Raw genomic sequence first — 111,608 nt, 5'->3', positions numbered from 1 at the left:
CCGGCAGGGCTGCGGGGGAAAAGCAGGTGGCCGGGCGCGTTTTCGCTGGTGAAACGGCCGCAGGTCGAGAATAGGTTTCAGACGTTGGGAAAACCTAGGTAGCACGCAGGTAGCGCGTGGACCACGCCTTGTACCGGCTGCGCAGGCCCCGAGTGAAAGAATGTTCGTATCCGGCCCATTCTCGTGGATATTACCGGCATGACCGGGTTGAGGAGACGCCATGAAAGTTGAAGGGCTTGAAGGAGTCACCGGAACCATCGAGCTTTCCGGGGAGATCCTGTGCTTGAAGTGGACTCCGGGTGCCGTGGTCAGGGAAAGCGACGCGACAGCACTGATGCAAGGCGCCGATGCCCTCAGTGCAGGGCGGACCCTCCCGCTGCTGGTCGAGTTGACCGGCATGAAGTGGATTGACCGGCGCGCCCAGGAGGCCTTCGCTTCCCGTTGGCCGCTGGCCCGGGCAGCGATTGTGGGCGCCTCGCCCGTAGACGAAGCCATAGCCGGCTTCTACATCGCACGGCACAATCCTCACCACCCGACGAGGTTCTTTACTTCCAAGGACGCGGCGATGGCCTGGCTGATGGAAGATCCGGCGCTCCCCTAGCAGCACCGCTTTTCCTAGCGCCGGACCGATCCAGGGCACGAAAACAGCACCTTCTTTTCTGCAACGTACCGGCCTACGATGAACATCACCGCCCCCTCTCCTCCCCGGGCAAGAGTGCAGAAATAGCCGACAGCAGAAAGGAAACTGGCACAATGGCCGAAACTCCGAACCCCATCCAAATTCAAAAGTTCCTCGGCGGGGTGGACTATCCCGCAAGCCGTGAAGCCTTGGTGTCCAACGCAAAGGACTCTGGTGCTGACAGCAACGTCATCCAGGCACTTGAAGCCATTCCGGACCAGGAGTATGACAGCCCAACCGCCGTCAGCTCAGCGGTTTCGGACAGTAACTCCTAGCAGGTCTGACCCGAAACAGGTACCCGCCATGGGACTACTCATCACACTGCTTGTCATTTGGCTTGTTCTGTCGATCCTGGGCTTCATCATCGAGGGCCTGCTGTGGCTGGCCTTCATCGCCCTGGTGCTGTTCGCCGCCACCGTGGCATGGGGTTGGGTAAAGCAACGAGCCCGTACCTGACCGGTTGACCCGGCATGGCTAGAGTGGTGCTGACGGAAGGCAGCAACCATGATCGAAGACACGGAGACCGGCCTGGCCGGAACTATCCTGCGTGAGCGCTACAGGGTCGGAGAGGTGCTCGGCCACGGCGGCATGGGAAGCGTGTGCCGCGGAACGGACCTGGTCCTGGACCGGGAGGTGGCGCTGAAGATCTTCCGTGACGACATCACCGGCGCTGACGAACTGGCCAGGCAGCAGGCAGAGGCCCGCATGCTGGCGCAGCTGAACCACCACGGCCTGGTCACGCTCTTCGACACCGGCACATTGCTGCGCGGCCAGCGGGAAGTGCCTTTCCTGGTGATGGAGCTTGTTGCGGGAACCGATCTTCGCCGGCACCTTGCCGCGGGACCGCTGACCGGCGCTGAAGCGGCGCGGCTCGGAGCCGAACTGGCTGAGGCGCTGCAGTACATCCATCACCGCGGCGTGGTGCACCGCGACGTGAAGCCGGCCAACATCCTCCTCACCCGCTACGCGGCTGAATCACCGCTCCGGCCCAAACTTGCTGACTTCGGCATCGCGCGAATGCTCGACGGCGCCAGGGTCACCGCAACCAACATGGTCCCCGGGACAGCGGCCTACTTGAGCCCGGAGCAGGCCAGCGGAGATAAGGTAGGACCGCCGTCGGACATCTACTCCCTGGGCCTGGTGCTGCTCGAGGCCCTCACCGGGACGGTGGCATTCCCCGGGCCTCCGCTGGAGGCGGCCGTGGCCCGGCTCTCGCGCGGTCCCCACCTTCCGGACACGTTGGGTCCGCAGTGGCAGTCGCTGCTTGCCGCCATGACAGCCAAGAACCCGCAGGACCGGCCTGATGCGGCGGGCGTCGCAGCCACGTTGGGCACCGCCGTCGGCTGGTCCCTGCTTGCGGACGAAGAAACCGATACGCAGACTGCGCCGGCGGCATCCCACCCGGCCACCCGGATTCTGGACGCAGGCCTCGTGGAGATGCCCAACTCCGGCGGCCCGGCGGCAAAGCAGGGCGCCCGGCTCCCGGCCCTGCCGGAGGGCCAGGCAACCAACGCCACGTCCTGGCAGCCCGCGCCGCAGATGCCGTCACGCTCGCCGGCCTCCATACAGCCGGCACCGGCACGGCAGCGTCCGTGGGAGAAACTGGGCCGGCTCGGAAACCGCCGGCTGCGGATCATGGCTGCAGTGGCCGCCGTCGTGATTATCCTCCTGGCCGTGCTGTTGACCACGGTGCAGCGGCCGGCACCCGCCCCGGTGGTAACGCCCGGGCCGGCCATTCCCGGGCAGCTGGGCGAGCACTTCAAGGAACTGGAAGAAAGCGTCACGCCATGAATCGCATTCCCTTGCAAAGACTGCTGACCGGTGCGGCGGCCGCCGGCCTTGCCATTTCCCTCCTGACGTCCTGCTCCGGCCAGCCCGACCTGGACGGCGGTGTGGCCACACAACTGCAAACCCGGGTGGCCGAGGCAAAACAGCTCGCCGCGCAACAGGACTTTGCCGGCGCGCAGGCCGAGCTTGACCAGCTCAGCCAGGAGGTGGCAACGGCTGCCGGTCGGGGCCGGATGTCGCAGCAGCGTCAAAGCAGGATCGAGGCCGCCATCGGCACCATCAGGAGTGAACTGGAAGCAACCCTGGCCCCGGCACCGGCCCCCGCCCCGGCGACTGATCCACAGGTGGCCGATCCGCAGGCGGCCGAGGACCAGAGGGAGCGGGCGGAAGAGGCAGCAAAGGACGCCGAGGAACAGCGCGAGGACGCCCGGAAGGAAGCCGAAAAGCAGCGCGAAGAGGCGCAGAAAGAGGCTGAAAAGAAGCGGAACAAGAGTGGTTGAGCGGCGCCAGATGGAGACCATGCTCACCAACGGTGGCAAGGGCACTCTGGAGCTCCGCCCGGATGGAGTCCTTCATCTGCGCTGGAGTCCTAAAGTCAGCCTGGGCGAAGCGGACATCAGGGCCGCCGTCGCGAAGGTAAATGACGCCTGCCGCAGCAAAGCCCGGCCCCTGCTGGTGGAGATGAGCAACCTGGATACCGTCAGCCACGAGGCGCGCTCCGTTTTCTCGGAACCCAGTGGGGCTTCGCGGATCGCCCTGCTCGGGTCCAATGCTGTGGACCGTGTCATTGCCACCTTCCGCGGCCCGCACAGCCATCCGTGCCCCACGCGCTTCTTTACAAGCAGGACCGAGGCTGTGGACTGGCTTCTCGAAGACTCCACTCCCCCGCCCTGAACCCATTCCCGGGGAAGCCATCTCCCGTACACCCTGCGGACAGCGCCAAACCCGTCAAGGGAGTGCACGCCCGCATATACTCGAAATATGCCGATCACACGCCTCGACCGAGGCTTCCACGCCCAGCCGTCCGCCCTGGAGCAGTACGGGAGCGACCTGTGAGCGGCGGTCTCGTCGCCCTGCTGGACGACGTCGCAGCCCTCGCCCGCATAGCTGCCGCCTCGGTGGACGACGTTGCTGCCGGGGCCGCCAAGGCCGGAGCCAAGGCTGCAGGCGTGGTGATCGACGACGCTGCCGTGACCCCGCAGTACGTGTCCGGGGCGGATCCGTCCCGCGAACTGCCGATGATCAAGAAGATCTTCTGGGGCTCGCTCCGGAATAAGCTGTTGATCATCCTGCCGGCGCTGCTGCTCGTCAGTGCCTTCATCCCGTGGGCCATCCCGTTCATCCTCATGGCGGGCGGCACCTACCTCTGCTACGAGGGTGCAGAAAAGGTCTGGCACAAGCTCCGCGGGCACCACACGACGGAAGAAGATTCGCCGGCGGTGGAGCGGGGTCCGGCGGCGGAGTCCAAGGTCATCAAGGGCGCCATCACCACCGACTTCATCCTGTCCTGCGAGATCATGGTCATCTCCATGAACGAAGTGGCCGCTGAGTCCCTGTGGGCCCGGGCGCTCATCCTGGTGGTCGTGGCGTTTGTGATCACCATCGCCGTTTACGGAGCGGTGGCGCTCATCGTCAAGATGGACGACGTCGGCCTGCACCTGACCACGAAAGACTCCGCCGGCGCCAAGCGCTTCGGCGAACTGCTCGTCAAGGGGATGCCCGCCGTTCTGGCCGCGATCACCTTTATCGGGACCATCGCCATGCTGTGGGTTGGCGGGCACATCATGCTGCAGGGTACACACGACCTCGGCTGGCACGCGCCGTATGACCTGGTCCATGTCCTCGAGCACCCCTTCGCCGGCATCGCGGTGGTGGGCGGCTTCCTCGCCTGGCTCGTGAACACCCTGTGCTCGGCGGTCATCGGGCTCGCCTGGGGCCTGGTAGTCATGGCTGTTGTGCACCCGCTGCTGAAAGCGCTGCCGATCGGCAAAAGGAAGGACGGGCACAAAGAGGGCGATGTCCGCGCCGCAGCCGCCGGCGACCGGCCATCCTCAAAGGGCTGATTCCCCCGCTGTCAGCGTTTGTGCCGGTCACGGCGCAGACCGGACCGGATGCCGAGCGCGGCCGCGGCCACAAGCACCGCCCCGATGCCCTGCAACCCCGGGGAATCGTCGGCACCGCCGAGCACGAAGATGGCTACTCCCAGCGTCACGACGAGGACTGAAACCAGCCACTTCACGGCTTGCCCGTCAAGTCGCCGGCATCGCCGTCGTCGACCCATTCGAGCAGGTCCCCCGCCTGGCACTCCAAGACACGGCACATGGCATCCAGGGTGCTGAAGCGGACGGCCTTGGCCCGGCCGTTCTTCAGCACCGCCACGTTGGCCGGGGTAATCCCCACCCGCTCGGCGAATTCTCCAACGCTCATCTTGCGCTTGGCCAGCTGCACATCGATGCGCACCACTATCGCCATCAAATCACCCCTTCCATGTCGGTCCTCAGCGACGTCGCCTGCCGCAGCAGATCCCGCATCACCACGATCAGCAGAACCAGCACCGCACCGATCAGCGTGATGCCGATCAGTACCGCAGGAGTACCGGGGTCACGCAACTCAGGGGTGAAGTAGATGTACGCCACAAGGGAGCCGGCCATGACCGCCAACAACAGCCACGCGACCACGAATGCCCACACGATCACGTCCACCCACCGCAGCGAGTCCGAGGTGAAGATCCGGTCACGCTGGACCAGGGTCAACAGCCGCCAAATACACACGATCACCACCTGCAGGCACAGGGCTTCGAGTTCCCAGAACAGCAACATCGGCCATCGCCAGGGGTCCATCCTTGGCCCCTCCTCTGTTGTGAAGAGAAACTCACCTGGGAACGACATGACCTGGGCCACCAACAGGCCAAGGAACACCATCACCAGCAGGACCCTAAGCGGGAGAACCAATCGACTAACAATAGACATAGACCAATAATCTTGGTCTTTCTATCGAAAGTCAATATGTGCCTTTCCGCGCGGAGTCACACAGCGTGCCGCGCTGGGTACGTGATTTAACCCCGCGCATAGCGCCGGGGAAGATCAGCGCCGGGGTCCGCTTACCGGCCCCCTGGGTCATCCATGAAGACCTGAACCGCCACGACATGGGCCTCGGTCAGACCCTCCTTAGGGTCCGGCTTTTCCAGCAGGACGGGTTGGTTGTGATGGTGGGCCCACTCGTGCACGTCGGGCCCGAGTGCATCATCGATCCAGACCACGGAGTCCCAGTCCGCTTCGCCCGCGTCCTCCATCGAGCCCAGCCACCTGGTCACCGGCCCCAGCTTGGGCGTCGGGTCATCCCCGTCGTCGGGCTGCGGAGTTATCGTCACGCGAAGCGGTTCCACGTCGAGTTCCAGCTGCGCTTCGAGACGGTCTATAAAGTCCGGAGGGGACGTCGAAACCCAGGCGATCCTCCCTTTGATTGCGAGCCGCCGCACCAGGGCAACCTTGGCATCTGAAAGCTGAGGGTCCGGAGCATCGGGGCTGCTGCCTGGCTGGAGCTTCGGGTTCAGTACGCCGTTGACGTCGAGAAGGATAATCGGCTTCATGGACGCGACCATAGTCCGTCCATCGGCAGGGCGGTAGGGGTCCCGATAGTTCCAGAGAGTGTGACCCAGGCCTGGCCCGCGACCTCCAAGGCTGCCGGACACAGTTCCACTGGACAACGCGCTTGCAAAGGCTCACCCTTGGAGTAACCGCCCCGACTGCGCACTCGCGCCGACCTCGGGCGGTCGCGTGCCGCCGGTGTTGGGCACCTAATGTCGGCTCCGTCGGGTTCGCTTGAACATGGCTCCGTGATGACTGGAGGACCGACGACATGACGAACAGCAACGCTTACGATCATCACAGGCGACCATCGTGGACTTCGAGGAACGGTGCGCGCCGACGGTGGGCGCTCTGCTTGATCCCGGTACTGACCGCCGCACTCGTTGTACCGGGAGTGTCGAGCGCCGGCGCCTCGAACGCTCGGAACGCGGCGCCGGCGAACACGGACGTCCTCATTGAGTGGAGCACCATCGCCCAAGGCCACGTCATCCCACTGCGTCCCACAGCTCACGGCCAGCTCCGCGGCATGGCGATGGTTCAAGGCGCGGTGTACGACGCAGTGAACGCCATCGACCGCGGGTACCAGCCGTATCTGCTCGACGGCGACCCGGCGGGCGTCGGGCCGGAGGCATCGTTCGATGCGGCGATTTCGACCGCGGCACACCACGTTCTCGTCACTCTGGTCCCGTCGGACCAGGTAGCTGGCCTCGACGCTGCGTACAAAGCAACGCTCGCGGGCGTCGCCGACGGCCCCAACAAGGACGAAGGCGTCGCCGCCGGTGAGGCCGCCGCGGCGGCGATGATCCTCGCACGCACCGATGACGGGTTCATGGCCCCGTTCGAGTTCGACATCGGACCCGATCCCGGCGATTGGCGGCCCGTTGCGCCCGATGCGCTCGACCCGGACGCCTGGGTGGCCAATCTCCGACCGTTCATCATCGAGAGTCCCGACCAATTCCGCTCCAAGGGTCCCAACCCGCTCAGGAGTGCCGAGTACACAGCGGACTTCAACGAGGTCAAGGAGATCGGTGCGCTCGCGAGTACCACTCGAACCGACGACCAGACCACTGCGGCCATCTTCTGGCAAGCCACGCCGGTGGCACTCTGGAACGGCGTGTTCCGCAGCCTCGCCGTGGAGCACGGACTCGACCTGGCCGACGCGGCCCGGCTCTTCGCGATGACCAACCTCGCCGCCGCTGATGGCGCGGTCGCTTGCTGGAACGACAAGTACTACTGGAACTTCTGGCGTCCGATGGCGGCGATCCGCGAAGCCGACACCGACGGCAATCCGGAGACGGAGGCCGATCCGACTTGGAAATCGCTCTTCGATCCATCGACGGCGACCGTCCCGCCGCTCGGCACACCGCCGTTCCCGGACCACCCGGCCGGTCACGGCTGCGTCAGCGGCGCCACTCTTTATGCGGCGCAGGAGTTCTTCGGCACGGACGAGGTCGCCTTCGACGTGAGCTCCGGTCGCTTCCCGGGCGAGCCACGGCATTTCGACGGATTCTCAGCGGCGATACAGGAGATCATTGATGCTCGTGTCTGGGGCGGCATCCACTTCCGCACCGCCGTCGTACAGGGCGCCGAGATCGGCAACGGGGTGGCGCTGTGGCTCAGCGGTCACTACTTCCAGCCGGCGCCATGTCAGTCGTAGGGTCCTGCGACTGACCCGATCATGTCCCCCGCCGACTTGGTTCATTTGCGGTAGGGATTGGTCGGGGAAATCTGAATCTGACGTCGGTAACTGAACCTCAAGGACCGATCAAAACTTGGACAGTTTGCTGCAAAGACGAGCAGGACACAACATGTGGTGAGGTAGATTTCCCTCAGGCGTTGCACCGTCCCCCCAAGGGTGTCAGCGCCAGGAGCCTCCGCGTTGTGAAACCGCGCGGAGGCTCCGCTCAGCCTGCTACCCGGCACCGGAGCAGAGTGGCGCGCCACCGGGGAAGAATAGAGCCATGGCACGAGGTAATCTGCGCATCCTGTTGGGGGCTGCGCCCGGGGCGGGCAAGACGTTTGCGATGCTGGAAGAAGGCAGACGGCTGGCCGGTGAGGGCTTCGACGTCGTAGTCGGCGCGGTCTCTCTGCGCGGGCGGGCCGATACTGCGGAGCTGCTGGACGGCCTGGAACTGTGCCCGAAGCGCCGTCCGGACGGCGCCAATGAGCAGGCCGATGTGGATGTGCCAGCGCTGATCGCCCGGCACCCCGCCCTTGTTCTGGTTGATGATTACGCTGCCGTGGGCGAGGGTGGAGGCCGGTGGGAGCAAATCGAGGAGCTGCTGCAGGCAGGCATGGACGTCATTTCCACCCTGGACATCCGGAACGTGGAGTCACTGTCGGATGCCGTTCGGCGCGTCACCGGCGTCGAGGAAGCAAATACTGTCCCGGACGCGGCGGTGCGGCGCGCCGACCAGATCGAGTTGATTGACGCCTCCCCTGAGTTGCTGCGCCAGCGGCTGGCGGACGGAAAAATTTACCGCACCCGGGAGGAGGCCGACGCCGCACTGGCCGGGGATTTCCGCACCGGCACGCTTGCAGCCCTGAGGGAGCTCGCGCTGTTGTGGCTGGCCGAGCGGGTCGACGCCGGCCTGCCGGACTACCGGGACCCGGCAAGGGTGCGCGACGGCTGGCCCGCCAGGGAGAAGATCGTCGTCGGAGTGGACAGCAGGGCCCAGGACCAGGTGCTGGTGCGTCGCGCCGCCAGAATGCTGACCGCTGCCGCGGGCGGCGAGCTCCATGTGGTCCACGTCCGCGCCAGCACGGACGGACGCGGCCCGGAGTCAGGCAAGGACCTGGAACTGCTCCGCAGGCTCACCGCCGAGCTGGGCGGGGTCTTCCACTCCGTTGGCGGGCAGGACGTGGGTCCCACGCTGGTGGATTTCGCCAGGAGCATCAGCGCCACGCAGATCATCATCGGCTCCCCCACCCGCCGGCCGCTGTTCAACCGTCGCCGCACGGTGGCAGCCGCCGTCATGCGGGACGCGGGCAGCATCGACGTCCACCTCATCATCCACTTCTCCGGCTCTCCCGGCCGCCAGGGCAGAACACCCCCCAGGCTTGGCCGCCGTCGGGAGATCCCGGCGTTTGCCCTGGCCGTGGCCCTGCCCCCGTTCCTGCAGTTCGTCCTGGACCTCCTCCCCCACAACCAGCTCTCCACCGACATGCTGGTGCACCTGACCGGAATCGTTGGCGTGGCGCTGCTCGGCGGGCTGTGGCCCGCAGTCGCAGCCGCCGTCGTCGCTGGGTTGATCGTGAATTACTACAGCGTCCGACCGGTGGGGTCCTTGTCCGTGATCGACCCGGAAAACGTCCTGGCATTGCTGATCTTCGTCCTGGTGGCCGTGGCGGTGTCGCTGGTGGTGGACCGGTCCGCCAAGCTCAGCAAGGAAGCACACATCGCCGGCGCCGAGGCCGCCGTCCTGGGCGAACTGAGCCGCCGGGCCGTGGCCGAAGGAAACAGTATCCCGGCGTTCCTGGACCAGGTGCGGGAGCAGTTCCAGGCGACGGGGGCAGGACTGTGGACGAGGTATGAGTCCGGACCCGGCAGGACAGCCAGGTGGGAACTTCAGGAGTTTTCCGGCGAGCGCCGCCCGGTTGACGTTGCCGAGGCAGACACGGTGGAGCAGCTGGACGGGGACCGGATGCTCACGCTGAACGGGAAGGAACTCTCCCAGGACGAACGGCGGCTGCTGGCGGCCTTCGGTGCGCACCTGCTGGCCATGGTCCAGCGCGAAGAGCTCTCCGCGAGCCAGCGGGAAAACCTGCGCCTGGCCGAAGGCAACACCATGCGGACCTCCATCCTGCGGGCCGTGTCCCACGACCTGCGCACTCCCCTGGCCGGGATCAAGCTCGCGTCCAGCAGCCTGCGGGACAAGTCGATCGCCTTCGGGCCGGCGGAGCAGGAAGAGCTGCTGGCCACCATAGAGCACGGCGCCGACAGGCTGGACCGGCTGGTCAGCAACCTCCTGGACATGTCGCGAATAACGGCCGACGCCGTCGCACCGCTTTTGCGCCCGGTCTACTGGACCGATGTGGTTGGCGAAGCCCTGCGCGGCACCGCGTCCGGGCGGCTCCGGGTGCTGCTCCCGGACAACATGCCGCCGGTCGATGCCGACCCCGGGATGCTGGAACGGGTCATCGCCAACCTCGTGGAGAACGCGCTGAAGTACGCCCCCGAGTCCGACGTCGTGATTGCCGGCGCCGTGGGCGGCGCAGGCAGTGCAAGAATTGGTGATGTTCCCGCCAGTGAGCTCAGCATTGTCGATCACGGCTCCGGCATACCGCCGGAGAAGGTCCTGGCGATGTTCCGGCCCTTCCAACGCGCCGATGACACCACACCCGGGACGGGGATCGGACTTGGCCTTGCCGTGGCGAAGGGGTTCACCGAAGCCATGGGCGGGGTACTCCTGGCTGAGCCCACTCCCGGCGGGGGCCTGACCATGGTGGTCCGGCTGCCGCTCTCCACGGGCATAGCGCCCGAACCCGACGTGAGAGGACGCCATGGCAGCAGTGCTGATCGTTGACGACGAGGTCCAGATCCTCCGTGCGTTGCAGATCAACTTGAACGCCAGGGGCTACTCCACGGTCACCGCCTTCACCGGTCAGAACGCACTGGAACAGGCAGCGGAGCACCCCGTGGACGTCATCATCCTGGACCTGGGCCTTCCGGACCTGGACGGCGTAGAAGTGATCCGCCGGCTCCGGCGCTGGAACACAGTCCCCATCGTGGTCCTGTCCGCCCGGCACGGTTCCGACGACAAGATCCAGGCACTGGACGCAGGTGCGGACGACTACGTGACCAAGCCCTTTGGCATGGACGAACTCATGGCCAGGCTCCGCGCAGCCCTGCGCCGCGGATCCCCCGGGGACGCTCCCGTCATTGAAACCACCGGCTTCACCGTCAACCTCGCCACCAAGCAGGTGACCCGCCGGGGCGTGGCGGTCCGCCTGACCCCCACCGAATGGAACATCCTGGAACTGCTGGCCAGGAACACCGGCGCCCTGGTCACCCACGAAGAGATCCTCACCCAGGTGTGGGGACCGGCCTACGCCACCGAGACCGCGTACCTGCGCGTCTACCTGGCACAGCTGCGGCGGAAGCTTGAAACCGATCCGGCCAATCCCCGGCATCTGCTGACCGAAACAGGCCTCGGTTACCGCTTCCAGGAGTAGGTGCCCAGACCCCTCCGCGGGGCCCGTGCGGCGCCCGCAGGAGGGCGTTAAGAAAGCATTAAGATCCCCGGCATTGCCGCTTTGACGGGCTCGGGCCGGTGCTACGCTCCGGTGGTTATCAGCTCAGCGCCGCGCCTGAAACGTGGCCGGTTTGTGCCCGTCGCAGGCAGTACAGAAAGACACGTCCTTGACGGCTTCCGCCCACTTCTCCCTTCCTGCCACCGTTCCCAACCCTGAACGGGAAGCTGCACCCGGCAGCCCGCTGGTCAGGTGGCTGCTGGAACACCGCGTGCACCAGCCCGTGGGCCCGGAGGCAAGCGAAAGCCACGCCACGCAGCAGAGCTGGTGGAAGGTCATGTGCCTTACCGGGGTGGACTACTTCTCCACCCTGTCCTACCTGCCCGGCATCGCCGCCCTCGCGGCCGGCGCACTCTCCCCACTCGCCACGCTGCTGATCGTGGCGCTGACACTGCTCGGGATGCTGCCCATGTACCGGCGGGTGGCCAAGGAAAGCCCGCACGGCCAGGGCTCTGTGGCGATGCTCGAGCGGCTCCTGCCGTTCTGGCGCGGCAAGGTCTTTGTGCTGATCCTGCTCGGCTTCGTCGCCACATCATGGATCATCACCATCACGCTCTCCGCAGCAGATGCCACGGTGCACCTGCTCGAGAACCCCTACCTGCCGTCCTTCCTGGAAGGGCAGGCGGTCGCGATCACCGTGGTCCTGCTCCTGATCCTGGGCGGGGTGTTCCTGCTGGGCTTCTCGGAGGCCGTCGCCGTCGCGATCCCGCTCGTGGCGGTCTTCCTGGTCATGAACGCCATCATCATCGGCACTGGGATCGTCGACGTGTTCACCACCCCGGGCGCGTTAACGGGATGGACAGATGCCCTGGCCTCCTCCGGCGGTGGCTTCAGCGGGATCATCGGGCCCGCCCTGATCGCCTTCCCGCTGCTGGTCCTGGGCCTGTCCGGCTTCGAAACCGGCGTCAGCATGATGCCCCTGGTCGCGTCCAAGGGCAGCACCCCCGGGGAAAAGCTGGCCAGCCGGGTCAAAAACACCCGCAAACTGCTCACGACGGCGGCACTCATCATGAGCGTCTACCTGCTGGGCAGCAGCTTCGTCACCACCGTCCTGATCCCCGCTGAGGAGTTCGAAACCGGCGGCGAAGCCAACGGCCGCGCCCTGGCGTACCTGGCCCACGAACACCTCGGCAACGGCTTCGGCTCCGTCTACGACATCAGCAGCATCCTGATCCTCTGGTTCGCCGGTGCCTCCGCCATGGCCGGCCTGATCAACATCGTCCCCCGCTACCTCCCCTCCTACGGCATGGCCCCGGACTGGTCCCGCGCCGTCCGCCCGGTGGTGCTCGTCTACACGGCCATCAGCGTCCTGATTACCATCGGCTTCAACGCCGACGTCAACGCCCAGGCCGGCGCCTACGCCACCGGCATCCTGGCGATGATGGTCTCCGGCGCCATCGCCGTCACCATCTCCGCCCTCCGCAAGAGGCAGCGCAGGGCGTCCATCGGCTTCACGGTGCTGACGGTGGTGATGCTCTACGCGCTGGCCGCGAACGCGATCGAGAAGCCGGACGGCATCACCATCTCCGCTTTCTTCATCCTGGGCATCGTGGCCGTCTCACTCGTCTCCCGTGTCAGCCGCACCACCGAGCTGCGGGTGGACAGCATAGAGTTCGACGACGACGCGCGCCGCTTCATCAGCGACACCCTGGCGTACGACGGCCGGATCAATCTCATCGCCAACCGGCCCCAAGCCCGCGACGGCGCGGAATACGCGGACAAGGAAGCGGTCCAGCGGCAGAACAACCCTGTCCCCGGCACCGCGGACGTCATCTTCCTCGAAATCGACGTCAGCGATCCCTCCGAGTTCAGCGACATCCTGACGGTCCACGGCGTGGAAGTTGACGGCCACCGGGTTCTGCGGGCCCAAAGCCCGGCCGCGCCCAACGCCATCGCCGCGATCCTCCTTGCCCTCCGTGACGCCACCGGGGTACGGCCGCACGCCTATTTTGAATGGTCTGAAGGCAACCCCCTCGCCCACCTGATGCGTTACCTGCTCCTGGGCCGCGGCGACACCGCCCCGGTGGTCCGGGAGATCATCCGCGAGAACGAACCGGACCCGGACCGGCGCCCCGGCATCCACGTGGGATGAGCATCCACAAGGAGGTGCCGCCGTCGGAATTTGCCACCCGGGTGCCCGACGCTGCCAGCATCGCCGCCGTCCAGAAGATGCTGCGGGATGCGCGGGCCGGAGGCAGCAAAGGCAGCAGGAAGGAAAGCTTCATCCGGCGGGTGATGTCCCACCCGGTCAGGGCAGTTCCCTTGGCCTTCCTGCTGGTCATCATTGTCGGCGCCGCCCTGCTGATGCTTCCCGCAACCCGGACCGACGGCGGCACGGAAGGGTTTATGCCGGCCCTGTTCACGTCCGTCTCAGCCGTGTGCGTTACGGGCTTGATCATCGTGGACACGGCGACGTTCTGGACCCCGTTCGGCCAGGGCATCATCCTCGGGCTCATCCAGGTGGGCGGGTTCGGCATCATGACACTGGCAACCCTGCTGGCCCTGCTGGTCCGCAAAAGCATCGGGCTGCGCGGCCAGCTCGTGGCCCAGTCGGAGACCCACACCCTGAACCTCGGCGACGTCCGGGCCGTGCTGCTCCGGGTAGCAAAGATCATGCTCACGTTCGAAGCAGTGACGGCCCTAATCCTGACCGCCCGGTTCTGGATCGCCTACGACCAAAATCCGGCCACGGCCCTCTGGCACGGCATGTTCCACGCCATCTCCGCCTTCAACAACGCAGGTTTCTCCGTCTACAGCAGCAACCTCATCGGGTTCGCCGAGGACCCCTGGATCATTGCACCCATCTGCCTGGCGATCATCGCCGGCGGGCTCGGTTTCCCGGTGATCATCCAGCTCACCCGCGGGGAGCTGAAACCAAAGAACTGGACCATCCACCTGCGCCTCACCGTCTACGGAACGGTGTTCCTCCTGATGACCGGGATGGCGCTGTTCGCGGCCTTCGAATGGAACAGGAATGAAACGCTTGGCCAGCTCTCGGTCACCGGCAAGATTTTGGGTTCCTTCGCGGGCAGCGTGTTTCCCCGCACGGCCGGATTCAACAGCATCGACTATGGCGTTGCGGCACCCGAGACGCTGATGGTCACCAACATCCTGATGTTCATCGGCGGCGGCAGCGCCGGTACCGCCGGCGGCATCAAGATTACGACGTTCCTGGTGCTGGGCTTCGCCATTTGGAACGAAGTCCGCGGCCGCGACCAGGTGACCATCGCGCACCGGTCGATCAGCTCATCATCCCAGCGGCAGGCCCTGTCCGTGGCCCTGCTGGGCATCGCCGCGGTAGTCTCCGGCACCATGCTGCTGCTGATGTTCACCGACTACAGCCTGGAAAAAGTCCTCTTTGAGTGCATCTCCGCCTTCGCTACCGTGGGGATGAGCACCGGCATCACCTACAACCTTCCCCCGGCCGCGGAGTGGGTGCTGATGGCGTTGATGTTCACCGGCCGCATCGGCACCGTGGCGGTAGCGTCCGCCCTGGCGCTCTCGGCCCGGCCGCGCCTCTACCGCCTGCCGGAGGAACGGCCAATAATCGGGTAAAACGTGCTTGCCCGCAGGTTGTACTCCTTCTAAACGCTCAGGCAGCGGACTTGCGGGTGCCTTCCGCGGCGCATACCTCAGGATGACGGTGGAGGTCCTGGCCTCATCACACGTGAAACGGTTGCCACTGGCCGGATCGAGCCAAGGTGAGGGGTCCTCGAGGTCCCCATTCATGTCGAGGACTGGCAACGGCGCACCGGGCGGCCCGCCGTTCTCAGCGGCAAAAAGTTTTTCCGGGTCATAGTAGATGCGGGGTCTGCGTTCCCGTACGAGTTCCAGCCAGCTGCCGGATTGGTAGCCTGCCCAGTGCAGGTTCTCCGGAGCCGAAGCGCGCACGCTGCCGTTGCCTGCGTTGAGCCCCTCTGTGGTGCCGCCTTCCGCGCGGGGGTCGGACCTTTCGTACCGGAACCATGCCCCGGACGAGCGCACGTAGATCACGCCGGGACTGTCGGCAGGGAAATACGCGTCTACGCCCGCTGTGAGGCGGCCGTTGTGACCATGCCCGTCTTCCCCGGACGGTCGGATGCTCGTGGTGACTTCATCCATCTGGCTGACGATTCTGGCTGACGATTCTAAAGCGGTGGGCCACAGGTTCCCGGTGGCGATGTTGACCATGCGGTGCAACGGCTCGGCGGCATTCCACAGGAGCTGGTGGCCGACGGTGGAAGCGCTGATGTACTGCGGGGCTTCTCCATCTTGCGGATCCGTGCGTCGCGGACGCCTTGGATTTTCCCCAGGGGTAAATCCCGGCTTCTTGCCCCGGCCAGCTCCGCGGCGGCAGTTACGGCAATTCCTATTTGAAATTCCGAATTTAGGGCACTCGCCTACGGAAAACAAGCCTGGCGTGTACCTACTTTCTGCCCGGCCACTACTTGCTTTCCTGGCTGACCACGCTATTGCCATCATGTCCCACCCGTCTTTCGAAAAGTTCTTTCCTGCTGCAGGTTCAGGCATTAGTTTTCATCCATGAAGGCGCTTCACCGGAGGGGAAAGCCCACTCACAAGGCAGGCGTAGCCTTCCTCGCTTTGACGCTGTTCATGTCAGCGTGCACGTCGCCGGCGCACACGGCTCCCAAGCCGGAGGCGCTCATAGTTGCGCTACCCGTGCAGGCCAGTGAAGTGCGCGAAGCTTTCGCCAAAAGGAACCTGATGGGACACCTCGAGGCCCTGCAGAAGATAGCTGATCAAGAGGGAGGAAACCGGGCCGCCGGCACGTCCGGATATGAAGCATCAGCCCGCTACGTCGAGGACCAGCTGCGCGCGGCCGGCTACAACCCGGTCCGGCAGGTCTTCACCTACGAGGATGAGGACCTCGATGCTGACAGGCAGACTTTCAACATCCTGGCTGACACAGCCGGAAGCGAAAATCACACCGTAGTGGTTGGCGGCCATCTGGACTCGGTGCCTGAAAGCCCGGGGATCAATGACAATGCAAGCGGCGTGGCTGCAATGCTCGAGACCGCACGGTGGATGGCAGAGTCCGGCGTGGAGCCGAAAAACAGGGTGCGCTTCGCGTTCTGGGGAGCAGAAGAGGTGGACCTGTTAGGTTCGCAGCATTACGTGGATGAGCTCAGCGCTACTGAGAAATCCAAGACCGCGGTGAACATCAACATCGACATGGCGGCGTCACCCAACGGTGTGCGGTTTGTTCACGACGGCGACGGCTCCACTTTTGGTGAAGCCGGCCCTCCCGGTTCAACGGGACTCGAAAGCGTTCTCTTTGACTACTTCGGCAAGAATTCGCTGGCGGCCGATCCGACCGGATTCATCGGCGACTCCGACTACGACCCCTTCCTCCAGGCGGGCATCGCAACTGGCGGTCTCTTTGCCGGGGATGTCGGCACAAAAACTGCCGAAGAGGTTCAAAAGTACGGCGGGACCGCGAACGAAGACCACGACCGGTGCTACCACGAACGCTGCGACACCATCCAAAACGTTAACCGGGAGTTGCTGAAAGACATGGCCGGGGCCCTGGGCTACGCCACCCTTGCTTTCGCCATGACCCAGATGTGACCGGGGAACCAAGCCCAACAACGGTCGCCTTGGGTCGCCCCACCAAATGCCGCGTTAAACCGCAATGCCCGCCCTCCCCGAAGGGAGGACGGGCCGTGCGCGGGAATCAGAGAGGATCCCGGTGGTGAGCCTTAGCGGCGGGTGATGCCGTCGTCGTCGAGCTCGATGTTTTCCTTGCGGACTTCCTCGGTGACGGTGTGCTCGTTGGTTACCGTCTCCTTGTCCAGGCGCACGCGCTCAACGGGGACTGCTTCCTTTTCGACGACGGGGCGCTCCTGGTGGAGGATGACCTCGTGCTCTTCCTCGCTGATGGCGGGGCCGTCCAGGGCGGCGCCGCGGTTGGCGTCCGTGATCGGTTCGCGCTCGATGCGGACCTCTTCACGCTGCACCGGGACGGTGGTGGTGACGTTTTCGGTGACGACGTACTTGCGGAGCCGTGCCCGGCCGGCCTCTTCCTTGCGGGTGCCGACGTGCAGCTGCTCCTCCGAACGGGTCATCGCGTCATCGGTGGTGGGGCCTGAGGTGTCGTGGCCGACAGTTCCGTGGCCGACCGTTTCGCGGCCCACGGTGTCCTCTGCAGTACCCGCGGCGAATCCGTTGCCGCCGGCGAGTCCGTTACCGCCGTTGAGGCCGTAGTAGGTGTAGAGCTGGTCTTCCTCGGCGGGCTCCAGGTGGCCGTCCGGGGCGACGCGGGGTGCGTCCTTGACCTTGTCCTTGGTGTGGGCGACGACGATATCGTTGCCGTCCTGCGACGCGGCGTCCAGCGGTGCGAAGGACTCGTGGGATCCGAAGAGCCCGGTCTTCACCGTAACCCACGTGGGCTCGGAGGTCTGGTCATCCACGTAAATCTGTCCGATGGATCCGATCTTGCTTCCGTCGGAACCTACGACGTGTCCGCCGGCAGTGGTCAGTGCAGAAAGGTTCTCAGTGCTGATCATGTGTTTCTCCTTCTTGTTACTGGTTTGTGCTGCTTGAGGACAAATTTAGAAGCGGTTCCGCGGCGGCCTGGTCTGGGCCTGGCTGGCGCGGAGTTGCTTGGCTTTGCGTGCTTTCATGACCCGGCTGATGATGCCGGGGAGCAGGGCGAAGAGCAGTTTTTTCATGACGATGGTCCTTTGGTTGATGGTCCGCTGCTTGGGAGTCAGCTGTGACGCTTACGGCTGGCGCTCTGCACCGCGGACTTCGCTGTACGGGTCATCGACGTCCCGCAGTGGGACTCCGCCCGCTTCGGTGCCGGAGTAGGCGGGACGGGCAGGTTCGACGTAGATGGTTTCGCCGTAGGTTGCCGGCGCCGTCTCGTGATTCTGGTAGACCGACTCTTCGCCCCACGGAGCAGTTGTTGTTGCCACAGCGGGAGCCTGCACGGGCTTGGGTGGAATTGCTGCTTGTGGGGCCGGGGCCGGGGCCATGCCCCGTGCGAGCCGACCCACGAGGATGCCTGCGCCGGCAGCCAGCAGCAGGAACGTACCCGGCTTGCGGCGGGCGAAGGACTGTAGGTCCTCCAGCAGCACCCTCGGATCCTTGTTCTCCACCCAGGAAGCGACCGACGAGGTGCGGTCCGCAGCCTGCCGGATCAGGTCACTGGCGATGCCCTGCTGTTCGGGGGCGTCAGCCATGGACTTCAGCTGGCTGGAGATGGTGCGGATGCCATCGGCGGCCTTCTGCTGCTGTGCGCCGGCCTGGTTGCCCAGGCCGGACTTCGCCTCGTGCAGGAGACCCTGTGCGCTGGACTTCGCTTCGGCTGCGACGTTTCCGGCCTCGAGCTTGGCGGTCTGGGCCACATTCTGGGCCGCACCGGCTGCCTGCCCGGCGATCTTCGACGTCTCCTCCTTCGCTGCGTCCTTCTTGGTGACGTACGTTTCCGGCTCTGCCGAGGGATCCGTCGGTGCTGCGTTCCCGTACTGGTCGAGATTGCTTCGGGCAGAAGCCTCAGGCCACTGGTTTTCCGTCATCATCACTCGCTTCCACTGGTTCTGCAGCTGGACTTTCAAACCCAGCCTGATGAATTAGTAAGTAAGGTTACTAACTAGATACTAAGCACACTTGTTATCCATCGCGCAAGGTGGATTTACGAGCGGCCATTCCCAACTGGCTCGCAGTTGATGCCGTTTCGAGGCCCCAAAATGACAGCAACTGCGAGTTAGTTGGGGTGGGGCCGGCTCCTTACCCGGCGGGGTGAAATACCTTTTTTCATGACTGACCCATCCTTCGCGCGTGGGGCTCCGAAGCACTTCCGCAGCACCAGGACCACCCACACGCTCGTCATGCTCCACGACCCGAAGGAACTCCATTCATGAGCATCCCGAACTACACCCGTTTCCTTTCCGAATGCTTTGTCCAGGACTCGGAGAGGCAGCCCGCACTTCGGGAAGACGAGATCTACGGGGTCTACATCAGCTGGTGCATGCTCAACGCCGAGCAACCCGGCCCCACCACGTCCCTGTGGACCGCCATGCACCACAGCGGACACACGAAACAACGCCGGGACACCGGCCGGCATGAATGGCCCGGATTGACCATGAAAGGCCCGGCAGCAGTGGACTACATCCTCTCGAGCCAGCCCAGCCTGCTCTGATCCTGTTGCGGTGACGGCGTGCGGTGGCGTGACGGGCGGGCCGGCTCGGCGGTTAGGCTGAGCTGATGGTCTCCCTCGCTGCCTTGGCACCCACCCTCGCAGCCGTGGCCATCCTCATGCTGATCACCGTCGCTGCGCTCCGGGGCTCGCGGACGCCGTCGTTCCTTGCACCGGCCGCGGCCATCCTGCGGGGAGCCGCCCAACTGGCGCTCATCAGCTTGATCCTGGGCGGCATCATCGCTGACCCGCTGTGGGTGGCAGCGGCGCTGCTGGTGATGTTCACCGTGGCGGCCGTGACGGCAACCCGCCGGCTGGCGTGGTCCTGGCCGCGCTTCGCAGTGGTGTCAGCAACCATGGCCGCCGGCATTGCGGTGACCCTCGCCGTCGTCTTCGGCACCGGAGCCGTTGCCCTCGAACCACGCTACGTTTTGGCGGTGGGCGGGATCGTAATCGGCAACTGCATGACCATCGCGGTGCTCGCCGGCCACCGCTTCCACGAGGCGGTCCGTGAGCAGTGGGACCAGGTGGAGGGCTGGCTCGCCCTCGGCGCCACGGCCCGGCGCGCCACCCTTACCCAGGCCCGCTACTCCGTGCATGCGGCCCTGATCCCCTCCACGGACCAGACCAAAACCACCGGCCTGGTGACCCTGCCGGGCGCGTTCGTGGGGGCGCTCTTCGGCGGCGCCTCCCCGCTGGAGGCCGGGCGGTTCCAGGTGGTGGTCCTGGCGTCCATCATGGCGGCGGGTGCGATCACCGCCGTCGCGCTGCTCCGTTCACTGGCCGCCGTGCGTGTGCGACCCGAGCCGCTCTAGCAGTTGGCAGCTTCAACCGGTTCCAGTCAGCCACCGTCGCCCGTGAGGAACGCCCGGATTCGCTCGGCCATGCGCTTGGACTGGGTCCAGTGCAGGTAGTGGTGGCCCTCGAGCGTCACGATCTCATGGCGTTTGACGTTTTCCAGCAGGTTTTGGGCCGCGGCTGTCTTGGTTGCTGTTGACGCCGGTTTTTCATCGGCAATGAACGCCAAGACGGGCAGGTCATCGGGATAGCTGACTCCCCTAAGGGCTGCGGCGTTGTTCGCTATCCGGGCTGTTTCATCGGCTACGGCGGAATTGCCGTAGTTCCAGCTGGTCATGAGGCGCATGCGTTGCAGCTCATCCTCGGCGTAGGCATCGCTTGCAGGGTCGACAAAATCCGAAACGGCGGCGGAGACGGCCCGGACAATCCCTGTGAAGGCCAGGGCCTTTTGCCAGTTGAGGTCCGGCTCAGGGTCCGGGACCGGCCCGTCTCCGGCCTTGGGTATTGACGCGTCAATTCCGACGACGGCGGACACCTCCCCCGGATACCGGTTCACGTAGTCAAGCATGTAGAAACCGGCGATGGAGTGCCCCGCCAGGACGTAGGGCTTTTGTACCTGCAGTTTGGCCAGTGCTTCGTGAAGTTCGCTGCTGATGTTTTCGTTGGTCCGCGGAGGGGCTTCCATATCGCTGTAGCCGTACCCAAACCTCTCCACGACGATGGCGTTGAAGCCTTTCAGTTCACGTACTAAAGGAGCGAAATCAAGTCCGGGCGCGGGGGTTCCCAAGCCGCTGAGAAGAACGATCGGCTGGCCATCCTCCGGGCCGTTCCGGTACACGTTCAGGGTGCCGCTGCCTACGGCGGTGCGTTCGCCGTAGGCAGCCATGCTCGATTTCTCCGACGCTTCCAGGACTGCGTTGATCACCGTAGAGATGAGTATCAGCCCCAGGACTACGACGGCGGCGATGCCGGCCCCGCGCAAGCCTCGCCGAGGCTTCTTCCGGACTTCGGACTCACTGGTTTCCGATGATCCGGAAGTCCTCTGAGGTGATGGGTGCATGCTGGGCCCCTCCATCCCGAGGCCATTTACGGGCGGTGACCGCCTGTCGTCGGCCGCTGCTTATCCTGTCTCCAGGTTCTTCCGGTAACGGCCCTCGTAGCCGGGCATCCGCTCCACGCGTGCAGTCTCGTCCTGGATGCTTAGCTTTGCCATCATCCTGTCCCTTTTTATTGATCAGGCAGGCTTGGCGAAGGCGGCGGCACTCATGATCTCGTAGGCCACGAATGCCTCGTCGCCTTCGACCCAGGCATCATGGCCCGCTGGAATGGTGTACGCGTTGCCGGGGCTGATGGTGGTTTGTTCGCCGTTATCCATCTTGACAGTCAGCGTCCCGGCGGAGCAGATCCCGACGTGGTTGACCTGGCAACTGTCCGTGTGGACCACGGTCTTGACCGTCTGGGACCACTTCCAGCCCGGCTCGAAAGTGAACCTGCCCAACGTGGTGTCGCCGATGTTGACCACATCAACCTGGGTTTTGGGGGGACGGCGCGTTTCATCGGGTTCGTCGAATGACTTCGCTTTAAGTGCTTCTACTCCGGGCACTTTTTCTCCTGACAGGGAGGGATTGGAACTGTATATCCGGAGCGCCCAGAAGCTCTGGAGTGATGGTTGGCAGGCTAACGGGTGAGCCGTTGCCGCCAACGCTGACACCCAGCGATATCAGGGTGCGCCCGGGAGCGGGCCATGTCAACACGCTTTAGTCCCCGTCCAGAACTGCCGGTGCCGCTAGCCGTTGAGGAGCGCCAGAATACCGGCCGCGGTGCTGGAGGCAGCGCCGTGCTGAACGAGATGCGGTTGTCCGGGTATTTCGAGGTAGCGCCCGTCCGGAGCGGTGGCGGTCAGCTTTTGGCACCAGAGCGCGGGAGCGACAGCATCACGTGAGCCGCGGATGATCAGTACCGGTTGGGCTACCAGGGCCAGGCTTGCCTCAATGTCGTAGGACATCATGACGGAAAGTTCGGTCAGGTACCAACGCATCCCCGAACGGGCATAGTCGATGAGGACCATGGCGTTTCCGAGCGGACTTTCCCTTAGCGAGTCAAGCCCGAGCGCAAGGGCTTGCTGACGGACGGTGCGGCGCTCGGAGTCCACCACCGGGCCAAGGAGCACCACGTGGGAAACCGTCTTCGGGTGCTGGACGGCAAGTTCGGTCGCAAACTGGGCACCCATGGAGTGCCCGATGACCACCGCCCGGTCCACCCCCATCTTTTGAAGCGTCCGGGCAATCACGTCAGCGTAGTCGGAGACGCTGAGTTGCCGGTCCGGTCTGGGTGTCGCTCCGAAGCCCGGCAGGTCGATGGAATAAGTGTCGCCATGCCGGGCGAGGAGAATCTGAAGCCTGCGGAAGTAGCGGTGGGATACACCGATGCCGTGAAGGAGCACAAAGACCGGGCCGGAGCCGCCGCGGGGCCCTGCAAGGCAGTGTACGTGGGAGGTCAGGGACCCTGTGGTGACTACCCGCGGCGTCAATGGCTGGCGCATCCAGGACAACGGTCCTCCAGAGGATGCCGGTTCTGTTGTGTGTGGTTCGTGACTCGCGGTTGGCACCGGTATTCCTTGCTGTTGCAGTACGGCAGATGAAACTGGCACGGCACCCGTGGGGCGCCGTGCCAGAATTTATCAGTTTCCGGCACAGAGGCCGGAGGAATGCGTGTTAGGCGTTGTTGCTGTGAAGGCGGTTGCCGGCCTTCGCCAGGCCGCGGGCAACCATCAGGCCAACGGTGAGGAAGGTACTGAAACCATGTCGACAACTTCTCTACGTCGTAGACTTTAGGTGCAGATTAAATAATAAGCAACCTTACCTATTTCCTATGACTGAACATTCTGCTCCAACGGCCTCATGGCCCAACCTCCGCCGTGAGCTCCGCGTGGAGCTTTTGGACGCGGGCTTTGATGTCGTCCCGGACCAGGCGCATGCGCTCCATACCTTCGATGCCCCGCTCGGAGGGCTCATCCGTTTCCCAAACTTCGAACCGCGTACCCTCGCGGGGCTCAACCTTCGCTTCGGTGCCCAGGACGATGACGGCGTCGACCCTGTCCAGGACCTCATCGGTGACCGGCTTGGGGTGTTCACCGGTGATGTCGATTCCGAGCTCGGCCAGGGACTCCACGGCCTGCGGGTTCAGGGACTTGCCGGGTTTGGTGCCTGCTGAGTAGACGGTGACGTCACCGTTCGCGAGCTGGTTCATGAGGCCGGCGGCCAGCTGGGACTTCCCGCCGTTCTTGCTGCACGCGAACAATACGGCCGGGGTCTTCTGCGAGCCAGAGGTTTCGTTGGTCATGAGTGCGATGTTTCCTTTGTGAGTGAGCTGACCAGGGAAATGCTGCCCGAGCGGCCGTGGGCCAGGCCGGTGGGAAAACCGACCAGCACCGGTTCGGGGGCGGCGCAGCAACCGCCGTCTCCGCCCGAGTCTGCTGTGGCCGCGGCAGGCACGTCACAGCTGGTCCCGGCGTCGGTGGAGCAGACGCCCGTCTCGGGCAGTTCGAGCTGGACGGTGTCGGCGGCCTCACGGTCACCGGCCAGCGCGGCGACCACGGAGCGGACCTGCTCGTAGCCGGTGGCCAGCAGGAACGTCGGCGCCCGGCCGTAGGACTTCATGCCCACAATGTAGAAATCCTTGTCCGGGTGGGCGAGCAGCCTGGCTCCGTGCGGCGGCACGGTGCCGCACGAGTGGAACTCAGGGTCGATCAGCGGGCCGAGCTCCACGGGAGCTTCGACGGCAGGGTCGAGGTTGAGCCTCAGTTCACTCAGGATGTCCAGGTCCGGACGGAAGCCTGTGCAGGGCACGACGACGTCGGCCTCCAGGGTGCGGCCGTCCACAGCTCCCACGGTCACGCCTGAGTCCAGGGCTTTCAGGGAGCCGATGCCGAAGCCGGTGTGCAGTTCAATTTTTCCTGCCGCGACCAGCCGCCTGACGCGGCCGCCCAGCTGGCCCCGGGCGGGCAGCCCGTCGGCGTCGCCGCCGCCGTAGACCTTCTCGACCGAGTCGCCGCGGACGGCCCAGAGGATGCGCGTGTCCGGCTCTGCCTTCGTGAGGTCGGCGAGGCTGATCAGCGTGTTTGCGGCGGAGTGGCCGGCGCCGACAACGAGGACGCGGCCTCCGGCGAAGGCTGCGCGGTCCCGGCCGAGGACGTCGGGGAGCGGCGCGGAAATCCGGTCCGCCGCGGTGTCCTCGCCGATGGCGGGCAGGCCGGAGGTGCCCAGCGGGTTGCGGCGGGACCAGGTGCCGGAGGCGTCGATGACGGCGGCTACGGTGTGGTCGCAGGTCTCGCCGTCTGCGTGCTCCACCCGGACGGTGAACGGGGTGGTGCCGCGGTTCCGGACGTGGGTCTTGTCCAGGCCCTGCCGGGTCACGGCCACCACGCGGGCGCCGGTCTGCAACCGCACGGCGATCTGCGGCAGCGCGGCCAGCGGTGCGAGGTAGTTGTCGATAAGTTCCCCGCCGTACGGAAGCGCGGTGGGCCGGGGCGACTCCCAGCCGGCGGCCTCAAGCAAACGCACGGCGGCGGCGTCGAGGTTGAACCGCCAGGGTGAGAACAGCCGGATGTGGCGCCACTGCTCAATGGCTGCGCCCGCCGTCGTGCCTGCCTCGAAGACCAGGGGCTCCAGGCCGCGCTCGAGCAAATGGGCCGCGGCGGCCAGGCCCACGGGGCCTGCGCCGATCACTGCAACGGGAAGCCGCTTCGCTGAATCCATACTGTCCTCTTGTCTCGGTTGTCGGTGATGTCGACTGGGGCGGTAGGAGCCCAACCAGGTAGCAGTAGGTGTCGTTTTGACGGCTCATAACGACGCCTGCTGCTACCTAGTTGGGTGGGAGGGGCGGTGGTTAGCAGCAGTCCTCGTCGTCGCAGCAGCCTGAGTCGCCGCAGCATCCTGTGGTCATACAGCTCACCTCCTCCCCTGTCTTAGGGCGTTAGGCGTGAATTGGTTCCTCGACCAGGGCGGTGGCGATGCTGTCCACATCGTCCAGCGCGGCGAGGTAGCGTTCGGCGTCGAGGGCGGCGGCGCAGCCCGTGCCGGCGGCGGTGATGGCCTGGCGGTAGCGGTGGTCCACGGCGTCGCCGCACGCAAAGACGCCTGAAAGGTTGGTGACGGTGGTGGGTGAGTCCACCTTGATGTAGCCGTCCTCGTCCAGGTCCACCTGCCCGGTCAGCAGTTCGGTGCGCGGCACATGCCCGATCGCCACGAAGATGCCTGTGGCGGCGTGCTCCCGGGTTTCGCCGGTGACAGTGTCCTTGAGGGTCACGCCGCTGACTTTCCCGTCACCGTGGATCTTAGTGATGGCGGAGTTCCAGGCGAAGCTGATCTTGGGGTTGTCCTTGGCCCGCTGCGCCATAATGCGGGAGGCCCGCAATTCGCCCTTGCGGACGACGACGGTGACGGACTTCCCGAACCGGGTCAGGAACATCGCCTCTTCCATGGCGGAGTCACCGCCGCCGACAACGATGATGTCCTGCTCGCGGAAGAAGAACCCGTCGCAGGTGGCGCACCAGGAAACTCCGTGGCCGCTGAACTTCTTCTCTTCGGGCAGGCCGAGCTCCTTGTAGGCGGAGCCGGTGGCGAGGATGACGGCCGGGGCTTCGTAGGTCTCGCCGCTGCCGGTGACCACGCGCTTGAGGTGGCCCTTCAGCTGGACTTCGGTGACGTCGTCGAACTGTACTTTGGCGCCGAATTTTTCGGCCTGTTCCTGCAGCCCGTCCATCAGCTCCGGGCCCTGGATCCCGCCGGGGAAGCCGGGGAAGTTTTCCACTTCGGTGGTGTTCATCAGTGCACCGCCAGCCGTCACGGATCCGGCCAGCACCAGCGGCGCCAGGCCAGCACGGGCGGCGTAAATCGCGGCCGTGTAACCGGCCGGGCCGGAGCCGATGATGATCAGCTGCTCAACCTGGGCGCCTGCGGGGGTTTCATTGTTGCTCATGGGTGTCTCTCCTGGTGTCCCGAACCGGCTACTTGGCGGCCGGAACGAGGGACTCGATCAGGCCCTCTATCCGGGTCTTGATCTGGTCGCGGATAGGGCGGACCGATTCGACGCCCTTGCCTGCCGGGTCTTCCAGGACCCAGTCCTCGTACGCGCTTGCCCGGGAAGTAGGGGCATTCGTCGCCGCAGCCCATGGTGATCACCACGTCCGATTCCTTCACGGCCTCGGTGGTGAGGACCTTGGGGACCTCGGCGGACATGTCGATGCCCAGTTCAGCCATGGCCTCGACGGCGGCGGGGTTGATCTTGTCCGCGGGCTGGGATCCGGCGGAGCGAACCTCGATCTCACCCTTGCCGAGGGTGGTGAGGAAGGCGGCAGCCATCTGGGAACGGCCGGCGTTGTGGACGCAGACGAACAGGACGGAGGGCTTCTTGACGGTCTCGGTGCTCATTCTTTTGCTCCTGTAAGCAATTAGGGGACGGGTTGAGTCGTTGCGCCCGCACAGCCTGCATTCAGATATTGAAGTTGATCGATGCAGGAAGTATCGGACGGTTCATTGATGGTTGTCAATATGTGGTGCAAACCAGCACGGTCAGGCTGCGCGCATCCGCGGCGCAAGGTCGCTGATGCGGCTGGAGATATCGTTGAAGGCGTTCTCAAAAGCCTCCTCGGTGTTGATCCGGAGCGGATCCCGCACGGACCAATGAACTCCGTTCAGGCCGGTCAGTTCCTCGTGCGCGTTATCGCAGACGGTGACAACGAAGTCCCCGCCATCCAGCCCCTCCAGCCCTCGCGGCGGAACCTCCGGAAGGTCCACGCCATGGCGGCGGGCGACGTCGATCGCTCCCTGCGCGATCCGGTCCGCCGGGTGCGTGCCCGCCGAAGTCGAGGGGATTTCGCTGACCTGCCCCCAGAGAGCGGCGGCAAGCTGGGAACGGGCGCTGTTGCGGGTGCAGACAAACAGAACGCGGGTGGCGCCATACTCGACGCCGGGCGCGAGGCCTTCCAGGGCGCCGGAAGCCAGGCGGATGTAGCTGCGGCGCTTGTCGGCTTCGGAGCGGTGGCGGGTTGCCAGGCCCGCCGCTTCCAGGGCCCGCAGGTGATGGGACAGCAGGTTCGAGGGCATGCCCAGTTCCGCCTGAAGCTCCGTAGGCGAAAAGTCCCCGAGGATGAGCAGATCGACAATCCGCAGCCGCGCCGGATCGGCGAGGGCCGCATGCTTGGCGACCCGCGACTGGAAAACATCTGCTGGCTCAGTTTTCATTGACTCAATTTTGACTGAGATAATTTCTTGCGTCAAGCTTGGTGCCATGACTACAAACCAGCCGCCGTTGTGGCGCCGTGCCGTCGCGGAACTTCTGGGCACCAGCCTGCTCGTGATGATTGTTGTGGGCTCCGGGATTATGGCTCAGCAGCTCTCCCCCAACGAGGTCGGCAACCAGCTGCTGCAGAACAGCACCGCGACGGTGCTGGGTCTGACAGTCCTGATCCTCGTGTTCGGACCCGTCAGCGGCGCGCACTTCAATCCCGTGGTCTCACTCGTGGACTGGATCCTGGGACGGCGCAGCGGCACGGGACTGACCCTGCCGGAGCTCGGGACGTACGTGGCCGCGCAGACGGTGGGTGCCGTCAGCGGCAGTGTGGTCGCGAACGCCATGTTCGAGGTGGGCACCGCCATCTCCGGGAAGGACCGCGCTACCGGCGGGCATCTGCTCGGCGAAGTCGTTGCCACCGCCGGGCTCATCCTGCTCATTTTCAGTCTTGCCGCCACCAAGCGGGGCGTCCTGGCCGCACCCGCGGTGGGCGCCTATATCGGGGCGGCCTACTGGTTCACGTCCTCAACGTCCTTCGCCAACCCGGCCGTGACTGTCGGGCGAATCTTCAGCGACACTTTCGCCGGCATTGCACCCGCCTCGGTGCCTCCGTTCATCATCGCCCAGCTCATCGGCGCGGCAGTGGGCCTGGGTCTCGTGCTCCTTCTGTTCCCGTTCGCGGCCCGCGCCGCAGACGACGTCGTCCTCCCACACGAGGCGGACAAGGCCGGCTCCTAGCCCGGTCGTGGGCCGCCAGACAAAACTGCCATGATGGCCCTGTGACTATCGCGAAGACCATCCTGCTGTTCATCCTTGCCGCCGCTGCTGAAATCGGCGGCGCATGGCTGGTCTGGCAGTCCGTCAGGGAAGGCAAGGAGTGGTGGTGGGCCGGCCTGGGCGTTATCGCGCTGGGCATCTACGGTTTCGCCGCAACATTGCAGCCTGACGCGCACTTCGGCAGGATACTGGCCGCCTACGGTGGCGTGTTCGTTGCCGGATCACTCGTTTGGGGCATCGTCTTTGACGGCTTTCGGCCCGACAGGTGGGACATCGCAGGGTCGGCGATCTGCTTGCTGGGCGTCGCCGTGATCATGTTCGCGCCGCGGAACGCTGCCTGAGACAGGTCAGCCTCCTTCGGCCGGGATCCGCGCCGTGCAGTCGGCCGCGTCCCTCACGACGTCCTCCAAGTCCCCGGTGCGGTGCAGGACCTCGAGCTGCCGCGTTGCGCCCGTGCCGGCGTTCAGCAGATCGTCCATCAACTCCTCCACCCGTCCCAGGTCCCCGATATCCTCCAGAGCCTTGCGGATGTGGTTCATCAAGGCATTTACGACGGCGAGGGCCGGCACCGGCCGGCTTGTCACCGGATCGAGCAGCTCGCCGCGCAGACCCCACCGGCTCGCCTTCCAGCCCGCCAGCCGCAGCAGCGCAGCGGGAACTACCGTGGGTTCAATTCCTTCCCGCCATCCCCGCGCTCCGGTTTCCACCAGCCCGCGGGCGATGCCTGCCAGCAACACCGTGTTCTCCGGCCGGAGGCACACGTCGGCAAGCCGAAGCTCCACCGTGGGGTAGTGCCGCGAGAGCCGGGCGTCGAAGTAGATCATCCCCTCGTCCAGCGCGACGCCGGTGCCCACCATGTCCTGCACCAACTGGTAGTAGGCCTCCGGGGTCCGGAGGATTTCAAGGGGGCCGGCCGACGGCCAGCGGTTCCACACCTGCGAACGGTAACTGGCGTAGCCGGTGTCCTCGCCGTGCCAGAACGGGGAGTTGGCGCTGAGGGCGATCAGTACCGGCAGCCAGTTTCGGATCCGGTCCAGCACAGCTACGCCCTCCTCCGCCGACTCCACCGAGACGTGGATGTGGCAGCCGCACGTGAGCTGCTCACGGGCCGTGAGCCCGTATTCCTCCGTCATGGCTTTGAACCGCCGGAGCTGCACGGGATGGGGATCGGCGGGCAGCGGTGAGGTGGCCAGCGCGGCCACCCTGACTCCGATGTCTTCTGCCGCCTGGTGCGCTATGGCCCGCCCCGCGATGATGTCCGCTTCCAGGGCAGCCAACGTGGAATGCGGCGGGGTGACCACCTCGATCATCTCCTGCTGGAACTCGGCCGTGAGGACAGGACCGTTGCGGGATTCCATCGGGCGGACATACAGGTCCAGGAGTGCGCCCGCTACCGGTACCGCCTCCCCGCTGCCGGGGTCCACCAGGAGCAGTTCCTCCTCGATCCCAAACGTCCGACGGCGCCCGGCCGCGCCTGCGCCGTCGGCCCCGGTTGACGCCGGGGTGCCTTCAACTCCTGAGCCATCCATTGCCGTCGTCCCCCTCTACTCCATCCGGGCCAGGTCGTCCCAGAAGCAGGCAAGCGTGACCGCGCCGTTCACCAGGACTTCGAGGTTGGCGCTCTCATCGCTGTCGTGCCAGTGGTCCTCCACCAGGCCTGTCCCGAAGAACAGGACCGGGGCATCCAGTGACTTAGCCAGCAGCGTTGCGGGTCCGCCGCCGGCGTTGCCCATCCGCCCCACCTGCGGGGAGCGGAAGCCCCTGGCCATGGCCCGTTCCAGCACGGAGACCGCCGGATGGTCCGGGGTCCAGTACGGTTCCTGGGCCGTCTCAAGATCAACGCTGAGCGTGTGCCCGTAGTTGTCCCCCACCGTGTCCCGCACCCATTGCCGGAGCTGCTCCGCCACCTTCTCCACCCGCTGGCCCATCACTGTCCGCAGGCTCAGGTCCACGGCGGCCACAGACGGAACGGCAGCGCTGGAAATCCCGACAGGATCACCGGCGATCAGCGCCGTGATCTCCACCGCCGGACGGAGCCACAGGCGTTCCGGAACCGTGTACCCCTCTTCGCCCGTGATGCTTCCCCCCTCCGAGCGCTCCAGCCAGTCCTCCTCGGTGAACGGCAGGCGTGCGAGCGCCTTCCGAAAGTCCTCCGGCACCGGCGCAACATCGTCATAAAATCCGGGAATGGCGATCCGGCCGTCGTCGTCATGAAGACCGGCAAGAACCCTGCTTATTTCAAAAGCCGGGTTGGGGACGGAACCCGAAACAGCGCCGCTGTGAACGTCCACTTCCGGGCCGGTCACTTCCAGGTGGGCACTCACCATGCCGCGCAGGCTCACACACAGTGCCGGGTGGTCCTCACGAAAAAGCAGTGTGTCCGAGAAGACCACGAGGTCCGCCTGAAACCGGCCCGACTGCTCCTTAAGCAGCTTCGCCAGGTGCGGCGAACCGCCCTCCTCCTCCCCCTCAACGAGGTACTTCAGGTTGATGGCGGGTGCGGTCGACTGAGAGAGCGCTGTGGTTTCGGCTGCAGGAAGTGATAGAGCGTCCGGGTTTTGGGGGTCGGAAGTGATAGAGCGTGTGGATTGTTGGTCCAGGTGGGCGCGCAGCCCCCACAGGTGGGCCAGGACCTGCCCCTTGGCATCCGAACTTCCCCGCCCGTACAGCCGTCCGTCCCGCACCACCGGTTCGAAGGGTGCGGTCTGGTCCCACTGTTCGGGCTTGGCGACCCGTACATCGTGGTGGCTGTACACCAGGACGGTGGGTGCGCCGGGCGCCTCGCACCATTCGGCGTACACGGCGTGGGACTCCCCGGTGGGGAGGACCTCCACCACCGGGAAGCCCACCTCGCGGAACGCCGCCGCCAGCCAGTTGGCGGAGCGGAGCAGGTCCTTTGTGTGCTCCGGATCCCCCAGCACCCCGGGCACGCGCACCCACTCGGCCAGCTGGCCCTCCAACTCCGCCCGGCGGGACTGGACGAAGGCGCGAACGTCCGCGCCGCCGTCGTGATCCTGGCCGTCGTTATCCAGGGCCGGGTGCTCCGGGCCGCCGTCGTGGTCCTCGACGCCGTGATGCTGTTCCACAGCTCACCGGGGCTGGGCAGGGTTGGTGGGATCGCCCTGCGACGGCGGGTTGATGGGCGGGCCGGGAACGCTGGCCGTCTGCGGGGTATCCGGCGTGCCTGTGTTGACCTCGGGAGTGCTGGGCGTGTGCGGGCCCCGCGGGACGGTGCCGCCCTGCAGGTCATGCAGCCTCTTCTCGAGGATCTGCATGATGGGCAGGCGGTTCCCGTGGGCCTTCTCGTACGTAACCAGCTGCGCCACTTCCGCCTCCTCCAGTCCGGAGATGCGCGATGGCAGGGTTCCCACCGGCAGGTGGTCATAGTCCGGCAGCGGCAGGTCCTTGTGCAGGGGTACTTCGTTCATCGTTGTTCAGCTCCTTCTCTCGCAGTGCAACATGGTGGTGGGTTTCGGGAAAGACGGTCAGCCCCTGGCCCCGGCGCTTGCCGGCTCCGGCTCCTGGACCCCGCCCGCAAAGACGGACTCCGCCATCTGGGCCGCGATTGCATCCCAGTGGTACTTCTTCAGCAGCTCGCGGGTCTTCGGCTTGGGCCCCCGCGACGGATCCCGCTGGCCGAGCGTCTGGCACACCGAGGCGAAGCCGGCGGCATCCTCACGCAGGTGCACGATTCCCGGGAAATCAGCGACGACGTCGGGCACCCGTGTGGAAACCACCGGCAGGCCGGCCGCGAGGTACTCAAGCGTTTTCGTGGGGCTGATGGAGCGGGTTGCCTCGTTCAGCGCGAAGGGCATCAGGGCCACATCAAGCCCGGCCATTGCCGCGGGAAGGTCCGCGTAGCAGGTGTACCCTTCGTAGCTGATGTTGGGCGCCTGGGGCAGGCTGGCCGGATCGATCTTTGCTACCGGCCCGTACATTTTGATGTCCCACTCCGGCAGCGCTTCGGCCAGGCCGGCGATCAGCCCCAGGTCCAGCCGTTCGTCCAGCACACCCACGTATCCCGCCGCCGGACGCTGCCCCGGAACCCGGGCCTCCGCCGTCGGGGTCCGGTAATGCTCGGGCTCCACGCCGCTGGGAAAGAGCAGAGTGTCCGCGCGGCCCTGCCGCACCATGGACCGGTGGAGTGAGCGGCCGCCGGCAAATACGACGTCGGCCCGGCGCAGGGCCTGCCGCTGCCTGACCACCAGCTCGGGCGGGGCGTCCTTGAAGGCGGCGAGATCGTCCATCACGTCATACACCAGCGTGGTGGGCTGGAGCGCGAGGGCCAGTTCCAGGGCCAGCGGGGTGTAAAGCCACACCACCCGCTCCCCCGCGGGCGGACCCACCAGTTCGGGCAGCTGCTCGATGTAGTCCGGGAGGACGTCGTCGAAAAAGCCCACATGGTGGCCCTGCTCCGCGATTTCCAGCCAGGCGCGGTTAAGTCCGTTGACCTGCGTGTGGTTCATCCGGTTCCGGCCCGTGAAGTCGGGCGACGGCGTGAGCGGCTCCTCCACGTACCAGGTGGAACAGCGGGAGCCCAGGCGGGATACGAGGTGCTGGGGGCGCTGCCACACCCAGTCCCAGCGGAGATGCGACAAAACGATCAGTTCACTCTGCATTGACTATCCTCAATTCCATCCGGGTCTTGGTGTTGGGCAGGCTGTTTCCCTGATCCGCATCAGGGGCCGGTGCCCGGTTCCAGTGGGACATTTGTGGCTCGTAGCCGCGTAGCCAGGTGGCCACGGGTTCGCCCAGCGTGAAGGCAGGCAACTCGTTCGACGGCGTGCCGGCTGCGGCTTTCGCATACGACTCGGACATCACCGAGGGCTGGCGGGCCAGCTCGTCATCCAGCCAGTACACGCCCACGGGGTCGATATGGCCGTCGCTGCGGTACAGGAGCGTGTTCCAGTCCGTGGAGTCGATCACCGGGAACCAGCACAGGCCCTCCAGCGGAACCCCCATCTCCCGGGCCCGTTCGCACTGCTCCAGGACGTACTTGAACCAGGTGGCCCGGTCCGAGGTGGAGCCGCGGACGTTGGTCTCGGTGAGGAGGCACGGCAGCCGGTAGCGGTCCCAGTACAGGTAGATCTGCTGGGCAAGCGGCAGCGGGTACGGGGTATTGGGCGAGCCGCCGCTGTCGTCGAAGTGCCACTGGCAGTGGGCGTAGTAGTCCATCCCCAGCACGTCGATCCGTCCCGGTTCCAGGTCCTGCAGCTTCTCGCCCCCGGCCTCCCGGAGCAGCTCCGCCATGGGACCGTGGGGGTCGTAGCCTTTGCCCAGGAAGCTGTCCAGCACCAGGAACCGGCGTTCGTTGGCCATGGTGGCGTAGGCGCTTCCGCCGGGACCTTCGCCGGTGTGGTGCTCGCAGGTGTCCACCCACACATGCTTGGCGTCCGGCAGCACGTCCTTGTAGGCGCGGCTGGCCTCGGCCACGGCCGGCAGCACGTTGAGGATCTGGGCCACGAAGTTGTCCAGGCCCTTCTGGTAGGGCGGCCAGATGGCCTCGTGTCCGGTGAGGAACAGGGTGGAGAAGGGCTCGTTGAAGAGTGTGTACTCCTCAATCCAGGGGTATCGCCGGGCAAACTCCTCCGTGTACCGCAGGTACGCGGTGCGGAAGCGGGGGTCTGCGAAGCCGCCGTCCATCCACCGGGGATAGCTGGTGTGGTGCACCAGGTCCACGATGGGCCGGAAGCCGTGGTCCCGGAGATAGTGCAGCACCTTGTCCGTGTCCTGCCAGTTGAAGAGGCCTTCCTCGGCCTCCACCCGGTGCCAGCGGACCGGATACCTCAACCTGGTCACTCCGCAGCTGGTCAGCAGTCCAAGGTCCTGCTTCCATTGGACGTCGTGGGCGGTGGACTCGAAAATGTCTGTGTCGTGCCGGGGAAGATACGTACTCTCAAAGGCGCCGATGATGTCGATTCCGCTCATATGCCCGCCCCTTCCCCCTGCAGGGTACGGCCCGCATTGCCGGCCAGCTGAACGTAGACGAGGTCCAGCAGCTCCGCCGCCCTCAGGTTCAGCCGCCGGGATTCATCCAGGTCCCGGTCCAGCCGGAGGATCTCGGCACGCAGCTCTGCGATGTCCGCGGCCGCTACAGCCAACCGCAGGTTCATCTCCTCCAGCGGGTCGCTCAGGGGCTCGTGCTCAGGCAAAGCATCGCTCAGGAAGTCGTTCATGGCAGGGCCCTCACTTTCAGTCGGCGGACGGGTTTGGCGCCTTCGCGCCCGGGTTGTGGTGTAACTTCTTCTGCTTCAAGCCCCAGCTCTGCGAGGCGGCTCGTCAGGGCGGCAACGTCAACGGGAGCGTGCAGGCGGCAGTCCGGGAACGGCGGCTCACAGTCCCCTGACTGGAATTCCAGGAAGGCCTCGGCCGCCGTTTGCTGGTTCCGCAGCAGGTGCCCGATCAGCGTCAGCGTGTTCTCCCGGCCCTGCCCGTTGAGGGAATTCAGCAGCAGCCTGGCGTACACGTGCAGCGGACGGTTGCCTTGGTTCGCGAGGCAGGCCAGCGGTGCGGTCTCCCGGAGCGAGTTGAGGTTCACCCGCCGGGCAACCAAGGTGCCGCAGCCCGCCTGGTGCATGCGCAGGTTTTCGATTGCGGGCCGGCTGTAGTCAACGGCCACCACATGGTGCCCCTGCTCCGCGAAGTGCTTCGCATCCGCGCCGTGCCCGCAGCCAAGCTCCAGGATCCGGGACCCCGGGGAAAGCTCACCGGCGAGCTCCGTAGCCCAGGCCGAGGTTCCGGGCATGTCATCAGCACGCAGCAGCGCCCGGTGGTGGTCCTCCCAGTTCTCCCTGTCACCATCCAGGCTGCCCAGCCAGCTGTCATAGCGACGGCGGGCCGGTGGCGGCGTGGTGAACCGGAACGCCGGATCCGGAATGTGCCAGCTGGGTCCGTAGATCGCCGCGAGCATCTGCTCCGGCTCGGCCGGGGCCGGCAGCTCCCGTCCGTTGATGCTGAGGGTGCGCAGCGGAAAGATACCCACGTTTTCGGTGTGCTCGCGGGCATGGAACGTGCCGTGGAACCAGCCCCCCACGTTGAAGTAGGTGAAAATGTCCAGGTAGAACCGGTCCGTGCCGTCCGCTCCGGGAAACAGCAGCTGCAGGTGCCCCGCGGAATGCCGGACCGTTTCGTAGCCCTGCGCGTGCAGGGCCCGTTCCAGCTCGAAGCCCTCCAGCGCTATGTCCGACGGGTTTTCGTGCCGGCTGAGGTAGGCCAGGTCCACGTCGTCATCGCCCGGCATCACCCGGCCGTCCCGCACTGGACCGAGGAGGGTGCCGCCGGTGACGAAGAGTTCCTGGCCGCGGCCCCGCGCCCACTCCACCAGCTTGCAGGCCTCGTCCAGCGCCTCGTCGATCAGGTGGGCGCGCTGGCCGTCAAAGTTCCGCGCGATCCGCCCCCACTTGTTGATGATCTGCGCCATCCCGGTGCCGGGCTCCTCGAGCGAGAACTGGTGCGGTGAATCATCAAAGGTGACTGTCGCCGTCGGGCATAACGGCGTTCCGTCCTGCAGCACGCTGAGCCGCGCCCAGCCGGACAGGCGGCCGGCGAGGGCGGGCGGCCAGTCGATGGTGCAGCAGCCGGAGCCACGCCGTGCGGCCTCACCGGCACGGACATTCCAGATGGGCCTGTCGCCCAGCAGGATGGACAAGGTGGCATCCCGGGGAATCGGCGGCCCCGCGAGGATAAGCGACAACCTGTCCGCCTGGAGGCTGTGGCTGTGGCTCTGGACGCTGCGGATCTCAACGTCCTGGCTCATGGCTGGGCCACCAGTTCCGAGTCCTTGGACGGGTCCGTGTAGGGAAGCCGGACGTCCACCACCTGCCCCGTCATGGCCGACGCCAGCACCTGGATGCTGGCCCCGGCAACAGCGGCGGCGGGCAGCAGGGATCCTTCCTCCTCGGCCCCGAAAGCCCTGGTCCGCATGGGCGTGGCCGTCCGGCTGGGGCTGATGCAGTTGACCCGGATGCCGTCCGAGCTCCACTCGTCCGCGAGCGCCTGGGTAAGGTTCACGATCGCGGCCTTGGTGGCGGAGTAGACGGTGTAGTTGGCTCGGCCGCGGGTTGTAGGAACTGGAGGCGAAAAGCGTCAGCGATCCCCTGCTTTCGGCCAGGTACTTCTGCGACTCCTGGGCCACGATGAAAGCCGCCGTGAGGTTCACGTCGAGATCGTGGTGCAGCTGCTCGTCCGTCAGCTGGGACAGCGGGCCAACGCTGAGTACGCCTGCGGAGAGGATGACATGGTCCACGCGGCCGTGGGCGGCTGCCGCGGACGCGAGCGCCTGGGCCACGCAGCCGCGGTCCTCCACGAAGGTGCCGTTGCCGGTGCGGCTCTGCCCCGCCACCACAGCTCCTTCGGCTTGGAGCTGCTGGACGAGCTCGAGGCCGATTCCCGAGCTGGCACCGAAGACCACAACAATGGAGCCGCGGAGCCCGCCCGCATTCCCGTTCGGCAGCATGGTTTTGTGTTTCAGCTGGAACAGTTTGTCCGCAAGATGGATGTCGATGGGCTGTGTGATCTTGATGTTGGCCTCGTCGCCGTCCACCACGAAGATGGGAACATCCGGACAGTACTTAAGGACTACCGAGCAGTCATCCGTCGCAAAGAAGTCCGGGTCCTTCCTGGCCCGTTCATACGCTGCGGCAATGACCGGCATCCTGAACGCCTGCGGCGTCTGGCCCCTTCTCAACTTTGCCCGCGGCGGCACGGCGCGAATGAAGTTGTCATCATCCACTTCGATGATGGTGTCCGCGGAGGGGATGGCGGTGTCGACGGCGGCATAGACGTCGAGAGCGCGGATGCAGGCGAGGATGATGTCGCCGTCGAGCAGCGGCCGGACGGCGTCGTGGAAGATGACGTTGGCGTCCTTGTCAGCGATGGCGTCCAGGGCAAAGCAAGAGGTTTCGCTCCGGTCTGTGCCGCCGGCAAGGATCGCCGTGAGCTTGCTGAACTTGTTGGCTGCTTTCGCATCCCGTGTGCCGGGTTTGCTGCCCAGGAGCAGCTCCTCGGCCCGCGGTATGTAGCCCGGGGCCATCATAACGATGATCTCGTCCACCAGCCCACAGTGCTCGAACAGCTCCACCGTGTGCTCAAGGCTGGTGCGGCCGGCGATCGGGACAAACTGTTTGGGTATGTCCAGGCCCATCCGGGTGCCGACCCCTCCGGCCAGGATGACCGCGACGTTGCGGCGGCGGGTGCCGGATGGAGAGGGTGGTTTCTGGTCCATGGCTGATCCTTTCCTTCGAGTTGGCGGCCTAGCGGCGGCCGATGGGGGTGCCTCCCGTGTTCTCGGTGGCGGAGGGGATGATGACGGATGCGGCCTGGAGCCGCTGCCGGGTTTCCTCGGCGGTGATGTAGGAATCCATCCGGGGGTACTCGCCCACCGGGACCACCGCCGAGACGAAGGTCCGGTTGTGGATCCGGATCAGGTTGAAGGAGCGTGCACCGTCCAGGCCCTGCATGGCGCCCGAGGGAAGGGCCAGGTCCTGGTTGTAGCTGGTGGAGGAGGCCACGGAAACGGGGATGTTTGCGAAGGTTGAAAAGACGCTGTGATGGGTGTGCCCGGAGAGGATCCCGATGACGTCGCTGCCTTCCAGCACCCGGGCCAGGCCGTCCTGGTTCCGCAGCTCCGAAAGCACCGCGAGCTCCTGAACCGGCGGAACAGGCGGGTGGTGGATCACCAGGAGCGTGCCGTCGTCGGCCCTTGTCTCCAGTTCCCCTGCCAGCCAGTGCAGCTGCTCGTCATTGATTTCGCCGTGGTGGTAGCCCGGCGTTGAGGAGTCCAGGACCAGCACCCGCAGGTTGCCCAGGTAATAGGTACGGTCAACCGGGAGCTCCTGCGGCGCCTCATCCAGAAGCATCCTTTGGAAGTTGGCACGTTGGTCGTGGTTGCCCATTGCCCAGATGAGCTGGGCGCCCATCCGTTCAGCGTATGCCTGACAGGTAGTTCGCAGGCGCCGGTAGGCCTCCAGGCTGCCCTTGTCCGTGAGGTCGCCGGAAAAAATGATGGCTTCCGGCTTCAGCCCGCTGGCCTCAACGGCGTCAAGGACTTCCACCAGTCCCGTTTGGGGATCGAGTTCGCCGTACAGCAGCCCCTCTTCCACAAAATGAGGGTCGCTCACGTGGACAAGCACATGGTTGGGGTTTGAGTACTCGGAGCGGAACTGGTGCATCGGTGCCTTTCAGCTTTTCCCAGGGCGGAGCCCAAGCCGGGAAGATGTGCTGACGGGCGCTGCATGCCGTCGGGGGTAGAACATAATAAGCACGCTTATGAAATGTTGGGAAGACCTGTCTTTTATCCCGGCCATGTGCTGGCGCTCCTCCGCGGCGTATCAGCAGGCGGGCAGCGGGTAGCTGTACTTCCCTGCCCGCCGCGGGTAGATTCAGGAGTGTGACGGGCATAACTCCCGTCCTTCCCCGGCCCTCCTGCACTGGCCGTGGTAACAGCTGCTGGAGCAAGCCGGTGGCACACTTTGCAGAAATGGATTGAGCCATAATGCCGTCCTCGCACTTCCAGCAGTTCCTTGACCAAGCCACCATTCATGACCCTGCCGCCGAACATCCGTTTGGGGCCGGACTGCCTTTACGGCCTCTACGTCAGCTGGGCATCGCTGCACAACTTCCGGGCCAAACCTGACCAGGCTTTCCGCGCCGGGATGAAGCGCTGCGGCGTCGACGTGAATGACTCCCACCTGCACATGACCGGCCCCGCCGCGGCCGACTACATCCTCAGCAGCTACCCCGACGTCGCCTGACGCTGCCGCGCAGCGCCGCGCCAAACGGCTAGATTGGGGGGACAGCCATGGGATTCGAGCCGCACGAGCCGGAGCAGCGCAGGGAGCTCAATTCCACTTTGCTGCAAGCCGACATCACCGTCTCGGAGCTCTGGCTGCGGTACTTCAGCATGAGCGGCACCGCCGGCGAATACGAGGTCCAGGCCTACGTGGAGGGACTGATCTCCCTGCCTGCCCTGCAGCGCCACCTGCTGGCCATGGCGGCCAGGGAAATCATCAGCGAGACGCCCTGAAGCCGCGCCCGACGGCGACAGCTGCGTACCGCCGTCGGCGTGGCTTCCGTCCTCTTCCCATTGAGCTCCTTCCCGCGCTAGTGTGGGCACAAAACCACTGGCCAGAGCCATGGGTTATCAGGCTCATGCAGTTGGGCCTCTGGGGGATTTTCCGGAGGGAACCGCGGTGAGCAAAACTGGAAGAAACACTTTTAGATGGCGGCGGGGTGCCGCTTTACTCCTCATCCCGGCTCTGATGGCTTTGACCTCCTGTTCTGCGGAGGTCCAGCGCGGCTGGCTGCCCGGTGAACGGGACACCACAGACCACACCCCGTTGGTCACGGACCTGTGGGTGAACTCGTGGATCGCGGCAACCGTGATCGGCGTGATCACCTGGGGACTCATCCTGTGGTGCATCATCGCCTACCGCCGCAGGAAAGATACCGTCGGATTTCCGCGGCAGATGAGCTACAACCTTCCGCTGGAGGTCTTTTACCTCTCTGTTCCGCTCATGATTGTGGGCGTGCTGTTTGTCTTCACCGACCGTGAGCAGCGGGCCATGGACGACCGCTTCGAGGACCCCGATGTGATCATCGATGTCCGCGGCAAGCAGTGGGCCTGGGACTTCAACTACGTCAAGGAGGACGTCCACGAAGACCCGGGCGTGCAGGCCCACCTGGACGGGAACTGGGGCACACCGGACCGGCTGCCCACCCTGTACCTGCCGGTGGGCAAAAAGGTGGAACTACAGCTGAATTCCCGTGACGTCCAGCATTCCTTCTGGGTTGTGGAATTCATGCAGAAACGGGACATGTATCCCGGGGAAAACCAGTTCAACAGGTTCATCGACATCATTCCCAACCGCACCGGTGAATACACCGGCAAGTGCGCCGAACTCTGCGGTGAGTACCATTCCGAGATGCTCTTCAAAGTCCGGGTGGTGACCGAGCAGGAGTACAACACTCACATCGCCGACCTCCGCGCCAAGGGCAACACCGGCATCCGCGGCGATGAATACGACCGCAACCCGGCACGGCCGGCCCTGGAACAGGCACAACAAAGGACGGAACCGTAATGACCACCACCGGCCAAAACATGGGCGTAACGTCGGCGACTGCCGCACCTTCGGTGGTGAAGCGCCCCAAGGGCAGCATGGTGGTCAGCTGGATCACCTCCACGGACCATAAAACCATCGGGTACATGTACCTGATTTCCTCATTTGTGTTCTTCCTCCTCGCCGGCATTATGGCGCTGCTCATCCGTGCCGAACTGTTCGAACCCGGCATGCAGATCCTGCAGACCAAAGAGCAGTACAACCAGCTGTTCACGATGCACGGCACCCTGATGCTGCTGATGTTCGCAACCCCGCTTTTCGCCGGGTTTACGAACGTCATCATGCCGCTGCAGATCGGTGCGCCGGACGTCGCCTTCCCGCGGCTGAATGCGCTGGCCTTCTGGTTCTTCCTGTTCGGCTCCACCATCGCAACGTCCGGCTTTATCACCCCGCAGGGCGCCGCCTCCTTCGGCTGGTTCGCCTATGCACCGCTGTCCAACACCACCTTCACACCCGGCCTGGGCGGGGACCTGTGGGTGTTCGGCCTGGCACTGTCCGGCTTCGGAACCATCCTGGGCGCGGTCAACTTCATCACCACCATCATCTGCATGCGTGCACCCGGCCTCACCATGTGGCGCATGCCGATCTTCACCTGGAACGCCCTGGTCACGTCCATCCTGGTGCTGATGGCCTTCCCGCCGCTGGCCGCGGCGCTGTTCGCCCTGGGAGCGGACCGGAAGTTCGGCGCCCACATCTATGACCCGGCGAACGGCGGTGCCATCCTCTGGCAGCACCTGTTCTGGTTCTTCGGCCACCCCGAGGTGTACATCATCGCGCTGCCGTTCTTCGGCATCGTCTCGGAGATCTTCCCGGTGTTCAGCCGCAAACCGATCTTCGGTTACAAGGGCCTGGTTTACGCCACCATCGCGATTGCTGCCCTGTCCGTGACGGTGTGGGCCCACCACATGTACGTCACCGGGGCGGTGCTGCTGCCGTTCTTCGCGTTTATGACCATGCTTATCGCAGTCCCCACGGGCGTGAAGTTCTTCAACTGGATCGGAACGCTGTGGGGCGGTTCGCTGACGTTCGAGACGCCCATGCTGTGGAGCCTCGGCTTCCTGATTACGTTCCTCTTCGGCGGCCTCACCGGCATCATCCTTGCCTCCCCGCCGCTGGACTTCCACGTCTCTGACTCCTACTTCGTGGTGGCACACTTCCACTACGTGGTGTTCGGGACCGTGGTGTTCGCCATGTTCGCCGGGTTCTACTTCTGGTGGCCCAAGTTCACCGGGACCATGCTCAACGAGCGGCTGGGGAAGATCCACTTCTGGATGCTGTTCCTGGGCTTCCACGGAACCTTCCTGATCCAGCACTGGCTCGGCGTGGAGGGCATGCCCCGCCGCTACGCGGACTACATGCCCGAGGACGGGTTCACCGGAATGAACCAGCTCTCCAGCATCAGCTCCTACCTGCTGGGCGCCTCGGTGATCCCGTTCTTCTGGAACGTCTTCATCACGTGGCGGACCGGCAAGAAGGTCACCGTGGACGACCCCTGGGGCTTCGGCGCCTCGCTGGAGTGGGCCACGTCCTGCCCGCCGCCGCGGCACAACTTCACCTCGCTGCCCCGGATCCGCTCGGAGCGCCCGGCGCTGGACCTGCACCACCCCGAGCTGAGTGTCAGGGAGCACGCGCCCGCTGACAATCCGGTTGCCGATGTCCTGGGCGCAGCTGACATTGGCCCGCGTGACGTGAAGGATCCGGACCCCAACAAGTAGGCGCCCACAGCGAAGCCCCCTGCCAGCCGGTCATTCTGGGTACCGGCCGACAGGGGGCTTCCTGCTGCGGTTCGACCGGAAAATACCGGACGGCACACCAAAACGCTGGGCACCCGGCTTACCAGGTGCGCCAGCGTTTGGGCATCGCAGAACAATCTGCGGGTCGCGGAGCCTTACGCCCCACGTACCAGCTACTCCTTTTTGAGCTTGTCCTGAATGGTTCCAGCTGCCTTTTCCATAACGTTCGGCAGCTCTGTGGTGCCGTAGAAACGGGAATCCGGGTGCGTGGGCGGAGGCATGGGGACCCCGGCCGGGGGCTCTGCCACGTACGTGAACTCGCCGAGGCCATCGGGGGTGGGACCGGACGCCCAGGAGCCTTCCGCAGCAGCCTGGCCGTCCGAGAAGTTCCGGTATTGGTAGGCGACGTCCCGCATCTCCTTGTTGAGGGGGAAGTTGCTCGGCACAGGGAAGTTCTCGGCGCCTTCCTCCTGGAGTTCCTTCGCCGCGGCAACCCACTGGTTCTGGTGCATGGTGTCCCGGGCAAGAAGGAACGAGAGCATGTCCCGGATGCCGTGGTCATCGGTCATGTGGTACAGCCGGGCCACTTGGAGTCGGCCCTGCATCTCAGCGTTGGCGTTGGCCCAAAAGTCGGCGAGCAGGTTGCCGCTGGCAGTGATGTAGCTGCCCTGCCAGGGGTTGCCCATGCTGTCCACGGGACGGACGCCGGCGCCGGCAACGATTGCGGACTGGATATCGGTTCCGCCAACCACGGCGGCAATGGTGGGATCGGACTGGACGGCGTCCTCGGTGATCCCCAAGGGTGCCTTCTCCAGCAGCTGGGCGATCATAGTGGCCAGCATCTCCACGTGGCCGAATTCCTCGGCGCCGATCCCGAAGAGCATGTCCCGGTACTTACCCGGCATGTGCGCATTCCAAGCTTGGAACGAGTACTGCATGGCAACGGTGATTTCGCCGTATTGGCCGCCCAGCACTTCCTGGAGCTTGCGGGCGTAGACGGCGTCCGGCTTGTCCGGAGTTGCCTTGTATTGAAGTTCCTGCTTGTGAAAGAAAACCATGAGTATGTCCTCTCGAGCTCACATCTGGGTTTTTGGAACCAATCCGGTTCCGGCAGCCGAGTTAATCAGCATGCTTACTATCCTGCTTCAGATGCTCCAGTTTGGCCAGACGTTGGACTACCCCTAAACAGAAGCCACCCGCCCACGGCCAGGACCACGCTGACCGCAAGGAAGCCGAGGTCCCAGGCCAGCGGTCCGCCGAGGTCGTCCCGGACATGATGGATCTGCAGCAGCTGGTGGTTGACCAGGCCCTCGACGATGTTGAAGACGCCCCAGCCGCACAGGACCAACCCGGCGTGGAAGCTCCAGGCGGCGGACAGCCGCCCCTGCTGCCGGGCACGGACGGTGAGGGCCGCCGCGGCCACCACCAGCACCCACATGGCACTGTGGAACATGCCGTCGGCCAGGGTGTTCAGCTCCAGGCCTGCCACGGTCTTGGTGTTGCCGCTTTCGGTGTGGCTGAGCAGGTGGTGCCATTGCAGCAGCTGGTGCAGGACGATGCCGTCCACGAACCCGCCGATCCCCATGCCGAACAGGAAGGCCGGGGCTTTGGTCGGTGCGCCGGCCGCCTTCGCCGGCGTGGTTCGGGTTTCCCTTGACACTGTTCCGCTCCCCCTTCGATCGGTGCACCTATCACCTTGTCCCCTACCCGCCGTCGGACGCTCTAAGCATCCTCCGCACCCGCTTCCGGCGCCTGCGAGGCGACCCTTGACCAGTCCTGCCCGAGGTGGAAACGTAGGGCAGGCGGTGCGCCTCAAGCAGCGGGGGTGGTTCCTGCACGAGACGGGAACCGCACTGCCAGCCAACAACCAAGGCGGCACACATGCGAGCAATGGTTTACCGGGGCCCGTACAAAATCCGGGTTGAAGAAAAAGACATTCCGAAGATCGAGCATCCCAACGACGCGATTATCCGCGTGACCACCGGGGCAATTTGCGGCTCGGACCTGCACCTCTACCACGGCATGATGCCGGACACCCGGGTGGGCATGACGTTCGGGCACGAGTTTGTGGGCGTGGTGCACGCGGTGGGCTCCTCGGTGCAGAACCTCGTGCCGGGCGACCGCGTGATGGTCCCCTTCAACGTCTACTGCGGCTCCTGTTATTTCTGCTCCCGCGGCCTGTTTTCGAACTGCCACAACGTAAACCCGAACGCGACGGCGGTGGGCGGCATCTACGGCTACTCCCACACCTGCGGAGGTTACGACGGCGGCCAGGCGGAGTTCGTGCGCGTCCCGTTCGCCGATGTGGGGCCCGCGAAGATTCCGGACTGGATGGACGAAGAGGACGCCGTCCTGCTCACCGACGCGCTTCCCACCGGCTACTTCGGGGCCCAGCTCGGCGACATTGTGGAAGGCGACACCGTGGTGGTGTTCGGTGCCGGCCCGGTGGGCCTGTTCGCCGCCAAGTCCGCCTGGCTGATGGGCGCCGGGAGGGTGATAGTGATCGACCACCTGGAGTACCGGCTGGAGAAGGCCCGCACCTTCGCGCACGCCGAAACGTACAACTTTGTGGAGTACGACGACATTGTGGTGCACCTGAAGAAAGCGACCGACTACCTGGGCGCCGACGTCGTGATTGACGCGGTGGGGGCCGAGGCGGACGGCAACTTCCTCCAGCATGTGACCGCCGCCAAACTGAAACTGCAGGGCGGCTCGCCCGTGGCGCTGAACTGGGCCATCGACGCTGTCCGCAAGGGCGGAACGGTGTCCGTGGTGGGCGCGTACGGTCCGATTTTCAGCGCGGTGAAGTTCGGCGACGCCGTGAACAAGGGCCTGACGCTGCGGATGAACCAGTGCCCGGTCAAACGGCAGTGGCCAAGGCTGTTCGAGCACATCCGGAACGGGTACCTGAAGCCCAGCGACATCGTCACCCACCGGGTCCCCTTGGAGCATATTGCCGAGGGGTACCACATGTTCTCCGCGAAGCTTGATGACTGCATCAAGCCCCTTATCGTTTCCACCCCGGCCTGAGAGGAAGGGCATCATGGCTGAGATACCAACGCCTTACACCGCCGGCAAGCCTGGCTTGAAGGAGTCCAAGGAGGAGCTGCGGGGGCGCATCCCGGGATGGGGCGCGGACCTCGACCCGGCGGACCGGCCCTCCTTCCCCCGCGAGCAGCCGGGCATCGAGACCGGCGCGCACTGGGACTTCCCCGAACGCCAGAACGAGGAGTGGCCCCGGGAGCGGTCCATCGAACACGCTTTCGTGACCCCGGTTTTCGGTACGTCGACCCCTCCTGCCGGAGTCTCGGGGGCCATCCGGAAGTACGCCTACGCCAGGTTCAGCGAGGGCAGGGCCGCGCACTGGCTGCTGCTGATCGCCGCTGACAGGGTGGACGCGTGGGAGCACCACCTCGCCTCGCTGGCCACCGTGCGCCCGGACAACCCTGTGACCGAGACGGGAGTCCTCAGCGAGTTTTCCCGGCACGGCCTGAGCTCCCGGCTCGGGAAGAAACGGGCCGACGTTAACCACCAGTGGATCGATCCGATTGTGGTGGGCGGGCCGTGGGTGCTTGCCGGTCTGGGTGGCGTTGCCGCGGTGCGGGCGCTGCGGCGGGCGGCGGGGCGGAAATGACGCAGGCTACCTCGGGCAAGGCGTCCTTCACCACGGTGGCGGACGGCGTCCACTGTGTCTCAGAAGCCTTCGTCAACTTCTATCTGGTGGAGAGCCCCGACGGGCTGACCCTGGTGGACTCCGGGCTGCCGGCGATGTGGAAGACGCTGGAGGAATCGGTCCGGGGGCTGGGACATGCCGTGGGCGACATCAGGGCGGTGGTGCTCACGCACGCGCACTTCGACCACCTGGGCCTGGCGCACCGGCTGCACACGGAGTTCAGGATCCCCGTCTGGGTGCATGGCGGTGACTCCTTCATCGCCCGGCACCCCTACCGGTACCAGCACGAGAAGTCCCGCTTTATCTTCTCGCTCTCCCACCCCGGCGGCCTGCCCGTGCTGGCCCGGATGACCAAGGCGGGCGCGTTGCGGGTGAAGGGCGTTGATGACCTGTCCCTGTTTCCCGCTGGACTTGGCACCCTGCCGGTGCCGGGGCAGCCCGAGGTGGTGTTCTCCCCCGGGCACACCGCCGGCCACTGCGGGCTGTACCTGCGGGACCGGGACGTGCTGTTCAGCGGGGATGCGTTGGTGACGCTGGACCCGTATTCAGGACGGACCGGGCCGCGCATTGTGGCGGGGGCCGCCACCATGGACAGCCGGCAGAACCTGGACACCCTGACGCAACTGGCACGGACCGGCGCTTCCCTGGTCCTGCCCGGGCACGGCGAACCCTGGACGGGCGGCATCGAGGAGGCAGTGGCAGCAGCCCGGCGCGAGGCAGCCTCCTGACCTGGCTGGGCGAAGCCCCGCCGTCGTGATTCCTGGCTGCTGACACAGAAAAATCACCCTGTTGAAACATTTCAGCAACCTCGGCGGGGCAAGCTGTGGGTACGGGGATACAACAGCAGGAGGCATCGCATCATGGAGGCACAAAAAGTATTGACCGCCCAGCTTCGTATCGGCGACCAGATTGAGGCGTGGCACAACGGCAAGCTGTTCCACCGGGGGCGGGTGACCGACGTGGTACCCGCCCTGGAACTGTTCTGGATCCTCGACGCGAGGACCGGCGCGCGGAAGCTGCTCGATCCGGAGGCGCTGGAGATCCGGCACGTGGAGGCATCGGCGCAGCCGCTGGCCACAGCCTGAGAAGGTCTGGCGTGCGGGCGGGCGGCGTTCAAGCCGGCCAGCAGGCGGCCGTGCATAGAATGAGTTTGATGCGGAACCACCGCGGAAGTTCGGGCGCATATGCCCACAACCACGAAGGAGCACACCGTGATTGGATTCATCGTTGCCGGCCTGGTTATCGGCGCACTTGCCCGCCTCATCAAGCCGGGCAAGCAGAACCTGGGCCTGCTCGCCACGTTGCTGCTGGGCCTTGTCGGTTCGGTGATCGGCGGCGTTGTGGCTTCGCTCCTGGGCACCGGAAACATCTTTGAACTGAACTTCCTGGGCTTCATCGTGGCTGTCATCGCGTCGGTGCTCCTGGTGGGCACCGCGGAAGCAGTTGCCGGGCGCCGGAAGTCAGTGCGCCGCTAATCTCGTTGGGCTGCCTGCAGGATTTGCGGGCCGCCAGCCCGGCCGGACAAAATGCAGCAGGCCCCCTGGAACTTCCCGGGGGCCTGTTGCGTCAGGTGGGCCAAGCGTCTGCGGTGACAGCCCGACGTCGGCCGCTTGCTGGGGTGCCCTAGCTGCGGTCCTGGTAGACGTCCGGGATGCCGTCCTCATCTGCGTCCACTTTCTCGACTTCCTCCGCCGCCCGGTATTGGCGGTTCCTGGCCCGGAGCACGGCCGTGGCCAGCAGCGCGGCCAGCAATGAGGCGGTCAGGATGCCGACTTTGGCGTGGTCGTCGTGCAGGCTGCCCTGACCGAAGCTGAGTTCGGCCACCAGCAGGGACACCGTGAATCCGATGCCTGCCAGGAGGGACACACCAAAGACATCGATCCACTTGAAAGACTTGTCCAGCTCAGCCCTGCTGGTTTTCGTCAGCAGCCAGGTGGTGCCCATGATGCCAATAGGCTTTCCGAGCACCAGGGCCACGATGATGCCCAAAGCCACAGGATCGGCCAGGGCGGAGGCGAATCCTTCCAGTCCGCCCACGGCCACGCCCGCGGAGAAGAAGGCGAAGACCGGCACTGCAATGCCAGCAGAAATAGGCCGGAAGCGGTGTTCGAAGATTTCGGCCAGTCCCGGTCCTGCGTCGGGGCCGCCGGCCGCCTGCGAGCGGATGACGGGGATGGCGAAGCCCAGCAGCACTCCGGCCACAGTGGCGTGAATTCCGGAGGCGTGGACCAGCGCCCACGTGACCACCCCGAGCGGCAGCAGGATGATCCAGGCCGCCGGGGCTTTCATGCCGAAGAAGTATCGGAATCTATGCGCCAGGAAGGCGTAGAGCGCCAGCGGGATGAGTGCCAGTAGCAGCGGCATGACGTGCAGGTCGCTGGTATAGAAGAACGCGATGATGCTGATGGCAATAAGGTCATCGACTACAGCCAGCGTCAGCAGGAAGATCCGCAGCGCGCTGGGCAGGTGCGAGCCGATGATAGCCAGGACCGCCACCGCGAAGGCGATGTCCGTGGCAGTGGGGATAGCCCAGCCGCGCAGGGTCTCCGGGCTGGTCAGGTTGATGGCCACATAGATCAGCGCCGGGACTACCACGCCGCCCGCTGCGGCAGCCACCGGAACGATGGACTTGTTCAGCTGCCGAAGGTCGCCCGCAACGAACTCCCGCTTGAGCTCCAGGCCCACCAGGAAGAAGAAGATCGCCAGCAACCCGTCGGCAGCCCAGGCCCCCAAACTGAGGTTCAGGTGCCACGGCTCGTAGCCAATTTTGAAGTCCCGCAAGGCAAAATAACTGTCCGAAGCCGGAGAGTTGGCCCACACCAGGGCGATCAGCGCCGCCGCAACCAGCAGGGCACCGCCAACGGTCTCCTTGCGCAGGATCTCGCCGATCCGCAGGGCTTCGGCGTAGCTGCCGCGGCCGAAAATGGTGGAGCGGGTTCGATTGGGTGGGGGCGTTGGGCTCATCAAGCATCCTCAAATCCGGGGTCGGCAAATATATGCCGACCAGACTTCCCGGCGCACCTTCGATCCATACTACGTGCTCAGCTTCCTCTTCTGCTTATCGCTTCGTTGCAGCCGGGCCAGCCACCAGCATGTGGCCCGGTTCACGATGACACCCATCCAGGCCGGGAGCAGCAGCGAAGTGCCTATGTCCCTCACCTGGGACGACAACGTCACTTGTATGAGGAGACTGCTTTCCGATGAACAAGACACTCCGCCTTATGGCTGTTCCCACCCTCGCTCTGGGAGCCCTTGCCCTTTCGACTGCCCCTGCCATGGCCCACGACGGCGCCGACCACTACCAGTCCACGCTCAGCCAGCTCAACGGCAGCGCCGGCTCGGGCACCATCACTGTTGATGTCACCGGCAACCAGGCACACGTTGTCCTGAACGTTTCGGGTATGCCCGCCACGTTCATGGACGCCCCGTACCCGCACGTCCAGCACATCCACGGTGGAGCCCAGGGAGTTTGCCCCGCCCCTTCGGCGGACAAGGACGGCGACCAGGTCATCTCCACGACCGAAGGTGCCCCCTCCTACGGCGGCATCGTCACCACCCTGTCCACCAGCGGCGACACCAGCCCCGCAGCGGGTCTCGACCTCAAGGTCGGTGGCCAGGGGGCGGCTTACACCGTTGACCGCACGTTCGAACTGAACGCCGAAACCAAGGCCGCCCTCGAAGCCGGCACCGCGGTGGTGGTGGTCCACGGCCTTGACCCCGCAACCCTGAGCGCGGCCGGACAGGCAGCAAAGAGCGATCTTGCGCCCACCCTTCCGCTCGCCGCAACTTCGCCTGCCCTGTGCGGGACGTTGACGGCCGGGCAGATGCAGATGCCGGCAGGCGGCGCTGACACCGGCGTCGCTACCGAAACCGGTACCGACACCGGAGCCCTCGCCGTGGGCAGCGGCCTGGCCCTGATTGCCCTCGCTGGCGGCGCCTACGCCGTCCGCCGCCGTACCGCCGGCGCAGCAGCCTAAGCACCGGCTGACTGGATCACCATTGTGATTGGTACGAATTCCGGCCGCCGCGGGGGCCTGCTGGCCTCCACTGCGGCCGGGCTTCTGCTCACCTTAGCCTTGAGCGGCTGCGGCGCCGGCAGCAACAACACGCCTGACGCCGGCTCCCCGCCTTCCGCTTCCGCCACGCCTTCCGCGGCGGCTACCTCGGACCCGCCAAGTTCCGCAGCGCCGTCGGCAGCTTCCCCCGCTGCCGCCGCGCCTGCTGCTGCAAAACCGGCAGTCCTGTCCCGGTCCGAGCCCGTGGCCCTGGAAATTCCTGCCATCGGCGTACGGACCGAACTCCTGAAGCTTGGCCTGCGGGAAAACGGCTCCCTGGAAGTACCGCAGGACGACGGCAACGGTGCCCCCGCCAGCTGGTACAACGGGTCACCCACCCCCGGCGAACGCGGACCATCCGTCATGCTGGGCCACGTCAACTCACCCAACGGACGCGGGGGCGTCTTCAAAGATCTCCGCCAGCTCACTCCCGGAACCGAAATCAACGTCTCCAGGACAGACGGCAGCATCGCCGTGTTCACCGTTGACCGCGGCGAGCTGTACAGCAAGGACAGTTTCCCCACGCTGAAGGTCTACGGAAATACTCCCGGGTCCGAGCTGCGGCTTATCACGTGCGATGGCTACGACCCAGCCACCGGGCTCTTCGACGACAACTACGTGATCTACGCGAAGCTCAAAGCCTGATCCTGCTCCTCGGCCGGACACCACGTTTCGCCCGAACACCGAGTTTTACCAAGCGGCCGCTGACTCCGGAAGACGGAGCGGCCAGGACGGAAGCGCCATGAAAAACCGCAGTCCCCTGCTGGCCTCGCTGGCACTCTCGTCCCTGCTGCTCTCCGGCTGCGCGGCGGCGGGGTCCGTAGCAACGGCTGACGTGCCGGCGTCGGACGCTACATCCTCCCCTGCCGCATCACAGTCACCCAGCCATACCGGCGGCCATCACGGCGGCGGCGCATCCTCCCCCCGCCCTTCCGCCAAGGGCCCCAGCGAAGCCGCGAAGATGGTGTGCGGGGACCAGCCGATGGACAGGCTAACTTCCATCCTGGAGCTGAGCGAAGACCCGCACACCATAAACAATTGGGCGGACAGCACCTTTACCTGTATCTACCACCTGGACGAAGGTGCGCTGGAAATCTCCGTGAAGGAAGCTGCAGACCAAGCCACTGCGCTGAGGTACTTCGACGCCATGCAGGCACTCGCAGCGGACGCCAAGCCGCTAAAGGGCTTGGCCAACCTGGGATTCCCTGCTTACGAAACGGCGGACGGAGCGGCGGTTTTCCAGAAGGACAACTTCGTGCTGCAGGTGGATGCCTCGGGACTGCCGGAAACCCTGGGCCCGGACGTTATCACCCGGAACGCCCTCGCGTACCAGCTGTCCACCACTATCTTGGCGTGCTGGGTGGAGCATCACTAGGACGCGACCTTGCCCCGCCCGTTTTCCCGCCACCGGCCGTCCTGGGCAATGGCAGCAACGGCGTCGTTCAGGTAGCGGCGCGTAGCTGCAGAGTTGGCCAGCTGCACCAGCTCCGCGGCCACCACCACCAGCTTGACGTTGCGGTGGCTGCTGGTGCTCACCAGCAGCTGGAAGGCGTCGTCCGAGCCCAAGTGCAGCTGTCCCATCAGGATCCCCCGGGCCTGGTCAATAACACTCCGGGTTGACGTGGCGCCGGCCACCGCTTCGCGGGTTTTCTCCTCAGTTTCGCGCTGCAGCGTGGTAGTGAGGTCAACCACCACCCCTTCCATAGCGGTAACCTTCCCAGCGGTATCCGTGATGGCCTCACCGGATGTCAGCACCCGCCGCGTCCGGCCCCGAGAGTCGATGATCCGGTGGTACATGCAGAAGTAGCCTCCGGTTTTGGCAACCTGCGCCACGATCTCTTCGCACCTGGGCCTGTCCTCCGGGTGCTTGTGCGAATACAGCAGCTCCATAGTGGGAACCACTTCGCCGCGCCGGTACCCGTGAAGCGCAAACATGCCGTCCGACCATTCAATCTTCCAGCCGTCCAGATCCACGTGGAATGTGGCCCGCCACGCACTCATTGTCACCCAGCGCACTTGAGTACGTGTAAGGGCCGCTCAATTCAGCCAAAGAGCCACCTCCGGTCCATCTTCCAGCCCTGCACGCGCGGGCAAAGGCGTCATTGCCTTTCATCCAAGTATGGCCAAGATGCAGCACCTCGGAAAGGCCACACCCTCCTCGGCCTCTTGACTTGTATACCCCCTAGGGGTATATTTCCAGGTGTTGTCAGTGAAGTGGTATGTCCCGGCAGGTGCCCCGCACCGCCTTTCACAGCCGTTCAACCCCAGCGCCCATTGATCCTTCACCAAGGAATGGAAACTGACATGCCGGAGATCGAAACCCGCACCCCCCTCCCCCTGGCCCCCGCTGCCGGCTGCAGCTGCTGCCCGCCGTCGGCCAGGGCAGGCGAGCCGCCGGCCGCCGTCGTAACTTCCGACGACGGACCCCCCTCCCCGACGCTCGCTCACCTTTCGCCCTAAATTGGGCGACGCTCGCTCACCTTCCGCCCTAAATCGGGCGACGCTCTCTCACCTTTCGCTCCAAATCGGGCAACCCTCTCTCACCTTTTGCACCGGGCTCCAAAGCCGGGCCACGGCCGTCCTCCAAGGAGGAACCAATGCAGGACCATCAGCACCAACACCACACGCACCATCACGACGACGACAGCCCGCCAGGTGCCACCCTCACCGAAGCGGGGGCAGCTTCGCCCGCCCACCACACCCATCACGACGACGACCATGCCGTCCACACCCACGGGCAGCACGCCGGCCACAGCACGGCCATGTTCAAGAACAGGTTCTGGCTCACGCTGGCGTTGACCGCCCCCGTGGTCTATTTCAGCCCCATGGTGGGCCACATCCTCGGCTACATGGCCCCGATGTTCCCCGGCTCCACCTGGGTCCCGCCCGTCCTGGGCACGGTGATCTTCCTCTATGGCGGCCAGCCGTTCCTCAAGGGCGGGCTGCAGGAGCTGAAGGACCGCCGGCCAGGCATGATGCTCCTGATCGCGATGGCCATCACGGTGGCATTTGTGGCGTCCTGGATCACCAGTCTCGGCCTGGGCGGTTTCGACCTGGACTTCTGGTGGGAGCTAGCGTTGCTGGTGGCCATCATGCTGCTGGGCCACTGGATCGAGATGCGGGCGCTGGGTTCCGCGCAGGGCGCACTCGATGCCCTCGCCGCGCTGCTCCCCGATGAAGCAGAACGCATCACGGACAGCGGAACCGAAACCGTGTCCGTCGCCGAACTCCGGCCAGCCGACCTGGTCCTGGTGCGCTCCGGCGCCCGCATGCCGGCCGACGGCACCGTAGTGGAAGGGCAGGCTGAGTTCGACGAGTCGATGATCACCGGCGAATCCAAAACGGTACTGCGGGCCCCAGGCGATGCCGTGGTGGCCGGGACGGTCGCCACGGACAACAGCGTGCGGGTCCGCGTGGATGCGGTGGGCGACGACACTGCCCTTGCCGGCATCCAACGCCTCGTGGCCGAAGCACAGGCATCCTCGTCGCGGGCACAGGCTTTGGCTGACCGCGCGGCGGCCTTCCTGTTCTACTTCGCCGCGGGTGCAGGCGTGCTCACCTTCATCGTCTGGACGCTTCTGGGGAGCATCCCGGAGGCCGTGACCCGCACCGTCACCGTCCTCGTCATCGCCTGCCCCCACGCACTGGGCCTGGCGATTCCGCTGGTCATCGCCATCTCCACGGAGCAGGCCGCCCGGGCCGGGGTCCTGATCAAGAACCGGATGGCTTTGGAGCGGATGCGCACGGTGGACGTGGTTCTCTTCGACAAGACCGGCACCCTCACCACCGGCGAACCGGAGCTGAAGGACGTGGCCGCGTCTCCTGGCGTGGAGGTGGACAAGTTGCTGGCCCTGGCCGCCGCCGTGGAGTCGGACAGTGAGCACCCCGTAGCGCGGGCCATCGTGCGCGCGGCACGGGAGCGGAACCTGGCGCTGCCCGCCGTCGCGGGATTCAGCTCGCTCACCGGCCGCGGCGTCCGGGCTTCAGTAGACGGCCGCACCGTGCACGTCGGCGGGCCCGCGCTCCTGCGCGAGCTTGCCGCCATCGAACCTCCTGCCCTTGCGGACACGACCCGCGGCTGGATGGACCGCGGCGCGGCCGTCCTGCACGTGATCGACGACGACGGCCGGGTGGTGGGGGCGGTCAGCCTTGAGGACGCGGTGCGGGCAGAGTCGCGCCAGGCAGTTGCCGCCCTGCAGAACCGCGGCGTGAAGGTGGGCATGATTACCGGTGACGCCCGGCAGGTGGCCCAGGCTGTGGCAGCCGACCTGAACATCGACGAGGTGTTCGCGGAGGTCCTGCCGGCGGACAAGGACAAGAAGGTGGCTGAGCTGCAGGCGCGCGGCCTGAAGGTGGCCATGGTGGGCGACGGCGTCAACGACTCCCCCGCGCTGGCCCGTGCCGAGGTGGGCATCGCGATCGGTGCAGGCACGGATGTTGCCATGGAATCGGCCGGCGTGGTGCTCGCGGGAAACGACCCGCGCGCCGTGCTGTCCATGGTGGACCTGTCCCGCGCCAGCTACCGCAAGATGTGGCAGAACCTGGTGTGGGCCACCGGCTACAACATCCTGTCCGTGCCGCTGGCGGCCGGCGTCCTGGCCTTCGCCGGGGTGGTGCTCTCACCGGCCGCCGGCGCGGTGCTGATGTCCGTGTCCACTATCGTGGTGGCCTTGAACGCCCAGCTGCTGCGGCGGCTGAAACTCAACCCGTCCGACGTACGTTGACAATGCAGCCCCCGCTCCAAGGAGGAAACAGCATGGCACCGCGCGTCCGCGTCCTGTCGTCAGCCCTCCTGCGTGCGGGGCTGGTGGCCGCGGTCCTGGCCGTCATGGCCGGGATCCTCGGCATGCACGTTATGACCGCTGACCACTCGTCCCACGCGGCGGGTCCTGCGGCGGCAGGCTCCGTGGCAGGTTCGACGGCGGCGGCCGCCGCTGGCGGGCACAGCGACCATTCGCACCATCCCGGGCACACCGCCGTCGCGCATTCCGCTGGCGGGTACAGCGACCATTCGCGCCATCCCGGGCACCCCGCCGGTAGTCAAGCTGAACCGGCAATCCAAGCGGCTGAGCACGCGTCATTGACAGCGGCCGACGTCTGTGGCTCGGCCTGCCCTGGCATCGAGGAAAGTGGGGCGTCCTGCATCCCTTTGGCCACAACCGGATCGCTTGCAGTTTTCCCGCCGAAGGGCGCCGCCGGCGGAGAGCCTAACCTGACCGTCCATGCCCGGCATGTCCGCGCATACTCCTTCACGCCGTCGAGCCCAACACCCTGCGAGCTGTCCATCAGCCGGACGTAGACCGGGCTGCCGCGTGGCCCGCCACGCTTCAATCAGCCCACTTCTACTACTTCCCTGAAGGACAAACCATGAACACGAAGATCAAAACGCTGTCCGCCGCTGCTGCGCTCGCAGCCGCGCTCGGGCTGGCCGGGTGCGCTGCCCACTCCGGAACCAATATGCCCATGAACCACGGCAGTTCCGGCCCCAAGTCCAGCATGATGCCGGACGCCAGCGCCGACCGTAACCAGGCTGACATCATGTTCTCCCAGATGATGATTCCGCACCATGCCCAGGCCGTGGAGATGAGTGAAATCATCCTTGCCAAGCCCGACATCCCTGCGGAGGTCACCGCACTGGCCACCAGGATCAAGGATGCGCAGGCACCGGAAATCGAAACAATGACCGGGTGGCTCAAGAGCTGGAATGTGCCCGCAATGATGCCGGACCACTCGGGCCACGGCATGTCCGGCATGGTGGACGCCGACGGGATCAACAAGCTCAAGGCCGCGCAGGGAACCGATGCTGCACGGCTCTTTCTTGAGCAGATGATCGGGCATCACGAAGGCGCCGTCGACATGGCCCAGCAGGAGATCGGCGCCGGCAAGCACCCCGGAACCATCCAGCTCTCCCGCGACGTCATCGCGGCCCAGGAAGCGGAGATCGCGGAGATGAAGCAACTCCTGGCCGGTCTCTAAACCTCCCGGCCCCCGTAAACGCTTTATCACTTTCCGCACCAACGCGGCGGACGCTCTATCACCTCCCGGCGACAGGTGATAGAGCGTTCTGGGGGCAGTCGGGGCGCTTCTGTTGCGGCGGGTTCAGGTGCTGCTGCCGCTGACGTGTTCGGGGCGGATTCCTATCCCGACGAAACGGGCTGTGACCGGACGCAGCAGCGGCGAGGCGGCACGGAGAAGCATCACGAGCCAGCGGGGCGCGATGCGGCGGCCGGCTGTTGCCTTGGCCAGCGCCTTGTGTCCGTTGCGCTGAAGCCTTTGCATGATCCGCACGGGCTTCTCGCGTCTCCGTTGCACGCCCGCGAGCTTCTCAGTAGCGACCGCTCCCGTTGCAAGGTCCTCCGCGATCGCATTGGACAGAGCCACTGCGTCCTGGATGGCGAAGTTCACGCCGACGCCGAACATCGGAGACATCGCGTGGGCAGCGTCGCCGATGGCGATGAATCCTGGACGGTACCAGCGCCGGAGCCGGGTTGATCTGCACGGACAGGAGCTTGATCTGGTCCCAGTCCGTAAGCGTGCCGACCACGGGGCGAAGACACGGGGCAGCGGTGGATATGCGCTTTTGCAGCATGCCGATACCTGCTGCCCGAAGCTTGTCGAGGCCGCCTTTTGGAATGACCATGCCTGACTGGTATCTGTCACCACGGTCAATGGTGAGGACCATCCCCTGGGCCGAGATGTAGCCGAGGGTTGCAAGCGGAGGGTCCGGCGGCTTGGGCAGGTTGAACCACAGTACATCGATGGGCACGCCGAAATCCTCGGGAGTCATCCCCGCCGCGGCACGGAGGGCCGAAGCGCGTCCGTCTGCAGCGACGGTGAGCGGCGCGCGGATCTCCAGGCCGCCGTCGGACGTGCTGGCCCGGACCCCGCACACCTTGCCCTCTTCGATGATGAGGCCGGTCGCTTCACTGAGCATGCGCAGCTCGAAGTTGGGGAAGCCTGCCGCTTCACGGGCAAGGAAGTTCAGGAAATCCCACTGCGGTGCGAAGACGAGGAAGTTGTCCGGAGGCGGAAGGGTGCCGAAGTCGACGATGGTGAGGCGCTGGCCGTCGACGACTGCATCCAGGGTGGACAAGCGTGTCAGTGGCAGTTCCAGGAATTTTTCGCGCAGCCCGAGCTCGCCGAGCAGGGTTACCGTGGATGGGTGCACCGTGTCGCCGCGGAAGTCGCGCAGGAAGTCCCCATGCTTCTCCAGCACGGTCACACGCAGCCCGCGGCGCGCGAGCAGATACCCGAGCACCATCCCTGCCGGGCCGCCGCCGGCAATCACACAGTCCCGTTCGATGACGCTTTCCACAGTCACATCATCGTGCCCCTCTGCGGAAGGTGATAGAGCGTTCCCCAAAAACCGGCGAAAGCTGAGCCAGCGTGCGGGGTGGGGCGGCCGGCGTGGGGCCCTGGCGTGTTAAGTTGAAAAGCACGGAGGCACCGGCTGGAAAGAGAAATCTCCCTTGGACTCACCCGCACCAGTAAGAATCCTGACCGTCTGCACGGGCAACATCTGCCGGTCCCCGGTGGCCGAACGGCTGCTGCAGGCGGGGCTCAACCAGGTGCTGCCGGGCGGTTTCGAAGTGGCCAGTGCGGGGACCCGGGCCATGGTGGGCGACCCCATGCAGCCCATCTCCGCTGACATCGTGCGCACCTTCGGCGGCGACCCCGGGAACTTCGCGGCCCGCCAGCTGACGCCCAAGATCCTCCGCGGCGTGGACCTGGTGCTCACCATGACCTCCGGCCACCGCGGCGAGGTCCTGCAGCTGGACGCGTCCCTGCTCAAGCGGACCTTTACCATCCGTGAATTCGCCCGGATGCTTGACGTGCTGGACGAGCGGGCTGGCGCTTCCGAAGGCAAGGAACCTGCGGCAGGAGCGTCCGACGGAGATGATCCGCTGGCAGCCAACCACACCTTTTGGCGGGGCTTGCCGGCGAGGGCGGCTGCAGTGCGGCATCTGTCCCTGCCTTCCGACTCGTCCGAAAACGACATTATCGACCCCTACCGCCGCGCGCCCGAGGTGTACCGGCAGATGGAAGACGAACTCGCGCCAGCGATCGTGTCCATCCTGCGCCACGCACGCCTCAACGCTCCGGTTCGCGGCACACGTGCGGGGTCACTGTAGCGGTTCGGCGGGCCTGCCACCTCGCCCGGGATATCGGCGTCGACACGTCCGAGCCGACCACGGCGCCCTTCCAGGTGACAGTTTGGACACGGTCGTAGCCAGGGAGGGCCCGGCAGGCGGACACTGATCCCACCATCCCCACGATGAGGTGAGGCACAATGAGCACGCCAGGCGGTTCTGAACCCGGTCCCAGGCCCTCTGGCCCCCACCCGCGCGGTCCTGGCTTCGTGGCGTATGGACGGCGGCGCTGGATCGCGGCGCTGCTGGCGCTGGTCCTCGTGGCGGTTGGCGTCGTCGCGGTCACCAGCCTTAACCGCGCGGGTACTGAGGCCCGGCCCGCTGCATCGCCAAGCGAAACCCCCTCGCCCACGCCAACTGGAACACCTTCCAAAACTGTGCCGCCGCCTCCCCCTCCCCCTCCACCCATTCCGCAGCACCCTGCCGTTGCCATGAACGTGCTGGTCATCGGCAGCGACATGCGCGGCATTGCGAAAGACGCGGCAGCCCACACGGATGCCACCGGCGAGCCCAGGGACCAGCGTTCAGACGTGCTGATGCTGGTCCACGTCCCGGCCCACCGCCGGTCCCTGTACATCGTGTCCATGAACAGGGACATGTGGGTGGACATCCCCGGCTTCGGTGGAGGGAAGATCAACGCCGGCCTGCAGTACGGCGGCATCGACATGACCACCCAGACGGTGCAGCAGCTGTTCGGTATCACCATCCACCACACCCTGATGCTGGACTTCGGCGGTTTCAAGCTTCTGGTGGACGGGCTGGGCGGCATTGACGTCAACGTCCCGGTCCCGTTTCAGTCCACACACGACACTGGGCATGTCTTCCGTCCCGGCGTGAACCACCTGAACGGCCAGGCAGCGCTGGAATTCTCCCGGGAGCGGTACGCGTTCGTCGACGGCGACTTCCAGCGGGTGCGCAACCAGCAGATCCTGCTCCGCGCCGTCCTTGCCCGCCTCACTGCCGGCGGTGCCCTCAACGACGTGACAGCCGTACGGAGCCTGGTGAACTTTGCCTCCTGCTGCCTCACCGTGAACAAGGGCTTCAACGCGGCACAGGCCGCCATCCTCGCCTACAGCCTGCGCAACCTTAACCCGAAATCGATCGGCACCATGACACTGCCAACGGCCGGATCCGGCTTCATTGCCGGCCAGTCCGTGCTGCTCCCCGATTACGGTGCCATTGCTGCCGTGGGGGCCGCCCTGCGGGAGGGACGGATCGGGGAGTTCGCGGTGCCGTAGGCACTGAGCTGACGGCGGTCCGTAACCGACCGCTGACCATCCCGCTGTTCAGCCCGGGCTTACCACTCGTTCACCGCAGGGAAACAGTCCGTGCGCCGGGTGCCGGAAGGCTGGCACCATGACTGACATTTCTCGCCGCACTATCGTCAAGGGTTCCGTCCTCGCCGCCGCACTGGCAGCCACACCCACAGCAGCGCAGGCCGTGCCGCGCCAGTCGCAGGGTGGCGTCGCGCTGGTCCGGAACCGGCTTACCCTGCCCAGCGGCATCGCCACCGGCGACGTCACCTCCGGCTCCGCCGTGCTGTGGTCCCGTGCTTCGGGCCCCGGCCGAATGACGGCGGTGCTGCGGGCGGTGGACGACGGCGGCGAGGTCCTGCGCGGCCGCGGCTCCTTCGAACGCACCCTCCGCGGTCCGCGCGCCACCCAGGCCTCGGACTTCACGGCCAAGATCCATGCCGGGAACCTGCCGTCCAACACCCGCTTTGCGCTGGAGATCAGCTTCGAGGACGACGGCGGCGCTGCCGGTGAGGCGGTCCGCGGGACCTTCCGCACCGCCCCCGGCGCCGGGACGTACAACGGCAAGGGCCGCACCGGCGACACAAGCAACGGGGGTGGGGTGCCGGCGTCGTCCGCCCAAAGCTTTGTGTGGACCGGCGACACCGCCGGTCAGGGCTGGGGCATCAACGAGGAGATCGGCGGGATGCGGGGATACCGGGCCATGCACCAGACCCGGCCGGACTTCTTCATCCACTCCGGCGACACGGTGTATGCCGACGGTCCACTCACCGAGACCGTGGTGGAGAAGGACGGGCAGGTGTGGCGGAACCTGGTGACCGAAGAGGTGTCCAAGGTGGCTGAAACCCTCACCGAATTCCGCGGCCGGCACCGGTACAACTCCATGGACGCCAACATGCGCGCCATGTTCGCGGACGTCCCGGTGATCGCCAACTGGGACGACCACGAGACCACCAACAACTGGTACCCCGGCGAAATCCTTGACGATCCCCGCTACACCGTCCGCGACGTCAACACCCTCGCGGCGCGGGGACGGCAGGCATGGCAGGAGAACATGCCAATCGCTGATTCGTCGGCGCTGTGGCGGCCGGGAACGTTCGACGACGCCGGCCAGTACCAGCCCGCGCGCATCTACCGGAAGATCAGCCGCGGCCCGCAACTGGACATCTTCTGCCTGGACATGCGCACCTTCAAGTCCCCGAACACTGACGGCAAGGAACCCTACGCGACGTCCATCCTGGGCCAGGAGCAGGTGGACTGGCTCATCCGCGAGGTCTCAAAGTCAAAGGCGACGTGGAAAGTGATCGCCGCCGACCTGCCGCTGGGCATCATCGTGCCCGACGGCGCCGTAAACCAGGAAAGCCTGGCAAACCGCGACGCCGGTGCACCGCTGGGGCGCGAGCTCGAGATAGCCGGGGTACTGAGTGCGTTCAAGCACAACCGGGTTAAGAACGTGGTCTGGCTGACGGCCGACGTGCACTACTGCGCCGCCCACCACTACTCCCCCGAGCGCGCCTCCTTCACCGACTTCGACCCCTTTTGGGAGTTCGTGGCCGGGCCCATCGCCGCGGGTTCCTTCGGCCCCAACCCGATGGACGGCACGTTCGGCCCCGAGGTGGCCTTCTCGAAGGCCGGGCGTTTTCCTGGGGAGTCACCGCGCGACGGCGAGAACCAGTTCTTCGGGCACGTCCAGCTCGGTGAGGACAACAGCTTCACCGCCAGCCTTCGGAACGCGAACGGCACCACGGTGTTCTCGAAGGTGCTGACGCCTGAGCGGTAGGAGCTGACTCCCGGAGTGCTGCCGCTTGCAGCGCTCCGGGGCGGGCCCCGCCGTCGGCCCGTTTGCTTTTCCTCGTTTACATTCCCTGAGCCATGGGTACGCCGCTGGTAATGTTCCTGCATTCGGCAAGGCACACAGACGGGGTGATTCTTTGTGAAAGAGGACGGACTGACAGAGGCTGTCCAGGAAGCCGGGGCGGTGGAGCTGATCCTTATCCGCCACGGCGAGAGCGAAGGCAACGTGGCGGCCACGGATGCGCGGCTGGCGGGGGCTGAGGTCATCGAGGTACCCGCCCGGGATGCGGACGTGAACTTGTCCGGGACCGGGCAGGACCAGGCAAAGGCTTTGGGTGCCGCACTGGCACGGATCGCCGAGGACCTCCGGCCGGATGCGGTGGTTTCCTCGCCGTACGCCCGTGCGCGCCAGACCGCCGAGATCGCCGTTGAGGCCGCGGGCTGGCCCGTGAAGGTGCGGACCGATGAACGCCTGCGGGACCGCGAGCTCGGCATCCTGGACAGGCTGACGCGCCGCGGTGTTGAAAACCGATTCCCGGAAGAGGCCGAGCGCCGCGAGTGGCTGGGCAAAATGTACTACCGGCCGCCGGGCGGCGAATCGTGGGCCGACGTGGCACTGCGGCTGCGGTCCGTCCTGGACGAACTCAACAACCTCGGCACGGGGCACCGGGTCATGCTGGTCTGCCACGACGCCGTGATCCTGCTGTTCCGCTACGTGCTGGAGGGCATGAATGAGCAGGAGCTCCTGGATCTTGCGGCGAGCACGTCGGTCCTCAATGCCTCCCTGACCCGTTACGTCCGGCCCTCCGGCGAAGGGCCCTGGACCCTGGAAAGCTTCAATGTGGCGGACCACCTCACGGAGCAGGGTGTAACAGTCACCGAACATGCGGGAGACGCCAGTGTCCACCCAAAGTGATTCCGTAGCCAGCGCAACTGAAGCCGCTTCACCTACCCTCGTGACGCCGTCGCTGCTGCGCGACTGGCCGCTGCCGGCACCAGGCGCCGACAAGTACTCGCGGGGCTCGGTGCTGGTGATCGGTGGGGCGCGGGCCACGCCCGGCGCGGCACTGCTGGCCGGTACCGCTGCCTTGCGGGCCGGCGCCGGGAAGCTCACCCTCGCCGTGGCGGAATCGGTGGCCATGCATCTTGGCGTGGCACTCCCGGAATGCGGGGCCATGGGGCTGCCGGAGAACGCGGACGGGTCGGTGACGGGTGAAGGCCTGGACCGGATTTCCTCTTACCTTGAGCGTGCGGATGCGATCCTCGTTGGCCCCGGGCTGGATGACCCGGGACCTCGCGGAAAAGCTGCTGCGGGCACTCTTGGAGCGGGAAACCCGCTCCAGTGATTCAGGCTCTGGCGACGGGAAGGCAAACGGTGGTCCCGCCGTCGTACTTGATGCCTATGCCCTGGGCGGCCTGGTAAAGGTGGCGGACCAGCTGGAGCCGTGGAAGGGGCGGCTGATCCTCACGCCGAACCCCAAGGAGGCCGCTGTCCTGCTGGAGCGCGAGGTGGATGATCTGACGGCGGATATTGCCGAGATCGCCGACAAGTTCCAGGCTGTGGTGAGCTGCCAGGGCTTCATCGCGCGGCCCTCCGGCGGGGACGCGCCGGAGGAATCGGAGCTCTGGAAAATGACCACCGGCTACGGCGGGCTGGGAACCTCTGGCAGCGGGGACGTCCTGGCCGGGGCAATCGCGGGCCTTCGCGCCCGGGGAACCACCAGCGCGCAGGCCGCATGCTGGGGCACCCACCTCCATGCGGCAGCGGCAGACCGGCTTGCCAGCAGGTTGGGGCCCCCTCGGGTTCCTCGCCCGCGAACTGGCCGACGAACTGCCCGCCCTGATGCTGGAGCTGAACACCTGATCCTGCCCCGGGCCTTTGAAGCCCGGGCATGGGATGGCCCCCGGCCGAAGCCGGGGGCCACCGTATCGGGAAGTGCAGGCCTACCCTGCCAATGCGCTTTCAGCGCTGTGGCGTGCTCAGAATGGCTATCCGCCCCAAAAGGCAGTCAACAATCATTACCCGACATCCCGATCCTGCTGGGGACTAAGCAGAAATCTCGTGCTTTGCCCCCTTCGTCTCAACCTCAATCTTACGCGGCTTTGCCTTTTCAGCGACAGGAATCCGCAGGGTCAGGACACCGGCGTCGTAGGACGCCTTCACGTTGTCGGTGTCCAGGGTGTCCCCGAGGATCAGCTGGCGGCTGAACACGCCGCGCGGCCGCTCCGAGGCGATCAGTTCGGTGTCCTTGCCTGCAGGTTCCGGGCGTTCTGCCCGCACCGTCAGGACATTCCGTTCAACATCGAGATCCACTGAGTCCACTGAAACACCGGGCAGATCAAAGGCGACTACAAAGTCCTGGCCTTCACGCCAGGCGTCCATTGGCATCGCTGCCGGACGCGCTGCCGTGCCGAGGACCTGCTGGGCCAGCCTGTCCAGCTCGCGGAACGGATCGGTTCGCATCAACATGGCTTCCCTCCTCGTGGGAGACGGTCCAACACTGTTTTGGTACCAGCCGATCTGTATTGGCTGATATAGATTTTTTAGCACTGGCCGGGTAGATCTGCAAGCGTTTTTTGGGGAGAATTTTCTCCCGTTTTTGATGATCAGGGGGCACGCAGAAGGGGCCCTCGCCGTGCGCAAGGGCCCCCCTTCAGTGCGTTACTGCTGTCCTAGCTTCGGGTTGGGTCGGGACGAAGCGGCGCCGGGCCCGGATCGGGCACGGGCAGTGGGCCGGGAGGCTCCGGTACCGGGAACGGGTTGGGCGATGGCGGACCAGGGTGGCCCGGATCAGGGGTTGGGCCTGGCTCCGGCGGGAACGGCTCGGGCTCGTGCACTGGCGGGATGGTCATAAACTTCCCCTCTCACGCTGGGCGGATGTGCCTTAGCGTGAACAGGATACGCCTGCCGCCCGGACCCTACTAGGCCACCCCGCCTCCCCCAATGCGTCCGGTTCTCGTCCGGTAGCGAACGCCCGGTCCATTGCCACGGCGGGTGGATATATTTGAACCCATGACCCAGACTCCGCTGCAGGATTCCGCCAAAACCGCGACTTCCACCCCCGCTCCCCCGGTTGCCAAGAAGATCCCCTCCGAGCGCATCCACCACGGGGACACGTTCGTGGACAACTACGAGTGGCTGCGGGACAAGGAATCCGACGAGGTAGTGGAGCACCTCAAAGCCGAGAACGCCTACCAGGAAGCGGTCACCGCGCACCAGGAACCGCTGCGCGAGGCGATCTTCCAGGAGATCAAGGGCCGCACCCAGGAGACGGACTTGTCCGTCCCCCACCGGAAGGACGGCTGGTGGTACTTCAGCCGCTCAGTGGAAGGCAAGGAGTACGGCATCCAGTGCCGGGTCCGCGCCCAAAACACCGGCAACCCCGTCGCGGACTGGACTCCCCCGGCCGTTGAACCCGGCATCGAAATTCCGGGCGAGGAGATCCTGCTGGACGGCAACGTCGAGGCCGAAGGGAAGCCGTTCTTCTCGGTTGGCGGCACCGCCGTAACGGTGGATGGCAACCTCTACGCGTACGCGGTGGACAACGCCGGTGATGAACGCTTCACCCTGCGCATCAAGGACCTCCGGACCGGCGAGCTGTTGCCGGACGTCATCGAAAACGTCTTCTACGGCGTTTCCTTCTCCCCGGACGGCACGCGGATTTTCTACACAGTGGTGGACGAGTCCTGGCGCCCCTACCAGGTCAGGGCCCACACCCTGGGCACGCCCGTCACCGCGGACGTGGTGATCTACCAGGAGGACGACGTCGCCATGTGGCTGGGGTTTGAGCTCTCCGCTGACCGGCGCTACCTCGTGCTGGGGATCGGCTGCTCGGAGTACAGCGAGACCCGCCTGCTGCGGTTCGACGATCCCGCCCAGGAGCTCCTCACCGTCATTTCCCGGGATGAGCGGGTACTTTATGAGGCCGAACCGTTCCTGCTGCCCGGCCCCGACGGCGTAAAGACCGAACGCATCCTGCTCACGCATAACCGCGGCGCCATCAACTCGATGGTTTCCCTGACTGACTGGGCCGAGCTTCGCAAGCCGCTGGCCGGGCAGCGCTGGGACACCGTCGTCGAACATTCCGACGACGTCCGCGTCAACGGCGCAGGCGTCACCTCCACGCACCTCGTCGTGTCCATCCGGAAGGACACCATCGAGCGTGTCCAGGTCATCGGGCTGGAAGGCCTGGGCACTGCGGCGCAGGAGGCACCGGTGGAGCCCGCGTTCGACGAGGAGCTCTACACCGCGGGAGTGGGCGGCTCCGACTACGAGGCTCCGGTGATCCGGCTCGGTTACACGTCCTACTTCACGCCGTCCCGTGTTTATGACTTTGTGCTGCCCACTCCCGGGCAGCCAGCCGGTGAACTGCTGCTCCGCAAGGAAAGCCCGGTTTTGGGCGGCTACGACGGCAACGACTACGTGGCCACCCGCGAATGGGCCGAGGCCGGCGACGGCACCCGGATCCCGCTCTCCGTGCTGCGCCACAAGGCGGTCAAGCAGGATTCGACGGCGGCGGGCCTTGTGTACGGGTACGGCTCCTATGAGCTGAGCATGGACCCCGGCTTCGGCATTGCCCGGCTGTCCCTGCTGGACCGCGGCGTGGTGTTTGTGATCGCCCACATCCGCGGGGGCGGTGAACTGGGCCGGCATTGGTACGAAAACGGCAAGAAGCTCACCAAGAAGAACACCTTCACCGACTTCGTGGATGCCACGGAGTGGCTGGCGGACTCGGGCTGGGTGGATCCCTCGCGGATTGCAGCACTGGGCGGCTCGGCCGGCGGACTGCTGATGGGTGCCGTTGCCAACATGGCCCCGGAAAAGTACGCCGCGATTGTGGCCCAGGTGCCCTTCGTGGATGCCCTCACCACCATCCTGGACCCGGAACTGCCGCTGTCCGCCCTTGAATGGGAGGAATGGGGCAACCCCATCACGGACCCTGAGGTCTACGCCTACATGAAGTCGTACTCGCCCTACGAAAATGTCCGCCAGGCGTCGTACCCGAAGATCGCCGCGGTGACGTCCTTCAACGACACCCGCGTGCTGTACGTGGAGCCGGCAAAATGGGTGCAGGAGCTGCGGAACAGGACCACGGGATCCGAGCCGGTGGTGATGAAGATCGAGATGGACGGCGGCCACGGCGGCGCGTCCGGCCGCTACGTCCAGTGGCGCGAAAGGTCGTGGGACTACGCCTTCATCGCCGATTCCCTCGGCGCCACTGAATTACTCCCCGGCGCCGGCCTGAAGTAGCAACTTGATTTATCGATTGCTCCGTAACGGCCGTTTTGAGCCCGTAAAACGGCGGTTACGGAGCAATCGATGGGTGCGCCACGCGCCGCCCGTATCCAAACAAGCCAGCCATGCGTACTCTTATCTGACGCAGTGCTGTCCGCTGGGGGGCAGATCAACCCGCGCCGGAAGTTGAGGTTGACGTGATCAGGGTTTCCCAGCAGCACAGCGACGGCGGAACAAGTGGCGGTCGGCCACCTAGGGCGGGTTTCCGCGTGCGCACCCTTGCCGTGGCGGCCGCTACAGCCCTCCTGGCCGGGCTCGCGGGGGTATGGTGGCCCGACGGCGTAGCCTACGCCGCTGTCCAACAGGACGACGATCACGGCCCGTCCTGGGTTTTCCCGTTCGCCCCGCCCGATGACCCTGAGGAGGACGGCAACCAGGCCCTGGCGGTGAACACCAGCGACGGCTCCGTGGACTACAGCGCGGAGTTCGCGCTGGTTTGGGCCGAGGATGGCGATCCGGTAGGGACGAAAAATGAAGCGTACGCGTTCGCCAGCTGTACAGGCTGCACCACGGTGGCCGTGGGATTCCAGGTGGTGCTGATCGAGGAACAAACCGATGTCATAGCTCCGCAGAACCTATCCAGGGCCATCAACTACAACTGCACCGAATGCACTACCTATGCGCTGGCCCACCAGTTGGTGCTGTCCCTGGGCGGCCCGTTGAATGACGACAGCATGGAGCAGTTGTCAGCTCTGTGGTGCGACATCGAGGAGTACGGCGAGGACCTCGAGGACGTCCCCCTTGCCGAAATCCAGAACCAGCTCGAGGCGTACAAGGAACAGATCACCAGGATCGTCCAAGCCGACCCGAGTGCCACGGAGGACGGCATCGCAATGTCCATTGAACCCGGCGCTGGGGCCTGAACAGTCATCGATGCTGATTTCCAAAAAACATAACCATGCTTACTATTAGTTGGCGTCGGGCTGCCCACTGGGGGTAGACAACCCGCGCCATACTGGAGGTTTGCGTGAGCATGGAACAGGAAATGCGTCCCCTGACCGACGACGAACTGATTGCGGAGCAGGCAACGGCTTTGCCGGACAAGGAAGTTGCCTCTGTCCTGGACCTGAATGCGGATTTGGACCTGGGCATTGACGCGGCAGCACCCATCGACCTCGCCGTCGCGGCCAACGCGAACGTGGCCGCGCCGATCGACGCCGCCGCCTCCGCCAACATCCTCTCCTACGGCTCGGACGCACAGGCACTGGCGGACCAGGGCGTCATGATCGAGCAGGGCATTGTGGCCGATGCCAACGCCGAATCCACCCAGGACAGCACCATCAGCCAGGGCAACGACACCGTTGACGACGGCGGCACCACTCCCACCGGCACCGAAGCGGACACCACCGGCACCACGGCCGACGCCGGCGGCCTCCTCCCCGACGGAACATCCACCGACGGCATCGTGCCCGAGGAAGGCCTCGGCGGCGCCTTGCCCGACGACGGCTCCTTGCCCGACGTCGGCGCGCTGCCAACAGACCCCGCCGCCGCTCTGGACGGGGACCTGCTCAACGTCAACGTGGACCTCGCCGCGGACGCGGACATCGCCGCCCCGATCAACGGCGCGGTGGCGGCCAACGCGAACGTGGCTGCACCGATCGACGCCGCTGTGGCCGCGAACATCGGCTCCATCGACAGCCAGGCCTATGCCGTGGCCGAGCAGGACGCCATCATCACCCAGAACATCGAGGGCGAAGCCAACGCCTCTGCCGACCAGCAGTCCGACCTCGAGCAGTAAGCACAGATGACCCACGCCAGCGGCGGGCCGCGCCCCCAGGCCGGCCCGCCGTCGTCCGCTGCCCCCGTTGCCGAGCACCCGCCGCATGTTCCCGCGCGGGCCGACGGCGTCCAACTCATCGGCCGGGCGGAGGGGTCGGGCTACCGCGAGGCGCCTTTCCTGGTCCGCCGCGCGGACGGCCAGACCCTCCAGCTAACGCCACTGCTCTACCTGGTGCTGGAGGCAGTGGACGGGCAGCGGAGCCTGGAGGAGATCGCGCAGCATGCCAGCGCGGGTTCCGGAAGGCTCGTCAGCGCGGAGAACGTGCGCACGTTGATCAACTCCCAGCTCCTGCCGTTGGGCCTGCTCCGGCTCGCGGACGGGTCCCAGCCGGAGGTCCGGAAGGCTGACCCGCTGCTGGGCATGCGCTTCCGCTACACCGTGACGGATCCGGAGCGCACCCGCAGGATCACCGCACCCTTCACAGCCCTGTTCAACCCGCTGATCGTGGTGGCGGTAACCGCGGCGTTCCTGGCCGCGTGCTGGTGGGTGCTGATGGTGAAGGGGCTGGGCTCGGCCACCCACGAAGCGTTCGAGAACCCTGTCCTGCTCCTGCTGATCTTTGCCATCACCATCATCTCCGCCGGTTTCCACGAGTTCGGCCATGCCGCCGCGGCGCGCAAAGGCGGAGCCACGCCTGGTGCCATGGGCGCCGGACTGTACCTGATCTGGCCGGCGTTCTTCACGGACGTCACCGACTCGTACCGGCTGGGCCGCGGCGGCCGGCTCCGGACAGACTTCGGCGGCCTGTACTTCAACGCGATCGTTGCGGTGGCCATCATGGCGCTGTGGTGGGCCACCGGCTTTGATGCGCTGCTGCTGGTGGTGGTCACGCAGATCCTGCAGATGGTCCGGCAACTGCTCCCCCTGGTCAGGTTCGACGGGTACCACATCCTGGCCGATGCCACCGGCGTTCCCGACCTCTTCCAGCGCATCAAGCCCGTCCTGCTGGGCCTGCTTCCCTGGCGGTGGGGAAGGCCGGAAAACAAGGTCCTCAAACCCTGGGCCCGCGCAGTGGTGACGGTATGGGTGCTGGTCACCGTGCCGTTGCTGCTGGTCAGCCTGGCCCTGATGGTGCTTGCCCTGCCGCGGCTGCTGGCCACGGCATGGAGCAGCGCCGTTAGACAGCAGGGACTGCTCGCCGACAGCCTTTCCGCCGGGGATATTGCCGGGGCCGCCGTGCGCGTCCTGGCCATCCTGGCCGTGGCCCTTCCCATGCTGGGCATGCTCTATATCCTGCTGCGGCTGCTGAGGCAGCTGGTCACCGGGCTCTGGCAGAAGACCCGCGGCAGGTTCCTGCAGCGCACCGCCGCCATGGGCGTTGTCACGGTACTGCTGGGCGGGCTCGCCTGGGCATGGTGGCCCGACGGCGGGACGTACCGTCCGGTGCAGCCTTACGAACGCGGCACGCTGGCGGACGCCACGACGTCGGTCCTTCCGGCTGCGGACACCGTCCTGCGGGAGGGCAGCAGCGGGAGGACCGTGGCGCTGTGGCCCGAAGGTGCCGCCAGGCCAACGCGGGAGAACCCGCAGCTGAGCATGGTGCTGGTGCCGGTGGAGGCCTCGCAGGGCGCCGGACGTGGTTCATCCCCGGCAGCTTCTCCCGACGCTGCCGCCGCTGCCGGCTCCACCGCCCCGTCCTGGGTGTTCCCGTTCGACCGGCCCGCGGCCCCGGAACAGGACGGCAACCAGGCGCTCGCAGTGAACGCCACCGACGGCTCGGTTACCTACAACGTGGCCTTCGCGCTGGTCTGGGCAGAGGACGGCGAACCCGTGGACACCCGGAACGAGGCCTACGCCTTTGCCAGCTGCACCGGCTGCGCCGCCGTGGCGGTGGGCTTCCAGGTGGTCCTCATCGTGGGGCAGGCGGATGTTGTGGTCCCGGAAAACCTCTCGGCAGCCGCCAACTACAACTGCGTCGAATGCCTCACCTATGCACTGGCCAGCCAACTCGTCCTGACGCTGGACGGCCCGCTGAGCGAAGCCGGCATGGAGCAACTGACGGCGCTCTGGGCCGAAATCGCAGAGTACGGCCGGAACATACAGAATGTACCGCTCTCGGAAATCCAGGCCCGGCTGGCCGCGTACAAGGAACAGATCACAGCCATCATCAAGGCCGACCCGAGCGCCACAGAAGCCGCGGCAACGCCCCTGCCCGCCGCAACGAACACCGCCCCGCCTCCAACTGCGCCGGCCGGAGCACCCAGCGGAGCGCCCACCGGGACCGGGGTTTCCGGGGATACCCCTGCGACGGAGCCCGCAGCACCCGCTCCCGCAGGGGCCGGGGCCGCAACCGCCCCGGCGACGCAGCCCGCCCCCGTTGGGGCACCGGCGTCGTACGCACCCGTTGAGACGCCGGTCCCAACGGCGGATACTGGGGGCACGGCCCCCGCCGCTGAGCCACTACCCACCGCAAACCCCAGCTAGGAGAGCAGATGTCATTGAGCAAGGGAACGTCCGTGGAATGGAACACGCCGCAGGGCACAACGCACGGCAAGATTGTGGAGAAGAAAACCAGCGACTTCGAGCTGGACGGCCACACGCACCGCGCCAGCAAGGATGAGCCCCAGTACGTGGTGGAGTCGGCGAAGACCGGCGCGCGGGCAGCACACAAGGCCTCCGCCCTGACGGAAAAGAAGTAGCGCGGTGGCCGGCCAGCACGAAGTTGTCATCATCGGCGGCGGCAACGCCGGGATCTCCCTGGCCGCCCGGCTGGAGCGTTACGGCGTCAAGGACGTGGCCCTCATCGAACCACGGGACCACCACTTCTTCCAGCCGCTGTTCTCCCACATCGCCGGGGGCAGGGCCGCAGCCAAGGAAGCCGTCCGGCCGCAGGGACCCCTGATCCCGAAGGGCGTTACGTGGATCCGTGACTCCGCCTCGGGCGTGGACACCGACGCGAACCTGGTCACCCTGGCGTCCGGAGCCGCCGTCGCGTACGGGCAGCTGGTGGTGTGCCCCGGCCTGCAGTACGACTGGGACGATGTGCCCGGCCTTGCCGAAGCCGTATACTCGCCGAGCGGCGCCTCACACTATGAGTTTGAGCTGGCACCGAAGGCCTGGACGCTGCTGAGCGGGCTGACGTCCGGCACCGCCGTGTTCACCATGCCCGCCGGTCCCATCAAGTGCGGCGGCGCGGCCCAGAAACCGATGTACCTCGCCTGCGACTACTGGAGGGAACAGGGGGTACTGGACAAGATCCGCGTGGTGATGGTCCAGCCCTATCCCACCGTGTTCGGGGTGGCGGAGGTGGACCGGGAGCTGGACCGGAAAATCGCGGAGTACGGCATCGAGCTGCGGACCAACAGCGAACTGGTGTCCGTGGATGCTGCCAGCCAGAAGGCCACCATCCGGAACACCGAATCCGGCGCCGAGGAAAACCTGCACTACGACGTCCTCAACGCGGTCCCGCCCCAGTCCGCCCCGGACTGGCTGAAGGCGACAAACCTGCCCGCACCGGATGACACAGGTGGTTTTGTGGAGGTAGACCGGCAGACCCTCCGGCACATCCGGTTCCACAACGTCTGGTCGCTGGGGGACGCCGCCGGGACCACCAACTCCAAGTCCGGCGGCGCCCTGCGCAAGCAGACGAAGGTGCTGGCCCAGAATTTGGTGGCCGCCCGGAAGGGAAAGCCGCTGCCGGCCAAGTACAACGGCTACTCGGTCTGCCCGTTCACGGTTTCGCGCAACACGGTGGTGTTTGCCGAGTTCGATGACCGGTACCGGCCCATGCCCACCATCCCGCGTGTTCCTACGTGGAACGAGAGCAAGCTGTCCTGGGTGGTGGACCGGGACATCTTCCCGCAGGTGTACTGGAACCTGATCCTCAAGGGCCGCGCTTAGCGGCCTTCGCTGCCTGGCCGACGCGCCACTCGTCGGCCAGGACCGCGTAGATCAGCTCGGTGGCCCACTGGCCTTTGTAGTGCCACTTGTCCACGTGCCGCGCCTCCAGTCGCATGCCGAGGCGGCAGCAAAGCTCCGCGGAGGCCGTATTGAGCTCGTCCAGGCGTGCCTCGATCCGGTGCATATACAGCTCCTCGAAGCCTAGCCGAAGCATCGCCGCCGCGGCCTCCGTGCCATAGCCCTTGCCCCTGCCGCCCGGCGCCAAGGTCCAGCCCACTTCGCCCTGCCCGCACCCCGGCAGCCATTTGAGGACCACCTCACCCTGCAGCCCGCCGTCGTCCGCTGCCTCGATGGCCAGCGCCACCCAGTCACCCTCCTTCTCGAAAACGAAGTTGGCGTACCGGCCCACCCGCTCCATCGACTGCGTGTAGGTTTTCGCTGGCCCCGGCAGGAAGCGGGCGGTTTCCGGCAGCGAGTGGTAGGCGTGGAAGGCGTCCAGGTCGCCGCCGTCGAAGCGGCGCAGGATCAGCCGTTCGGTGCGGATCGGCAGGGTGATGTCAGGCATGGACCGAGGCTACGTCATTCCCCATCGACTGCTCCATAGGCGCCGTTTTGACTGACCAAAAGGGCCGTTACGGAGCAGTCGATGAAGATACGACGGCGGCTGTCGCCTCCGCGATGGCCCGTTCCTCATCAGTGGGAACCACCAGGACGGGGATGGCGGACTGAAGCGTGGAAATGACGCGCGGTTCCTTGGATCGCTCGGCGTTCAGGCCGGCGTGGAGTTGTATGCCAAGGGCGCCCAGTTTCTCGGCCACAAGCGCACGGAACTGGTGCGAGTTCTCGCCAATCCCGGCGGTGAACACGAGTGCCTTGGCCCCGCCCACGGCCACGTGGTAGCCGCCGATGTACTTGGCCAGCCGGTACGAGGTGACCTCGAGCGCCGTTGCTGCCTTTGCGTTGCCGGCCTCGGCTGCTTCCACCACCGAACGCATGTCATTGTTGCCGGCCAGGCCCTTCAGCCCGGATTCCCGGTTCAGCATGGTGTCGATGTCCTCCGGCGTCCAGCCGGCCCGGCCCAGGAAGACCAGGATGGAGGGGTCCAGGTCGCCGGAGCGGGTTCCCATCACCAGGCCCTCCAGCGGCGTGAATCCCATGGACGTGTCCACCGAGTGGCCGCCGCGGATTGCCGTGACGGAGGCGCCGTTGCCCAAGTGGGCGATGACGCCGTCGAACTCTTCCACCGCAAGGTCCAGCAGTGCGGCCGCCCGGCGGGTGACGTACTCATGGGACGTGCCGTGGAAGCCGTAGCGGCGTATACCGTGGTTCGTGTAGAGCTCGTCAGGGACGGCGTAGCGCCAGGCGTGTTCGGGAAGGGTGCGGTGGAACGCCGTGTCAAAAACGGCCACCTGCGGCATCTCGGGCCACTTCTTGGTGATCGCGCGGATGCCCAGCACGTTGGCGGGGTTGTGCAGGGGCGCCAGCGGGTTGAGGCGCTCGATGGCACGGGTGATCTCGTTGTCGATCAGCACCGGCTCGGCGAACCGCTCGCCGCCGTGCACCACGCGGTGCCCCACCGCGGCCAATTCCAGGTCGCCGAGTTCCTGGTGGATGGCGGCGTCCACCTGCTCCAGCGCCTCGGCATGGTCCCGCGGGCCTACGATTTCGCCGTCACCGTCACCGCCGTTGCCCTGGCCGATCTTTTCGATCAGTCCCTCCGTGAGCACGCTCCCGGCGGCAACATCGCGCACCTGGTACTTGAGCGAGGACGAGCCGGAATTGATGACGAGCACGAGCATGCGGGCCTCCTGAGCCTGGCTTCTGCAGTTCAAACCACACTATAGGTTGCCCTGGTGCTGCACGGTTTCCTTGCGGATGGGAGCGGGCTGTGCCTAGAGTCGGCGGACAGGCTGGACCACGCCCGAGAGGACATTTCCATGACGAACGAGCCCACTTCGTACGACGAGAGCAACCCCACCGACACGGGATCCGGCAACACCGCTTCGCTCAACGCCCAGGGAGGCGCAGGTTCCGGGACGAAGGACCCCACCGGAGTGGAGGGCGCGAACCCGGCACTGGACGACACCGGCGCCTCCAAGGCCGGCGAAACCGGGGATGCCCCGGAAGCGCCGGAAAACCTGGAAGACCTCGACCTCACCCCGGAGGGCCTGTCCGACGAACCGGCCCAGCAGGAGGATCCGGACAGCCTGGCCAGGCCGGACAGCAGCGACGCCTAACGCCCGGCGGCGGCACTCACCCGGGTGCCGCCGTCGGCTGCGTCCAGTGCCTCCACGGAAAGAAGGACGACGCCGAGATCCCGGACCTTGGTGAGCAGCCCGTGCAGCGCCGCCTGGTCGGCGACGGCTCCGCTGAGCATTGTAGTGCCGTCGGTCTCGTGGGTCAGCGTGAGGTTGCCGAACCAGGCAGACCAGCGCTGGTCGAGGTGCCCGCCGATGCGGATCCCGTACCGGGTGGGGACAGTCATTTCACGGCCTCCGGTGCAGCCGCCGGCCCGACAGTGCCGGACAGCGGCAGGGCGGCCCGTGTGCGCAGCCCGCTCCACAGCGAGTACCCCAGGCCCACCAGGGCCACGCCCGTGGGGAGGGCAAACAGCCGTTCGTTGACCTGGGGCAGCAGCGGAATGGCGAGGGTTGCCACGGATCCGATGGCGAGCAGCGCCGCAGCCCAACGGGCCAGGACTTTTGCACGGAACAGGGCGATGCCGAAGAGAAGTCCGCCGCCCAGGAAGGTGAGTGCTGAGGCGATGTTCAGGACCGGAAAGAGGCCGATGTCGCCGTTCACCTGTTCCCCGAGGACCATGGCAAAGACATCGTTGACGTAGCCGGGGTCGGTGCGGGCGAGCGTTGGAAGGACTACCGCGCCGATGACCTCGACGCTGGTCATGATGAGGTAGCCGGCAGCGAACACGAGGTACCCCACCAGGCCCAGCACTCCGGCCTGCTTCACCTGGCGCAGGTACATACCGGTGATGCCGGCCAGTGACAGCCCGCTCATCAGGACCTTGAGGGTCTGGCGGACCGTGTACTCGGTGGTGGTGGCGAACCCTGCGTCCAGGTGCGGGTGGTTGATCTGGACGCCGATGAACAGCAGGCCCGCCGCGACGGCGGACAGGCCGGCCCAGCGGGTGAGTTTGGTGGTGGTGATGGGCATGTCGGGCTTCCTGTCGGTGGCTGCGGCTCTTGCGGGTTCCGGCTGACGCTGCCGGATAACTCCAAGGTAGGGAGCGGCGGGGTGAGCTGGCATCACCCGATGATGTGACCGGCAGGGTGAACCCCGGGCCGGATTCGGTGGCCCGTTAACAGCAGCGGCTTGGAGCAGCGGCGCTGCAGCAGCCGGCGCTACAGCAGGCCGCGGTCGCGTGCCCGGCTTACTGCCGCCCGCCGGCTGGTCACGCCGAGCTTGGTGAAGATGTGCTTGGTGTGCGTGCGCAGTGTGTTGTGCGAAATAAACAGGGCGCGGGCGATCTCCGGCCCGTTCAGCTCGCTGTCCAGGAGCCGAAGGACCTGCAGTTCGCGTTCGCTCAGGGGGTCAACGTCCGACGGCGGGTGGTCCCGGGAGCCGGCAGGTGCCGTGGGTGGAGGGGCAGCCAGGCCGAACAGCCGCTGGGCACGGGCGGCAGCAACGCCGTCGTGCGTTGCTCCCTGCGCTGCTTCCCGCAGCAGCTCCACCATCAGCGGGCCTTCGTCCAGGAACAGCCGCACGTACCCATCAGGTTCCGGCGCGGCGGCCAGCGCAGCGGCGAGCGCCTCCTGCGCCTGGCGGCGGTTGCCCAGCACCGCGTGTAACAGGGCCCGGAGCATGGCGATCTCCACCACGCTGCCCGCGCGGGCGGCCTGGGTGGCGCCGGCTGCCATCCGGTCCAGCAGGCCAAGGGCATCTTCGACGGCGCCTTCGGCGGCTCCGGCGTCTTCGGTGGCACCGGCGCCCGCCAACTGTTGGGCGATCAGCAGTCGCACCAGGGTGAGGTGGCTGTACTCCTTCAGGTAGCCGCCGTCGCCTGTGACAGTGATGCCATGCTCCCGTGCCCAGCCGGCCGCCTCGGACAGCTTGCCCTGGCGCACCCACATACGGGCTTTCACCGCCGGAACGGGGCGCACGTCCGGGAAGAAGCCCGGCCGGTACAGCTGCTCCGCCTGCTCCAGGTGGCTGATGGCGCCATCCCGGTCATCCTCATCCTGGGCCACCAGCGCCTTCGCCACGAACCACCGGTAGCGGCTTTCGGTCATCGGCCCCCGTTCGACAAACACCGCCGCTGCATCGAGGTGCCGCCTGGCCTCGTTTCCGTTTCCGGACTGCCTGCTGATCTCGCTGAGGGCCACGTGCAACTCGGCGCCCGCCCGCAGCATGGAGCCGCCCCGGCGGTTGGCCTGCTGCAGCGCGTTCTCGCAGAGCCGGCGCGCCTCCCCCGGCCGGCCTGCCGCAAGCCACATGTCCGCGAGGATCACCGTGCTGCTGAACTCGTCCAGCAGGTTGCCGGCGGCGTGCAGGCTTGCGACCGCCTGCGTAAATGTCCCCAGGGCTCCCTGCACGTCACCGTCCGCCCAGGCGGCAAGCCCCAGGAAGCCCGCCGCGGCACCACGCGCCAGGTGGTCCTCCGGGCGGGCAAGGTCGAGTGCTTGCCGGGCATAGGCCGCCGTGCCCTCGGCATCTCCCCGCGCCTGCGCAAGGGAGGCGCGGTAGGTGGCTATGGTGGCCGGCAGCGTCCTGATCTCCTGGTTCCCGGGCCCGGGAACGGATCCGGCAGGCGCCGCCCCCTCCGTGAGTCCGCGCTCTGCGGTGGAAAGCCACGGCTCCACCCCGGCGAGGTCCCCGGAGGCCATGAGCATTGCCCCAAAAAAGACGCTCAGCACCGGGCTGCGCCGAATGGCGGCCTCGGGCAGTGCCCTGAGCCAGCCGAACAACACGGCGTCCTGGCGGTTGCGCCGGAGCCCGGGCACAGCGAGCTCCACCAGCTGTGCCGCGCGGTCAAAGTCCTGTCCGGCGAGGGCGTGCCGGACGGCGTCGGCTTCGTGGCCATGGGCCTCGTACCACCCGCTCGCGCGCTGATGCAGGGGTGGAATCTGCCCTGGCTCCTCGCTGAACAGACGCCCCCTCAGCACGTCGGCAAAGAGGTGGTGGTAGCGGTACCACTCCCGCTGGTCATCCAGTGGGATGACAAACAGGTTGGCGCGCTCCAGGTTGACGAGCATCGCACTGCCGCCGCCATGACCTGTCACGGCATCGCAGAGCGGCCCGGTAAGCCTGTCGAGGATCGCTGTGTGCTGCAGGAAACTGCGGACGTCGTCCGGCTGGTGCTCCAGCACCTCGTCCACCAGGTAGTCCACGACGTACCGGTCGTCCCCGGCGAAGCGTTCAACAAAGCCGGCAGCGTCTGCCCGGTCCCGGAGCGAGAGCGCAGCGAGCTGAAGTGCCGCGATCCATCCCTCGGTCCGCTGTTCCAGCGTGGAAACCTGCGCCGCGGCCAGTTCCAGCCCTGCCACGTCGTTGAGGTAGGCCGCCGCCTCCTCAGGAGTGAACCTCAGGTCTGCGGCGCGGATTTCCACCAGGCCCCTCTTCACCCGCCAGCGGGACAGGGGCAGGGCAGGGTCGGAGCGGGTGCTCACCACAACATGGACGTGCTGCGGCAGGTGCTCCAGGAAGTAGGTCATCCCGGCGCCCGTCTCCGGGTTGTCCACCGTGTGGTAGTCGTCCAGTACCAGCCAGACGTCGTGGGGCACGGCCGAGAGGTCGTTCACCAGGGCGGTGAGGACAAGCTCGGTGGCCAGGGGCGGGGAAGCGAGAAGCTCCAAGGCGGTCCGCCCCACACCGGGCACAGCGGCTTGGAGTGACGTTGCGACGTAACCCCACAATGCGGCCGGTTCGCTCTCTCCCGCGTCCAGGGAAAGCCAGGCAACGGAGCGGTCATTGCCGGCTGTAGTGGCAATCCAGTCGGCAAGGAGGGCTGTCTTCCCGAATCCTGCCGGAGCGGACACGAGTGTCAGGCCGGAATCGGCGCCGGTGCGCAGCTTTTCCCGCAGCCTCGGCCGGGCCACAAAACTTCGCCGCGGCGCGGGGACGTACAGCTTCGTGGCGAGGAATGGACGGTCCATGTGATCACCCTAGGCGACGACGGCACCGAAGCCTGCTGCCGCCTTCGTCCGTCCTCCCTGAGCCTTGCGGTGACGGGGAGCGTCAGGCCTGCGCCTGGATGGCGGTGATGGCCACGGTGTTCACGATGTCCTCCACGGTGCAGCCGCGGGAGAGGTCGTTGACCGGCTTCCGCAGCCCCTGCAGGACCGGCCCGACGGCGACTGCACCGGAGCTCTGCTGCACCGCCTTGTACGTGTTGTTGCCGGTGTTGAGGTCCGGGAAGATGAACACGGTGGCCTGCCCGGCCACAGAAGAGCCCGGCATTTTGGACTCGGCGATCGAGGCGTCCACGGCGGCGTCGTACTGGATGGGGCCCTCGACGGCGAGGTCCGGGCGGCGCTGGCGCACCAGCTCGGTGGCCTGCCGCACCTCGTCCACGGCCTCCCCCGAGCCCGAGCCGCCGGTGGAGTAGGACAGCATGGCCACCCGCGGCTCCACGCCGAACTGGGCAGCGGTCTCGGCGGAGGCGAGCGCGATGTCCGCCAGCTGTTCCACGTTGGGGTCCGGGTTCACTGCGCAGTCGCCGTAGACCAGCACCCGGTCCGGCATCAGCATCAGGAACACCGAGGACACGATTTTCACGCCCTCGCGGGTCTTCACGAACTCGAGCGCCGGCCGGATGGTGTGGGCGGTGGTGTGGGCGGCGCCGGATACCATCCCGTCCACCACGCCGAGCTGGACCATCATGGTGCCGAAGTAGCTGACGTCCTGCATGATCTCCAGGGCTTTGGGCACGTCAACACCCTTGTGCGCCCGCAGCTCCGCGTACTGCTCGGCGAACTTCTGCCGCAGGTCCGAAGTGGCGGGATCCACGATGTTTATCCCGGAGAGATCGATGCCGCGGGTGGCAGCAAGCTCGCGGATGTCCGTTTCCGGTCCGAGGACGGTCAGGTCGCAGACGTCGCGGCGGTACAGGATTTCCGCGGCGCGGAGGATCCGTACATCTGTCCCTTCGGGGAGGACCACGTGGCGGCGCTGGCCGCGGGCCCGCTCGATGAGGTCGTGCAGGAAGCGGAGCGGAGTCATCCGTTCAGCCCGCGGCAGGTGCAGCCGCTCCACCAGCTCGGCCTCATCCACGGTGCGGGACCAGAGTCCAAGGGCCGAGGCCACCTTGCGGCGGTGCCCGGACCAGATCTCGCTCCGGACCTCGGAGACGCGGCGGGCAGTGGTGTAGGTGTCGTCCGTGGCGGCAAACACCGGGAACGGCGCCTGCGCCAGGAGCGGGTAGATGTTGGCGTCCGGTGCCAGCCCGCCGGTGAGGATGAGCGCTGAAGCCACGGGAAACTCTGGCGAGAAGGAGGATGCCAGGCACGCGACCATCACGTCGGCGCGATCCCCGGGCACAATCACCAGGGCGCCCTCGTCCAGCACGTTCAGGAAGTTGCCCACGTTCATGGCCGCCACCTTGATGTCCCTCACGTCCCGCTCCATGTCCGCCCGGCCCGCAATCTGCCGCACCCCCAGCGCCGCAGCCACTTCGCCGGTGGTGGGGCGGGCAATCTCTTCCAGCTCGGGCAGGACATACACGGGGCGCTTGGAGGCGCCGGGCTTCACGGCGGCGGAGATTGCCTCGACGTCCTCCGGATCCGCGCGGTTCACCATGATGGCAAGCAGGGCACACTTCTCGGCAGCGAGCTCCTTGCGGGCAACCTCGACATCGGCTGCCGCCTCCGCCACGGTCCGCCCCTTGGCGCCCACCACGGCCACCACGGGGGCGGCCAGGTTGTTGGCCAGGCGGGCGTTGAGGTCAAATTCGACGGCGGCGTCCTGGCCGGTCAGGTCCGTGCCCTCCACAATCACCACGTCGCAGTGGCGGGAAATGTCGGCGAAGATCTCCACACAGCGGGAATCAATCTCCTCGCGATTTCCTTCGGCGAGCAGGGAACGGACCTCCTCGTGGGTGAGGCCGCCGCGGCACCGCTCATCCTCCAGGGCGAACCTCGACTTCATCAGCGCCACCATGGGATCATCTTTGGCCGTGGGCCCGGTGACTACGGGTTTGAAAAAGCCGATCCTGTCCGCGTGGCGGTGCAGGGTGTCCGCCAAACCCAGGGCCACAAGGGACTTGCCCGATCCGGGAGTGGTTGCGCTGACGTAGATGCTTTTGGCCATGGTCCGCCCTTTTGCTGGTCTGCTGGTGCCGGTCCTCCATCCTTGCACTTCCCGCTCCGCGAGATGGCACTTCGCGGCAATGTCCGGCCGCGGGACTGCCGTGAAATGCCATCTGGCGGGAAGTGCATGCCCTTGACACCGGACCCCCTCATGGGATTACCTAATGAACATTCGGTAAATAAAGCTGGAGGCAATGACGCATGGCTGAAACAACAGTGTCCGGGGCCATCCACCCCATCCTGGAAAACGACTACGCCTCCATCTGGATGGGAATCGAAGTCCTCGCCGTCAGCGACGGGCATGCCACCATCCGGATGACCCTCCGCCAGGAAATGCTCAACGGCTTCGGCATGGCGCACGGCGGAATGATCTTCGCCTTCGCGGATTCCGCCTTCGCCATGGCCTGCAACCCGGTCAACCCGGCACCAGGCGAGGAGAACAACATCACCGTAGCCGCCGGCGTCGACATCAACTTCCTCAAGCCCGCCTACCGCGGCCAGGTGATCACCGCCGTCGCCGACCGCCGTTCCAGCGCCGGACGCAGCGGACTGTACGACATCCAGATTTTCGCTGCCGACGCCGACTCCCAGGCCCCGGGCGAACTCATCGCCGAGTTCCGCGGACGCAGCCGGACCATTCCCAAGAAGTAGGACAACCATGACCCTCCACGCCCCCGAAACCCCCACGTCCGCCGGCACCACCGCATCCGACGTCGCACTGGACCGCGAAGAAACCATCTCCCGCGACGAACTCGAGGCGCTGCAGCTCAGCCGCCTGCAGCACACCGTGGCCTACGCCTACGAGCGCGTGCCCCTTTACAAGCGCAAGTTCGACGACGCCGGCATCCACCCCAGCGACCTGCGCGAACTCAGCGACCTGGGCAACTTCCCGTTCACCACCAAGGAGGACCTGCGGGCGGAATACCCGTTCGGCATGTTCGCCGTGCCGCAGAGCGAAGTAGCCCGCGTGCATGCCAGCTCGGGCACCACGGGCCGGCCCACCGTCGTCGGCTACACCAAGCAGGACCTGGCCGACTGGGCCAAGCTTGTGGCGCGCAGCTTCCGCGCCTCCGGCATCCGGCCTGGCATGAAGGTCCACAACGCCTACGGCTATGGGCTGTTCACCGGCGGCCTGGGCGCCCACGCCGGCGCCGAAGCCCTCGGCTGTACGGTTATCCCGATGTCCGGCGGGCAGACCGAACGGCAGATCCAGCTGATCCAGGACTTCCAGCCGGACGCCATCCTGGCCACCCCCACTTACCTGCTGACCATCGCCGACGCCATGGCGCACATGGGCATCGACCCCGCCTCCACCTCCCTGAAGTTCGCGGTGCTGGGCGCGGAGCCGTGGACCCAGGAGATGCGGCACGAACTCGAAGTCACCATGAACATCAAGGCCTGCGACATTTACGGCCTCTCCGAGGTGATGGGCCCGGGCGTGGCCGGTGAGGCTGTGGAGACCCAGGACGGCAGCCACATCTGGGAGGACCACTTCCGCCCCGAAATCATCGACGCCTTCAACCCCGTGGTGGGCAAGGAGAACGTCCTGCGCGACGGCGAACACGGCGAGCTCGTCTTCACGTCCCTGACCAAGGAAGCGCTGCCCATCATCCGGTACCGCACCAAGGACCTCACCCGGCTCCTGCCCGGCACGGCCCGCCCCGCGCACCGCCGGATGGGCCGCATCACCGGCCGCAGCGATGACATGATCATCCTGCGCGGCGTAAACCTCTTCCCGTCCCAGATCGAGGAAATCGCCCTTCGGATCCCCGAGCTCAGCCCGCACTTCCAGCTCGAGCTCACCCGCCCCGAAGGCCAGCGGATGGACCAGCTGACCGTCCGGATCGAACGCCGGGACGCTGTGACCTCCGAGCAGAGCACGACGGCGGCGCGCACCTTGAAGGAGCAGATCAAGATCCACGTGGGTTCTTCGTGCTCGGTGGACGTGGTGGAGCCAGGCTCGCTCGAACGGTCCAACGGCAAGTTGCGCCGGATCTACGACCTGCGGCCGAAGGGCTAGCAGCATCAGCCCACGCAGACTGACCGACCGTTCATGAGAAACTAGGCACCATGCCCAGCACCACTGAAACAGCCAGTTCCGCCGCCGGCGCCAAGCGCGGCCGGCCCGGATACGACCAGCAGTCGGTGCTGCGCATCGCCGTCGACGTCTTCAACCGGCACGGCTACGACGCAACATCCATGGGCATCCTGGCGGACAACCTGGGCATTTCCAAGTCCGCCATCTACCACCACGTGCCGTCCAAGGGCGACCTCCTCAAGCTCGCCCTGGACCACGCGCTCGGCGGCCTCGAAGCCATCCTGGAAGCGCCTGAGGCCACCTCCGGCGCAGCGGATGCCCGGCTCGAGTTCGTGCTCCGGCAGACCGTGGCCGTGCTGGTGGACCGCCTGCCGTTCGTCACGCTGCTCCTGCGGCTGCGGGGCAATACCGAGATTGAACGGAACGCCCTGGAACGGCGCCGCACCTTTGACCACAAGGTGGCCGGGCTGATCTCCAACGCCGGCGACGAGGGCTCGCTCCGCCAGGACATTGACCCCCGGACCGTCACCCGGCTCCTCTTTGGCATGATCAACTCGATTGTGGAGTGGTACAAGCCCGGCGGCTCCCTCTCGCCTGAGAGGCTTGCCGACGACGTCATCACCATGGCGTTCGACGGGCTTCACTCCCAGCCCTAAGCCCATCCCGGAACGAGAATACTAAGTGTGCTTGGTATTTCTGTTGCTCCCCGGCTACGGTGGTAGGACCAGCCAGCATCCGCAGGAGGTCGACCATGAGCACCACCATCAGCCCGGGCTTTTGCCGTCCGCTCCGTGCGCAGGCAGCAGCAGGCGTGGTGCTGGCGGTGTGCCTGGCCCTCACAGGTTGCACCGGCTCGCCCACTCCACCGGTGCCGGGCGAAACCACCGCGTCGACCAACGGCAACGCGTCGCCGGGCGCCACTGGTTCACCCGGCGCCGGCAACTCCGCTCCGGCGCCTGACGCGGGCGGCGGCATCCCCGATCTGGTGGCGAACCTTTCCCCGTCCGTGGTGACCATCTTCACCAAAGGCGGCGGGCTGGGAAGCGGCGTGGTCTATTCGGAGGACGGCCTCATCCTCACCAACGAGCATGTGATCAGGGGGAACACCACGGTGGAGGTGGGCTTCGCCGACGGCCAGCGGGTGGCAGGGACAGTACGGGCCACCGATCCCGTCACGGACCTTGCCCTGGTCCAGGCCAAACGCACCGGCCTGCCCAAGCCCGCATACCAGACCACCCTGCCCCGCGTGGGTGAGGGTGCGCTGGTATTGGGGTCACCGCTGGGGTTCGAGAATACTGCCACTGCCGGCATCATTTCCGGACTCCACCGCTCCATCCCTGGTTCCGCCTCCAACAGCCTCTCCCTGGTGGACCTGATCCAGACTGACGCGCCCATCAGCCCCGGCAACTCCGGGGGTGCGGTCATCAACATGAGGGGCGAGATCATCGGCATCAGCGAGGCGTACATCCCGCCGTCTGCCGGAGCCGTCTCGCTGGGCTTCGCCATACCTGCCGCAACCGCAGTGGAGGTGGCAGAGGAACTGCTGGCGGACGGCACCGCCGAGCACGCCTACCTGGGCCTCACGCCGTCCCAGCTGACACCGCAGATCGCGGACCAATTGGGCATCGACACGACCACCGGCGTCGTAGTTTTGTCCGTTGACGAGGACGGCCCCGCCGGACGTGCAGGAATCCGCCCCGGCGATGTGCTGGAGTCCATGGAAGGGGTGGAGCTCAACGCACCGGAGAAGCTCCTTACTGAACTCCGGAACCGCAACCCCGGCGATACCGTCGGCTTCAAAGTCCGGCGGGATAACCAGACGCTGGACATCAAAGCGGACCTCACGGACCGGCCAACCCAGTAGTACCCGAGAGAAAGGTTAGACAATGAGCCCCAAGGAAGAACCGAACGCCGGATTCATCACGCCGGATCCCTCCAAAGTCCGCGAGGACATCCCCGGCGACGCCGGAGACGAGGCCAACGCGATCCGCTTCAGCGAGGAGCAGGCACTGATCGAAGAACAGGCCAAGGGCATCCGCCCGGACACCTACAGCGTTCCCGCCGGCGGCCCCACCATGGACGAAGCCCGCGGCAACATGGACCTCTCAGACCAGACCGGGGCAGCGCCGTCGGACGACAGCAGCGACGACGGGCTGCACAACGGCGCCGAATCCTGACACGTTCCGTCACTAATGGCGGTAGGCGCGTCCCGGTTTTCCGGGGCGCGCCTACCGCTTTTTGTGGACCTGAAATGCCCTGCATCAGACGCTCTCTCACTTAATGTTCCCCAACCGCCAACGCTCTCTCACTTTCCTGAAGAGAGTGAGAGAGCGTTGGGGGAAAACCCACATCAAGTGAGAGAGCGTCCCGGGGGGTGGGCTACTTTGCTACCAAAGTGAGGACGTCATAGGTGGCCACGATCTCGTCGTTCTGGTTGGTCAGCACGGCGTCCCAGGCCACCTCGCCGTACTCGTCGGTTTCGCGCGGGGTGATCTTCTTGGCGGTCAGGGTCACCCGAATCGAGTCGCCCCCGGCCACCGGAGTGATGAAGCGCAGGTTTTCCAGCCCGGAGTTGGCCAGGACCGGGCCCGGGGCGGGCTCCACAAACAGGCCTGCGGCCCAGCTGAGCAGCAGGTAGCCGTGCGCCACGATGCCCGGGAAGAACGGGTTGGCTTCCGCGGCTTCCTGGTTGGTGTGGGCGTAGAACGTGTCCCCGGTGGAGTTGGCGAACGCGGAAATGTCCTCCAGCGCGACCTGCCGCAGTTCGGAGCGGACTGCGTCGCCAATCCGCAGCGATGCCAGCGATTTCCGAAACGGGTGCGTGCCTTCGGTTTCAACGGTGAAGTTGCGGTCCGCCCCGGCATGCCAGACGCCGGTGACGGCGGTCAGCATGTTGGGCGAGCCCTGGATCGCAGTGCGCTGCATGTGGTGCATCACCGAGCGGATGCCGCCCAGTTCCTCGCCGCCGCCTGCCCGGCCCGGGCCGCCGTGGACCAGGTGCGGCACGGGCGAGCCGTGCCCGGTGGAGCTGCGGGCGTCCTCGCGGTTGAGCATCAGGACGCGGCCGTGGTGCGCGGCAATACCCGTCACCAGTTCCCGCGCGATCGCGGGATCATTAGTACACACCGTGGCAACCAGGGAGCCGCTGCCACGGGCGGCGAGGCGGACGGCGTCGGGAATGTCCTTGTACCCGATGACCGACGAAACGGGGCCGAACGCCTCCAGCGAGTGGACTTCCTCCGCCTCGGGGTCCTGCCATGTGAGCAGAACGGGGGCCATGAAGGCGCCGCCCTCCGCTACCCCGGTGGATCCGTCGGCAGAGGTGACCGACGGCGACTCGAGCGTTCCGTACGCAAGCTCACCGCCGGCGTCGAGCATTGACTGGACGGCAGCACGCACGTCCTCAAGCTGCTCCACCGAGGCGAGCGCACCCATGGTGACGCCCTCTGCCCGCGGATCCCCGAGGACGATCCGTTCGGAGATGCGCTTGCCAATGGCAGCAGAGACCACGGGAACGAGCTCCTGGGGGACGATGGCGCGCCGGATGGCGGTGCACTTCTGCCCTGCTTTGGCCGTCATCTCAGTAACGACGGACTTGACGAAGGCGTCGAATTCCGGCGTGCCCTCCACCCCGTCCGGGCCCAGGATGGCTGCGTTCAGGGAGTCGGTTTCGGAGGTGAAGCGGACGCCGCCCTGCACAACGTTGGGATGCGACTTCAGGGAGAGCGCAGTGGTGGCAGAGCCCGTAAAGGCGACCAGATCGCGGTAGTCGAGCACGTCCAGCAGTCCGCGGACGGAGCCGGAAATCAGTTGCAGGGAGCCCTTGGGCAGGATGTTTGATTCAACAATCGCCTTGACCACGGCGGCCGCCACGTACCCGGTGGGAGTGGCCGGCTTGACGATGGTGGGAACCCCGGCGATGAAGGCCGGGGCGAACTTCTCCAGCATGCCCCAGACCGGGAAGTTGAAGGCGTTAATCTGCACGGCAACGCCCGGAATGCGCGTGTAGATGTGTTCGCCGGCGAAGGAGCCATCCTTGGACAGCACCTCCATGGGCCCGTCCACCACCACCTGCGAGTTGGGCAGTTCGCGCCGGCCCTTGGAGCCGAACGTGAAGAGGACGCCGATGCCGCCGTCGATGTCGATCATGGAGTCCACTTTGGTGGCGCCGGTCTGGGCAGAGAAGGAGTAGAAGTGTTCGCGCCGGGCGTGGAGGTACTGCGCCAACTCCTTGAGCTTGAGGGAGCGCTGGTGGAAGGTCAACTGGCCGAGTTCCGCCTGGCCAGTGGTGCGGCCGTAGTCGACGACGGTGGAAAGATCCAGCCCCTCCGTGCTCACCTTGGCCAGGATCTCCCCGGTGCTCGCGTCACGCACGGGGACAGCGGAACCCGTGGAACCGTCGTCGGGCGTCCACCATGCATCCATGATGAAGCTGGGCACTGTCTCCACGGTGTCGACCGTGGCCTGGGGAGCTGTGGCGGTGGTGGTCATCGTTGACGGGTCCTTCCAACATGGGACATACAAAGGCGGCCAGTGATTACTGACCGTCCGTTCGGTAATATATTCACCATACATGAAAGGCCGCGGTGCAGACTAGAAGGCCGGGCTTGAAATGGCCACCGGAAATGGTCACCCAGAAGGAGAACTTATGAGCGCCCCACTGCCGAAGGATACAGGTGTGGAGAACCACCCTGATGCGCACGAACTGTGGAAGATCACCCTTGGCGAGCTCGACGACAAGATGGGCGTTAAGATCCTCGAGGAGTCGGTGGATCGCGTGGTGGCCACCATGCCAGTGGAGGGGAACAGGCAGTCCTTCGGGTTGCTGCACGGCGGAGCGTCGCTGGCCGTGGGCGAGGCTGTGGGGTCCTGGGCCGCGGTGATCCACGCGAGCACTTTGGGCAAGACGGCGGTGGGTGTGGATGTTTCGGCCACCCACCACCGCTCGGCGCGGGAGGGCCAGGTGACCATCACCGCGACACCTATCCACCTGGGCGGCACCCTCACCACGCACGAGGTTGTCATCACCAACGAAGCGGGCCAGCGGCTCTGCACCATGCGCATCACCAACCTGCTGATGCGGCGCCACAAATAACCCGTTGCCCTCTCAGATAACGCTCTTATCGCCGGCTTATGGCGACGATAACTGATAGCTCATTCGGTGGTGCTGTGCTGCCTCTGGCGGCGGACCAGCATCATCAGCAGCCCTCCGACGGCAATGGCTGCTGCGGCAGCGCCTGCCGCCGGGACGAGTGCGGCGGCTCCGGTGTCTGCCAGGTCAGCGGGAGGCGCGGCGTCCGTAGGGGTTACGACGACGGCGGTATCGCCTGCGGGAGCTGGCGGTGCGGGCGGGGCTGGGTCAGCCGGGGCATGGGCGGGTGCCGGAGCAGCCGGTGCTGACGCCTGAGCAGGGGCTGGAAGGCCTGATTTAACGGGAAAAGGCTCCTCTGAAGCAGTCCCGGTGGGCTCCTCCGGTCCAGCTGGGGCAGCTTGTCTGAGCTCGAAGCTGCTGGCCCCGGAAGTGCTGAATCCGTTCACCGTTTCGGCCGTGAACCGGAGCGTTCCTTCGCCTTCGGGGGCGGGAAAGCTCCAGCTGCCGTCTGCGCTCAGGGGGACTTTGAAAGGTTCGTGCCCCTGGAGCGTGATACGGACTTCCGACCCGGCAGCAACCGCCGATGCCGGTGCGGCCGGAACGTTCCCGCTGATTTCCTGACCCGGCTCGAATGGTGCTCCCGCTGCCGGCGTCGAAACCACAGGCTTATTGAGGAAGAGCTCGAGCTGGTATCCGGGCAACACCTTCATGCTCTCCTGGAGGGTAGCGGCGACCGCGAAATTGATCACGGTGCCATCCTCATCTGGAGTATCCCCGGCGGCGTGGGTTCCCACGGCGTAGTTTCCGCTGACGTAGGGCCCGCCGGAATCGCCACCGCTGGACTGGACACCGTACGAGAGGAACCCGCGGAAGGCTCGCACGTCGTTGGGGTCTGAAGCATAAGCGGGTCCTCCGACCAGGAAAATCCCCACGGCATCGACCGTGCCGCAGGACCAGCCCGAGGTCCTGCCCGAACGGCAGACCTCCGTCCCCACGACAGGTTCGGCCGTTCCGATGATCTTGACGTTGGGTTCCGGCTGCGAAGGGTCGCCCCAGGTGCTGGCTGCCGGGAGCGGGTCCACGCCGGAGCGGAGGGACTCAACCACCGCAATATCGGTTCCTACGTTGCCGGGGTCCGTGACCACCATGTGGTCCCGCTCCACGGCGGTGTTGGGGTCCAGCACCCTCGAATTACCCGGACCGCCAAACTGGCTGAAGCCAAACGTCCCCAGCAGCCCGGCCGGCACGCCCTGGAGCGTCAGGTCAGCCGTTTTGGCTGCACCGTCAGAAGCACAATGGCCCGCCGTGAGGACCGCAGGCAGCCCTGCAGGGTCGAAGGCAGAGAAACCCGTGGAGCAGATCCAGCCGGTGTCGGTGATGTAGCCGACTCCCCCGGGAACGTCCTCTTCGGGCACGAGCGGAGCGCCGCCGTCGAGCTCCACGTTGGCGTAACGGGACACGAACTCGGCCGCCGACTTCTTGCCGGAACCAGCCGGGGCAGTGACGTCCCCTGCGGCAGCGGAATCAGCCGGGCCAGCAGCCGGATCGGCCGACGACTCCGGTGCGTTGAGGGTGCCAGTCCGGATGACGAACTTCCCACCGGAGGACACCACGGCCTGCAGGCCGTTCAAACCCACTTCGCGGACGTAGGCCTGGAACAGCTGCTCCGTGCTGACGGCCAACTCGGTGCCCTGGGGCTCCGCAGCGGCCGCTTCTGAGGGTTCGGCTACGCGCAGTTGAGCGGGGTCCTCCACCGCCAGGTTCGGGATGCTGCCGGCGAGCACGGCCACTTCCGCCAGCAACTCCGCACCGGAACCGGACACAACGATCCGTCCGTCCTGGAGCCGTGTCCCCGAGTAGCCCGGGACGTCCCGCAACGAAGCGGCAGCCTTCGCCGCCTGGTTACCCAGCTCCCCCGCTGCAATGAATTCGGCCGGAGTCATCCCAAGGTCCCGCACCACCGCGTCGTCAAGGGCGGCCGCGGAGAGGCCGGAAACTTTCCCATCCGTGGCCACGCCGGAAGCTTCGGGCACAGGTTCGTCCGCCGCCCAGACCGGACTTGCTGCATAGGCAGAGGACGCCAGTACTCCCGCAGCCGCTCCAGCGGCGAGGAAACGCCGCACCTTGGCCCCCTTCATCGGGACACCCCGGCTCCACAGAGGGCCAGCACTGCGTCCAGCTCACCAGGCGTGACGCCGTTGCGCAGCAGGAAAGCACGCGTATCCAGGCTCCGCACAAAGTCCACCACCGCGACTCCGCGCTGCTTAAGCAGCGGCGCCAGCTCAGTTTCCTCAACATAGCGTTCCCGGGCGTGCGGTGGACCGTGGGTGCGGTAGCGTTCGTTGATGCCGCGGGCTGCGCGCCGATAGCTGTCAGCGATCTCCTGGTCCGAGTCCCCGGCCAGGTCCTGGACCATTGCTGCCACCATTCCGCTGCGGTCGCGGCCGGCGGCGCAGTGCAGCACCACGTCGCCGCGGCTCGCCGCTGCCGCAAGCTGACGAAAGACGCCCGCCAGCTTTTCCGGGAAGAGCCGGGCGTTGTCTGCGTAGTGGGCGGGATCATTGAGGTAGGGCCCGGACAGTTTGACGAAGCGCGGATCGCCCGGCACCTCGGTAGGCGCAGTAACGACTGTGATGCCGGCCAAGGCTGTGTCCGCCACCAGCGGGTCACCGTCCCGGCGCCGCGCCTCGGCAGCGTTACGGAGGTCAATCACGGTGCGGACGCCGTCGTCGTGCGCCTGCCGCCAGCCCGCGTCGGTCAGCCACTCCCGCCGCCCCATCCGGTAAACACCACCGGCCACGTGCCAAGCGTTGACAGCACCATCCCAGTCCATGGACCCGTCCGCTCTGTTCATCCGGACAGCTAACCACACTGGCCACAGGAGCCGCACGTCAATTAGGGGACATTCTGGTGAAATTGGATACCCGGGCACAGTGACGGCCGGGGTACTGCTGGCGTACGGTGACACCTACATGCCTTCTGTCCATCGTACAAAGGAGAGCTTTGATGGGAACTGCAAAAGTACGACGGCGGCACTCGGCCTTCGCGGCCTGCCTCGCCAGCGTTGTTATGGCCGTGGGCTTGGCCATGGTCCCGGCGCAGGCTGCAGAGAAGACCAAGTACATCGCCCTGGGTGACTCCTTCGCCGCCGGGCAGGGGGCGGGCCCGTACCTCGACGGGTGTTACCGGAGCGAAAATGCCTACTCCGAGCTCGCGGATGAAGCCAAAGCCATCAACCTCGTCACGAACGCGGCCTGTAGCGGCAAAACAACCTCGGACGTTGTCAACGACCAGCTCCGCAAGCTGAACAAGAGCACCGAGCTCGTAACCATTACCGCCGGCGGCAACAACATCGGCTTCGGCAACATCATCACTTCCTGCGGCGCAGCGTTGGCGGGTGGCACGCCAGGTACGGGATGTGGAAGTGCGATCACCTTCGCCACATCCCAAATCTCCGGCGGCCAGTTGTACCGTGATGTTGTCGCGATGATCGAGCACGTGCAAGCCGCAGCGCCTAACGCCAGGATCGTCGTGACCGGCTACCCCTACCTCCTGGACCCGATCCCAGCAGGCCAAACCGACCAACGGTCCCTGTTCATCTACCAGGCCACTCAACTGTCCGACGGACTGAACGGAACCATCGCCAAGGCCGCCTACAACACCGGAGCCACATTCATCGATGTGCGGCCCGCTTTCCTCGGCCATGGCGCCATGTCGCGGGACCCTTGGATCAACCTGATCCTTGGCGGCCCGACCGACCCTGTCAGTCCGGATAATTTCCACCCGAACGCAGAAGGCTATGAGGCGTACTTCGCCGCACTAAGGGCTGCCCGCGTCTTCTAGCCCGCCCTACCCCCGCCGGGCCAGCCGGTATTCGAGCCCGGCACGGACCATGGGCCATTCGTGTTCGAGGATGGAGAACACCACGGTGTCGCGCAGGATGCCCTCCCGCGTCCTGGAGTGGTTGCGGAGCACGCCGTCCTGCTTGGCGCCCAGCCGCGCGATGGCCTCGCGCGACTGGTGGTTGAGCCAGTGCGTCCGGAACTCGACGGCCGGGCAGCCCAGAACCTCGAACGCGTGCTGCAGGAGCAGCAGCTTGGAGTCCGGATTCGTACCCGTTCCCTGCACTGAAGCGGCATTCCAGGTGGAGCCGATCTCCACCCGGGGAGTGCCGGCGTCGGCATTCATATAGGTGGTCATCCCGATGATCCTGCCCGGGCCGCCGGTGGCTGGGCCGATCAGCCGGGTGGTGAACGGCAGCATCGAACCCTGCTCCTGCAGGGTGAGCCGTCGCTGGATTTCGGTTTCCATTTCGTCAGGAGCCGGCACGGACGTGTACCAGAGACGCCACAACTCACCGTCGCGCGCAGCGTCGACCAGGCCGTCGTGATGCTCCTGATTCAGCGGCTCCAGGGTTACATACCGGCCGGTCAGGGTAAGGGGTTCAAGGAAGGTCACCGCACCAGCCTAGGTCCAACCATCGGGACCGGTACGCTGGAAAAGCACCAGGACCGCGAGCAAGGGAGTTAACGTGTCAGGAAATAATCCGGATCCGGAGGACGACAAGATCACAGGCCTGGAGCCGGGAGGCGGAGTGCCGCCGGGCGAAACGCCTCCGGGTGAAGCCTCCACAACCGGACCCCAGGGCCATGATGAGCACGGCACCAAGAAGAGCACGCAGTTCTTGGTGATCGCAGCTATCGCGGTGGTGGTCCTGCTGTCCCTCCTGTACTTCGTCGGCTACATTGTGGGCTTCTTCGACTAGCCCGCTGTCCTAGCTGGGCCAGTCAAAAAAGCCCTTCCCGGCCTTGCGTCCCAGTTCACCCCGGGCCACCTTGTCCTTGAGGATCTGCGGCGGAGCGAAACGGTCACCCAGCGTGGAATGCAGGTATTCGGCAATGCCGAGCCGGACATCCAGCCCCACGATGTCGGTGGTTTTCAGCGGCCCGGTGGGGTGCTTGTACCCCAGGACCATGGCGGCGTCGATGTCCTCGGCAGAGGCCACCCCCTCCTCCACCATGCGCATCGCCTCCAGGGCGATGGCAACGCCCAGCCTTGAGGACGCAAAGCCTGGAGCGTCATTGACGACGACGGCGGTCTTGCCGAGTGCCTCCACCCAGCCCTTGGCCGCGGCAGCGAGTTCGGGAGACGTGCGTGTTCCGAGCACCACCTCGATCAGGGTGGAGGCAGGAACCGGGTTGAAGAAATGCAGTCCGAGGAAGTTCCTTGGCCGGTCCAGCTCACTGGCCAGGCCGCTCACGGACAGCGACGAGGTGTTGGATGCCAAGTACGCGTCCCCCGAAAGCTGCTCTTCGATGCCGCGAAGCGCGGTGACCTTCAGGTCCCAGTCCTCCGGCACGGCTTCGACCACCAGCTGCCGGTCCTTGAAGGCGCCATAATCAACGCCCAGGGCCAGCCGGGACACCAGTTCATCCAGGTTGGCGTCGACTGCACCGCGCTCAATGCTCTTGGCGGCGGCGGATTCAACCCGCTCCCGGGCAGCTTCGGCTGACTGCTCGTCGCGCTCGATCACCAGCACGTCCGCGCCCTTGACCAGGAAGGCGTGGGCGATGCCTGCACCCATGCGGCCGCCGCCGAGGACGCCCACGCGGGAAGGGAGGCCGGAAGCAGGTTGCGGTGTATTCATCAGTTCTTCTCTCCGGCCTCGTTGCCGGCCTTCGCACCGGTGTTCTTTTCAGCCTTCTTGGCGGCGTTTTTGTCGAGGAACCTCTGCATCCGATCAAACTTGGCCTCGGATTCGAAGAGGATGCCCTGGGCCAGCTGGTCGATCAGCGGGTGCGCTTCGGCCGGGGCATGGAACACGGACTTGGTGATGCGCACGGCCAGCGGGTCCTGGCGGCCAATCCGGTCCGCCAGGTGATGCGCCGCGTCCAGGAGCTCCGCCGGCGCGTGGACTTCGGTGATGAGGTTCACGGCGAGCGCTTCTTCTGCGCCAAGGACCCGGCCGGCCAGCAGAATCTGCTTCGCCACCGGCTCCCCCACCAGCTCCCTGAGCCGCCAGCTGGCCCCGGCCGCGGCGAGGATCCCGAGGCCGGTTTCCGGGTTGCCGATGCGGACGTTGGGTGTGCCGATGCGGAAGTCGGCCGCGTAGGCGAGCTCGGCCCCGCCACCCAGGCAGTAGCCGTCAAGGGCGGCGATCACCGGCATGGGCAGCCTGGCGATCCGGACGAAGATGCTGGAGTTGATCCCCTGCAGGGCATCGTCCCGGCGCCGCTCGCGCAATTGCCCGATGTCAGCCCCGGAGGCAAACACGCCCTCCACACCCGCGATGACCAGCACCTTCGGGTTCTGCTCGAGGGCGGTGCAGATTCCGTGGAGTTCATCCACCATCTGCTGGTCGATGGCGTTCCGGACCTCAGGACGGTTGAGGAGCACCACCACGCGGTCACTGCGCTCCTCCACCAGCAGCGCATGGAACTTCTCCGCTGCCAGGTCCACGGGGCCCGGCATCAGACTTTCTCCAGCAGCATCGCTGTGCCCTGGCCAACACCAATACACATGGTGGCCAGCCCCACCCGGGCGTCCTCCCGCTCCATCCTTCCCAGCAGGGTGATGGCGATCCGGGCCCCGCTGGAACCCAGCGGGTGCCCCAAAGCGATGGCGCCGCCGTCGTTATTCACAATCTCTGGTTCCAGGCCCAGCCGGCGGATGCAGGCGAGGGACTGCGTGGCGAACGCTTCGTTAAGTTCGACGGCGCCCAGGTCACCTACGCTGAGGCCGCTCCGCTTGAGGACTTTCTGCGTGGCAGGCACCGGGCCGATGCCCATGATTTCGGGCTCGCAGCCGGCCGAGGCGCCGTCGATGATCCGGGCTCGGGGCGTGAGGCCCAGCCTTTCGATGGCAGCTTCCGAGGCGACGATAATGGCCGAAGCGCCGTCGTTCAGTGACGACGAGTTGCCGGCCGTGACTACCGTTCCGCCGTTCGCGACCGGCCTCAGGCCGGCGAGGACGTCCAAGGTGGTGTCCGCCCGGGGACCTTCATCCGTGTCGACAACGTGCTCGGACTTCCTGGTCTTGACGGTGACCCCGACGATCTCGTCCTTGAACCGGCCGGCAGCCGCGGCGTCCAGGGCCCGCTGGTGCGAGCGGACCGCGAAGGCGTCGGCGTCCTCGCGGGAGATGCCGTCCACGCGGGCCACTTCTTCGGCCGTTTCGGGCATGGAGTAGGTCATTTTTCCGTCGCGGGACAGCTCGCCCTTGTGGAACTGGGGGTTGGTGAAGCGCCAGCCGATGGACGTATCGAAAATCTGGCCAGGCTTGGCGAAAGCAGAGGAGGGCTTTTCCTGCACCCAGGGTGCCCGGCTCATGGATTCCACACCGCCGGCAATCACGATGTCCGCCGCGCCCGCTTTGATCATGTGGCTCGCCTGGATGATGGCGCTCAGGCCGGAGGCGCAGAGCCTGTTGACCGTGATGCCGGGGATGTGGAGGGGCAGCCCGGCGAGTATGGTGGCCATCCGTGCGACGTTCCGGTTTTCCTCGCCGGCCCCGTTGGCGTTGCCCAGGATGACCTCGTCGATGCTGTCCGGATCCAGCCCGGCCCGGTTGACGGCCTCCCGGATTACCAGGGCTGCCAGGTCGTCGGGGCGGATGGACGAAAGCGCGCCCCCGTACTTGCCCACGGGCGTTCGGACCCCGCCAACGAGGAAAGCCTGCGGACCTGCGGTTGCAGCCATGGAAACACCCTTCACACGATAAACAGCACTGTCATCGGCGGCCGGCAGCACTCCCACTTACCGACCGTTCGTTCTGTAAATAGTACACGGGCGGTTGTCCTATGGGTACCGGGGCCTAGAGGACCGTAACGCCCAGATGCGCGGCAAGCAGGGGCGCGAGGAGGCCCAGCTGGTACTCATCCACCACCACGCCCGCCATGCTGCCGAGCCCGCTGATGCTGCGGAACTCCGTGCCGCGGATATCGAAGTCCTTGAGTTTCGCCCCGCGGAGGTCGAGGGAACCGACGGTGCAGTTCTTCAACGCCACCCGGGTACCGGCGGCGGAGCCAAGGTCAAGTTCATTGATGATGCAGTCGGTGATGAGCACGTCGGCGAGCCTGGCGCCGCGCAGGTTGAGGAAGTCCAGCTTGCCACCGTCGATGCGGACTGACTGCCAGCCGCCCTCGTACAGTTCAGCGGAGCCAAGCCGCGGATTCCGCAACTCAACGTCCCGCCAGCTGGAGCGGGCCGCCTTGAACACCGGCGCGTACAGCTCGCCCAGGACGCAGTCGCGGAACGAGGAGCCGCGGAGCTGGGTGTCGTTGAAGGAAACCCCTTGGAACTCGCACTCCGCGAAGTCTGTGCCGCTCAATTCGAGACCGTCAGCCTCCGCACCGCTGTACCGGCCGCCGTCGTACCGTTCACCGCGGCGGAAATCCGCCGCCGGCTGGTCCGTCAGGTTCTCCAGCCGGACCGGCATGAGCCGGGGCGCAGAGACTTTGGCGGCACCGGCTTTGGGAGGGACGCCCGGCCATTATGGACGCGACTCTGCCTTGGCAGCGATTTCCGTCAGGTCCTTTGTTAGGGCCTTGCGGGTGGCCGCCATGCCCATCCTGCCGAACAGCAGCATCATGAGGCGGCTCGCGAACGTCGGCTTGATGACCTCGGCCCCAAAGGTGAGCGTGAGGTCAGTGCCGCCGTCGCGAGGGGCCAGTCCAAAGCGCGTGGTGTAGTCCGCGCCGCCCTGGACAGCCTTGACGGTGGTACTGCTGTGCTGCTCCGCTTCGGCCACCCACATCTCCACCGTTTCGGATTTGCCCAGCATCTTCCGGGTCTCCTTCCAGCGCGTCCCCTCCCCGTAGGGGCCATCGGTGAGAAGCTGCACGGAGTCCACTCCGGACAACGTTGCCGCCGAGCCGGGGATGTCCGTGATGACGGACCAGACCCTTTCCGGGGACGCGTTGATGTGCTGGGTGAGGCTGATGCTGTGGTCCATGTTTTGAGCCTAGCTGCGGGCGCGGACAATCAACAGGCGCCCCTCCAGGGGGGAAATACCGGACTTGAATTAGTAAGCAAGCTTCGTGTTAGTGTGAAAAAGCACTGTTTGATCAACGGAAACGAAAGGAGGCCACCACCATGGGCCTCGGAGACAAGATCAGTAACGCAGCAGAAGATTTCGGCGGCAAGGCCAAGGAAGCCACCGGCAACGCCACCGACAATGACCGCCTCAAGGCTGAGGGCCAGACCGACCAGGTCAAGGCCGACGCCAAGAAGGTCGGCGAAAGCGTCAAGGACGAGTTCAAGCGCGACTAGCCTCTTCCTGCGGCAGTCCGGCTGAACCAGGCGGGCTGTGACAGAGCGAAACGGCGGCGGATCTCGAGGGATCCGCCGCCGTTCTGTTTGCCCGCCCAACCATTGGAGCGAGTCACCAGCCGCTGCGGGTGGGGGTATGCCCCTGCCGGGAGTCTTCGGGCATGGTCATCTCGGCCCGCAGCCCCAGGAGCCGGATGGGGCGATCCGGTTCAATCTTGGCCACAAGCTCAAGGGTCCGGTCGAGCACTTCCGCGGGATCCGAGGTCTCGGGGATCTTTCGGGCATACGTCTTGGTGAAAAACGGGGCGTAGCGGACTTTGAGCGTTAGTCCGACCACCGGCCGCCCCTCGGCAGCGACATCCTCCAGGACGCGCGCCGCCAACTCTTTGACGGCGTCGTAAATCTGCGCGGGTTCCGTCAGATCGCGCTGGAAGGTGGTTTCCCGGCTGTGCCCGCGGGCTACCCAGGGCGTGTCATCGACGATCCGCGCGCCGTCGCCCCGCCCTAGCTGGGCATACCAGAGACCCATCTTTGGGCCGAACTCGGGAACCAGGTCATCAGGACTGGACGCTGCCAGCTCGGCAACGGTCCCGACCCCAAGCTTGGCAAGACGGCGCGACACCTTCGTTCCCACGCCCCACAGCTCGATCGTCGGCCGGTTGCCCATCACGTCGAGCCAGTTGTCTTCCGTGAGCCGGAAGACGCCAGCGGGCTTGCCGAAGGTTGTCGCTACCTTGGCGCGGACCAAAGTATCCCCGACCCCGACGCTGCAGTGCAGCCGGGTCTGCTTCAGGACCGCGTGCTGCAGCTGCCGGGCGTAGGCCTCCGGATCCTCCGTCTGCACACCAACAAACGCTTCATCCCACCCGAGCACCTGCACCGTAGCGCCCGGCTGCGAGTGCAGCACCGCCATGACTTCCTCGGACGCAGCGAGGTAGGCGTCCTGGTCGACGGGCAGGATGACGGCGTCGGGCACTTTTCGTGCGGCGATGCGCAGCGGCATTCCCGAGCCGACGCCGTACGCCCTGGCTTCGTAGGACGCCGTGGAAACCACCGCGCGCTCACTCGGATCACCGCGGCCGCCGACGATCACCGCCTTGCCCGCGAGTTCGGGCCGGCGCAGCACCTCGACAGCCGCAATGAACTGGTCCAGGTCCACGTGCAGCACCCATGGTTCGCTCACACGCCCCAGTTTGCCCCGGCCGGCCGCTCCGCACCACCTCCCGAGCCGGGAAACGCCGACGGCGGGAGTCCCCTTCGAGGGGATCCCGCCGTCGTCGTACTGCTCAGGTGCTAGCTGTAGAGCGCGTTCTTGGGCTCGTTGTTCTTGACCTTCTGCCAGCCCAGCCACAGGACCACTGCGAAGAACGGGATGGTGGCCAGGGTCCAAAGGCCCAGGTAGAACACCTCACCGGACTTGCTGGTCATGGTGTCGAAACCGATCAGTACCGTGATGGCGAGCAGGGCGATCAGGCCGGCCCAGCTGGTCCAGGGCGAACCGGGCATCGGCAGGCTGGACGTGACGCCCTTCTTGTGGCGCAGCGCGATCTGGCTGGCGAAGATGGCACCCCAGGTGAAAATCACGCCGATCGAGGCAGTGTTCAGCGCCAGGTCAAACGCGTGCGAGCCACCCAGCCAGATGTTCAGCATGATGCCCACCAGGTAGAACGCCGCGATGGCGAGGATGGCTGCGTACGGGACGTGGCGGCGGGACATCCGGGTCAGCCACTGCGGGGCGTGGCCGTTGTTGGCCATGGTGCGGAACACGCGGCCGATCGAGTACAGGCCCGAGTTGCACGAGGACAGGGCGGCGGTGATCACGATCATGTTCATCACGTCGCCCACCCAGGCGAGGCCCATCTGGCCGAACACGGTGACGAACGGGGACGTGCCCGCCACGTACTGGTCCGACGGCAGGAGCATGGCCAGCAGGGTCACGGAACCAACGTAGAACACCACGATGCGGAGCACGACGGCGCGGATTGCCTTGGGCACTTCGCGTTCCGGGTTCTGCATCTCGCCGGCGGTGATGCCCACCAGTTCGATGCCGTTGTAGGCGAAGATCACGGCGTTGAGGACCAGGACCATGACCAGTGCGCCCTTGGGGAACATTCCGCCTTCGGCTGCAAAGAGGTTGGCCACCGAGGCGTTGCCGTCGCCCACCTGGGCGTTGGTGACCACCATAAAGGTGCCCACCACCAGGAAGATCAGGATGGCACCAACCTTGAGGCAGGAGGCCCAGAACTCGAACTCACCGAACGCCTTGACGCTCAGCAGGTTGACGGCCACCAGGAGGGCCAGTGCGGCGATGGCCGAGGCTTCCACGGGGACGTTGGGGAAGAAGAACTGGAAGTAGAGCCCGATGGCGATCAGTTCGGCGATGCCGGTCATGCCCCAGTTAATGAAATACATCCAGCCGGACAGGAACGCGCCCTTTTTGCCGAACATCTCACCGGCGTAGCTCACGAACGAGCCGGAGGTCTGGCGGTACATGATGAGCTCGCCCAGTGCCCGCATCAGCAGGTAGGCGATGACGCCGGCAATGGCGTAGGAGAAAATCAGGGCCGGGCCGGTGGAGGCGAGGCGGCCGCCGGCACCCATGAACAGGCCGACGCCGATGGCGCCGCCCATCGCGATCATGGTGACGTGGCGCCTGCCCAGGGTCTTGCTGTAACCCTCGGCGCTGAGGGTGGGGTCGACGGCGGTGGATGGTGCCGTGTTGTTCTGCAGATCTGTGGGGGTACTTTGAGGCACAACAATTCCTTGTGGGTTGGGGGTTGGCCGCATCCGGAGCACTGATGATTCCGCTAACAAATTCGGGGTTTTGCCCTATTGGGCAACCGATTGTGACCGGAATCTCTCGTGGCGCCGAAGCTTCGAGCGGCTCGTCTATCTTACAAGACGCAAAGGGGTGCTACGTGACGCGGGCTACACCGGGGTCTGCCGTACCGGGCTCCCGCGCGCAGCGGGCGAGGGTCTCACCCCGTTTCGACGGTTCCCTGCGCGTTCGACGGCGGCGCGCGTCGAGTCGGCAGGGAACCGTCGAAACGGGCACGGGCAGCCGTGGTCACCAGCAGCCCGTGGGCACGTATTAGCCGGACGCGTCAGGCCGGGGCGAGCACGCCTTTGTCCATGGAGTAGCGGAGCCATTGCCCGGTGACGGTATTTCCGCCCAAGTTCCCGCCACCGTTCCCGCCGTTTTCCGCAGCACGGCGGCAACGGGCAAACCATTCGCGGAGGGCCCGGTCGTGGCTGACCATCACCAGGGTTCCGGGGAAGGCCGCGAGCGCCGCCTCAAGCTGCTCCACCAGTATGGGCGCCAGGTGGTTGGTGGGCTCGTCCACAATCAGTGTGCTGTAGCCACCCAGGAGCAGGCGGGCGAGCGCAAGCCTGCGTTGCTGCCCGGCGGACAGGCTACCGACGGGCACGTGGAATTCACTGGTGCGGAACAGTCCCAGCCGCAGCAGGGCTGCGGCATGCTCGTCAATGTTCCCGCCGAGTCCGTCCGCAAACGCCGGCAGCAGCCGCAGCGAAGGCCTTTGTGGCAGCTCCAGTTCCTGCTGCAGGTAGCCCACCCGTTCTGGCCTGGTAACCCGTCCCTCGGTGGGTAGCAGCGTCCCCGCCAGCACGGACAGCAGCGTGGACTTGCCGGCGCCGTTCGGCCCGGTAATCAGGACCTTTTGGCCGACGCCGGCCTGGAAGTCAGTGGGTGCAAGCCGGCCTATAACACTCACGCCGTGGACGGCCAGCGGCACAGCCGGATCTCCGCCGGCATCGGTAGCCGCATCCGCCGAAGGCAAGGACTCGGGCGCGGCAAGCCGCAAAGGCACCGGCGGCTGTTGCACCGGGCTGGCTTCAAGTCGCCGCAGCCGTTCCTGGGCGTTCCGGACCTGGCTGCTGGCGGCTTTCTGCCAAGTGCCGGCCTTGAAGTCGAAGCCCATCTTGTCGCCGTCGCGCTTGCGGCCGTACCCCATGGTCCCGGCGACCGTCTCCGCCTGCCGCTTTTCGGCCTCCATGGCGTTCAGCCAGCCGTGGTACTGCTGAACCCAGCGCTGGCGTTCGGCTGCCTTCTCGCGAAGGTAGCCGTCGTATCCGTTGCCGTAGCGGTTGACCGCTCGGCGCTCGGCATCCACCTCGATAATGGTGGCCGCCACCTTGCGGAGCAGCATGCGGTCGTGGGAGACCACCACTAGAGTGCCGCGGTGGGCCGCCAGCCGGTCTTCCAGCCACGCTGTTCCGCGGGCATCCAGGTGGTTGGTGGGTTCGTCGAGGAGGAGGATGTCCGCCGGGTCCGCCAGGACGCAGGCCAGCGCCACGCGCTCCTGCTCCCCGCCGGAAAGCGAAGCCAGGGCACGGCTCCGGTCCAGGCCGCCCAGGCCCAACCGGTCCAGCGCAGCCTCCACCCGCGATTCGGCGGCGTAGCCTTCGCGCAGCTGATACTCCGTTTGAAGCCTGCCGTAGGCTTCCAAATCGCTGTCCTCCGCGTCTGCCAGGCCGGTTTCGAGCCGGTCCAGCTCCGCCTCGAGGGCACGGAGCGACGCGAGTGATGCGTCAATCGCCCCGCCAACGGTGAAGGACTCGGGCAGGCCATGGGTCTGGGCGAGATAGCCAACACGGCCGCCGGTGGTGGCAGACCCTTCATGAGGCCGTTCAAAGCCGGCCAGGATGCGCAGCAACGTGGATTTGCCGGCACCGTTTTCACCGACCACCGCTAGGTGTTCGCCGGCAGGGATGCTCAGGTTGATGCCGTCGAGCAGCAGGCGGTCGCCGTACCTGTGGGAGACGTCCGAAAGGTTGATATGTTCAGTCAAGGGAAGTCCTCGCATAAGTTCCGCAGTGTGGCCACCGGAGCTGAACCGTTTTGTTCGGTGCTCGACGGCCGGCCCTGACGTTGGGGACCAGCCCGACTCTGCCGGGCTGGTGGGCTAGGACTTCATCGCTCCAGCCTGCCCGCCGGAAGTCATGGCGTCAAGCGGCGGCGACGGCAACGGCCTTCCGGCGGCGGGCCTTCGCCAGCCGGGTGCCGATCAGTCCCTGCCGCGGGCTGAACAGATAGACGACGGCGAACACCACCCCCTGCGTGAGGACCACCATGGCGCCGGAGGCCGTGTCGAGGTAGTAGCTGAAGTAGATGCCCGCGAGCGAACAGACGGCGGAGATCATGGGAGCGATGACCAGCATGCGCGCGAAGCGGTCGGTCAGCAGGTACGCCGTGGCTCCGGGGATGATCAGCATGGCCACCACCAGGACCACACCCACGGTCTGCAGGGCCACCACGGAGGTCAGCGCAAGCAGGCCCAGGAGCAGGGCGCCGAGGCGTTGGGGTGAGAGCCCGATGGCGTGCGCATGGGTGGGATCGAAGGCGTAGAGGGTGAGGTCGCGCCGTTTGAGGATGAGGATGGCAAATGCCACCACCCCCAGCACCAGGACCTGGACCAGGTCCGGAACGCTGACGCCGAGCAGGTTGCCGAAAATGATGTGGTTGAGGTCTGTCTGGCTGGGTGTCACCGAGATCAGCACCAGGCCCAGGGCAAACAGCGAGGAAAACACGATGCCGATCGCGGCGTCCTCCTTCACGCGGCTGGTGTTGCGGACCACCCCGATCAGCGTCACGGCGATGAGCGCGAACACCAGCGCCCCCAGCGCGAACGGGGCCCCAACGATGTAGGCCAGCACCACTCCGGGCAGCACGGCGTGGGACACCGCATCGCCCATCAGGGACCAGCCGATGAGCACCAGCCAGCAGCTCAGTACGGCACAGACCACCGCGGCCAGGGCGGTGGTCACCAGTGCGCGGACCATAAAGTCATAGGCCAGCGGTTCGAGGAGGATCTCCATCATTGGTTCACCCGCTTGCCGTCCAACAAGCCGCTGCCGACATCGGGTCCGCCGCGGCCGGCCGAAGTATCGCCTTCCGGCAGGTCCCGTTCCAGCACATCCAGGCCGAACGCCATCGCCAGGTTTTCGGGCTGCAGCACCACGTCCGGCGGCCCGTGCATCAGTACTTTATGCATCAGCAGGACGGCTTCGTCGCACAACTGCGGCAGGGCGTGCAGATCGTGCGTGGATACCAGGATGGTGCAGCCGTCCGAGGCGAGTTCCCGCAGGAGCCGGGTGATGGTTGCCTCCGACCGCTTGTCCACACCGGCGAAGGGTTCGTCCAGGAGCATGGTGGTGGCACCCTGGGCGATGCCGCGGGCCACAAAGGCACGCTTCTTCTGGCCGCCGGAAAGTTGCCCGATCTGGCGGCCGGCGTACGGTCCCAGTTCCACCCGGTCCAGTGCTTCGTCGACGGCGGCGCGGTCCGCTTTGGACGCACGGCGGGTAAACCCCTGGTGGCCGTAGCGGCCCATCATCACCACATCCCGCACGGAGAGCGGAAATTGCCAGTCGACGTCCTCGCTTTGCGGCACGTAACCGATGCCGCCCTGCTTGCGCGCCCTCGATGGCGACTGCCCGTTGATCCGTACCGTGCCGGCGTCGGGCTTGATCATCCCCATGATCACTTTGAACAGCGTGGACTTACCGGAGCCGTTCATGCCCACCAGGCCGCAGATCCGGGCGGGCTCAAGGGTGAGGGTGGCCGCATCCAGTGCCCGCACTTCGCCGTAATGGACGGTGACGTTGTCTACGAGGATTGCCGGGGTGGTCATGATCCTGCTCCGGCCGTTGCCCCGGCGAGCGCCTTAGTGATGACGTCAGCGTCGTGCCGGATGAGGTCCAGGTAGGTGGGTACGGGCCCGTCGGTTTCGGAAAGCGAGTCTACGTAAAGGGTGCCGCCGAACTTTGCCCCGGTAGCACCCACCACCTGCTGCATGGGGGCGTCGGAAACCGTGGATTCGCAGAAGACGGCCGGGACCTTGTTGGCTCTGACGTACTCAATGGCCCGGGTGATCTGTTGCGGGGTTGCCTGCTGCTCGGCGTTGACGGCCCAGATGTAGACCTCCGTCAGTCCAGCATCGCGGGCCAGGTAGGAGAACGCGCCTTCGCAGGTGACCAGGGCCCGCTGGGTTTCGGGAACTGCGGCCAGGCTAGACTTCATCTGGTCCTGCACGGCCTGGAGTTCGGCTTTGTAGGCGTCCCCGTTGGCCCTGAAGGCCGCGGCATTGCCCGGGTCCAGTTCGCTGAACGCCTTCACCATGTTGTCCACATAGATCTGCACATTGATTGGCGACATCCACGCGTGCGGGTTGGGCTTGCCCTGGTATGAGTCCTCGCTGATCGACATCACCTGCACCCCGTCACTCACCACCGCGTGCGGCACGTCCAGGCCTTCGACGAACTGCCCGAACCAGGCTTCCAGGTTGAGCCCGTTGTCCAGGATGAGGTCCGCCTTGGAGGCCTTCCGGATGTCGCCGGGTGTGGGTTCGTAGCCATGGATTTCGGCGCCAGCCTTGGTGATGGACTCAACAGTGAGCTTATCCCCTGCGACATTCCGTGCGACGTCGGCCAGCACCGTGAAGGTGGTCAGCACCACGGGCCTGCTGTCGCTTCCGTTTCCGGCGGCGTCCCCTCCGCAGGCAGTCAGCAGCAGGGAAAGTACGACGGCGGCTGCCGCGGCGGCACGGAAGCGCACCTGGCGGAGTGAGCTTCTTCGGGCGGCTACTTTGGCGCACCGAAACGAAAGTTTAGGCATACCGAATATTCTAGGGGACGCACAATTCCCCCGGCAACGTCACAGACTCTTATTCTCTCCCCCGTTGCCCTATCAGATTTGGTGCCTACAACGGTGGTTTAGGAGCCATATCTGATAGGGCAACGGTGGGGTTGGGTCTGTCGGGGGAAGCTAGGCTGAAAGTATGGCCACCGCACACCGAATACCACCCGCACCGCAGCCGCAGCTCTACAAGTTTTCCCCCTTGGATGGCGTCGCGGTCATCCTCTATGTGGCTCTTGCGGGGTTTTTCACTGTGGCCGGGGAACTGCTTGCACCCTTCCTGCGGCAGGTTGCCCCCACCCCTGCGGCTGCCTCCTACGCGGTCAACCTGCTCTTTTATGCGTCCGTGGGCATACTGGCCATCACTGCTGCCCGTCGAGTGATCTGGCGCGACCTCAAGGTGCTTGCCACCCGTCCGTGGTTCACACTGCTGATGGTCCCGGCCGCCGTCATCGCCATGATGATTCTTTCCGCCGTTGCAGTGGCGGCCAGCGGCAACGTGCAAACATCCGAGAACCAGGCGGGACTCCAAGCGCTTATGCAGCAGGTTCCTGCGTGGTTGATGGTCCCGCTGCTGGTGGTGGTGGGCCCGTTCGTTGAGGAGTTCATCTTCCGCCACCTGCTCATCGGGAAGCTGAGCCGGCGGGTGAATATCTGGGTGTGCTGCGTGCTGTCCGTGGTCCTGTTCGCCGCCCTGCACATCGTGGGACAGGAAGAGCTGACGCTCACCGTCCTGATGCCCTACCTGGCCATGGGCGCGACGCTGGTGTTTGTGTATGTCTGGACGGGCAGGAACCTGATGTTCTCCTACTTTGTCCATGCGGCAAAGAACCTGCTGGCAGTGGTGTTCATCTACGCCATCCCGCCCGAGTTCTACGAACAACTCCAGCAGGTTCAGGCCTGACCGCACCTACCGCAGGAGCACCTGCCGCCGTACCTTGGTGGGATGGGACTGAACATCCAAATAGTCATTGACTGCAGGGATCCGCACTACCTCGCCGAGTGGTGGGCCGAGTCGCTGGAGTGGGCGGTGGAACCTCAGGATGAGGGCTTCATCCGCTCCATGATCGACCAGGGTTTCGCCACCGAGGACCAGGCAACTATGCACCATGGCAAGCTGGTGTGGCGCGAAGGCTGTGCGATCCGGCCGCCCGAGGAACTCGAAGCAAAGGCACCGGAGCGGCGGCTCCTTTTCCAGACCGCGCCCGAGGGAAAAACCGTCAAGAACAGGGTGCACTGGGACATCAACCTGGCCGGCCGTGATAAGGACGAGGTTCGCCGGGAACTTGAGGCCCGCGGCGCCACCTTCCTTTGGACAGCCAACCAGGGACCGCATTTCTGGCACACGATGGCAGACCCCGAGGGCAACGAGTTCTGCATCAGCTGACCCCGATTACTAGACTTGGACGGTGAGCAACCAAATCCCCGCCTCGGTGTCCGACGTCTTCGATCCCACCCGCTGGCGCGTTGTGTCCGGCTTCGACGACTTCCAGGACATGACGTACCACCGGCAGGTGGAGCGGGATGCCGACGGCGGCTGGCTGCGTGACCTGCCCACGGTGCGGATCGCTTTCAACCGCCCCGAAGTCCGCAATGCCTTCCGGCCGGGCACCGTGGATGAGCTGTACCGGGCCATGGACCACGCACGGATGTCCCCGGACGTTGCCACCGTCCTGCTCACCGGGAACGGCCCCTCCCCCAAGGACGGCGGCCACTCCTTCTGCTCCGGTGGAGACCAGCGGATCCGGGGCCGGGACGGCTACCGGTACGTAGTACAGGATGCAGCCAACGGGGAAACCCAGGAAAGCATCGACCCCGCGCGGGCCGGCCGGCTTCATATCCTGGAGGTCCAGCGGCTCATGCGCACCATGCCCAAGGTGGTCATCGCCGTCGTCAACGGCTGGGCGGCCGGCGGCGGGCACTCCCTGCACGTAGTCGCCGACCTCACCATCGCCTCCCGCCAGCACGGCAAGTTCAAGCAGACAGACGCCACCGTCGGCAGTTTCGACGCCGGCTACGGCTCGGCCCTGCTCGCCCGGCAGATCGGGCAGAAGGCCGCGCGGGAAATCTTCTTCCTGGCCCGCGAATATTCCGCGGAGGACATGGTTCGGATGGGCGCCGTCAACGAGGCTGTGGATCACGAACGCCTCGAAGAGGTCGCCCTGGAGTACGCCGCCGATATCGCGCGGCAGTCCCCCCAGGCCATCCGGATGCTCAAATTCGCCTTCAACCTTGCCGACGACGGCCTCGCGGGACAGCAGGTGTTCGCAGGGGAAGCCACCCGGCTGGCTTACATGACGGACGAAGCCGTGGAGGGCAAGGAAGCGTTCCTGGAAAAACGCGACCCCGACTGGTCCAGCTTCCCGCACTATTTCTGAGGCAGGACGGGCAATGAACAGTGAATCCCAGAACAGCGAACCGCTCGGAACAGGGTCAACCACCAGCGGTGTCCTCAATATCGACCCTGCCCTGCAGGCGCTGGCCGCCGCCCTGCACGGGAACGGCCCCGCCGTCGAACTTTCGGTGGATGAAGACGGCTCCCTGGTGGTGGGCCACCTCGGAACGCCCGGCTGCGATGACGCAGTTGCCGTGGTTCGCACCTCCGGGTCCACGGGAACGCCCAAGGCCACGGTCCTGACGGTGGAATCCCTGGCCGCGTCCTCGATGGCGACTGCCCTGGCGCTGAAAGGCGAGGGCCAGTGGCTCCTGGCCCTGCCCGTCCAGTACGTGGCAGGCATCCAGGTCCTGGTGCGTTCGCTGTTTGCGGGCACCCGCCCCTGGGTGATGGACATGTCAGGCGGCTTTACGCCCGAAGCCTTCACCGCTGCAGCGCAGGAACTGACGGACAAGATCCGGTTCACCTCGCTGGTTCCCACACAGCTTCGGCGCCTCCTGGATGCGCCGGCCCCGGAGACCCTGGCCGTGCTCCGCCGCTTCAACGCAGTCCTGCTGGGCGGCGCGCCCGCACCCGCTTCACTGCTGGCGGCCGCCAGGGATGCCGGTGTCCGGGTGATCACCACCTACGGTTCCGCCGAGTCCTGCGGCGGCTGCGTCTATGACGGATTTCCGCTGGAAGGGGTGTCCGTCCGTGTTGAGGAGGACGGCCGCATCCTGCTGGGCGGCGACACCATCGCCGCCGGCTACCTGGAAGCGCCGGACGATGCCGACAGCACCTTTTTCGAGGAGGACGGCGTGCGCTGGTTCCGCACCAGCGACCTCGGCAGCATCGACGACGACGGCCGGCTCACGGTCCTGGGCCGCGCTGACGACGTGATCATCACCGGCGGAATCAAGGTTTCCGCGGCGCATGTGCAGGAGGAGCTGGAAAAGTCCGACGACGTCGCCGCGGCCTTTGTGGCCGGCGTCCCGTCCGCGGAATGGGGCCAGGCCGTGGCAGCTTACGTGGCACTGGCCGGTCCGCCGGGAGGCACCGTGGAACGCGGGGGCCCTGCCGCAAGCGGGGAACACGGCGTCGTCCTTGAACAGGAATGGCACCGGACGCTCGGCATCCTTGCCCCCAAAACCGTGCTCGCGGCGTCTTCCCTGCTGATGCTGCCCAACGGCAAACCCGACCGCCTGGCCATGGCCGCCGAACTCAACGCCCTGCATCAGGGAAAGTAAAGTAGACCTGCACCACCCGGCAGGGCTCCATCCTGCCGCCTTCCCCAAAGTAACGCGAGGTACTGACCGTGGCTACAGCCGCACAATGGATCCAGGGCGCCCGACTCCGAACACTGCCGGCCGCGATTGCGCCGGTAGTGATCGGCTCCGCCGCCGCTTATGAAATGGATTCGTTCCTGCTTTTCAACGCCATCCTCGCGGCGCTGGTGGCCCTCCTGCTCCAGGTGGGCGTGAACTACGCCAACGATTACTCGGACGGCATTCGCGGCACGGATGACGACCGTGTGGGCCCGCTCCGCCTGGTGGGTTCGGGAGCCGCCAGCCCAGAGCACGTGAAGCGGGCGGCGTTCGGTGCGTTTGCTGCCGCAATGGTCTTCGGGCTGATCCTGGTGGTGATCACCCAGAGCTGGTGGCTAATCCTGGTGGGCCTCGGCTGCGTCATGGCGGCCTGGGGCTACACCGGCGGCAAGAACCCCTACGGCTATATGGGCCTGGGCGACGTGTTTGTGTTTGTGTTCTTCGGGCTGGTGGCGACACTGGGCACCACCTACACGCAGGCCGGGCAAATCAACCTGCCCGCCATAATTGGCGCTATCGGGACGGGACTGATCGCCACCGCGCTGCTGATGGCCAACAACGTCCGCGACATACCCACCGACATGCAGGCCGGCAAAAAAACGCTCGCTGTGCGGCTGGGTGACAAGCACGCCCGCGAGAGCTACGTGCTGATGCTCGCCGTAGCAATCATGCTGGTGGTGATCCTGGCCCCGGGGCGGCCGTGGATGCTGATCGTCCTGCTGCTGATTCCGGCCTCCCTGATGCCTGCCTGGCTCATGATCAACGGCCGGAAGCGCAAGAGCCTGATCCCCGTCCTGAAGCAGACCGGCCTGATCAACCTCGGCTACAGCCTGCTGTTCTCACTGGGCCTGGTGCTGAGCCACGGCTTCTAGAGGCGCTTGGGGTCCTTGGCATCGTTGCTGATGGTGATGTCCGGGTTGGCGTCCAGGAGGGTGTCCTCCGCGTGGGCGTCCTGGACTTCGTTGGCTGAACGGATCGGCTTGGACTTGCCCGAGAAACGCTGGTGGATGGCCGCGGCCGCCTCATCCCGCTGCTTCTGGAAGAACAGGTAACTCACGGCGAAAGCGATCAGTGCTGCGCAGATGACGGACATCAGCACGCCCAGCTGCAGGAGCATAAAAACCACAAACAGGGGCGCGAACAGAGCCAGGCGGATCAGGGAATATTTCAAAAAGGCCACTATTCCAGTTTAGCCGCCTCCCGCCCGAGGCCCCTGCGCCTCCTGACGATAGACTTAATGGCATGCTCCTCCGTGTGGCTTTGGCCGTCGCAGTCCTCGTCATCTTTGTGTATGGCCTCGTTGATGTGATCCGCACTGATGGGCGCCTCACCCGGGGGATTTCCAAGCCGGCCTGGATCGTGGTCATGATTGTCCTTCCAGTGGTGGGCGCCATCCTTTGGCTCCTGATCGGCCGCCCCCGCGGTGCCTCCCCCCAACAGCAAAGCCAGCGCCATCCCATCGCCCCTGATGATGATCCGGACTTCCTCCGCAACCTTGAAACCCGCCGGCGCCACGAGGCCGAGGCGGAGCAGCTTAAGAAGCTCAAGGATGAACTGGACGCCAAGGCGAAGGACGACGACGCCAAGGGCAGCGGCAAGGACCAACACCAGGCCGACAAGCACGAATCGGACGAGCACGATACCGACGGACTGAAGTAGGGGCGTATGGCGCAGGAACCTGACGGGGAAGACCGGTTGCGGACCACCTCCCAAGGTGCCGCAGCCCCGCCTTCATCGTCAGGCCCGCCAGCGCCGCCGCCAAGGCCAGGGCTGTCCTATTCCGCGCCGGCGCCCATCGCCGTCATTCCGGCAGCCCCCCGCAGCGTCCGGAATGCGCGGACCTTTTGGCTCCCTGAGCTTTGTGGCCGGTTCCGCCGTCCTGGTGGGATCCTTCCTCACCCGGGATTCGCATCTTGAGCGGCTGCGCACGGTGGTGGCCCAAATGGCCCCGGACGGCGACACCGAAGCGGTCACTATTGCCACGGGCGTCGTCTTCTGGGGCAGCCTCGGTGCTGTCCTCCTGGTGATCCTGCTCGAGGCCGCGATGCTCGGCGTAGTGATGGGCCGGCAGGGCTGGGCACGGTGGGCCCTGCTGCCGCTCCTGGCCGGACATGTCATCGTCCTGGCGGTAGCAGCTGCCTTTCTTGTGCCCGAAGGCGACGCCGGCAGTTACGTGGTACTGCTATGGGGCCTCCAACTCCTCCTGGCGCTCATTGGGCTGGTGCTGTTCTTTATGCCTTCAGCCAACGCCTGGTTGAAATCGGGACGGGACTAATTTATTGGCAGCCAGCCAGGCCCTTACGCTGGCTGGCGGGCCAGCTGCACGGCACACTGGGCAACAATGCCCTCGCAGCTGCGGATAACCACCCGGCAGGCATCAAGGGCAGAGCGGTCGGTGATGGGGTTTTCCGCCACTGCCCGCCACCGCTCCAGGCAGCGGCGGGCCTCGGCCGCCAGCAGGTCCGGACCAGCGTCAGCTTCCAGGCCCAGGCGAACGTGGGACGCGGCGCCCCATCCCCCAATGAGGCCCTCGGCTTCACTGGCCAGTTCAGGATCCAGGGATACGCCGGTGGTCCGAAGGGTTGCCAGCAGCCGCAGTTCACGGAACTCGTGGGCGTTGACCTGCAGCCGTTCCAGGGCGGCGGCCAGATGCCCTGTCCCGTCCCGCGGTGATGTGCGAAGAAGTGTTTCCACCCCCACCAAAGCGGTCCTGGCCTTCAGCGCCTCGGCACGGGCCTGGAACTGCCGCCCCAGCATGTCGATCAGGGGATCCAGTCCGCTGCGCCGGGCAAGTTCATGCGCCAGGGGCGTCGGCTCGGCAAATCCATTGCGGATGAGAACCACTGCGAGGCGGATGCCGAACAAGCCAAACCTTTCGAGCAACGAGGCGCGGGCCGCCGTCGTCAGGTCTTCAGGGCCTGCAACCTGCAGGAACCGGTCCGCCGAGAGCAGCAGCTTCTCCCGCTCTGCCCGTTCCATCGCGGCCAGCAGCTGCAGCGCCTCGAAGTCGGACTGGCGCAGGCTTCGGGCACTTTGCGCCAGGAGCCCGGCCACCGGGACCACCCCCAACGCCAGCTTTCGCAGGCTGTGGTCCCGGCGGTATCTTTCGGCGATCTCCCCCGCGGAGAGGAGCGAATCAATCCGTCCTGCCCCCACTTCATCTGCACGGGAGAGGACTGCCAGGGCATTGACCGTGCCGGACCTCCCGGCCTCGGTGTCCTTGAATGATTCGAGGAACCGCATATCGGAGGCGTGCATATGGCGCATCAGATAAATGATGGCGTCTGCCTCCGAAGGGGTGTCCTCCGGAGTCAGGAAACTTGTGGACCGGGCGGACACGTCCCCCGAGAGCGAGGCAATGCCGGGGGTATCGATCAGCGTCATATCCCGCAGGCCCGGGGAGGGCCACTCCACATCCAGCCGGTCTACCTCGTCGGCTTGCAAATCGCCCAGCACGAACACCAGGCGCCCGTCCACACGTTTGACCGGGAGGCTGCGAGGCTCGCCCTCCACGGGGTAAAGCGTGATCCGGGGCGTGAGGCCGTAGCGGTACCAGGTGACGATGCGCGTGCACTCCCCCGTGTCCG

110 protein-coding genes and 5 pseudogenes (1 of these 115 only partly in view) are annotated in these 111,608 nt (G+C 66.0%); 60 read left to right on the top strand and 55 right to left on the bottom strand.

From position 1 onward, the window contains the following. Window positions 1-220 precede the first annotated feature (220 nt). The 7 genes from QFZ70_RS03500 (at window position 221) to QFZ70_RS03470 (ending at window position 4,530) form a co-directional block, all read left to right on the top strand. Window positions 221-601: an STAS/SEC14 domain-containing protein gene (locus QFZ70_RS03500; RefSeq protein WP_307094117.1), complete on the top strand. Its 381-nt coding sequence runs from the start codon at window positions 221-223 to the stop codon at window positions 599-601. 152 nt (window positions 602-753) lie between these two features. Further along, the gene (locus tag QFZ70_RS03495; RefSeq protein WP_307094116.1) at window positions 754-954 is read left to right on the top strand and encodes a DUF2795 domain-containing protein; all 201 of its coding nucleotides are present in this window, start codon (window positions 754-756) and stop codon (window positions 952-954) included. A gap of 28 nt (window positions 955-982) precedes the next feature. Continuing rightward, window positions 983-1,135, top strand: coding sequence for a hypothetical protein (locus QFZ70_RS03490; protein WP_307094115.1), 153 nt, complete (start codon window positions 983-985; stop codon window positions 1,133-1,135). A gap of 48 nt (window positions 1,136-1,183) precedes the next feature. After that, window positions 1,184-2,470 (top strand): serine/threonine-protein kinase, encoded by a 1,287-nt coding sequence (locus QFZ70_RS03485; protein ID WP_307094114.1) that lies wholly within the window; start codon window positions 1,184-1,186, stop codon window positions 2,468-2,470. Further along, on the top strand, window positions 2,467-2,967 hold the full coding sequence (locus tag QFZ70_RS03480) for a hypothetical protein (RefSeq protein ID WP_307094113.1): 501 nt from the start codon (window positions 2,467-2,469) through the stop codon (window positions 2,965-2,967). Before QFZ70_RS03485 ends, QFZ70_RS03480 begins: the two co-directional genes overlap by 4 nt. After that, entirely contained in the window at window positions 2,960-3,361 is a 402-nt protein-coding gene (locus QFZ70_RS03475; RefSeq protein WP_307094112.1) for an STAS/SEC14 domain-containing protein, read from the top strand. The genes QFZ70_RS03480 and QFZ70_RS03475 overlap by 8 nt, the downstream gene beginning before the upstream one ends. 158 nt (window positions 3,362-3,519) lie before the next feature. Then, entirely contained in the window at window positions 3,520-4,530 is a 1,011-nt protein-coding gene (locus QFZ70_RS03470) for a DUF808 domain-containing protein (RefSeq protein ID WP_307094111.1), read from the top strand. Window positions 4,531-4,541: 11 nt separating this feature from the next. Here QFZ70_RS03470 and QFZ70_RS03465 read toward each other — a convergent pair whose 3' ends face one another. The 4 genes from QFZ70_RS03465 to QFZ70_RS03450 all read right to left on the bottom strand — a co-directional run bounded on the left by QFZ70_RS03465 (window position 4,542) and on the right by QFZ70_RS03450 (window position 6,056). Further along, window positions 4,542-4,706: a hypothetical protein gene (locus QFZ70_RS03465; RefSeq protein ID WP_307094110.1), complete on the bottom strand. Its 165-nt coding sequence runs from the start codon at window positions 4,704-4,706 to the stop codon at window positions 4,542-4,544. Then, window positions 4,703-4,939 (bottom strand): helix-turn-helix transcriptional regulator, encoded by a 237-nt coding sequence (locus QFZ70_RS03460; protein ID WP_307094109.1) that lies wholly within the window; start codon window positions 4,937-4,939, stop codon window positions 4,703-4,705. The genes QFZ70_RS03465 and QFZ70_RS03460 overlap by 4 nt, the downstream gene beginning before the upstream one ends. Next, entirely contained in the window at window positions 4,939-5,307 is a 369-nt protein-coding gene (locus tag QFZ70_RS03455) for a DUF2975 domain-containing protein (RefSeq protein ID WP_373461519.1), read from the bottom strand. Before QFZ70_RS03455 ends, QFZ70_RS03460 begins: the two co-directional genes overlap by 1 nt. 260 nt (window positions 5,308-5,567) lie before the next feature. Continuing rightward, the gene (locus QFZ70_RS03450) at window positions 5,568-6,056 is read right to left on the bottom strand and encodes an HAD domain-containing protein (protein ID WP_307094108.1); all 489 of its coding nucleotides are present in this window, start codon (window positions 6,054-6,056) and stop codon (window positions 5,568-5,570) included. Between the two features lie 269 nt (window positions 6,057-6,325). Between QFZ70_RS03450 and QFZ70_RS03445 the strand changes: the two genes are divergently transcribed. The 6 genes from QFZ70_RS03445 to QFZ70_RS03415 all read left to right on the top strand — a co-directional run bounded on the left by QFZ70_RS03445 (window position 6,326) and on the right by QFZ70_RS03415 (window position 16,875). Continuing rightward, window positions 6,326-7,711, top strand: a complete 1,386-nt coding sequence (locus tag QFZ70_RS03445; protein WP_307094107.1) for a vanadium-dependent haloperoxidase — start codon at window positions 6,326-6,328, stop codon at window positions 7,709-7,711. Window positions 7,712-8,015: 304 nt separating this feature from the next. Beyond that, window positions 8,016-10,580, top strand: coding sequence for an ATP-binding protein (locus QFZ70_RS03440; RefSeq protein ID WP_307094106.1), 2,565 nt, complete (start codon window positions 8,016-8,018; stop codon window positions 10,578-10,580). Beyond that, the gene (locus QFZ70_RS03435) at window positions 10,558-11,229 is read left to right on the top strand and encodes a response regulator (protein ID WP_307094105.1); all 672 of its coding nucleotides are present in this window, start codon (window positions 10,558-10,560) and stop codon (window positions 11,227-11,229) included. Before QFZ70_RS03440 ends, QFZ70_RS03435 begins: the two co-directional genes overlap by 23 nt. A gap of 187 nt (window positions 11,230-11,416) precedes the next feature. Next, on the top strand, window positions 11,417-13,399 hold the full coding sequence (locus tag QFZ70_RS03430; RefSeq protein ID WP_307094104.1) for an amino acid transporter: 1,983 nt from the start codon (window positions 11,417-11,419) through the stop codon (window positions 13,397-13,399). Next, window positions 13,396-14,862 (top strand): TrkH family potassium uptake protein, encoded by a 1,467-nt coding sequence (locus QFZ70_RS03425; protein WP_307094103.1) that lies wholly within the window; start codon window positions 13,396-13,398, stop codon window positions 14,860-14,862. The genes QFZ70_RS03430 and QFZ70_RS03425 overlap by 4 nt, the downstream gene beginning before the upstream one ends. Before the next feature lie 1,149 nt (window positions 14,863-16,011). Beyond that, window positions 16,012-16,875 (top strand): M20/M25/M40 family metallo-hydrolase, encoded by an 864-nt coding sequence (locus QFZ70_RS03415; RefSeq protein WP_307094102.1) that lies wholly within the window; start codon window positions 16,012-16,014, stop codon window positions 16,873-16,875. Between the two features lie 131 nt (window positions 16,876-17,006). Here QFZ70_RS03415 and QFZ70_RS03410 read toward each other — a convergent pair whose 3' ends face one another. Together QFZ70_RS03410 and QFZ70_RS03405 are read right to left on the bottom strand one after the other, a co-directional pair. Next, window positions 17,007-17,813, bottom strand: a complete 807-nt coding sequence (locus QFZ70_RS03410) for a PRC and DUF2382 domain-containing protein (RefSeq protein WP_307094101.1) — start codon at window positions 17,811-17,813, stop codon at window positions 17,007-17,009. Window positions 17,814-18,029: 216 nt separating this feature from the next. Then, entirely contained in the window at window positions 18,030-18,830 is an 801-nt protein-coding gene (locus tag QFZ70_RS03405; protein ID WP_307094100.1) for a hypothetical protein, read from the bottom strand. 338 nt (window positions 18,831-19,168) lie between these two features. Between QFZ70_RS03405 and QFZ70_RS03400 the strand changes: the two genes are divergently transcribed. Together QFZ70_RS03400 and QFZ70_RS03395 are read left to right on the top strand one after the other, a co-directional pair. After that, window positions 19,169-19,450, top strand: coding sequence for a hypothetical protein (locus tag QFZ70_RS03400; RefSeq protein WP_307094099.1), 282 nt, complete (start codon window positions 19,169-19,171; stop codon window positions 19,448-19,450). 65 nt (window positions 19,451-19,515) lie between these two features. Continuing rightward, window positions 19,516-20,262, top strand: coding sequence for an ABC transporter permease (locus QFZ70_RS03395; protein WP_307094098.1), 747 nt, complete (start codon window positions 19,516-19,518; stop codon window positions 20,260-20,262). A gap of 26 nt (window positions 20,263-20,288) precedes the next feature. Here the strand turns inward: QFZ70_RS03395 and QFZ70_RS03390 are convergent, their stop codons facing one another. From QFZ70_RS03390 to QFZ70_RS03355, 8 genes and pseudogenes are all read right to left on the bottom strand, one after another. After that, a complete protein-coding gene (locus tag QFZ70_RS03390) occupies window positions 20,289-21,227 on the bottom strand; it encodes an alpha/beta fold hydrolase (protein WP_307094097.1) in 939 nt (312 codons plus the stop codon). Between the two features lie 252 nt (window positions 21,228-21,479). Beyond that, window positions 21,480-21,848: a cupin domain-containing protein gene (locus QFZ70_RS03385; RefSeq protein WP_307094096.1), complete on the bottom strand. Its 369-nt coding sequence runs from the start codon at window positions 21,846-21,848 to the stop codon at window positions 21,480-21,482. 183 nt (window positions 21,849-22,031) lie between these two features. After that, window positions 22,032-22,787, bottom strand: a complete 756-nt coding sequence (locus QFZ70_RS03380) for an alpha/beta fold hydrolase (protein WP_307094095.1) — start codon at window positions 22,785-22,787, stop codon at window positions 22,032-22,034. A 356-nt stretch (window positions 22,788-23,143) separates the two neighbouring features. Then, complete coding sequence (locus QFZ70_RS03375) at window positions 23,144-23,587, bottom strand: low molecular weight phosphatase family protein (protein ID WP_307094094.1); 444 nt, start codon at window positions 23,585-23,587, stop codon at window positions 23,144-23,146. Beyond that, window positions 23,584-25,002 (bottom strand): FAD-dependent oxidoreductase, encoded by a 1,419-nt coding sequence (locus tag QFZ70_RS03370; protein WP_307094093.1) that lies wholly within the window; start codon window positions 25,000-25,002, stop codon window positions 23,584-23,586. Before QFZ70_RS03370 ends, QFZ70_RS03375 begins: the two co-directional genes overlap by 4 nt. A gap of 217 nt (window positions 25,003-25,219) precedes the next feature. Next, the gene (gene trxB / locus QFZ70_RS03365; RefSeq protein WP_307094092.1) at window positions 25,220-26,224 is read right to left on the bottom strand and encodes a thioredoxin-disulfide reductase; all 1,005 of its coding nucleotides are present in this window, start codon (window positions 26,222-26,224) and stop codon (window positions 25,220-25,222) included. 28 nt (window positions 26,225-26,252) lie between these two features. Next, window positions 26,253-26,676: pseudogene (locus tag QFZ70_RS03360) on the bottom strand (arsenate reductase ArsC). Window positions 26,677-26,817: 141 nt separating this feature from the next. Further along, window positions 26,818-27,489 (bottom strand): helix-turn-helix domain-containing protein, encoded by a 672-nt coding sequence (locus QFZ70_RS03355; RefSeq protein WP_307094091.1) that lies wholly within the window; start codon window positions 27,487-27,489, stop codon window positions 26,818-26,820. A 46-nt stretch (window positions 27,490-27,535) separates the two neighbouring features. Here QFZ70_RS03355 and QFZ70_RS03350 point away from each other — a divergent pair, with 46 nt between their 5' ends. Next, window positions 27,536-28,276 carry an MIP/aquaporin family protein gene (locus QFZ70_RS03350; protein WP_307094090.1) on the top strand — a complete coding sequence of 247 codons (741 nt, stop codon included), beginning with the start codon at window positions 27,536-27,538 and terminating at the stop codon, window positions 28,274-28,276. A 41-nt stretch (window positions 28,277-28,317) separates the two neighbouring features. Next, the gene (locus QFZ70_RS03345) at window positions 28,318-28,656 is read left to right on the top strand and encodes a YnfA family protein (protein ID WP_307094089.1); all 339 of its coding nucleotides are present in this window, start codon (window positions 28,318-28,320) and stop codon (window positions 28,654-28,656) included. A gap of 6 nt (window positions 28,657-28,662) precedes the next feature. Here QFZ70_RS03345 and QFZ70_RS03340 read toward each other — a convergent pair whose 3' ends face one another. The 10 genes and pseudogenes from QFZ70_RS03340 to QFZ70_RS03295 form a co-directional block, all read right to left on the bottom strand. Continuing rightward, window positions 28,663-29,844 carry a glutamate--cysteine ligase gene (locus QFZ70_RS03340; protein ID WP_307094088.1) on the bottom strand — a complete coding sequence of 394 codons (1,182 nt, stop codon included), beginning with the start codon at window positions 29,842-29,844 and terminating at the stop codon, window positions 28,663-28,665. A gap of 15 nt (window positions 29,845-29,859) precedes the next feature. After that, window positions 29,860-31,401 carry a M20/M25/M40 family metallo-hydrolase gene (locus tag QFZ70_RS03335; protein WP_307094087.1) on the bottom strand — a complete coding sequence of 514 codons (1,542 nt, stop codon included), beginning with the start codon at window positions 31,399-31,401 and terminating at the stop codon, window positions 29,860-29,862. Between the two features lie 3 nt (window positions 31,402-31,404). Further along, on the bottom strand, window positions 31,405-31,743 hold the full coding sequence (locus tag QFZ70_RS03330; RefSeq protein ID WP_307094086.1) for a hypothetical protein: 339 nt from the start codon (window positions 31,741-31,743) through the stop codon (window positions 31,405-31,407). 57 nt (window positions 31,744-31,800) lie between these two features. After that, window positions 31,801-32,934 carry a glycosyltransferase gene (locus QFZ70_RS03325; protein WP_307094085.1) on the bottom strand — a complete coding sequence of 378 codons (1,134 nt, stop codon included), beginning with the start codon at window positions 32,932-32,934 and terminating at the stop codon, window positions 31,801-31,803. Continuing rightward, window positions 32,924-34,243, bottom strand: a complete 1,320-nt coding sequence (locus QFZ70_RS03320) for a family 1 glycosylhydrolase (RefSeq protein WP_307094084.1) — start codon at window positions 34,241-34,243, stop codon at window positions 32,924-32,926. The genes QFZ70_RS03325 and QFZ70_RS03320 overlap by 11 nt, the downstream gene beginning before the upstream one ends. After that, complete coding sequence (locus tag QFZ70_RS03315) at window positions 34,240-34,491, bottom strand: hypothetical protein (protein ID WP_307094083.1); 252 nt, start codon at window positions 34,489-34,491, stop codon at window positions 34,240-34,242. Before QFZ70_RS03315 ends, QFZ70_RS03320 begins: the two co-directional genes overlap by 4 nt. Continuing rightward, entirely contained in the window at window positions 34,488-35,060 is a 573-nt protein-coding gene (locus QFZ70_RS03310) for a bifunctional 2-polyprenyl-6-hydroxyphenol methylase/3-demethylubiquinol 3-O-methyltransferase UbiG (protein WP_307097785.1), read from the bottom strand. Before QFZ70_RS03310 ends, QFZ70_RS03315 begins: the two co-directional genes overlap by 4 nt. A 1,007-nt stretch (window positions 35,061-36,067) precedes the next feature. After that, complete coding sequence (locus QFZ70_RS03305) at window positions 36,068-36,325, bottom strand: SDR family oxidoreductase (RefSeq protein ID WP_307097784.1); 258 nt, start codon at window positions 36,323-36,325, stop codon at window positions 36,068-36,070. A 118-nt stretch (window positions 36,326-36,443) separates the two neighbouring features. Continuing rightward, a pseudogene (locus QFZ70_RS03300) lies at window positions 36,444-37,457 on the bottom strand (2-C-methyl-D-erythritol 4-phosphate cytidylyltransferase); the annotation flags it as partial. Window positions 37,458-37,566: 109 nt separating this feature from the next. Continuing rightward, complete coding sequence (locus QFZ70_RS03295) at window positions 37,567-38,484, bottom strand: metallophosphoesterase (RefSeq protein ID WP_307094082.1); 918 nt, start codon at window positions 38,482-38,484, stop codon at window positions 37,567-37,569. 369 nt (window positions 38,485-38,853) lie between these two features. Between QFZ70_RS03295 and QFZ70_RS03290 the strand changes: the two genes are divergently transcribed. From QFZ70_RS03290 to ctaD, 4 genes are all read left to right on the top strand, one after another. Further along, window positions 38,854-39,066 carry a hypothetical protein gene (locus QFZ70_RS03290; RefSeq protein WP_307094081.1) on the top strand — a complete coding sequence of 71 codons (213 nt, stop codon included), beginning with the start codon at window positions 38,854-38,856 and terminating at the stop codon, window positions 39,064-39,066. A gap of 47 nt (window positions 39,067-39,113) precedes the next feature. After that, complete coding sequence (locus QFZ70_RS03285; RefSeq protein ID WP_307094080.1) at window positions 39,114-39,338, top strand: hypothetical protein; 225 nt, start codon at window positions 39,114-39,116, stop codon at window positions 39,336-39,338. Between the two features lie 235 nt (window positions 39,339-39,573). Continuing rightward, on the top strand, window positions 39,574-40,392 hold the full coding sequence (locus QFZ70_RS03280; protein WP_307094079.1) for a cytochrome c oxidase subunit II: 819 nt from the start codon (window positions 39,574-39,576) through the stop codon (window positions 40,390-40,392). After that, window positions 40,392-42,146: a cytochrome c oxidase subunit I gene (gene ctaD / locus QFZ70_RS03275; protein WP_307094078.1), complete on the top strand. Its 1,755-nt coding sequence runs from the start codon at window positions 40,392-40,394 to the stop codon at window positions 42,144-42,146. The genes QFZ70_RS03280 and ctaD overlap by 1 nt, the downstream gene beginning before the upstream one ends. A 191-nt stretch (window positions 42,147-42,337) precedes the next feature. Here the strand turns inward: ctaD and QFZ70_RS03270 are convergent, their stop codons facing one another. Together QFZ70_RS03270 and QFZ70_RS03265 are read right to left on the bottom strand one after the other, a co-directional pair. Continuing rightward, a complete protein-coding gene (locus tag QFZ70_RS03270; RefSeq protein ID WP_307094077.1) occupies window positions 42,338-43,222 on the bottom strand; it encodes a manganese catalase family protein in 885 nt (294 codons plus the stop codon). Window positions 43,223-43,299: 77 nt separating this feature from the next. Beyond that, a complete protein-coding gene (locus QFZ70_RS03265) occupies window positions 43,300-43,824 on the bottom strand; it encodes a DUF2243 domain-containing protein (protein WP_307094076.1) in 525 nt (174 codons plus the stop codon). Window positions 43,825-44,045: 221 nt separating this feature from the next. On the opposite strand from QFZ70_RS03265, the gene QFZ70_RS03260 reads away from it, so the two are divergent. The 5 genes from QFZ70_RS03260 (at window position 44,046) to QFZ70_RS03240 (ending at window position 47,312) form a co-directional block, all read left to right on the top strand. Further along, entirely contained in the window at window positions 44,046-45,194 is a 1,149-nt protein-coding gene (locus tag QFZ70_RS03260) for a zinc-dependent alcohol dehydrogenase (protein ID WP_307094075.1), read from the top strand. A 13-nt stretch (window positions 45,195-45,207) separates the two neighbouring features. Next, on the top strand, window positions 45,208-45,798 hold the full coding sequence (locus tag QFZ70_RS03255) for a hypothetical protein (protein ID WP_307094074.1): 591 nt from the start codon (window positions 45,208-45,210) through the stop codon (window positions 45,796-45,798). Beyond that, window positions 45,795-46,565 (top strand): MBL fold metallo-hydrolase, encoded by a 771-nt coding sequence (locus QFZ70_RS03250; protein WP_307094073.1) that lies wholly within the window; start codon window positions 45,795-45,797, stop codon window positions 46,563-46,565. Before QFZ70_RS03255 ends, QFZ70_RS03250 begins: the two co-directional genes overlap by 4 nt. 132 nt (window positions 46,566-46,697) lie before the next feature. Continuing rightward, window positions 46,698-46,922: a hypothetical protein gene (locus QFZ70_RS03245; protein ID WP_307094072.1), complete on the top strand. Its 225-nt coding sequence runs from the start codon at window positions 46,698-46,700 to the stop codon at window positions 46,920-46,922. A gap of 126 nt (window positions 46,923-47,048) precedes the next feature. Next, a complete protein-coding gene (locus tag QFZ70_RS03240) occupies window positions 47,049-47,312 on the top strand; it encodes a GlsB/YeaQ/YmgE family stress response membrane protein (RefSeq protein WP_307094071.1) in 264 nt (87 codons plus the stop codon). Between the two features lie 148 nt (window positions 47,313-47,460). On the opposite strand, the gene nhaA is transcribed toward QFZ70_RS03240, so the two are convergent. Further along, complete coding sequence (gene nhaA / locus QFZ70_RS03235) at window positions 47,461-48,801, bottom strand: Na+/H+ antiporter NhaA (RefSeq protein WP_307094070.1); 1,341 nt, start codon at window positions 48,799-48,801, stop codon at window positions 47,461-47,463. A gap of 236 nt (window positions 48,802-49,037) precedes the next feature. On the opposite strand from nhaA, the gene QFZ70_RS03230 reads away from it, so the two are divergent. From QFZ70_RS03230 to QFZ70_RS03220, 3 genes are all read left to right on the top strand, one after another. Beyond that, on the top strand, window positions 49,038-49,814 hold the full coding sequence (locus QFZ70_RS03230; RefSeq protein WP_307094069.1) for a CHRD domain-containing protein: 777 nt from the start codon (window positions 49,038-49,040) through the stop codon (window positions 49,812-49,814). A 24-nt stretch (window positions 49,815-49,838) separates the two neighbouring features. After that, entirely contained in the window at window positions 49,839-50,537 is a 699-nt protein-coding gene (locus QFZ70_RS03225) for a class F sortase (RefSeq protein WP_307094068.1), read from the top strand. Window positions 50,538-50,634: 97 nt separating this feature from the next. Then, window positions 50,635-51,267, top strand: a complete 633-nt coding sequence (locus tag QFZ70_RS03220) for a hypothetical protein (protein WP_307094067.1) — start codon at window positions 50,635-50,637, stop codon at window positions 51,265-51,267. Here QFZ70_RS03220 and QFZ70_RS03215 read toward each other — a convergent pair. Beyond that, the gene (locus tag QFZ70_RS03215) at window positions 51,264-51,893 is read right to left on the bottom strand and encodes a PAS and ANTAR domain-containing protein (protein ID WP_307094066.1); all 630 of its coding nucleotides are present in this window, start codon (window positions 51,891-51,893) and stop codon (window positions 51,264-51,266) included. The two genes, QFZ70_RS03220 and QFZ70_RS03215, sit on opposite strands and share 4 nt — an antisense overlap. Window positions 51,894-52,489: 596 nt before the next feature. Between QFZ70_RS03215 and QFZ70_RS03210 the strand changes: the two genes are divergently transcribed. The 3 genes from QFZ70_RS03210 to QFZ70_RS03200 all read left to right on the top strand — a co-directional run bounded on the left by QFZ70_RS03210 (window position 52,490) and on the right by QFZ70_RS03200 (window position 55,868). Next, a complete protein-coding gene (locus tag QFZ70_RS03210; RefSeq protein ID WP_307094065.1) occupies window positions 52,490-54,616 on the top strand; it encodes a heavy metal translocating P-type ATPase in 2,127 nt (708 codons plus the stop codon). Between the two features lie 32 nt (window positions 54,617-54,648). Beyond that, window positions 54,649-55,191: a hypothetical protein gene (locus QFZ70_RS03205; protein ID WP_307094064.1), complete on the top strand. Its 543-nt coding sequence runs from the start codon at window positions 54,649-54,651 to the stop codon at window positions 55,189-55,191. 68 nt (window positions 55,192-55,259) lie between these two features. Further along, on the top strand, window positions 55,260-55,868 hold the full coding sequence (locus QFZ70_RS03200; protein ID WP_307094063.1) for a DUF305 domain-containing protein: 609 nt from the start codon (window positions 55,260-55,262) through the stop codon (window positions 55,866-55,868). 123 nt (window positions 55,869-55,991) lie between these two features. Here QFZ70_RS03200 and QFZ70_RS03195 read toward each other — a convergent pair whose 3' ends face one another. The 3 genes and pseudogenes from QFZ70_RS03195 to QFZ70_RS03185 form a co-directional block, all read right to left on the bottom strand. Then, window positions 55,992-56,171 (bottom strand): hypothetical protein, encoded by a 180-nt coding sequence (locus QFZ70_RS03195; RefSeq protein ID WP_307097948.1) that lies wholly within the window; start codon window positions 56,169-56,171, stop codon window positions 55,992-55,994. Between the two features lie 117 nt (window positions 56,172-56,288). Next, window positions 56,289-56,648, bottom strand: a pseudogene (locus QFZ70_RS03190) (FAD-dependent monooxygenase); the annotation flags it as partial. Window positions 56,649-56,691: 43 nt separating this feature from the next. After that, window positions 56,692-57,153 (bottom strand): annotated as a pseudogene (locus tag QFZ70_RS03185) (FAD-dependent monooxygenase); the annotation flags it as partial. Window positions 57,154-57,361: 208 nt separating this feature from the next. Here QFZ70_RS03185 and QFZ70_RS03180 point away from each other — a divergent pair. From QFZ70_RS03180 to QFZ70_RS03160, 5 genes and pseudogenes are all read left to right on the top strand, one after another. Next, window positions 57,362-58,024, top strand: a complete 663-nt coding sequence (locus tag QFZ70_RS03180) for a low molecular weight phosphatase family protein (protein ID WP_307094062.1) — start codon at window positions 57,362-57,364, stop codon at window positions 58,022-58,024. 227 nt (window positions 58,025-58,251) lie between these two features. Then, the gene (locus tag QFZ70_RS03175; protein ID WP_307094061.1) at window positions 58,252-59,280 is read left to right on the top strand and encodes an LCP family protein; all 1,029 of its coding nucleotides are present in this window, start codon (window positions 58,252-58,254) and stop codon (window positions 59,278-59,280) included. Window positions 59,281-59,398: 118 nt separating this feature from the next. After that, complete coding sequence (locus QFZ70_RS03170) at window positions 59,399-61,075, top strand: alkaline phosphatase (protein ID WP_307094060.1); 1,677 nt, start codon at window positions 59,399-59,401, stop codon at window positions 61,073-61,075. 153 nt (window positions 61,076-61,228) lie between these two features. Further along, the gene (locus QFZ70_RS03165) at window positions 61,229-62,005 is read left to right on the top strand and encodes a histidine phosphatase family protein (protein ID WP_307094059.1); all 777 of its coding nucleotides are present in this window, start codon (window positions 61,229-61,231) and stop codon (window positions 62,003-62,005) included. Continuing rightward, window positions 61,974-62,953, top strand: a pseudogene (locus QFZ70_RS03160) (NAD(P)H-hydrate dehydratase). Before QFZ70_RS03165 ends, QFZ70_RS03160 begins: the two are co-directional and overlap by 32 nt. A 183-nt stretch (window positions 62,954-63,136) precedes the next feature. Here the strand turns inward: QFZ70_RS03160 and QFZ70_RS03155 are convergent. Further along, window positions 63,137-63,559, bottom strand: a complete 423-nt coding sequence (locus tag QFZ70_RS03155; RefSeq protein ID WP_307094058.1) for an Hsp20/alpha crystallin family protein — start codon at window positions 63,557-63,559, stop codon at window positions 63,137-63,139. A 543-nt stretch (window positions 63,560-64,102) separates the two neighbouring features. Here QFZ70_RS03155 and QFZ70_RS03150 point away from each other — a divergent pair. The 6 genes from QFZ70_RS03150 (at window position 64,103) to QFZ70_RS03125 (ending at window position 72,005) form a co-directional block, all read left to right on the top strand. Continuing rightward, window positions 64,103-66,340 (top strand): S9 family peptidase, encoded by a 2,238-nt coding sequence (locus QFZ70_RS03150; protein WP_307094057.1) that lies wholly within the window; start codon window positions 64,103-64,105, stop codon window positions 66,338-66,340. Window positions 66,341-66,594: 254 nt separating this feature from the next. Beyond that, on the top strand, window positions 66,595-67,248 hold the full coding sequence (locus QFZ70_RS03145) for a hypothetical protein (RefSeq protein ID WP_307094056.1): 654 nt from the start codon (window positions 66,595-66,597) through the stop codon (window positions 67,246-67,248). Between the two features lie 110 nt (window positions 67,249-67,358). Further along, window positions 67,359-68,123 (top strand): peptidoglycan-binding protein, encoded by a 765-nt coding sequence (locus QFZ70_RS03140; RefSeq protein ID WP_307097783.1) that lies wholly within the window; start codon window positions 67,359-67,361, stop codon window positions 68,121-68,123. Between the two features lie 6 nt (window positions 68,124-68,129). Beyond that, window positions 68,130-70,589, top strand: a complete 2,460-nt coding sequence (locus QFZ70_RS03135; protein WP_307094055.1) for a hypothetical protein — start codon at window positions 68,130-68,132, stop codon at window positions 70,587-70,589. 8 nt (window positions 70,590-70,597) lie between these two features. Then, on the top strand, window positions 70,598-70,804 hold the full coding sequence (locus QFZ70_RS03130; RefSeq protein ID WP_104045016.1) for a DUF2945 domain-containing protein: 207 nt from the start codon (window positions 70,598-70,600) through the stop codon (window positions 70,802-70,804). A gap of 4 nt (window positions 70,805-70,808) precedes the next feature. Continuing rightward, the gene (locus QFZ70_RS03125) at window positions 70,809-72,005 is read left to right on the top strand and encodes an NAD(P)/FAD-dependent oxidoreductase (protein WP_307094054.1); all 1,197 of its coding nucleotides are present in this window, start codon (window positions 70,809-70,811) and stop codon (window positions 72,003-72,005) included. Here QFZ70_RS03125 and QFZ70_RS03120 read toward each other — a convergent pair. Together QFZ70_RS03120 and QFZ70_RS03115 are read right to left on the bottom strand one after the other, a co-directional pair. Beyond that, window positions 71,989-72,570: a GNAT family N-acetyltransferase gene (locus tag QFZ70_RS03120; protein ID WP_307094053.1), complete on the bottom strand. Its 582-nt coding sequence runs from the start codon at window positions 72,568-72,570 to the stop codon at window positions 71,989-71,991. The genes QFZ70_RS03125 and QFZ70_RS03120 overlap by 17 nt on opposite strands. 67 nt (window positions 72,571-72,637) lie before the next feature. Beyond that, window positions 72,638-73,804 carry an acetate kinase gene (locus QFZ70_RS03115; RefSeq protein WP_307094052.1) on the bottom strand — a complete coding sequence of 389 codons (1,167 nt, stop codon included), beginning with the start codon at window positions 73,802-73,804 and terminating at the stop codon, window positions 72,638-72,640. A gap of 138 nt (window positions 73,805-73,942) precedes the next feature. On the opposite strand from QFZ70_RS03115, the gene QFZ70_RS03110 reads away from it, so the two are divergent. Continuing rightward, window positions 73,943-74,242, top strand: a complete 300-nt coding sequence (locus tag QFZ70_RS03110; RefSeq protein ID WP_307094051.1) for a hypothetical protein — start codon at window positions 73,943-73,945, stop codon at window positions 74,240-74,242. Here QFZ70_RS03110 and QFZ70_RS03105 read toward each other — a convergent pair. The 4 genes from QFZ70_RS03105 to pta form a co-directional block, all read right to left on the bottom strand. Then, complete coding sequence (locus tag QFZ70_RS03105; protein ID WP_307094050.1) at window positions 74,239-74,490, bottom strand: hypothetical protein; 252 nt, start codon at window positions 74,488-74,490, stop codon at window positions 74,239-74,241. The genes QFZ70_RS03110 and QFZ70_RS03105 overlap by 4 nt on opposite strands. After that, window positions 74,487-75,176 carry a hypothetical protein gene (locus tag QFZ70_RS03100; RefSeq protein ID WP_307094049.1) on the bottom strand — a complete coding sequence of 230 codons (690 nt, stop codon included), beginning with the start codon at window positions 75,174-75,176 and terminating at the stop codon, window positions 74,487-74,489. Before QFZ70_RS03100 ends, QFZ70_RS03105 begins: the two co-directional genes overlap by 4 nt. A 188-nt stretch (window positions 75,177-75,364) precedes the next feature. Continuing rightward, a complete protein-coding gene (locus QFZ70_RS03095; protein WP_307094048.1) occupies window positions 75,365-78,115 on the bottom strand; it encodes a LuxR C-terminal-related transcriptional regulator in 2,751 nt (916 codons plus the stop codon). A gap of 82 nt (window positions 78,116-78,197) precedes the next feature. Then, entirely contained in the window at window positions 78,198-80,267 is a 2,070-nt protein-coding gene (gene pta / locus QFZ70_RS03090; protein ID WP_307094047.1) for a phosphate acetyltransferase, read from the bottom strand. 200 nt (window positions 80,268-80,467) lie between these two features. Between pta and QFZ70_RS03085 the strand changes: the two genes are divergently transcribed. The 5 genes from QFZ70_RS03085 to QFZ70_RS03065 all read left to right on the top strand — a co-directional run bounded on the left by QFZ70_RS03085 (window position 80,468) and on the right by QFZ70_RS03065 (window position 84,481). Further along, entirely contained in the window at window positions 80,468-80,917 is a 450-nt protein-coding gene (locus QFZ70_RS03085; protein ID WP_307094046.1) for a hotdog fold thioesterase, read from the top strand. A 7-nt stretch (window positions 80,918-80,924) separates the two neighbouring features. Further along, window positions 80,925-82,286 (top strand): phenylacetate--CoA ligase PaaK, encoded by a 1,362-nt coding sequence (paaK, locus tag QFZ70_RS03080; protein ID WP_307094045.1) that lies wholly within the window; start codon window positions 80,925-80,927, stop codon window positions 82,284-82,286. 50 nt (window positions 82,287-82,336) lie between these two features. Beyond that, window positions 82,337-82,960: a TetR/AcrR family transcriptional regulator gene (locus QFZ70_RS03075; protein WP_307094044.1), complete on the top strand. Its 624-nt coding sequence runs from the start codon at window positions 82,337-82,339 to the stop codon at window positions 82,958-82,960. 95 nt (window positions 82,961-83,055) lie between these two features. Further along, the gene (locus tag QFZ70_RS03070) at window positions 83,056-84,168 is read left to right on the top strand and encodes a S1C family serine protease (protein WP_307094043.1); all 1,113 of its coding nucleotides are present in this window, start codon (window positions 83,056-83,058) and stop codon (window positions 84,166-84,168) included. Between the two features lie 22 nt (window positions 84,169-84,190). After that, window positions 84,191-84,481: a hypothetical protein gene (locus QFZ70_RS03065; protein ID WP_307094042.1), complete on the top strand. Its 291-nt coding sequence runs from the start codon at window positions 84,191-84,193 to the stop codon at window positions 84,479-84,481. 202 nt (window positions 84,482-84,683) lie between these two features. Here QFZ70_RS03065 and paaZ read toward each other — a convergent pair whose 3' ends face one another. Next, window positions 84,684-86,795, bottom strand: coding sequence for a phenylacetic acid degradation bifunctional protein PaaZ (gene paaZ, locus QFZ70_RS03060; RefSeq protein ID WP_307094041.1), 2,112 nt, complete (start codon window positions 86,793-86,795; stop codon window positions 84,684-84,686). 157 nt (window positions 86,796-86,952) lie between these two features. On the opposite strand from paaZ, the gene QFZ70_RS03055 reads away from it, so the two are divergent. Beyond that, on the top strand, window positions 86,953-87,399 hold the full coding sequence (locus QFZ70_RS03055; protein WP_307094040.1) for a PaaI family thioesterase: 447 nt from the start codon (window positions 86,953-86,955) through the stop codon (window positions 87,397-87,399). A gap of 59 nt (window positions 87,400-87,458) precedes the next feature. Here the strand turns inward: QFZ70_RS03055 and QFZ70_RS03050 are convergent, their stop codons facing one another. Continuing rightward, the gene (locus tag QFZ70_RS03050) at window positions 87,459-89,534 is read right to left on the bottom strand and encodes a S1 family peptidase (protein WP_307094039.1); all 2,076 of its coding nucleotides are present in this window, start codon (window positions 89,532-89,534) and stop codon (window positions 87,459-87,461) included. Continuing rightward, entirely contained in the window at window positions 89,531-90,250 is a 720-nt protein-coding gene (locus QFZ70_RS03045) for a tyrosine-protein phosphatase (RefSeq protein WP_307094038.1), read from the bottom strand. The genes QFZ70_RS03050 and QFZ70_RS03045 overlap by 4 nt, the downstream gene beginning before the upstream one ends. 152 nt (window positions 90,251-90,402) lie before the next feature. On the opposite strand from QFZ70_RS03045, the gene QFZ70_RS03040 reads away from it, so the two are divergent. Next, entirely contained in the window at window positions 90,403-91,239 is an 837-nt protein-coding gene (locus QFZ70_RS03040; RefSeq protein ID WP_307094037.1) for an SGNH/GDSL hydrolase family protein, read from the top strand. 6 nt (window positions 91,240-91,245) lie between these two features. Here QFZ70_RS03040 and QFZ70_RS03035 read toward each other — a convergent pair whose 3' ends face one another. After that, on the bottom strand, window positions 91,246-91,854 hold the full coding sequence (locus tag QFZ70_RS03035) for a GNAT family N-acetyltransferase (RefSeq protein ID WP_307094036.1): 609 nt from the start codon (window positions 91,852-91,854) through the stop codon (window positions 91,246-91,248). Between the two features lie 73 nt (window positions 91,855-91,927). On the opposite strand from QFZ70_RS03035, the gene QFZ70_RS03030 reads away from it, so the two are divergent. Beyond that, window positions 91,928-92,161, top strand: a complete 234-nt coding sequence (locus QFZ70_RS03030; protein WP_307094035.1) for a DUF6480 family protein — start codon at window positions 91,928-91,930, stop codon at window positions 92,159-92,161. 9 nt (window positions 92,162-92,170) lie between these two features. Here QFZ70_RS03030 and QFZ70_RS03025 read toward each other — a convergent pair whose 3' ends face one another. From QFZ70_RS03025 to QFZ70_RS03005, 5 genes are all read right to left on the bottom strand, one after another. Then, the gene (locus QFZ70_RS03025) at window positions 92,171-93,043 is read right to left on the bottom strand and encodes a 3-hydroxyacyl-CoA dehydrogenase family protein (protein ID WP_307094034.1); all 873 of its coding nucleotides are present in this window, start codon (window positions 93,041-93,043) and stop codon (window positions 92,171-92,173) included. Then, the gene (locus QFZ70_RS03020; protein ID WP_307094033.1) at window positions 93,043-93,867 is read right to left on the bottom strand and encodes an enoyl-CoA hydratase/isomerase family protein; all 825 of its coding nucleotides are present in this window, start codon (window positions 93,865-93,867) and stop codon (window positions 93,043-93,045) included. The genes QFZ70_RS03025 and QFZ70_RS03020 overlap by 1 nt, the downstream gene beginning before the upstream one ends. Further along, complete coding sequence (locus QFZ70_RS03015) at window positions 93,867-95,093, bottom strand: thiolase family protein (protein ID WP_307094032.1); 1,227 nt, start codon at window positions 95,091-95,093, stop codon at window positions 93,867-93,869. The genes QFZ70_RS03020 and QFZ70_RS03015 overlap by 1 nt, the downstream gene beginning before the upstream one ends. Before the next feature lie 115 nt (window positions 95,094-95,208). Further along, window positions 95,209-95,832 carry a pentapeptide repeat-containing protein gene (locus tag QFZ70_RS03010; RefSeq protein WP_307094031.1) on the bottom strand — a complete coding sequence of 208 codons (624 nt, stop codon included), beginning with the start codon at window positions 95,830-95,832 and terminating at the stop codon, window positions 95,209-95,211. A gap of 54 nt (window positions 95,833-95,886) precedes the next feature. Then, complete coding sequence (locus QFZ70_RS03005; RefSeq protein WP_307094030.1) at window positions 95,887-96,348, bottom strand: SRPBCC family protein; 462 nt, start codon at window positions 96,346-96,348, stop codon at window positions 95,887-95,889. A 140-nt stretch (window positions 96,349-96,488) separates the two neighbouring features. Here QFZ70_RS03005 and QFZ70_RS03000 point away from each other — a divergent pair, with 140 nt between their 5' ends. Next, window positions 96,489-96,665 (top strand): CsbD family protein, encoded by a 177-nt coding sequence (locus QFZ70_RS03000; protein WP_104044994.1) that lies wholly within the window; start codon window positions 96,489-96,491, stop codon window positions 96,663-96,665. A 112-nt stretch (window positions 96,666-96,777) separates the two neighbouring features. On the opposite strand, the gene QFZ70_RS02995 is transcribed toward QFZ70_RS03000, so the two are convergent. The 6 genes from QFZ70_RS02995 to QFZ70_RS02970 form a co-directional block, all read right to left on the bottom strand. Next, entirely contained in the window at window positions 96,778-97,833 is a 1,056-nt protein-coding gene (locus QFZ70_RS02995) for a DNA polymerase IV (protein ID WP_307097782.1), read from the bottom strand. Window positions 97,834-97,958: 125 nt separating this feature from the next. Next, complete coding sequence (locus QFZ70_RS02990) at window positions 97,959-99,419, bottom strand: amino acid permease (RefSeq protein WP_307094029.1); 1,461 nt, start codon at window positions 99,417-99,419, stop codon at window positions 97,959-97,961. 350 nt (window positions 99,420-99,769) lie between these two features. Beyond that, complete coding sequence (locus tag QFZ70_RS02985; protein WP_307094028.1) at window positions 99,770-101,476, bottom strand: ABC-F family ATP-binding cassette domain-containing protein; 1,707 nt, start codon at window positions 101,474-101,476, stop codon at window positions 99,770-99,772. A 157-nt stretch (window positions 101,477-101,633) separates the two neighbouring features. Beyond that, the gene (locus QFZ70_RS02980) at window positions 101,634-102,503 is read right to left on the bottom strand and encodes a metal ABC transporter permease (protein WP_307097781.1); all 870 of its coding nucleotides are present in this window, start codon (window positions 102,501-102,503) and stop codon (window positions 101,634-101,636) included. Continuing rightward, entirely contained in the window at window positions 102,503-103,318 is an 816-nt protein-coding gene (locus tag QFZ70_RS02975; RefSeq protein ID WP_307094027.1) for a metal ABC transporter ATP-binding protein, read from the bottom strand. The genes QFZ70_RS02980 and QFZ70_RS02975 overlap by 1 nt, the downstream gene beginning before the upstream one ends. Next, window positions 103,315-104,301, bottom strand: a complete 987-nt coding sequence (locus tag QFZ70_RS02970) for a metal ABC transporter substrate-binding protein (protein ID WP_307094026.1) — start codon at window positions 104,299-104,301, stop codon at window positions 103,315-103,317. The genes QFZ70_RS02975 and QFZ70_RS02970 overlap by 4 nt, the downstream gene beginning before the upstream one ends. Before the next feature lie 163 nt (window positions 104,302-104,464). On the opposite strand from QFZ70_RS02970, the gene QFZ70_RS02965 reads away from it, so the two are divergent. From QFZ70_RS02965 to QFZ70_RS02945, 5 genes are all read left to right on the top strand, one after another. After that, on the top strand, window positions 104,465-105,226 hold the full coding sequence (locus QFZ70_RS02965; protein WP_307094025.1) for a CPBP family intramembrane glutamic endopeptidase: 762 nt from the start codon (window positions 104,465-104,467) through the stop codon (window positions 105,224-105,226). A gap of 42 nt (window positions 105,227-105,268) precedes the next feature. Next, a complete protein-coding gene (locus QFZ70_RS02960; protein ID WP_307094024.1) occupies window positions 105,269-105,709 on the top strand; it encodes a VOC family protein in 441 nt (146 codons plus the stop codon). A gap of 22 nt (window positions 105,710-105,731) precedes the next feature. After that, the gene (locus tag QFZ70_RS02955) at window positions 105,732-106,700 is read left to right on the top strand and encodes a 1,4-dihydroxy-2-naphthoyl-CoA synthase (RefSeq protein WP_307094023.1); all 969 of its coding nucleotides are present in this window, start codon (window positions 105,732-105,734) and stop codon (window positions 106,698-106,700) included. A 13-nt stretch (window positions 106,701-106,713) separates the two neighbouring features. After that, a complete protein-coding gene (locus QFZ70_RS02950; RefSeq protein ID WP_307094022.1) occupies window positions 106,714-107,943 on the top strand; it encodes an AMP-binding protein in 1,230 nt (409 codons plus the stop codon). A gap of 68 nt (window positions 107,944-108,011) precedes the next feature. Continuing rightward, a complete protein-coding gene (locus QFZ70_RS02945) occupies window positions 108,012-108,893 on the top strand; it encodes a 1,4-dihydroxy-2-naphthoate polyprenyltransferase (RefSeq protein ID WP_307094021.1) in 882 nt (293 codons plus the stop codon). Here QFZ70_RS02945 and QFZ70_RS02940 read toward each other — a convergent pair. Continuing rightward, the gene (locus QFZ70_RS02940) at window positions 108,890-109,201 is read right to left on the bottom strand and encodes a DUF4229 domain-containing protein (RefSeq protein WP_307094020.1); all 312 of its coding nucleotides are present in this window, start codon (window positions 109,199-109,201) and stop codon (window positions 108,890-108,892) included. The two genes, QFZ70_RS02945 and QFZ70_RS02940, sit on opposite strands and share 4 nt — an antisense overlap. Before the next feature lie 62 nt (window positions 109,202-109,263). Here QFZ70_RS02940 and QFZ70_RS02935 point away from each other — a divergent pair, with 62 nt between their 5' ends. After that, window positions 109,264-109,680 carry a PLD nuclease N-terminal domain-containing protein gene (locus tag QFZ70_RS02935; RefSeq protein ID WP_307094019.1) on the top strand — a complete coding sequence of 139 codons (417 nt, stop codon included), beginning with the start codon at window positions 109,264-109,266 and terminating at the stop codon, window positions 109,678-109,680. A gap of 172 nt (window positions 109,681-109,852) precedes the next feature. Next, entirely contained in the window at window positions 109,853-110,296 is a 444-nt protein-coding gene (locus tag QFZ70_RS02930) for a hypothetical protein (protein ID WP_307094018.1), read from the top strand. A 23-nt stretch (window positions 110,297-110,319) separates the two neighbouring features. Here QFZ70_RS02930 and QFZ70_RS02925 read toward each other — a convergent pair whose 3' ends face one another. Further along, window positions 110,320-111,608: the 3' portion of a dynamin family protein gene (locus QFZ70_RS02925; protein ID WP_307094017.1), read on the bottom strand. Its footprint extends 202 nt past the window's final position; the window shows 1,289 of its 1,491 coding nt (coding positions 203-1,491); the start codon falls outside the window, past its right edge; it ends in the stop codon at window positions 110,320-110,322.

This window comes from Arthrobacter sp. V1I9 (assembly GCF_030817075.1).
GTDB lineage: Bacteria > Actinomycetota > Actinomycetes > Actinomycetales > Micrococcaceae > Arthrobacter.
Note: the sequence above shows the minus strand (reverse complement) of the source record. Positions and strands in the feature narration are given on the sequence as shown.

What these genes read in the sequence shown, in the direction of transcription:
- QFZ70_RS03405 (WP_307094100.1), bottom strand. Translation starts at nt 18,830, where the DNA reads ATGATGACGGAAAACCAGTGGCCTGAGGCTTCTGCCCGAAGCAATCTC.
- QFZ70_RS03055 (WP_307094040.1), top strand. Translation starts at nt 86,953, where the DNA reads ATGAGCGCCCCACTGCCGAAGGATACAGGTGTGGAGAACCACCCTGAT.
- QFZ70_RS03445 (WP_307094107.1), top strand. Translation starts at nt 6,326, where the DNA reads ATGACGAACAGCAACGCTTACGATCATCACAGGCGACCATCGTGGACT.
- QFZ70_RS03455 (WP_373461519.1), bottom strand. Translation starts at nt 5,307, where the DNA reads ATGGACCCCTGGCGATGGCCGATGTTGCTGTTCTGGGAACTCGAAGCC.
- nhaA (WP_307094070.1), bottom strand. Translation starts at nt 48,801, where the DNA reads ATGAGCCCAACGCCCCCACCCAATCGAACCCGCTCCACCATTTTCGGC.
- QFZ70_RS03295 (WP_307094082.1), bottom strand. Translation starts at nt 38,484, where the DNA reads ATGCACCAGTTCCGCTCCGAGTACTCAAACCCCAACCATGTGCTTGTC.
- QFZ70_RS03350 (WP_307094090.1), top strand. Translation starts at nt 27,536, where the DNA reads ATGACTACAAACCAGCCGCCGTTGTGGCGCCGTGCCGTCGCGGAACTT.
- QFZ70_RS03250 (WP_307094073.1), top strand. Translation starts at nt 45,795, where the DNA reads ATGACGCAGGCTACCTCGGGCAAGGCGTCCTTCACCACGGTGGCGGAC.
- QFZ70_RS03260 (WP_307094075.1), top strand. Translation starts at nt 44,046, where the DNA reads ATGCGAGCAATGGTTTACCGGGGCCCGTACAAAATCCGGGTTGAAGAA.
- QFZ70_RS03280 (WP_307094079.1), top strand. Translation starts at nt 39,574, where the DNA reads ATGGCTTTGACCTCCTGTTCTGCGGAGGTCCAGCGCGGCTGGCTGCCC.
- QFZ70_RS03200 (WP_307094063.1), top strand. Translation starts at nt 55,260, where the DNA reads ATGAACACGAAGATCAAAACGCTGTCCGCCGCTGCTGCGCTCGCAGCC.
- QFZ70_RS03320 (WP_307094084.1), bottom strand. Translation starts at nt 34,243, where the DNA reads ATGAGCGGAATCGACATCATCGGCGCCTTTGAGAGTACGTATCTTCCC.
- QFZ70_RS03130 (WP_104045016.1), top strand. Translation starts at nt 70,598, where the DNA reads ATGTCATTGAGCAAGGGAACGTCCGTGGAATGGAACACGCCGCAGGGC.
- QFZ70_RS02970 (WP_307094026.1), bottom strand. Translation starts at nt 104,301, where the DNA reads ATGCCTAAACTTTCGTTTCGGTGCGCCAAAGTAGCCGCCCGAAGAAGC.
- QFZ70_RS02950 (WP_307094022.1), top strand. Translation starts at nt 106,714, where the DNA reads ATGAACAGTGAATCCCAGAACAGCGAACCGCTCGGAACAGGGTCAACC.
- QFZ70_RS03290 (WP_307094081.1), top strand. Translation starts at nt 38,854, where the DNA reads ATGACCCTGCCGCCGAACATCCGTTTGGGGCCGGACTGCCTTTACGGC.
- QFZ70_RS03100 (WP_307094049.1), bottom strand. Translation starts at nt 75,176, where the DNA reads ATGCCCATCACCACCACCAAACTCACCCGCTGGGCCGGCCTGTCCGCC.
- QFZ70_RS03205 (WP_307094064.1), top strand. Translation starts at nt 54,649, where the DNA reads ATGGCACCGCGCGTCCGCGTCCTGTCGTCAGCCCTCCTGCGTGCGGGG.
- QFZ70_RS03490 (WP_307094115.1), top strand. Translation starts at nt 983, where the DNA reads ATGGGACTACTCATCACACTGCTTGTCATTTGGCTTGTTCTGTCGATC.
- QFZ70_RS03020 (WP_307094033.1), bottom strand. Translation starts at nt 93,867, where the DNA reads ATGCCGGGCCCCGTGGACCTGGCAGCGGAGAAGTTCCATGCGCTGCTG.
- QFZ70_RS03230 (WP_307094069.1), top strand. Translation starts at nt 49,038, where the DNA reads ATGAACAAGACACTCCGCCTTATGGCTGTTCCCACCCTCGCTCTGGGA.
- QFZ70_RS03140 (WP_307097783.1), top strand. Translation starts at nt 67,359, where the DNA reads ATGGAACAGGAAATGCGTCCCCTGACCGACGACGAACTGATTGCGGAG.
- QFZ70_RS03440 (WP_307094106.1), top strand. Translation starts at nt 8,016, where the DNA reads ATGGCACGAGGTAATCTGCGCATCCTGTTGGGGGCTGCGCCCGGGGCG.
- QFZ70_RS03025 (WP_307094034.1), bottom strand. Translation starts at nt 93,043, where the DNA reads ATGAATACACCGCAACCTGCTTCCGGCCTCCCTTCCCGCGTGGGCGTC.
- QFZ70_RS03115 (WP_307094052.1), bottom strand. Translation starts at nt 73,804, where the DNA reads ATGCTCGTGCTCGTCATCAATTCCGGCTCGTCCTCGCTCAAGTACCAG.
- paaK (WP_307094045.1), top strand. Translation starts at nt 80,925, where the DNA reads ATGACCCTCCACGCCCCCGAAACCCCCACGTCCGCCGGCACCACCGCA.
- QFZ70_RS03070 (WP_307094043.1), top strand. Translation starts at nt 83,056, where the DNA reads ATGAGCACCACCATCAGCCCGGGCTTTTGCCGTCCGCTCCGTGCGCAG.
- QFZ70_RS03325 (WP_307094085.1), bottom strand. Translation starts at nt 32,934, where the DNA reads ATGCAGAGTGAACTGATCGTTTTGTCGCATCTCCGCTGGGACTGGGTG.
- QFZ70_RS03245 (WP_307094072.1), top strand. Translation starts at nt 46,698, where the DNA reads ATGGAGGCACAAAAAGTATTGACCGCCCAGCTTCGTATCGGCGACCAG.
- QFZ70_RS03215 (WP_307094066.1), bottom strand. Translation starts at nt 51,893, where the DNA reads ATGAGTGCGTGGCGGGCCACATTCCACGTGGATCTGGACGGCTGGAAG.
- ctaD (WP_307094078.1), top strand. Translation starts at nt 40,392, where the DNA reads ATGACCACCACCGGCCAAAACATGGGCGTAACGTCGGCGACTGCCGCA.
- QFZ70_RS03095 (WP_307094048.1), bottom strand. Translation starts at nt 78,115, where the DNA reads ATGGACCGTCCATTCCTCGCCACGAAGCTGTACGTCCCCGCGCCGCGG.
- QFZ70_RS03450 (WP_307094108.1), bottom strand. Translation starts at nt 6,056, where the DNA reads ATGAAGCCGATTATCCTTCTCGACGTCAACGGCGTACTGAACCCGAAG.
- QFZ70_RS03315 (WP_307094083.1), bottom strand. Translation starts at nt 34,491, where the DNA reads ATGAACGACTTCCTGAGCGATGCTTTGCCTGAGCACGAGCCCCTGAGC.
- QFZ70_RS03425 (WP_307094103.1), top strand. Translation starts at nt 13,396, where the DNA reads ATGAGCATCCACAAGGAGGTGCCGCCGTCGGAATTTGCCACCCGGGTG.
- QFZ70_RS03400 (WP_307094099.1), top strand. Translation starts at nt 19,169, where the DNA reads ATGAGCATCCCGAACTACACCCGTTTCCTTTCCGAATGCTTTGTCCAG.
- QFZ70_RS03310 (WP_307097785.1), bottom strand. Translation starts at nt 35,060, where the DNA reads ATGCCCGGAACCTCGGCCTGGGCTACGGAGCTCGCCGGTGAGCTTTCC.
- QFZ70_RS03370 (WP_307094093.1), bottom strand. Translation starts at nt 25,002, where the DNA reads ATGGATTCAGCGAAGCGGCTTCCCGTTGCAGTGATCGGCGCAGGCCCC.
- QFZ70_RS03105 (WP_307094050.1), bottom strand. Translation starts at nt 74,490, where the DNA reads ATGACTGTCCCCACCCGGTACGGGATCCGCATCGGCGGGCACCTCGAC.
- QFZ70_RS03375 (WP_307094094.1), bottom strand. Translation starts at nt 23,587, where the DNA reads ATGACCAACGAAACCTCTGGCTCGCAGAAGACCCCGGCCGTATTGTTC.
- pta (WP_307094047.1), bottom strand. Translation starts at nt 80,267, where the DNA reads ATGGCCAAAAGCATCTACGTCAGCGCAACCACTCCCGGATCGGGCAAG.
- QFZ70_RS03075 (WP_307094044.1), top strand. Translation starts at nt 82,337, where the DNA reads ATGCCCAGCACCACTGAAACAGCCAGTTCCGCCGCCGGCGCCAAGCGC.
- QFZ70_RS03270 (WP_307094077.1), bottom strand. Translation starts at nt 43,222, where the DNA reads ATGGTTTTCTTTCACAAGCAGGAACTTCAATACAAGGCAACTCCGGAC.
- QFZ70_RS03460 (WP_307094109.1), bottom strand. Translation starts at nt 4,939, where the DNA reads ATGGCGATAGTGGTGCGCATCGATGTGCAGCTGGCCAAGCGCAAGATG.
- QFZ70_RS03000 (WP_104044994.1), top strand. Translation starts at nt 96,489, where the DNA reads ATGGGCCTCGGAGACAAGATCAGTAACGCAGCAGAAGATTTCGGCGGC.
- QFZ70_RS03395 (WP_307094098.1), top strand. Translation starts at nt 19,516, where the DNA reads ATGGTCTCCCTCGCTGCCTTGGCACCCACCCTCGCAGCCGTGGCCATC.
- QFZ70_RS03015 (WP_307094032.1), bottom strand. Translation starts at nt 95,093, where the DNA reads ATGGCTGCAACCGCAGGTCCGCAGGCTTTCCTCGTTGGCGGGGTCCGA.
- QFZ70_RS02930 (WP_307094018.1), top strand. Translation starts at nt 109,853, where the DNA reads ATGCGCGGACCTTTTGGCTCCCTGAGCTTTGTGGCCGGTTCCGCCGTC.
- QFZ70_RS03435 (WP_307094105.1), top strand. Translation starts at nt 10,558, where the DNA reads ATGGCAGCAGTGCTGATCGTTGACGACGAGGTCCAGATCCTCCGTGCG.
- QFZ70_RS02965 (WP_307094025.1), top strand. Translation starts at nt 104,465, where the DNA reads ATGGCCACCGCACACCGAATACCACCCGCACCGCAGCCGCAGCTCTAC.
- QFZ70_RS03195 (WP_307097948.1), bottom strand. Translation starts at nt 56,171, where the DNA reads ATGCAAAGGCTTCAGCGCAACGGACACAAGGCGCTGGCCAAGGCAACA.
- QFZ70_RS03415 (WP_307094102.1), top strand. Translation starts at nt 16,012, where the DNA reads ATGGGACACCTCGAGGCCCTGCAGAAGATAGCTGATCAAGAGGGAGGA.
- QFZ70_RS03085 (WP_307094046.1), top strand. Translation starts at nt 80,468, where the DNA reads ATGGCTGAAACAACAGTGTCCGGGGCCATCCACCCCATCCTGGAAAAC.
- QFZ70_RS02980 (WP_307097781.1), bottom strand. Translation starts at nt 102,503, where the DNA reads ATGGAGATCCTCCTCGAACCGCTGGCCTATGACTTTATGGTCCGCGCA.
- QFZ70_RS03005 (WP_307094030.1), bottom strand. Translation starts at nt 96,348, where the DNA reads ATGGACCACAGCATCAGCCTCACCCAGCACATCAACGCGTCCCCGGAA.
- QFZ70_RS03110 (WP_307094051.1), top strand. Translation starts at nt 73,943, where the DNA reads ATGACGAACGAGCCCACTTCGTACGACGAGAGCAACCCCACCGACACG.
- QFZ70_RS03410 (WP_307094101.1), bottom strand. Translation starts at nt 17,813, where the DNA reads ATGATCAGCACTGAGAACCTTTCTGCACTGACCACTGCCGGCGGACAC.
- trxB (WP_307094092.1), bottom strand. Translation starts at nt 26,224, where the DNA reads ATGAGCAACAATGAAACCCCCGCAGGCGCCCAGGTTGAGCAGCTGATC.
- QFZ70_RS03135 (WP_307094055.1), top strand. Translation starts at nt 68,130, where the DNA reads ATGACCCACGCCAGCGGCGGGCCGCGCCCCCAGGCCGGCCCGCCGTCG.
- QFZ70_RS03220 (WP_307094067.1), top strand. Translation starts at nt 50,635, where the DNA reads ATGAAAAACCGCAGTCCCCTGCTGGCCTCGCTGGCACTCTCGTCCCTG.
- QFZ70_RS02960 (WP_307094024.1), top strand. Translation starts at nt 105,269, where the DNA reads ATGGGACTGAACATCCAAATAGTCATTGACTGCAGGGATCCGCACTAC.
- QFZ70_RS02935 (WP_307094019.1), top strand. Translation starts at nt 109,264, where the DNA reads ATGCTCCTCCGTGTGGCTTTGGCCGTCGCAGTCCTCGTCATCTTTGTG.
- QFZ70_RS03210 (WP_307094065.1), top strand. Translation starts at nt 52,490, where the DNA reads ATGCAGGACCATCAGCACCAACACCACACGCACCATCACGACGACGAC.
- QFZ70_RS03285 (WP_307094080.1), top strand. Translation starts at nt 39,114, where the DNA reads ATGGGATTCGAGCCGCACGAGCCGGAGCAGCGCAGGGAGCTCAATTCC.
- QFZ70_RS03050 (WP_307094039.1), bottom strand. Translation starts at nt 89,534, where the DNA reads ATGAAGGGGGCCAAGGTGCGGCGTTTCCTCGCCGCTGGAGCGGCTGCG.
- QFZ70_RS03480 (WP_307094113.1), top strand. Translation starts at nt 2,467, where the DNA reads ATGAATCGCATTCCCTTGCAAAGACTGCTGACCGGTGCGGCGGCCGCC.
- QFZ70_RS03150 (WP_307094057.1), top strand. Translation starts at nt 64,103, where the DNA reads ATGACCCAGACTCCGCTGCAGGATTCCGCCAAAACCGCGACTTCCACC.
- QFZ70_RS03170 (WP_307094060.1), top strand. Translation starts at nt 59,399, where the DNA reads ATGACTGACATTTCTCGCCGCACTATCGTCAAGGGTTCCGTCCTCGCC.
- QFZ70_RS03065 (WP_307094042.1), top strand. Translation starts at nt 84,191, where the DNA reads ATGAGCCCCAAGGAAGAACCGAACGCCGGATTCATCACGCCGGATCCC.
- QFZ70_RS03500 (WP_307094117.1), top strand. Translation starts at nt 221, where the DNA reads ATGAAAGTTGAAGGGCTTGAAGGAGTCACCGGAACCATCGAGCTTTCC.
- QFZ70_RS02975 (WP_307094027.1), bottom strand. Translation starts at nt 103,318, where the DNA reads ATGACCACCCCGGCAATCCTCGTAGACAACGTCACCGTCCATTACGGC.
- QFZ70_RS03040 (WP_307094037.1), top strand. Translation starts at nt 90,403, where the DNA reads ATGGGAACTGCAAAAGTACGACGGCGGCACTCGGCCTTCGCGGCCTGC.
- QFZ70_RS03330 (WP_307094086.1), bottom strand. Translation starts at nt 31,743, where the DNA reads ATGAACGAAGTACCCCTGCACAAGGACCTGCCGCTGCCGGACTATGAC.
- QFZ70_RS03495 (WP_307094116.1), top strand. Translation starts at nt 754, where the DNA reads ATGGCCGAAACTCCGAACCCCATCCAAATTCAAAAGTTCCTCGGCGGG.
- QFZ70_RS03155 (WP_307094058.1), bottom strand. Translation starts at nt 63,559, where the DNA reads ATGTTGATGCGAACCGATCCGTTCCGCGAGCTGGACAGGCTGGCCCAG.
- QFZ70_RS03120 (WP_307094053.1), bottom strand. Translation starts at nt 72,570, where the DNA reads ATGCCTGACATCACCCTGCCGATCCGCACCGAACGGCTGATCCTGCGC.
- QFZ70_RS03485 (WP_307094114.1), top strand. Translation starts at nt 1,184, where the DNA reads ATGATCGAAGACACGGAGACCGGCCTGGCCGGAACTATCCTGCGTGAG.
- paaZ (WP_307094041.1), bottom strand. Translation starts at nt 86,795, where the DNA reads ATGACCACCACCGCCACAGCTCCCCAGGCCACGGTCGACACCGTGGAG.
- QFZ70_RS03355 (WP_307094091.1), bottom strand. Translation starts at nt 27,489, where the DNA reads ATGAAAACTGAGCCAGCAGATGTTTTCCAGTCGCGGGTCGCCAAGCAT.
- QFZ70_RS03045 (WP_307094038.1), bottom strand. Translation starts at nt 90,250, where the DNA reads ATGAACAGAGCGGACGGGTCCATGGACTGGGATGGTGCTGTCAACGCT.
- QFZ70_RS03255 (WP_307094074.1), top strand. Translation starts at nt 45,208, where the DNA reads ATGGCTGAGATACCAACGCCTTACACCGCCGGCAAGCCTGGCTTGAAG.
- QFZ70_RS03380 (WP_307094095.1), bottom strand. Translation starts at nt 22,787, where the DNA reads ATGCGCCAGCCATTGACGCCGCGGGTAGTCACCACAGGGTCCCTGACC.
- QFZ70_RS03010 (WP_307094031.1), bottom strand. Translation starts at nt 95,832, where the DNA reads ATGCCGGTCCGGCTGGAGAACCTGACGGACCAGCCGGCGGCGGATTTC.
- QFZ70_RS03340 (WP_307094088.1), bottom strand. Translation starts at nt 29,844, where the DNA reads ATGGATGGCTCAGGAGTTGAAGGCACCCCGGCGTCAACCGGGGCCGAC.